Below are 115,343 nucleotides of genomic sequence, written 5' to 3' on the forward strand. Positions count from 1 at the left end.
TTGGAAGCTCCAGAGTTTTAATTGCAAACGGAATAAATGGACAATGTGCAAACCAAGCAATTTCTGTTGGAGTTGCCGGACAACGAATTTCAACGATTACAATTGTGTATTCAAATCAAGATATTCCAACACATTGTCCGCCACCCAGTGTATCGCCATATCGTTATGGGATATCACAATACCAATACATTTTTATTTCACCCATCACCGGAACAGCTGCACCAACAGCATCCATAGCAGCAGGAGCAATTCCTTGCGGATCAACTACCACAACATTAACAGCAACAACCTCTGCTGGTTCACCAACGTATTCGTGGGCAGGACCAGGTGGTTCAACAATTGTTTCACCCACTGCGGCAAGCACATCCGTTACCGGAGCTGGAACATATACAGTGACCATCAATCCTGGAAGTTGCAGCTCTACTGCCACATATACTGTTGCAGCAAGTGGAACGCCACCGAATGTTTCAGCAACCGCTGCACAAACCGTTACCTGTAGTTCACCTACTATCTCTGCATCTTCATCCAGTTCACCGGTCTCTTTCAGCTGGGCAGGAGCTGGAATTTCAGGTGGTGGAGGAACAGCAACACCAACTATTACAACATCGGGAACTTACACTGTTACCGTTACGAATACAAGTTCAGGATGTACCAGCACAGCAACTGTTGTTGCAACTATGAACACCACTCCACCAACAGTTAGCTCAGCAAGCAGTAACAATATCAATTGCACAACAACTACCGCAACATTAACAGGAACAAGTGCAGGAAGTACAATGGTGTGGAACGGAGGAACCTTGAGTAATGCAGCAAATCCAGCATCTGTAAGCGCTGCAGGAACATATACCGTTACTGCAACAAATCCTGCGAACGGATGTACTTCAACTTCTACTGTGACCATTACCGGAAACACCACTCCGCCAACTGTATCTTCATCCAGCTCTGGAAATTTAACATGTACAACACTGAGTTCAACATTAACAGGAACAGGGTCCGGAACAATGGTGTGGAATGGTGGTGCATTAAGCAATGCTGCTAATCCTGCCTCCGTAAGTGCTGCAGGAACGTATACCGTTACTTCTACAAATGCATCCAATGGATGTACTGCTACATCTACAGTAACAATTAATAGCAATACAACACCTCCAACAGTTTCTTCCGCTTCCTCCGGAAATTTAACATGTACTGCGTTAACAGCTACATTAACAGGAACCAGCTTAGGAAGCACGATGGTATGGAATGGTGGTTCTCTTGTGAATGCATCAAATCCTGCAACTGTGAGTGCAATCGGAACATATACTGTGACATCAACAAGTTTAGTAAACGGTTGCACGAATACATCAACAGTTACCATCACCTCTAATACAACTCCGCCAACAGTTAGTTCAGCAAGTAGCAACAATATTAATTGTACAACCACAACAGCAACATTAACCGGAACAAGTGCGGGAAGCACAATGGTTTGGAATGGTGGAGCATTAAGTAATGCTGCTAATCCTGCAACAGTGAGTGCTGCCGGAACATATACGGTTACGGCAACAAATCCTGCAAACGGATGTACAGCCACATCAACAGTAACCATTACATCGAGCGGTACTGTTCCAAATATTAGTATTGCATCCCCTTCACAACTAACTTGCACCACAACCAGCGTAACATTAACAGGAAGCTCAACAACTCCGGGTGCAACGTACCAATGGACAAGCGGTCCGGGTACTGCAACCTATCCGGTATCTTCTGGAGCAACGTATACATTAACCGTTACTGACCCGAGCAATGGTTGTACTTCAACGCAAACTGTTTCCGTTTCTAGCAATACAACTCCTCCAACAGTTTCATCTGCAACATCAGGAAATATTACCTGTACAGCATCAAGTGTTACATTAACAGGAACAAGTGCAGGAACAATGGTATGGAATGGCGGAGCGTTAAGTAATGCTTCAAATCCGGCAGCAGTAAGTACAGCAGGCACCTACACTGTAACTTCAACAGATGCAGCAAATGGCTGTACATCTACTTCAACAGTAACCGTATCTACCAATACCATTCCTCCAACCGTATCTGCAGCAAGCAGCAACAACATTGATTGTATCTCTGCAAGTGCAACACTTACCGGAACAAGTGCCGGCAGCACCATGGTGTGGAATGGCGGAAGTTTAATCAATGCTGCAAACCCCGCTACAGTTGGCGCGGCAGGCACATACACCGTAACAGCAACAAATACAACAAATGGTTGTACTGCAACTTCAACAGTAACCGTAACTGCTTCAGGTGCATTACCCAATATCAGCATTGCTAGTCCGAGCGACATTACGTGCACAACCTCTTCCGTTACTTTAACAGGAAGCTCAACAACTCCTGGTGTAAGTTATCAATGGACTGGTGGTCCGGCTACACCAACAAATACAGTTAGTACAGCAGGAACATATACGTTAACCATTACTGATTTAGGAACAGGATGTGCATCACAACAAACAGTTACAGTAACTAATAATACAACTCCACCAACAGCAACATCAGGAACACCATTAACATTGGGATGCACAACAACGAGTGGAACAATCAGCGCAAGTTCAACAACTGTTGGTGCAACCTATAGCTGGAGTGGAACAGGTATTACAGCCGGAGGTACCAGCTCCTCGCCAACTGTAAATGCTGCAGGAACATACACTGTAACGATTACTGACCCTGCAAACGGATGCACTGCTAGTACAACTGTAACCGTAACAAGTAACACTACCTCTCCAAATGTAACAGCGGGCAGCACATTAACATTGGATTGTATTACTACTTCAGGTTCAATCACAGCAAGTTCAACAACAAGTGGTGCAACATATAACTGGGCTGGAACAGGAATTACTTCAGGTGGAACAACTGCCTCGCCAACCGTAAATGCAGCAGGAACATATACCGTAACCATTACCGATCCTGCAAATGGTTGTACCACTACAACAACTGTAACTGTAACGAATACAAGTGTTCCACCAACTGTTACCGCAATTGCATCATCAACGATCAGTTGCACATCGGGAATAGCAAGTATAAATGCGAGTTCAACAACCAGTGGAGTAACTTTTAGTTGGTCTGGTCCTGGTATTGTCTCCGGAGGCACTACCACTACCCCAACAGTAAATTTACCTGGCACATATACTGTAACCGCAACAAATCCGGCAAACGGATGTACCGCCACTACAACTGTAGTTGTTACAAACAGTGTGGGCCCAATTGCAAGTGCAGGAACAGATATTACGATTAGTTCAGGAACATCAACCACTTTAACAGCGAGCGGTGGAGGAAGCTATGTTTGGTCAACAGGAGCTACCACAAATGCAATTGTTGTAACGCCAACAGCTACAACCGACTACTGTGTAACCGTAACAGATACCAACGGATGTGCAGATACAGCATGCGTGCGCATCACGATCGAAAGTCCTTGTCCGGGTGCAAACGATTTAAAAGTACCAAATGCATATTCACCAAATGGTGATGGGCACAATGATAAAATTTGTTTGCAAGGCTGGAATGATTGTGTAACGGATTTCACAATTTCTATCTATGATCGCTGGGGAGAAAAGGTATTTGAATCAGAAGATCCTGCATTTTGTTGGGATGGAATATTCAAAGGTAAAATGTTAGACCCTGCAGTATTTGTGTATTACATCACAGCCAAATTACCGAACGAAGAAAAAATTGCTAAAAAAGGAAACATCTCATTGATGCGTTAACAGATAAAATCGAATCATTGAAACTTGCCTTTGGTAAATACCAAATTCTAAAAAAAATTAGACATGAGTAAAAAAACTAAAAACAATATCTGCATTCTCATTTTTGGGATGAGCATGGTGTTCACATTCAAAATGTTTGGACAGGACATTCACTTTTCTCAATTTAACGAAACACCATCCTTGCTTAATCCTGCACTTACAGGGCAAACACATGTTATCAAAGCGTCTGCAATTTATCGTGATCAATGGAGAAGTGTTACCGTTCCATATAAAACATTTGGTGCATCCATCGAATTAAAATTAAAGGCAAGCAATTGGGAAAGCGTTGGAAATCATGCAACAAAAACCTATAAAAAATCTTTTAGCAGAAATGCCTTGGGACTTTCTTTTTTTAGTGATAAGGCCGGTGATGGAAATATGGCAACAACACAAGCCAACCTTTCTTACGCCACGTTTATTCCGGTAAGTAGTAAATCTTCTTTATCACTTGGTTTGCAAGCAAGTGTGGTTCAACGCAAAGTCGATTATAGCAAATTACTTTGGAACGACCAATATGGAGCGGGAGGGTACGACAATTCGTTAGACCATGGCGAAACATTTACCAGTGGAACATTTATCTATCCGGATTTTGCCGCAGGGATGCTTTATAGTTATGGATACAATGAAAAAGGCATTGGTGCGAATGACCAATTCAAAATGGATATTGGTGTTTCGATGTATCATTTGGCAACGCCCCAACAAAAATATTTATCAGAAACAAGCGAGCGTTTGTTGGCGAAATATATAGTTCATGGAAAATTTTTAATCGGAATACGCAATACAAAATTTTCATTTGCGCCAAGTTATTTTTATGCCTTGCAGGGTTCAACACAAGAATTTGTTGCTGGAAGTATGTTTCGATACAATTTCAAAGAAGATTCAAAGTATACGGGATATGTAAAAGGTTCTACGTTTTCATTGGGTGCATTTTACAGAAACAGAGATGCAATGATTGCAAAAGTAATGTTGGAATTCGGGCAATACGCAGTTGGATGCAGTTATGATATTAATACTTCCGGCTTAACAAAGGTAAGTACCTCCAGAGGTGGCTTCGAAGTGTTTTTACGATTTGTAACTCCGAGTCCATATTTGTATCAAAAACGCGACAAAGCAAAATTTAATTAGTTGATTCAGTATATCATTCGAGTGGACGATTTGTTGGGAATCCAAACTTGAATGCATATGTAAAAGAGAGCTTCGGCTCTCTTTTTTTCTGACCTATTGAAATAAAAAAAGCCCTGAGTAAAAAATTACTCAGGGCTTTCCATTTAGAATAAATGACATTATCCTGGTAAACGGGAAATATTTTTCTCCATCATGTTTAACTGCTTTACAATTTCATCAGCTTTAGGTTTACAAGCTTTTGCTTTTCTAAAATATTCTTTTCCTATTTTATTTTGCTTGCGTTGAATTTCAATAGAGCATAATTGTAAATATACAGCCGCCATACTGTCTTTATCCGGAATACCCGCTTTCACAGCATCCATTAATGATTGGCGTGCTTCTTTTGTTTTTCCTTGCTTTAATTGAATAAAACCCAACTGCATCAAATTTGTTCCGGTAACATCACCCACAATTTTTGATTTTGTTTGTAAACTTTTACGAATACTGCTTTCTGCAGATGTTAAATCATCCGTTGCAAGTGATAAGTTACTTTGCAACATGTAATATCCAGAGCGGATTGGTTTCAAAAGCAATCTCGGAAATTTAATCATCTTGATGTATTCCATCGCTTTGTCTACTTCACCATCTGAAACCGCTTCCTGCACCAAACGCATGGTTCCCATCATAAAGTAGAGTAATAATGAAATAAAAGCCAAGCTGTAACAAATCCATGCAGTAATCGGATCTTTATAATAATGAGAAACGCCACCCAAAACCGCCAATATTAAAATGATTGGCAAGCGGTAAATAATGTAAAAACGTAATACTTTCATAATTGATATTAAATTAAATCAGGGCACAAAAATAAGGGAAAATCCCGATTTTATGTCAATTTTAGAGCTCCAATTCCTTCATTGGCTCCCAATAGTGCTTATCGAAGTCTTTTATTTTGTCCTTTACCACTTTGATTCCTTCTTTTTCCAGCAATTCGGCCATCAAAAAAGGGGTCGCAAAATGATGTTTTCCGGTTAATTCTCCATTCCTGTTGACTACCCGATGTGCCGGAACCGACTTTTTCTGGCTATGAGCAGCATTCATTGCCCACCCAACCATCCGGGATGAACGGGCTGTACCCAAATATTTGGCAATGGCACCATAGCTGGTCACTCGACCTTTAGGGATAAGTCGAACCACCTGATAAACCATTTGAAAAAAATCTTCGTGTTTTTCTAAATTCATTTTACCTCTCCTCTTATCCTCTCCTTGAAAAAGGAGAGGACGATTTTAAACTCTAAATTTTAAGTAACAAATTTTAAATCCTTTATCAGAAAATAGTTTTTCGTAATAGGTCTTAATACTTGTCAATGCCTCGTCCCTTTCTTTTGTATCTCCATATAAATCATTCGTACTGTCTAATAATTCAAAATTATTTTCTGCCACAACTTCGCGGGTATAATCATAAAAGGGCTCATTATCTGTTTTCAGATTTATACTTCCCCCTTCTTTCAATATTCGCTGATAGCGTTCCACAAAAATCATATTTGTTAATCGATTTCGGGTCCTTGTTTTTTGTGGCTGTGGATCAGGAAACGTAATCCAGATTTCATCCACTTCACCTGCTGCAAAACAAGCATCAATAAAATCAATGCGTGTACGAATAAAAGCAACATTGTTCATTTTATTTTCAATGGCGGTTTTTGCTCCCGTCCAAATTCGATTTCCTTTTATATCGACACCAATAAAATTTTTATTAGGATAGCGCTTCGCTAAGCCAACTGTATATTCCCCTTTGCCACAGCCCAATTCCAAAACTATCGGATGATCGTTCTTAAAATAGTCTTTATGCCATTTTCCATTTAACGGCAACCCTTCTGCCCTTGCTTGCTCAAACGACAAGAAGAAACAATTATCAAAGGAAGATACTTCTGCAAATTTTTTTAATTTTCTTTTCGCCATAAATTCATAATACATCTTAACCTCAGAGCTCACAAAGAATACGCAGAGCCAGCAGAGAAAAATTAATTAACTTTAACCATATTTTACAAAAATAAGCATTAATGCAAAAGAACAAACGAATATTAATTTGCCCATTGGATTGGGGATTGGGACATGCGACCCGCTGCATCCCGATTATTCATTTGTTGCTTAAGAAGAATACCGAAGTAGTGATTGCTGCAGATGCGGGACCTCTTGCACTCTTAAAACAAGAATTTCCTCAATTAACTTTTGTTCAACTGAAAGGCTATAACATTCAATACCCAAAATCGGGTTCCATGAAACTGAAGATGTTGCTTTCTATTCCAAAAATTGTAAACGGAATAAAAGAAGAACATACTCAACTCGATAAAATAATTGATGAACATAAAATTGACATCGTTATTTCAGATAATAGATATGGTTGCTGGAGTAAAAAAGTAAAAAGCATTTTTATTACGCATCAACTCATGATAAAAGCTCCGATTGGAGAAAGCATTTTACATAAAAAAGTTTTAACGTACATAGCTAATTATGACGAGTGTTGGGTACCAGATACAGAAGGAGAAAATAATCTATCGGGAGATTTGGCGCATCACTACCCGCTTCCTAAAAACACTTATTTTGTTGGAGCGTTAAGTAGATTCGATTTCTCCGTTTCTCCCGAAAGCTATAGGGACGAAATGACAACTATTGTAGCAATCATTTCAGGACCAGAACCACAACGAAGTGTTTTTGAAAAATTGGTTATAGAACAATTACTACAAACGAATATAAAAGCGTTGGTTGTTTGCGGAAAAGCGTCAGAGCCAAAAACAGAAACTATTAAAAACATCAAAATTGTTTCGCATTTAAATTCGGATGAAATGCAAAACGCTATTCTGAATTCAGAAATTATTCTTTCTAGAAGCGGATACTCAACAATAATGGATTTAGCATATTTAGGTAAAAAAGCCATTTTTATTCCTACACCCGGACAAACAGAACAAGAATATTTAGCAGAACGGTTTCTGAAAAAAGGAATTGCTTTTTCACAAACTCAAGCATCTTTTGATTTGAAAATTGCTTTAGCAAAATCTAAAAATTATAAGGGGTTTGAAAAAATGAAGCTGAGTAATGAATTGGAAAAAAGAATTGACGTACTATTTTAAATCTCGCAAATAAAGAGCACATGTATCCTTAATCGATTGTTCCATGGAAATAAAGTTATAATCAGGAAAAGCCTTTAGAAATTTCTCATTTGAAAAACTGCTTTTTCGATTTGCAGAAATAGAAGTCTCTTTTGTTATCAAGGGTGGAGCACCTGTCAAGAATGAACGCAACGATTCGGCTCTCCATGCAAATCCGGTTAAAAACTTTCCAGCTTTGATACCTGATTTCGGTTTCCCAAATGCTTGGTGGATTAAATCGAAATAATGCCTAAAAGAAGCATTCTCACCATTCAATAAAAAACGCTGACCACTGATCTCGCTTTCCATAAGTTTAATCATAATCGCTGCGACATCCCTTACATCCACAAAACCATTGGTACCTTCCGAATAAAATTTAATTCCTTTATATCCTTTTGTAAACATATTGGAGCTGCTTTGAGTCCAATTTCCTCCGCCCATAATCAACGAAGGATTGACAATCACAACGTTTAATCCTTCCTCAGAAGCTCTCCACACTTCACGTTCAGCTGCATATTTACTTATCGAGTAATTTGAATTTTCGGGGGAAGATTTCCAAGGTGTCGTTTCTGAAGTCATACCTCCTTTTTCTGCTCTTCCTAATGAAGCAATGGAACTTACGTGACAGAATTTTTTAACACCTTTTTCGAGTGCAGCATTGACCATATTAGCTGTACCTTCCACATTGATTTTCATCATTTCATCCAAATGTTTCTTTTCAAAAGAAACCATTGCCGCACAATGATAAACCTGATCCACACCTTCCATAACATCCATTAACGAATACACATCGAGCAAATCGGCATCCACCCATTCAATCTTCTTTAATAAGCTTTCTGTATCGGCTGTATAATAGGAAAACACCTTCTTTACGTTCGAGACATTACTGTTCGAACGTTTGATAACACGCACTTTTTTTCCCGACTGTGTAAGGTCGTATAATAAGTGAGTGCCCACCAATCCGGTACCGCCTGTTACTAAAATCATGGAACAAATTTACTCATTTAATTGCACCGATTTATACTATATTTGTAGCTATAAAAGCATAAAAATGAAGACAAATTTTGTTGAAGAACTCAGATGGAGAGGAATGTTACAGGACATAATGCCTGGAACAGAAGATTTATTGAATAAAGAGATGGTGACTGGCTATATTGGCTTTGATCCGACTTCCGATTCTTTGGGAATTGGGAACATGGTTCAAATCATGACCCTTTTGCATTTCCAAAAAGCGGGTCATAAACCCATCGCTTTGGTGGGTGGAGCAACCGGAATGGTAGGCGATCCCTCCGGAAAATCAGCCGAACGTAATTTGTTGGATGAAACAACATTGAATCATAACATTGCTTGTCAGAAAAAACAATTAGAAAAATTTTTGGATTTTAATGCAGGAGCGAATTCCGCAGAAATAGTAAATAATTACGATTGGTTTAAAGGATTTAGCTTCTTAGAATTTATCAGAGATGTAGGGAAACACATTTCAGTAAATTATATGATGGCCAAAGATTCTGTAAAAAACAGATTGGAAAACGGAATGAGTTTTACGGAGTTCAGTTACCAATTGGTGCAAGGATATGATTTCTATTATTTGTGGAAAAACAAAGGAATCAAATTGCAAATGGGTGGTTCTGATCAATGGGGCAACATTGTTACAGGAACGGAATTGATCAGACGAAAAGCAAGCGGTGAAGCCTTTGCATTAACTACTCCGCTTATTAAAAAAGCAGACGGAACTAAATTCGGAAAAACCGAAGGTGGAAATGTTTGGTTGGACAGAGCAAAAACTTCTCCTTATAAATTTTACCAATTCTGGCTGAATGCAAGTGATGAGGATGTAAAAAACTACATTCGCATTTTCACCTTATTCACCAAAGAAGAAATTGAAAAATTGGAAGCAGAACATGCAACCGCACCACATTTAAGAACATTACAAAAAGCTTTAGCAAAAGACATTACGATTCGTGTTCATTCTGAAGATGATTACAATGCAGCAGTAGAAGCTTCCCAAATATTGTTCAGCGGAACATTGGAAGATTTAGCAAAACTATCAGAAGAATTATTTTTAGATATTTTTGATGGCGTTCCACAATTTGAAATTTCAAAAAAAGACATTGAAACCGGAGTTCCAATCATTGATTTGCTTGCGGAAAAAACACAAGTCTTCTCTTCCAAAGGAGAAGCAAGAAAAATGATTCAAGGCGGTGGTGTTTTAGTTAACAAAGCGAAAGTGGAAGATGTTGAATTAAAAGTATCTGCGTCACATCTCATCAACAATAAATACATTTTAGTTCAAAAAGGGAAGAAGAATTATTTTGTGATTAAGGCAGGGATTCGCAATCAAGGAGAAATCAGTAATATGATTAGCGCCTAATCAGCTACCAACAAATTACAGCCTCGAATGTCGCTATTATCAAAGCGACCCAACACTTCAAAGGAAAAATCAGGATGTAATTTTCCTAAATCTTGTGTTGCAATAAACGAGCAGGAATTAATATTTGCCAAATCAATGACATTGATTCCACCAGTTCTATTTGGAGGTAAAATTGCGAATGGATCATTGGTATCACGGATTAGAATTTTCATCCATGGCGGACAATTAAAAATCCCATCTCCTTTTGAATACGCTTGCGATAGCAACTCTGTCATGCCGTATTCACTGTGTATTTTCTCTACTCCAAAACCTTCACATAAAGTGGAATGCAATTCTTCTCTCACCATTTCTTTACGTTTACCTTTCATGCCACCGGTTTCCATGATAATGGTGTTTTTTAAATTCAGCTTTTGTTTCTCAACTAAATCTAATAATGCATACGTCACACCAATTAAAATCGTTTTTTGTCTACGCGCTTCTAACACGTTTATTTTCGTAATCAGCTCATCATAATTATTCAAATAAAAACCGCTATCCGATTCATTGGATTTTTTAATTAAATCTTCCACCATATAAATTAACGAAGACCCATCTCGTTCGAGGTAAGATGGTAACAATGCTAAAACACAATAATCTTGAATATTCCCATACGCCAATTCAAATCCTTTTAAATAACTTTTTTCATAGACAGAAACATCCGAAACAAAATGTTTGCTTTGGGCCATTCCTGTTGTTCCGCTACTCGTAAAAATGATTGATTTTTTGTCGGATTCTGAAGACTTTATCTCATGAGATTTAAAGAATTCTATCGGTAAAAAGGGGATTTCTTCAACTTTAGAGACGGATTCTGGAAAAACAGCTAATCCGGACAAATATTTCGCATAAACAGCACATTCCTTCGCTTGGTAGCGGAAAACAGACAAGGCCAGCTCTTCAAATTGAGTCGGGGCAGTGATATTAAAAATAGCGTCTATATCAGGTTTCAAGGCTAAAAGAGCAATAATATGGGGGTTAAATGCGTTAAAGTATTGCTTTGAGCAAAAATAATTATTAATTTTATGTATCTATTAAGAAATGAAGGATATTAAATACATAGTTGGTTTTGCGTTATTGGGGACATTCGGAATGTCTTCTTGTGTAAAGGAAAAAGAATTTCCGACCACACCTGTTATTGAATTTTTATATTATTCAGCCTACACACCCGATTCGGCAGATTGTGTTATCTCTTTCACCGATGGTGATGGTGATATTGGAATTTTAGATGGAGACGCCACATCTCCGAATGACTATCAATTAAAATATCTATATAAAGATACAACCGATGGCGTTTTTAAGCCATTTGATTCAAACCCTTCCACTCCTGCATTTGACACATTATTCTATTCGTATCGTGTTCCAAATCTAACTCCGGATGGGCAATACAAAGCATTGGATGGAGAAATCAGAGCAAAATTGAGAGCGGCTCCACTTTATTATCCGCTACATACCATTGTAAAATTTGAAATCACATTGAGAGACCGAGCAGGACATTTAAGTAATAGAGTTACTACAAGTGAAATAGAAGTGAATCCGTAAATCGGTTAAAGAAAATAAAAAAGGGATGATAAAATATATCATCCCTTTTTTTATTCTAAGAATATCTCCTATAAAAACAAGCTGAAGATCCAATAGAAAAACGCTCCCAAAATAGCGCTAATAGGAATCGTTAGAATCCATGCCCACAGCAAACTAATTGTAACGCCCCATTTCACTGCGCCTACACCTTTTGTAGCACCAACACCAATAATTGCACCAGTGATGGTATGCGTTGTCGAAACCGGAATTCCCATTTGTTCGGTAAGAAATAAGGTAGTTGCACCAGCTGTTTCAGCACAAACACCCTCCAACGGAGTTACCTTCGTAATTTTTGTTCCCATTGTTTTTACAATTTTCCATCCACCGCTTAATGTACCAATACCAATTGCCAAATAACAAGAGATAGGCACCCAATCCGGCATTGATTTAATATCTACAATAGATCCGTTTGCAACCAAGGCGGCAGCAATAATACCCATTACTTTTTGAGCATCATTTCCACCATGACCAACACTAAATGCAGCCGAAGAAAGCAACTGTGAACGTTTGAACATTGCTGATGTACGTTTTGCTGTTGGTTCTTTAATTTTTTCGTTATAGATAAACATCAACGCAAACAACATCAATGCACCTACTAATCCCCAACGCACAATTTTATTATCTGCCTTTTCTACTTCCTTTTTCAAGTCCGCTTTAATATCAATTTTCATGGCCTTTTTGAAAGCAGCAATTTTATCAGGAGCAATCGGATGCATTGCATTCATTTCTGCTACCATTCCTTCAGCACCCAATTCAAAATATTTTTTAGTAATTGGTTTTAAACTATCTACTATTTTTTGAGTGGCAACATATTCTGCTTTATGAGTCGTGTCTAGCTTGGCTTTATTTTTTACCTGATCAATTTTGAAATACAAGTTTAATTTATCGCCTAACTTACTAATGGTAATGTCTTTCAAGTCGACATTGCTTACAATATCTTCCACCACTCGATCTGAACCATGAAACTCATAATTGGTAAGATAGGGTGCACACGCTGCTGCCTTTTCTTTTGCTTTTTCAAGTTTATGGACTTGAGTGCTATCGTGTTTGATATCAATTGCATATTGGTATTTATCCACTTTAAAGAATTTACTCATGTTTTCGTTCAGTTTGTTTTCCTGAAAACCGATGAATAAAAACCACAACACAACAGCCGAAGCAGTAAGGATACCAACCTTAAGCCAAGTTTTATGCTGAATAAAAATGAGTGTAAAAAAGATGGAAATAATCATACCTATAATCGGAGCGAGTAGAATAAACAATAATGTTTTACCAATTTTATCACTATCGATAATTTCACTAATCGGCATCATTCCTTTGCTCAAAAAAGCATACGCAATCGCGGAACCTGCAAAACCACCAATAAGTGTGTGGGATGAAGAAGATGGAATACCATACCACCAGGTTAATAAATTCCAGATGATAGCAGCGATGAGTCCACTACAAATAACCGGCAAAGAAATAAAATCTGAGTACACTGTTTTTCCAATTGTATTGGCAACTGCATGATCTTTAAAAATTAAAAAAGCAACACAGTTAAAAAATGCAGCCCACAATACTGCTTGAAATGGGGTTAATACTTTTGTGGAAACTATTGTTGCTATTGAGTTTGCAGCATCGTGAAAACCATTGATAAAATCAAAAATCAATGCTAAAGCGATAACTATTACGAGTAAAGTCATTTGTATTGTGTATTAAGAATAAAAATTAAATTAAATCAACACTATGCATTTTTAATTAAAATAGCATTGATTACATCTGCAGCATCTTCACACTTATCTGTTGCTGTTTCGAGCATCGATAAAACATCTTTCATTTTAATTACTTCTACTGCATTTTTTTCTTCTTCAAATAATTTAGCAATCGCCATATCAAAAATATCATCCGCATGATTTTCGATACTGTTTATACGTACTGTTGCTTCTTTAATTTTGGTAATATTTTTCAAGTTTCTTAATTCCGCTACAGCTACTTCTAACTCTTCCGAACCTTTTAGAATGAGTTCTGCTAATTTTACAATAGCCGGAGTCATTTCTTCTACTTTGTAAAGTTCCATTCGTTTCGAAGCTCCGTGTATATAATCCACTACATCGTCAATTGCGGAAACCAAGTTGTGAATATCTTCACGATCAAACGGAGTAATAAAATTTAAACTCAATTGATTAAATGTTTCATGCGTGATTCCATCACCAACATGTTCCAATCGTTCAATTTCACGGAATAGTTCTTTTCTTCGCTCTAAAGAAGAAGTCGTAACTAACTCCACAAGCACTTTTGATGTTGCGGTTGCGTTTTGAGAAGCTTTTTGAAAAAGAAGAAAAAATATTTTATCCTTCGGCTGAAAAAATTGAAAAATGTTTAAGTTCATTGTATTAGAATTTTATGATTTTACTTTAAAAAATTTATGCTTTTACAAATGTATGTTTGTAACCGCTCCTATGTCATTATTACCAATTACTATTAGGTTATTTCAATGTTAAGCCAATGTTAAGAATGCAAGCAATGTATTGATTTTCAATAATTTAAAACTTAAATTGCAAACGCACTGTCATTACATTATCTGAAATATCTTTCACATAACCAGAAACCAATGTTGATTCATTTTGAACAACATCGTAGTAAGTCATTAGTTTTACATTCGCATTCATATGATAAGTTATTCCAAAACCATATGTATCAAACCGAATGTCACCGACTTTTGTATTTGTTCCAGTTTTCCCAATCTCTTTTCCAGAAATATTTACGTTAGGATCATACCAATCGTACTTAGCAACAATTTGAAATTTTGATTTACCTATATTTTGAATTAAATAAAAGTAAGCACCATCAAAATTCCTATGATAAATGGATGATGTAGGTAATGCCCCTGCACTTCTGCTTGACTTGTCGGTTCCAGGCTGCTCACCCATAATATATTCTGCTCGAATCGTAGTCATACCTGCTTTCCAATCAACCGAAAATTGTGCATCAGCACCCATATAAATTCTTTTTGCTACTCTATAATAATTTGCAGTGTCTTCGGCAAAATCAAATCCCGAATCCCCATTTGCCAATATTTGTGAATTGTAATCTTTCACACTTCCAATTGTATATCCGCCATAGTAATAAGATGCTCCAATTGCATATTCAATTTTCTTATTCTTTGTTGTTTTCTTATACTGCAAACGAGCAGTAAAATCTTTATGACTATCAAATTCCTGTGAAACACCTGCAGATCCATTCACCACCGCCAGATCTACTTTAACCCCATGCAGAGCTGATGTTTTTGGAAATTCCATTGTTCCGAAAATTCCTAAATCGCGTTCTGTCGGAAACAATGTCTGATTGTATCGAGCACGTTCCGGAGTTTCTCTCTCACTTGAAGATTGTGTTAATTCAAACCCAAATTGATCCTGTAAAAGTCCTGCAGAAAGACTGAACATTTTTAACCAAGTATCAGTCACTTTCACATAGGTTTCACGCATAAACAAACCTTTTTCTGTTATATCGGTATTAATCATTAAACGAACATTTTTATAATCGTATGTAAATTTAAAGCGACCTCTTCTCATCATTATACGGCTGTAGTATTTATTTCCTTTATCATTTACAAAGTCTCCTCCTGCAACAGATGGTGCACCAGCTGAATCGATGTATTGGTATTGCGGCTGGATATATCCGCTTATTTTCAGTCGTTTCAACTTCGTGAACTCATCAGACAACGCTTTTAAATTGCGAGTAAGAGTATCCAATTGGTTTCCTGTTGCTTCTTGACTACTCATTTTTGTATTGATAATCAACAAAACTGCCAGTGTTAAAATAACATTTCTTAAATTGTTCATGTTGGTTAATTAATGGTAAATTAAATTTTATCTGCGACAAATGTATAGTCGCTAAATTCCATTAATGTTATCCATATGTTAACTTTATGTAAATATTTTACAGGAGCAAATTCCAAAAGAAAAAACAAAAAAGCTTTAAATACAATGTATTCAGCCATGAAAATAAATGAACATCATTTACAACAACACTTTAGGAACCACGAAGTCCGAAAATTCAATATCAAGAAAGGATATAAAGAAATTATTACGTAAATGTTTATTTTTCTTTACGTAAATTAGGGTTAATTGTTAACCCTAATTGGAGGTACTGTTTGGATTTTGTTCCAACTGTTTGTAAAAGATAACCAAGTTGAATATTTGTAGATGAATTTACTTGATAACCCAATGCACCATATAATCGGTTTCGATCAAAAGGTGAATTAGCAAGATTGATGAAAACTTCATTATATAATCCGACAAACAAGGTTTTGGGTTTCACTTCTTTATTGTTAATAGGAATAGTTAGTCGCACCAAATAACGAAGTCTATTTTTATAATTTGTATTTGCAGAAGTTGAAATCCATCGTTGTTCAAAGCGATAACGATGTTCAAAATAAACTCTTCCTGTATTACTTTTTAAAATGATTTGTTCCCAAATTCTATTTTCATCAACTATTTGATCCTTAAAAACATTTTCATTGTTAACATAATTGGTAATCCAACCATAACCAGCAGTGAATATAATAGATGGATTATAATGAAAATTTAGTCCGCCACGAATAAGCAACTGTTCTGTATTTGGTAGAATTTCATAACTACGGAATTGCACTTCAGAGTGAATACTCCATTTGTTATGAATGCGAGTTTGATTAAACAACATTCCCCATGAACCAATATCAGTAGTATTTACTTGAGCAATAGCTTGTGAGCACACTACCATTAAAAAAAATATTGCGATTCTTACTTTCACAAATTCAAAAATTGCTTTTTATTATTATGACGATCTATAAGCAATTGGATGATACCCTTTTTTATGCGGCCCCAAGAACAAACGTGAATAAACTCGTAAAGCTGCAATTTCTATAAATAGAAAGCTGACGGAAGAAAATAGAATTAATAAATATTCATCTTTATGAATGTGACTAAACATTAAGTCGATTCCAATAAACGAAGGAGTAAAAGGTAAACCCACAAACCCTAAGCAGGATAGCAAAAACAAAAATCCTAACCCGGGATGCTCATAGATGTGACCATAGAAATCGTTTAAACTCAAATTCTTTTCTATGCGTTTCAATTTCAACAAACAAATAAATCCCACCACGGCAGAAATTAATAATCCACTGATATAAATGAGAATCTCCACATACTCATATTTATCATTGAGAAATGCAATGGAAAGAATCACATAAAACTGACTGGCAATAATTAACATCCAAGCAATAAGGGCACTTTTTCTTACTGCAAATGCTTTAATGACAAGAAGCATTCCAATAAATCCAAATAATAAATGCAAATTATTGTCTATGTTTTTAGGAATTTCATCTTCAAATGTAAAACAGAACAATCCACCCAAATAAATCACAGTCAAAAGAGCAAACATTACTTTTGTATTGATAAAACTAAGTTTACGTCCGAACCATTTGATTGGCATCCATAAAAAGCGAAATTGTACAACGTCCATATTCCATTCTTTGAGGCTCCACAAATAAAAGCTATTACTCACTTTTCGGATAAAAGAGTTGCCTGATCCAAACTGTTTCGGCATATAACTAAAAAACTGATCATGAATTAAGTATCCTAAAACCGATGGAGAAACCAACAACTGATAAGTCCTTAAAAAAGCATTCCCGGCAAAATGTACCAAAGCCAATACATGCCAACCCATCGCTACTTCAATAAACATAATTCCGATTTGAGCAATAGAACCATAAGCAATTTGAGTTTTCACAGAGGATTGGACACGTGCAATGAGCGATGCAGTAATCGCAGTAGCCAGCCCGATAATAATTACAAGCACCTTCATACTCACCATTGTATTCCAATAAGGATAGGTTCGCAATAATAAGAACACACCCAAGTGCACAGAAAGCGATCCATAAAAAATTGCACTCGAAGTAGTAGGTCCTTCCATTGCACGAGGCAACCAAGATGAGAAAGGGATTTGTGCAGATTTAATCGATGCAGCAATTACAAACATAACAATAATAAAGATTGCAAAATAGCTGTGCTCAGCGATATGCGATGTTACGAGTTGTGCATCATTCAATTTATAAAACGTAATGTTCTCATGCCATAAATGATGACTCATCCACAACGACAGAATCAAACAAATGTCGCCAACTCTATAAAGAGAAATTGTTTTCAATCCATTTTTAACAGGCAAATATCGATCTCGATAAAAAACAATCAATAAAAAGGAAGTAATGCCTAAAAATTCCCAACCAACAAACAGTGTTTCAAAGTTGCCTGAAAATATAACTACGGTATATGCAAAATAAAAGAGCAAAAGGGTATTAAAAAATCGCTTGAACCCGCTGTCGCGATGTAAATAAAAGCGACTAAAAACAGCGACTAAGAATGTAATACTTCCGCCTACCAGTGCAAAAACGGCCGTTAGTTTGTCAAAATATAAATTAATAAATATTTCAATATTGTCTTCTTTATAAAATGTAAGGTGCTTGATATTTAAAATCGGTGCATTCTGAAACATCCAATATCCAACAAAACCTATAAGTGCAATAAAATGAATTGCCATGGTTGTGATTGCAATTCCGGAAATAACTTTTTCCTGTTTTCCCTTTACAAACAAACTTGCAACAAACCCAACAAATGGTATTAAAATAAAGAATTGAAGTAACTGTTCCATTTATGAATTAGTTATAAAAATAAATTGGTAAATTTTCTTGTGTTGCATGTGCAATATGATTTGTTTCCATCTCTTTTGCTCCTTCTAACAAGGCATGGACATCTTTAAAGAAATGAATTTTATCAGCTAATGGTTGATAAGGAACGAATGTTCCTTTTGAAAAATAATACAACTCACTTGTTTCAGGATTAACTGCGGCCAAGTGCACCCATTCATTAATAAACCATTCATACATTTCAGGTGTCGATTGTATTGTTTTCAAAACAACATCCGGAAAATGTTCAACAATAATTAATAAACGAACGGGATCATGTACTTCTATCATTTGCCACGGCAAACCGGGGCGTAAATCTCCATCACTACTGTTTGCAACACCAAAAAGTCCCATTACATTGTGAGGAAGTTTTGTACCAGCTCCCAACTTATAATTATCTACTCTTGAAAAATAATACTCCAAATTAATGCCACCACAAACCGGACCGAGTGGTTTCATAATGCCTGTTAAAAATTTGCCTTCCGGATCTGTTTTATAATCGTAGGAATTCAAGAAAGCTCTTCTGTCTAAAAACAAACCTTTTGTTAAGTCACGTTTACCGACTATACAAAGCGTATTCGTTCCATGACCAAGTTCCGGGCGAGGCTCAAACAAAGAAACGGAACGCTCTTTAATAGCTTGTCTAACTTTTTTAAGGCTATTTTTTGTATTGATAGAAGCAAATCTTCTGGAACGTTCTTTTGCATTCAAATCCAACGCATGCTCAAAAGCGATTGCATGCTCTTTATGCTTTTTTGAATTCATTTCATTCAGAATATCCAAATCATAAAATTCAATTTCATCGGCAGCTGTATCATGCAAACCACCAATAAATTGTGTTTCAGTTGGAATATCAATTCCTTGTTGTTTCAAAACTGCTCTCACTTTTTCATTATTCGCCATTGTGGCAAATACGCGGGCGTTGACAGAGCCTGGACGACCGCTACAAGCACCGCAATCATGCGCTCCATGGTGCGGATTATTTGCACTGCTACTTCCATGAGCTACAACATAAACAATTGGTGCAAATTTTTTCGTTAAAGCAATGCCATTCAACAAACTGGCAACGCGGGTAGCCATTTCGTCAACAGTGAATCCAATTTGCAAATTGTTTTCTTGATTGGATAAGGCAGTATTTTCAACTGTTAATTTGCCTTTGGGATTCATGTGTGCAAAGGCATTTGAAATAGCCGGAGCCATCTTCGGTTTAAATAAATTTTGAACTAATCGAATCGCTGCCCAAAAGCCCAAAGTAAAAGCACTGATAAACCCGGTGAATGATTGATGTGTTTTATTGGTGTAAAAAAGATCATGTTTACGTTTATCAGAAACATCGTATTCCTTAATTAAATATTTTGGAGTAACGGGTGCCGGACAAAGTTTATCATAGAATTTAGCATTGTGCGCCTGAAAATAAAACTCCACACTAAAAAAACCGGGAGTACCAAATGTTTCACAAGAATTGTCTATGTGCTCAATATGTCTTCGTAAGCTACATTCTCTTTCATCGATACAAAACATCGCCTGGAATGTTTTCTGTCCGCTCGCTTTGACATCTACATTCTTTTGCTTTGATAAGCTCAATTGTTGAACACCGGCTAACACTTCATCATAATAGCTCCATTCAAATGCATCTTGCCAAATTTTGAATACTTCGTGCAATTCGGAGTTCTGAACATCTGCGAATAAATCCAACGGCTTATCTTCTATATTTTCACATAAAGGCTTCCATGTTTTACCTAAAACATAATCCAAATTATCAATTTCAAGAAGCAATTCGAAAATAATTAAATCCGTTAGTGAAATTTTCTTTGGACTTAAAAGTGTATCCGGCTTTTCTTCAACAGCTGCTACCATTCCACTCCAGCCACGATGGCTAAATTGCTGATCAAATAGATATTGTTCGAAATAAGCCTCATCACCAACTAACATTTTCAACAAGTGCTGCATTGACAACTCTTGCTGGAACAACAATTTTTTCGCCCTGGAAGTTTTGAATAAACTGGTAAAGCTATTTTTCTCCAATTCTTTAATCGATTCTAAAAAACTTTTCCCTCCTACAGGAAAATCCCAAATTGCAATTCCTTGATCCAAGTAGCTACATAATACTCGAAACAGAAGCGGTTGAACCATTGTATCCAGATCGATTTGATGGGTTGCTTTCCAATTTGCTCTTAATCGCCCAATTCGGGGGAGAATATTTTCATCATAACTTTTTGACAATGCATTCTCTTTCCAAGCAATCAATTGCTCTTTACCTTTTCTGCTGAGGATCACACGATCTAAAATTTCCGGTCTGATTCTACCCACATCATACAGCTTTCTAAAATCATTCAATTCCATTGTCGATTGAAAACCAAAAATCTTAGATGCTTTAAATATGGCATCATAAAACTTCATGTTTTGAAACGCATGCAAGGAGTTGTGATGAATAAAATCTTTCAATGGTGTTTGGGAAGGCAAATAATGCTTCAGCTCATGTAAAACATGCGCTTCATCAAACATCCCATCTAAATGATTTTTATTGGTCGTGCTATTCATTTAAAAACATATTGGACAAAAAACAACGTAAGAATTACTACTTCTTTTTATTAAAAATCGATTTTTAATAACTCATTTGTGCGCGCACATCTGACTTTCCGCTAATTAAGGTATCCTCAAAAAACTCAACAATACCAGACTCCAAATCGTGTTTAGCACCAATAATAGCAATTTCCCCTTTTTCAATCATCTGCTCCAGAATATAACTTCTATCAACAATTGTTTTTACCGAGCGTTTTACATTTAAGGTAGCAACGTTTTCAACAAACTCTTCATTGCTTGCATTTCTTTTAGTAGTATCCAGCGTAAGTTTTTCCTGATAAACTGCCGGTTGAATTTTCGACAACAACTCTGTAAGATTTCCCATTTCAACATGATTACAAGCTCCTTTCACTGCTCCACAGCTAGTATGACCCATCACTACAATCAATTTTGAACCGGCTACTTTACAGGCAAATTCAATACTGCCAATGATATCCGTATTCACCACATTACCGGCAATACGAATGGAGAAGACATCTCCTAAGCCTTGGTCAAAAATTAATTCTGCAGACGTACGGCTATCGATACAACTTAAAATAACAGCAAAAGGCCATTGCCCCTCACGTGTATCATTTGCTTGCTGAAGAAGATTTCTATTTGCCTGCAAATTTTTAACAAATCGCTGATTCCCTTCTTTTAAAATTTCCAATGCTTTCATTGGCGTAATAGACGCCTGCGTTTCTGCTGTATGTGCTTTCATAGTTTTATATTTTTTTAATGTCCGGAAACACCTTTAAATTCCGGAACGTTTTTAAATTCTAATTTTATATTTTTTAATTCTGCTGCACTTTTAAAATTGTGTAAAATTTCAAGCACATCAATATCAATTGTATGCGATTTACTTCCATCTATCAGTACGGCAGAGTCCTCTGGCAAATCATCCAATGTAAAAGCGATGCTCCCTTTATTGATAAAAGAAACATCCTCATCAAGTTGAATAACAATTTGCTCTCCCGGTTTGTATTCCTTCTTTTTGTAGTAATACTCTGCTTTGTAATTGTTTTTCATCAAACGGCTAAGTGCTGCCATCATACTTTCTGAGCCTTGCGATTTTTTAATTCGTTTATAAACATTCACAAGAATAAAAATGATAGCAATCACCATCCCGATTGCAATGCCTTTAAGCAAATCGGAAAATTGAATTGCAACAACTGTGATTACAAATGGTAAAAATTGTTCCCAACCCAATTTAAACATGGATCGAAACAAAGAGATTTTAGCGAGTTTATAACCCACTGTCAAAAGCAAAGCAGCTAAACAAGCTAATGGAATTTTGTTAAGAACTGTTGCCAAACCGATTACACTCAGCAAAAGAAGTAAACCATGAATGATTGCGGACAACTTTGTTTTTGCACCGGAATTTACATTTGCGGAGCTACGCACAATTACAGCGGTTAAGGGAAGTCCACCAATCATCCCTGAAACCAAATTTCCTAAGCCTTGTGCTTTTAGTTCCCGATTTGTGGGGGTATTGCGTTTATATGGATCCAATTTGTCTGCTGCTTCAACACTTAACAATGATTCTAAACTGGCAATAATAGCAATCGTTATTGCTACCACATATACGTGATAGTTTCCAAATGCACTAAAATTAGGTAACGTAAATTGACCAATAAATTCAGAGGCAGAATTGGCGACTGGCAGTTGTACTAGTTTTTCGCCTGATAAATACAAACTTGGATTGTTTGTTTTAAACCATTCATTTATTAAAATTCCAAGCACAACAACCAATAATGCACCGGGAACAATTTTAAAAAATGCATACTTTTTCAAAAATGGTCGTTCCCACATGATTAAAATAAAAAGCGAGATTGCTGCAATGATAACTGCACCAGGATGAATATAATTAAAGGCATAAAAAATTTCAGAAAATGTGTTATGACCATCCGTCTGAAAAAAATCAAAATCTCCTTCATTATCTATATCATATCCAACGGCATGCGGAATTTGTTTTAAGATCAAAATAATACCAATGGCTGCCAACATCCCCTTAATTACAGAGGAAGGAAAATAATATCCAATTACACCGGCTTTTAAAAAGCCCAATGCAATTTGAATCACACCCGCCATTACTACTGCGAGCATAAAAACATCGTAACTACCTAACTGCGTGATTGCATTTAAAACAATTACGGTTAATCCGGCAGCTGGACCACTAACACTTAAAGGAGAACCACTGGCAAAAGCCACAACTGTTCCACCCACAATTCCAGCAATAATTCCAGAAAACAAGGGAGCGCCCGAAGCCAATGCTATCCCTAAACATAGAGGAAGTGCAACTAAAAAAACAACCAATCCGGCCGGTAAATCATTTTTTACATACTTAAAAGTTAAGCCTTTCGTGTTGTGCATAGAAATAAATGTATTTAATGAATAAATATTAAAACAGAAACACCATAGAACACTTAAGTGGCCTAAAATGGTGTAACAAACAAAAATTGTAATCGAATTAAAATTTCACAGACGCGTGAAATCAGGAATTAAATAAAAAACACATCGGGAGGTGTGTAGATGGTTCCGCTAAAATTTGCTGAAATGAATTTTAATTTTGTTTCGTGAGCGAAATCGAAATCACCTAATACTACAAATGAACTTTCATTGTTAAAATGTAAATAATCCAAGTTTTTTTTCTCAAAATCAGTATCGGATGACTCTTCAGACTCATGTCGCTCTTCTTCACTAAGGAAATTGGGCGACAGAACAATGGTGTGTCCGGAAGCATACATTAAGAAGCAAACTGCCTGAAAATTCACAGTAATGAACATCAGTGCTACAAATGTATATGTAATTATTTTTTTCAAATTTTATCCGGTAAGGCGACAAATATGCGTAAAAAAAATGGTTTGCTACGATTCGTGCTGTTTATTTCCAGCGATTTTTAACAAAATTTTACAAATCAAATCTAAAAATGGGGTCTAAATCAGTTGTTTCATCCACCATGACATTTAAATCCTTAATCAAACCATCTTCAAATCCATAAACACATCCATGAACCTGTAACTCCCTTCTCTGCCAAGCTTGTTGAACAATTTTGGTCTTTCCCAAATTATGCACTTGCTCTATAACATTTAGCTCAACCAACCTATTTTCTCTCTCTTTAACATCTGAAATGGCATTTAGTTCAGTTTTATGCTTAGCATACACCTCTTTTATGTTTCTAAGCCAATTATTAACAAAGCCATTGTCATTGTTATTCATAGAAGCTATCACACCGCCACAGCCATAATGACCACATACAATAATATGCTTAACATGTAAAACCTCCACCGCATAATAAAGCACACTCAACAAATTCATATCGGTATGAACCACAACGTTGGCAATGTTCCGATGAACAAATATTTCACCCGATTTAGTACCGGTAATTTCATTAGCCGGCACACGACTATCAGAGCAACCTATCCATAAATATTCAGGCGTTTGCCCTAAGGAAAGACCTTTAAAATAATCAGGATTACTTTTTAATTTTTCTGCAGCCCAACTCCTATTTCCATGCAATAATCGTTCATAGCTTTTTGAAATCTCTAATTTTTCCATGTGTCGTTTTATATTAACACTCAGCACAATTTACAGCCAAGTTTTACAAATTTAACAAAATTATACGGTATGATTTCCTAAAGTAAACTTAATCTTAACTTAATGTAAAACAAGGACAAGCTGGGTACTTTAGCGCTATTATAAAATGATGAACAGAAATTTTAAAATATAGCTAATTGATGCGGATTCGGAGATCATTGCAACTGTCACTGCTGCTTTGCAATCGGAAGGGTTTACTGTCATCAGTTCAACAAATTCACGTGAAGCCATTCAATTAGCTGTTGATGAGTTGCCACAACTTGTATTAGTGGATGTGCTTATGCCCGAGTTAGATGGAATTTATATTTGCATCGAATTAAGAAATAAGCCCGAATTAGAAAACACCTTAATTGTTTTTCACACCGAACGCAACGAAGATTATTCACAAATAGCAGCATTTAATGCTGGGGCAGATGACTACATCATTAAACCTGTTAAACCTAGAGTTTTGGTTAGTCGATTGAAAGCTTTGTTAAAAAGACACTCGAGTCATCACACAGAAATTGATACAAGTAAACTTACCGGATTAACCATTGACCGTGAACGATATCTTATCTTTTTGGAAGGAGCAGAAATTATTTTACCAAGAAAAGAGTTTGAACTACTTTCGTTATTATCGACTTCACCTCGAAAAGTATTTACAAGAAAAGAGATCTCACAATTGATTTGGGGCTATGAGATTTATGCAAAAAATAGAACAATTGATGTACACATAAGAAAGTTGAGAGAAAAATTAGGAGATAAATACATCAAAACGATTAAAGGAATTGGCTATAGTCTAGAAATATAAAACAAAAAAGCCTCTGCAAATTGCAGAGGCTTTTTTCATTAAAACGATTCTTTATAATGCGCTGTATGTTTTTTCGTTTGATAAAGTTCCATTCTCATCCCACATCATCCACTTACCTGTTTTCTCTCCATTCGCATAATTCATCTCGTAGCGTTTTGTCCCTTTGGCATCCCACACCAACCACAATCCATCTTTTTTGCCATTTAAATAAAATGCTTGTGCAATTTTATTTCCCATTTCATCCCAACGTAACCACTCTCCATTTTTTTCATTACTCACAAATGCTCCTTTTTCCATCACATTTCCGTTCTCATAATAATAAGTAACAATTCCATTCGCTTTACCATTCGAAACATCAAATGAAGATTTTTTATTTCCGGATTCGAAATAGGCAGTATATGAACCCGAATACAAATCTCCTTTGCTCGTATAATAGATTCCATCTTTTAAAACAACCGTTTTAACCGATTCGCTATTAACAATACTTAAATCTTGAGCCGATACTCCACCTAATACACTGATAAGGATGATGAATAATGCGATTACTTTTTTCATAACGATAAATTTTAGTTGTTACTACTAATTTCTACGCAAAGTAAAGCAGAATAGTTTTAAGATTATGCTTACTATCCAATAAATATTTTTTAATGTTAAGTTAATGTAAACTTAACGTACGAGGTGGGTAAATTTTGGCATTTTTTGGAAACAAAAAAGCCCTGAAATCAACATTCAGGGCTTTTTATATAAGAAAATGAATTTTATTTTGATTCCAACTCCACAACAAGGGTATTATAAGAAAAAGGCTCAATGTTAAGTTTGGTGTCGTTATAAGAAACAAAAGAAACAACGACCTCTGTTTTAGCAACATTCATATTTACTGAAAAATTTCCATTCAAATCAGAATAAACAATGGTTCCGTCAATTTTAATTTCAGCTCCAGCAATCTCTTCTCCACTTATCTTATCAATTACCTTCCCTGAAACAAGCTTAGTGTTAGTTGCGTTTTTATTGTCGATGCCATTTCCGGCAACCACAAGATTTGTTATTAAACTAACTACCAATATTAAAATGCCTTTTTTCATTGCTTATTAATTACGGTACAAAAATACGCCAGAACTGTTGCATAAGCAGTGAAGGGAAATTTAAGATTGTATGAAGAATGTGTTATGAATGTAAACTTTAAGTTATGAAAAAAGCCGAGGTTCAACGCTCGGCTTTTTAAACAACGCAGATTCAACAACTCCTTAATTCTCAATAATCTTAATTACAGATAACTGATTATTGATTGCAATTCGAACAAAATATACTCCTGAGGTATAACCCAACGTTTTAGCACCAAAATTAAAGTTGTGACTTCCCGGAGTCAATTCATTATTTACAATTGTTTGTATTTTTTCTCCTAATACATTATATACTTCAGCTACTACATTTGAGTTTTCAACGATGTTGATTTGTATTGTAGTAAATTCAGAATAAGGATTTGGAAATACATTTACATCGTTTAAAATTTGTATTGATGCAATATCAGTTGTAGTAACAACCCAAGGAGCTGATGCTTCTTCACAACCTGCAGAATTTGTTGTAACAACTGTATATGTTCCATTAGCAGTTATGGTATATGTTTGTGACGTTGCTCCAACTATTGGAGTTCCGTTCAAATACCATTGATAGGTGGAAGCAAATGTAGATGTCAACACGGATCCACTTTGAGAAATCAATGGAACAGCTGGTAAAGAAAACAAAGTAATATATGTATTTGGAGAAGTTGCAGAACAATTTCCATCATTTACATTCACACTATAATTTCCTTGATTGCTTGCATAATACGCACCTGCAGTTGCTCCTAAAATTGGATTTCCATTATAGTACCACTGAAAAACTAAACCAGCACTTGCTGTTAATAACAATGAATCACCCGCACAAAAACTTATTGGACCCGCTGCAGAAATTGTAGCAACCGGTAAAGGATTAACCACTACGTTTGTTGAAGCAGAAACATTAGTACAACCATAAATGTCAGTAACAGTTACTGCGTAGCTACCAGATGCATTAACAGTAATTGAAGGAGTTGTTGCACCAGTCGACCATAAATAAGATGTTGCACCGGATGTAGCACTTAAACTAACAGTTCCACCAATACAAAATGTAGTAGCACCACCCGAAGTTACTGCAGCAATTGGTAAAATACAAACGCCTGTCCCTTGTAAAGCATAGTCATACAAATTTTCATCAAAATCATTACTTGCAATTCTGATGTTAGCAGAACGAAGACCTGCTGCCATTGGCGCAAACTGAACAGTGATTGTTTGCGATGCACTAGAAGCAATTGTCAATGGAAATGTTGGAGCACTTACTAAAGTAAACTCGCTAGCATTTACCCCTGAAAAACTAATTCCACTTAATGATAAACTACCTGGACCAGCATTTTGAATTACAAATGTTTTGGTTAGTGAACTTCCTGTGTTTACATTTCCAAAATCTGTATTATCCGCTAACAATGGTGAGGAATCACCATCTAAAATATTCACACTATTTCCTTGAACAAAAATTTCAGGATTAGATGTATATGTATCGGGGTTGTAAAATGCTAATAATTGTCCGCCTTCTACTACTTCACCAGAGATACTATAATGTGCTTGATCTGTAGCTAAAAACATCCCCGCACCCAATATTCCTTGAACATCAATGATACCGGAAGATTCCTCATCTTGTGTCAAGAAATTTGCACCACCGGTTAAAAATCTTGTTGCATCCTGACTTCCAATTTGGGTTAAAACATCTGTCGCAATAGTATATTGCCAAATTTTTGCAAAATGTGATTGATTTCCCGGATCTTCTTGCATCAAAACATGTCCAAAATTATCGATTGTAAGATTGTCTAACATTTTTTGTCCTTCTGTTCCATCTAGAACAGCTGTAATTGTTCCGCCTAATTCAGGGTTAGCAATATTTGTAAAATGCAGTTTCCATAAACGACTTGGATTTGTAAACGAGTTCGTTGTTACAAAATAAAAATCATTTGGATTCGATGGATCCCATGCAGCATCTTCCGGACGAAGAAAATTTGTGACACCTGCAGAATTACTTGCAGTATTAATAGCCGCACCAGTCATATTGTTTACAACCCCTAAATCAACCATTGTAAATGTTGTTCCTGAAGAAGGAACGCTTCCACTTACTTCTGCGGTCAATCCAGTTACTGCAACACCAAATAATTTTCCATTGGTCAATCCAGCTTTATCAATTTCAGTTCCTGTATTTGTTTTGGTTCCGATATAAAAATATACTTGACCTGGAGTTGTATCATCCGTTCCTGCAACAATTGTTTTGTTACTTTCAACTGGACAAGCTACTGCATTTTCAACACTATATTTTCCCAAATATGGCAACTCATAGGATGTTCCACCATTAGGACCAGTTACGATATGTCCAAACATTCTCCCCTCAGAACCGGCTTCTTCGCCATTCATAAAAATACGTTCTTGAGTTCCTAAGCCTGTTGCACTATTATAAAAAGCACTTGATAACGGTAAATCAGCGGAACATAAACGATTAAATGCAGCTAATGGTGAAGGATTACTAGAATTATACAAAGTATAACCAGATCCATTCCATAAATAAACGTTTTGAACTAAATCACTTCCACTAGCAACTGTTAAATCAGACTTATTAATAATCCATTTTGAAACAAAAGCACCAATTGAACCATGTGCACGAGTAGCACCAAGTGTGTTACCCATTTCATGATTCATTAAAACTGTAAATGTACCATTCCCATTATCGAAAGCGCCCAATCCATCCGGCAAACCACACATTTTATATCCACCTATAACATCTTTTGCTGATAGTATTGATGTGAATTTTGCTCCTACTACACTCGGAATTAAGTAAGGCGACTGAGAAGTACTTTGTGCCGTTTGACCTTGAATTAAAGTTGTTTCTACTGCTTGAAAACCTGAAATTTTATTGCTTCCTGATAAACCATATTTAATTAAATGGCCAACAGATGATGTTGGTAAAACAATTCCATCTGATAAAGGACATGTAGATGCAAAATCATTATCATTGCATATTGCTATTGTGCTATCATTTAATATAGCCAACCCTTCTGCTTTATCTAAAGCACTTGGCCAGCCGTTAGCAAGTAAATCCATAAAAAGTGTTTTTGTTGCAGGAACAATTCCATTCGCAGATAGTCCAGCTGCATTCACCAATGCTTCCAATGTTACTCCACCATATAATCCTGAAGTAACAGGAGTTGCACCACTTAAATTAATGCGGTATATTTTTTTAATATCTGTTGTTCCTCTTGCAGCAGCTTCTATTACTAAAAACTCAGAGTTGTTAATTGCGAACATATCACCAATTTTCCAATCTTTATAACGAATTTGATTAGGACCACTTGCACCAATAATTCCTTCATTTGTGTAAACAAACATTTGAGTAGAATTATCCACTGGGTTAATTTCTAGAATTCGATGAATTCTTGTTCCTTCTCCTATGGATGTATTTGGGTACAAAGCAGGACTTTGAAGAATTGCATAAATTTTTCCGTTAGGGGTAATTGCTATTCCTTCAAAACCGCGATTATTTTTACGATACTTAAAAACAGAATCGATAATAATATCCTCTGGTTGCGCTCCAGGCAAACTTGCATAGGGAGTTAATCGATTAACAACAATTCCATTTGCATTTAATTTCCAAATCGTTGGACCACCTTCCTCACAAATCCAAAAATTTCCACTTTGGTCAACAACAATTCCCTCTGAGTCAATTCCCCAAACATCTTTTGCAGCTGTTTTCAAATTAAAATCTGCGCAATTTGAAACGGTATCTGTAGAACAAACTTCTGCAGCTGTACTACCAAATCCAGAAGGGTTTAAGAGCCCAGTTGCTCCTGTTCCAGCAGGGCGCTTCATTGTTATTGACTGCAAAATTTGCAACGAATCTCCATTGATTCTTATTCTATGAATTTTGGGTGCATAATTAGCAAATGCATACATCTTATCATAAGTAGGATGACAACCTGTCGGATTTGCATTTGCGCAATCAACATTTACACCTCTATCAGAAACTGTCCAAAATTCTTTTCCATTTGTATTGGCTATTGGAAACAATCCAGAAAAACCACTTTCACGAAAGTTAACGTTTTGAAATGTTCCAATTGCTGCAGAATTAAAATTTGTATAATCCTGTTGCAAAACTATTTGCGCTTTACTTTCAAACTGCGAAAATAGCAGCAAAGTAAGGCCTGTGAGTGCAATTTTAAATTCTTTTTTCATTTTTGTTTTGATATTTATCAGTTAGATTTTCTGATGCAAAAATGAAATACCTATTTTAAGTGAATAAGAGGAGAATATTATTGTATACTTATAAATAAGACTCACTATGTAAAATCTAAGTAAAAAAGAAGCATTAAAAATGTTTCCGATGTTAAAACAATCATTCAACATCATTACCATTACTAGAAATTATATTACAATTATATTCCCGCTAAGTAAATAAAAACTTTTCCGAATATCATTAAATATAAATTAAACGACCATTATGTTTATTTCTATTATCTCAAAAGGATATTAAAAAGCAATACTGGTCGATAATTTATACCGGTTAATAATTGAAATGATATAACTACTCTATATTAACAATTTATTGATATCCAAAAAAGCTTTTATATAAAGGAGTTCCCTAACATTGTCGCCTAACAAGCAAGACTATGGCGGAAGTAACATTATCGAAAAATAATTTTCAGAAATACAACGATTTCTGGAAAACAATTACAAACAAACTATTTCAAACAGATTCCATAAAAGCAGCGTATGAAAATGAAACCAAAATTGCGCTGAAGGAAAAAACGAAAATTATAAAAAATGAAGAATTAAACAACAGTATTATTTATGCAAAAAGGATTCAAGAAGGAATGATGTTGAAGGAAAAACACTTATTCCGATTATTTCCAGAATCTTTCATATTATTCAAACCCAAAGACATTGTTAGTGGTGATTTTTATTGGTTTACTAAAATTGAAAATAAAACCATCTTAGCAGTTGCAGACTGCACAGGACATGGAATACCCGGTGCTTTCATGTCAGTATTGGGCATCAGTCTATTGAATCAAATTGTTATTGAAGAAAAAAACACAGATGTTTCCCATATTCTTCAAAGATTAGATCATAAATTAAAAAAGGCATTTGACTATTCCAATGATTTTATTGATGAAGATAAACGACCATTTGATGGCATGGACATATCACTTTGCAGCATCGATTACGAAACAAATTTCTTAACCTATTCTGGTGCATTACGACCACTGTATCATGTTTCACAAAACGACTTTACAAGTATTGATGGCTCTCACTATCCAATTGGTGGAATGAACTTAGAGTCAATTAGAAGATATGAAAGCCAAAGTATTAATTTCCAAAAAGGGGATCGCTTGTATTTGTGCAGCGATGGATATGCAGATCAATTCGGTGGGCCAAACGATAAAAAGTTCATGACTAAAAAATTTAAGTCCACCTTACATAAAACGTCAAAACTATCCATGCAAACACAACAATTGGAACTTGAGCGCTTGTTTCATGAATGGAAAAACAATACAGAACAGACAGATGATGTTTTAGTGGTTGGAGTTGAGCTGTAAATTAATCAAATTGCAAAAATTGCTTATACCAATTACCGGATTGCTTTACTATACGCTCTTGTGTTCTAAAATTGGTATGCACTAAACCGAAACGAGGATAAAACCCCTCTGCCCATTCAAAATTATCTAAAAAAGTCCAAACAAAATAACCACCCACTTTTACTCCATCATTTTTTGCGCGAAGTACTTCATGAATGTGACTTTTTAAATAATTTGTCCTCAATTCATCATTTATCTTTCCATCAAATACCACATCATTAAATGCTGATCCATTTTCAGTAATAATGATTTTCTTAATTTGCGGATATGCATCATATTTTTTAAAACTTGATACATTGCATCCGGATAAACCTCCCAATTCATGAGTGTAATTGGAACCTTTCGTTTTTCCGCTTTCACAAGCTTAGCATTTAGAAGTGGAACAAAATAAGAATGAGAAACAATTTCGCGGGTATAATTTTGAATTCCAATAAAATCAAAATCAAATTTTAAAAGTAGCTCGTCATTGGGTAAATAATATTTGTAAATTCTATCTAACAATTTTAAATCATTAATTGGATAACCTAACCCTAATGAAGGTTCAATGAACAAGCGATTAAGTAAAGCATCTACTTTCTTTGTTGCCAATTTATCTTTTTCAGAGTTTGTATTGGGTTCTAAATGCGAACATGAAAATGTTGTCCCAATCTGTGCTGTCGGCAAAGCACTTTTAATGACTCTTCCACCAACAGACTGGCATAATGAAGCATGGTGGACAGCAGGTATAAAATTTCTCAACCCTTTTCTTCCCGGTGCATGCACTCCTAAGAAATAACCAGCACCAGTGAATACCATGGGTTCATTCAGAATCATCCAATTATTAACCCGATCACCAAATTTTTTAGCACACAATTCAGCATAATCAGAAAACCAACCAACAATATCTCGGTTTACCCAACCACCTTTATTCTCTAGAGCTTGGGGCAAATCCCAATGATACAAAGTAACCCAAGGTTCGATGCCCAATTCAAGTGAATAATCTATTAATCGATCATAAAAATCTACCCCCTTATTATTTGCTGTACCGAAACCAGAAGGAAGAATACGAGACCAAGAAAATGAAAAACGAAAATTTGGAATATTTAAATAACTCATTAATTGCAAATCATCTTTATAGCGATTATAAAAATCGCAAGCATGATTTCCATTATGATTATTCAATATTCGTTTCTTTTGATTTGAAAAAGTGTCCCAGATAGAATCACCTTTTCCATCTTTATCATGCGCTCCTTCGATTTGGTATGCAGCAGTAGAAACACCCCACTTAAAATCACTTCCAAATTGCTTTTTATCTAACATATAATTACAAAAAATTATACCCGAGCAAATTGAGCAATATTATTCCATTTAAAATCTCGAATAATATTCTTTTTATGGTAGTGATTGGCAATCAGTGTATTTATAATCTGTTCTGTAATATCTGGATAATCAACACTTATAACTTTACCATATTCCAACCAATCTTTAATTACCGAATGATGTTTTTTCTTTAAACTTTTTATTACCGGAACACCCATTACTTTTAAAGCGGCTGCGTTACATTGCTGTTCATACTGCGTTTTCATTGGAATTACCAATAACTTCTTTTTTAAAAACAATGCTTCAGCAGGTGTTTCGAAACCAGCCCCACACAGAACACCCTTACTGGTCGCTAAACTTTTTACAAATGCTTCGTTATTGATTGGCTGTATTGTTATATTTCCTTCTTTAATCACTTTCTTATTGTGTTTACTAAACACATCCCATTGAATAGTTTTAAACTTTCGCAAGTTTTTAAGCAATCGCTCATCGTCATATGCAGGTAAATAAACAGTATAATGACGATTATTAACAGGCTTTAAATCTCTTATCTCTTTCCGTATTACAGGTGTAAAAACATTTTTATCAAATTTTGAAAAATGGAATCCATATTGCGATGTTGTAGGCGCATAATATTTAAGGACCATCCGTCCAAGTGGATCTTTCTTTTTAGGTTTTGGGGCATTTGCCGACAATACAGCACATTGATGGCTCAAGGAAACGCATTGCAACCCTTTTTGTTTGCATGCCCATGCTGTTATCGGCTCGAAATCATTAATAATTAAGTCGTATTCCTCAATAGGTACTTTTTCAATGTCTTTTAATAATTCGCGCGTATCCATTTTTAAGTAAGTACTTACAATATCTACCCCTCCATTTTTTCCAAATACAAAGCTTAATCCCTTTAATCGAAATTTAATTGGAAAAGGTAAACTTACATCCGCTTGAATTCCACTCACTAGGATGTCTACCTCTCCTTTTTTCTGAAGTATTGGTATAATGTCTCGTGCGCGACTTAAATGTCCGTTTCCAGTGCCTTGAATAGCGTATAATATTTTCATATATAATTTTTTTAAGCACGTTTCATTAAATTAAACTCTTCTACCAAATTTTCAAACAATTGAACCTTATTCAGATTAACATAATTTTTATCTGAAAGGTCAATCGACTGTGCCACTAAATCCTCCTGGTATTTATAAATACTCCACTGACCATCGTTATACTCTAAAGAGGTTAAATTTTCTATCCAATCTCCTGAATTCAGATAGGTTATTGAGCCCATATCATTTTTAATCTCTCTGATTTCAGGTTGATGAATATGTCCACATATGACAAAATCATATTCATTTGAAATACCAATATCTGCAGCCGTCTGTTCAAATGCATTTATAAACTTAACTGCACCTTTAACACTATTCTTGATTTTTTTTGAAAGAGAAATCTTCCCCTTTCCCATTTTTTGCGAAATAAAATTTACAGCTCTATTAATTACAATTAATGTATCATACCCAACAGCTCCCAACCTTGCCAACCATTTTGCATGCTTCATTGTTACATCAAATACATCTCCGTGAAAAATCCAAGCTTTTTTACCATCAATATTTAAAATCACCTTGTTAACAATTTTCAAAGATCCCATTTTGAAGCCAACAAATTTTCGAAGCATCTCATCATGATTTCCTGTCACGTAATACACTTTCACATCTTTTGCAATTAATCCGGTAATATGCTTGATTACCTGCATATGACTGGAAGGCCAATAACGTTTGTTGAATTGCCAAATATCTATAATATCACCATTCAATATTATTTTCTTTGGTTTGATACTTTTTAAATACTGTAGCAATTCCTTAGCATGGCAACCATAGGTTCCCAAATGAATGTCAGAAATAACAACTACATCAACCTCTCGCTTTTTAACTTTCATACCACTGTCATTTAATAATCAGTTACATTCTTAAGCTGGTTTGACTTAAAAGGTGAATACAATGCAGAAAGTTGTTTCATTAGAACTCGAATAACAAGCGCCTGAAACCAAAATAAAATTGTTTTCATTTTAGAATATATTTAATTAATAACTGGAAGAAAAATAAAGGGGGTAGAATGCTGACAAAGCGATTGGCTTCGGTTAAAGGATGAATTATGTTTTTCACATAACTCATTGACATCTAATAGATATTAACTTTATCACATCACAAAAATAGGAATGTGATATCACCAAGGTATTACGGAATAATTAAGGAATATTTAAAAATCAATGAAAAGAAGGAAGCCAATTAATTTTTTCGCGATTCATCATGCTTCTAATTAAACTTAGTAATAGTTTTGGGCGAACCGGCTTTACAACAAAATGTTCTTTGGAGGAAACCTTCAAAAAATCTTCCAACTCAATTAAACTTAACAATATTGAATCTTTCAGTCGATCTGTTTTTACTTTACCAATAAACGATTGTATATTGATTTCAGAATCGTTTGTGTTTATAACAATTAAATTAGGAATCTTTCTTTCTGCCAATACCAATGCATCATTTAAAGTATTGCATTTATAAACCTGGAAATCATTTTCAACAAGTTGTTCTTCAATAAACTCAAGTTCTTTCGAATCATCAAATACTAACAAAACACTCTTCAAACTTTCCATGCTTTTCAATTTATTGTTTGTGCTACAAAAATATGTTTCTGATGAAAAAATAAGGTTAATCAAATCTTATGAAATGGTAAAAAACGCAATTTTAAGCGGCTTTCTCCTCCATTAACTGATTAACTAAGGTATGCAGGTATTCAAATCGGATTGGTTTTGAAGCAAACTGGTCTGCTCCGGAAGACATTGCGTACATTACTTTATAATCATCAGAAACAGCCGTTAAAAAAATAAATGGGATTCGGTAAAACTGTTCGATTTTTCTAATGGCTTTGCACATTTCTATCCCATCTAATTTGGGCATTAAAATATCAGAAATGATTAGATGAGGGCATTCTGCAATTGCCAGATCCAAGCCTTCTATACCGTCATTTGCAACAATTACCTCAAACCCCTTCCTACGGAAATTATAAGACAAGAATTCAAGAATATCCGGTTCGTCATCGACTATTAATATTTTCAATGGTGTATTCATTTTTTCTTTTTTATCAAAAATACGATGGTGTCAAATCTTAAATATGTTTTTACTATTAAGTAATTATTAATAACAAAAAAAACACCCTCACAATTTTGTGAGGGTGTTTGATAAAAGCACTAATCAAATTAATTATTTAACAACAACCATTTTTAAAGTCTTTTTAGCATTATTTGATACAATTGTTGTAAAATAGATACCTGCTTCTAAATTAGACGCATCAACTTTTAAAGTAGTCATACCAGCGTCCATTTGTCCGTCAAATACATTTGCAACAACTTTTCCAGTGATGTCATAAACAAATACAGAAACATTTGTTGCTTCATTCAAGTTCACATCAATTGTTGCTTCTTGACGAACTGGATTTGGATACAAATTCACACCTGCGATTGTTTGAATTTCTTCAACACCAACAGATAATGTTGTATTAAAAGTAATTGTATCAGAACATGCGCCATTGGAAGCAATCAATGTAACTGTATAGGTTCCGTTAGATGCATACGCATGAACAGGAGCGGTAGCAGATGAACTTGACAAGTCACCAAAATCCCATGAATAAGAAGTTGCACCTGAAGATGTGTTCGAGAATGTAACGTTAAATCCAGTTGTAGATGCGACAGCACCTGCAGCAGTTGGAACAGGGTTAACAGTAACAACTGTATTAGATGAAGTACCAACACCATCACAAGCATCTGCATTAGTTGTTGTTACATTGTAAGTACCAGCAGCAGTAACAACAATTGTTTGTGTTGTTTGTCCACCAGGGCTCCATAAATAGGTATCAGCAGTTGAAGCAGACAATGTAACGGATTCACCAGCACAAAGCGCTGTTGACCCAGCAACACTTACTGTTGGAAGTGGTGCACTACTTACATTCACATTTGTTGCAACAGATGTAGAAGAACAACCATTTACATCAGTTTGTGTTACAGAATAACTTCCAGTACTATTAACAGTAATTGCATCTGTTGTAGCTGAAGTTGACCATGTGTTTCCACCAGTATAGCTTGATGTTAAAACAACTGATCCACCTGTACAGAAAGAAGTTGGGCCACCTGCAGAAATAGTTGGAACACTTGGTAATGGATTAACTGTAATCGCTGTAATTGGCGAAGTTCCAACACAACCATTCGCATCAGTAACGGTTACTGTTTGATTTCCACCTGTAGAAATTACAGCTGAAGAAGTTGTTGCTCCACTTGACCAAGAATAGGTAGGGAATGTTCCCGTAGATAAAGTAACTGAACCACCAGCACAAAAAGTTGTAGGTCCACCTGCAGTAACAGTTGGAGTTGGTAAAGCATTCACAGTAACAACAATTGGTGAAGTTGTAACAACACAACCAGCTGCGTTCGAAACAGTAACAGAATAACTTCCTGAAGCTGTAACGTTAATAGAAGATGTAGTTGCTGAAGTGCTCCAAACGTTTCCTGAAGTTGCATCAGAAGTTAATGTAACAGAACCGCCAGCACAAAAAGTTGTTGAACCACTTGTTGTAACATTTACAGCTAAATAATTAATTCCAGCTGTAGTATAAGGAGTATTTTGCGGGTCAAAATTTGTCCAGCATTTAGTCCAATCATTCACACCATCAAATGCACCACGGTAAGTTGTTGGTGTAAAGAATGGATCCGATAAATTCGGGCTAGAAAAACTAGCACCTGTTAAAGCAGGAGAACCAGCCATCAATAAGAAATTTGGATTCGTATAGCTATATGGATTTGTAGCCATAATATCTAAACTATTCGGCAAAGTTGAATTTCCGTTTGCAGGGAAATTGAACCATCCTAAAACTGAATTGTATGGTGCACCCCATGTAATTGTTAAACCTGCTGAATCGATTACTTGCGGACAACCTGCAATGATATTGTTTTTATATTGTAATGAATTAAATTTTGCATTATTTGCAGAGTTATCAGATTCTAATTTTAATCCTGTAGGAAAACCTGCAAAGAATGAATTGTAAACACATAAAGCAGTACTTCTTCTTAAATGAGCACCACGTTTATGGTTACCATTAATAGTTGTAGTTGCAGTTTTTTTAGGTCCGAAAAAAGAAACATTTGTGAAAATCGGATGTGTTAATGGAGCATTTGTACTTCCACCAGCATCATTATCTGACTCAAAACCATTTGATCCAGAGATATCTGCAACAGCAGAATCAGCTAATGCAACTGCGAATTGAATTTTTCCGCTAAATCCGTAATCTGTATCAAAATGATCATCAACGCCTCTTGATGAAACCAAATGTTTACAGTTTACAGTTCCACCAAACCATTCAAAAGCATCATCACCACCATGAATTACTTGAACGTAATCAATTGTAGTTCCCATACCAACTCCACCCATGGTTAAACCATTTGTTTCGTTATTTGGTAAATAGGCTATACCCGCATACTCAATGCGAACATAATTAAGAATACCTGAATTGTCGTTCGGGTCTGTTCCACCATACAATCCTTTTACAGGATCAATTCCACCTTCTGCAAGGCGAGAACCTGCCGGATCGTTGATTGGTGCTTTACCACAAAGAATAATTCCACCCCAATCACCTGGAGCTCTTGATCCTGCTGGTTGATAAGATGTAAAAACAATTGGTTCTGTTTGAGTTCCATTAGTCATAATTTTTGCACCACGAGTGATAATCAACGTAGATGCATTTCCTTTAATTAATGTTCCTGCTTCAATTGTTAATGTTGCATTACTTGTAACATAAACAAATCCACCCGTCAACATATAAATGTTGTTTTTTGTCCAAGTGGTATTTGTGGTAATATCACCTGAAACTGTAATTTGAGCATTTGCACTGAATATTCCACCCAGCAACATGGCGCTCATTAGTAAAATTTTTTTCATTTTATAATATTTTTATTTTGTTACCGTGTTTGAGGGAAGCGGCATTACCCGTTTTAATAACAATAAGAGTAGTACTAAAACGATGTAAAAGTAGATGCGCTATCTTGCGTGATTGTTATCTCCGCTTTATGAATAAGTCAACCTTATTTTAACACAAGGTTACGAGGGGGTGAAATTTACATTGCCAAAAAAAGTCATCTCTTTGAACGGAGATGACTTTTTAAAGAAATTAAATTTAGAATTTGTAGGAAATGGATAAAGAATAATTTGCACCGTATCTTATACCGGTAATTTTCGTGTCTTTATCTTCTTCATATTTTTTAGATTCATTCTGATCTTGATAAAAAACTGATTCCTGGTTAAAAATATCATTGATGTTAAATTTCACTTCACCATTTTTTAAGAACCTTTTTGTAATTTGAATATCAAATAAATCTCTTGGTGTTTCATAAATATTTCTATACCCGTTTGAACCGACTAAAAAGATTCTTCTTCCTATCTTATTATACAACAAACTTACGCCTAAACCGATATCGTTATTTAAATATTGTATTCCAGCATTGATAATATAAGGCGACTGCCCTTGCATTGGTCTGTGCTTTTCTTCTTCGGTAACAGCAGTTGCAACATTTGACAAATCTACTTCTGATTTAATAAATGTATAATTGGTAAACAATGTAAAATGATCGAACTGTTTTGTATGAAACAATGTATCCAATAAGTTTAATTTAAATCGAACTTCCGCTTCAAAACCATAATTTGTTGCTCCAATTACATTTTGATAGGTGTAAATTCGACTACCTGCTCCTGCAGATAAATCAATAATTTGTTCAATTGGATTTTGAAATTGCTTATAGAATCCAGTTGCTGAAAACAGTTGGCCTGAACCTGGATACCATTCAAATCGAACATCGGCATTGGTAATATTTGTTCTTACCAATGCAGGATTTCCAACAACAGCAGCGGAGGTATTAAAATCGTAAAATGTAAACGGAGCCAACTCTCTAAATTCAGGGCGAGCAACGGTACGAGATCCTGCTGCACGGATATTAATTTTTTCAGTTAACGCATAGGTAAAATTAAAGGATGGTAATACATCAAAATAGGCTGTATCTATAACAATCGGAGAACCTCCATAAGACATTGAATTAAGAACCTGACGATAATTTTCTACTCTCGCTCCCCAAACCAATCTGATTTTTTTTCCAAAATTATCATCCAACAAAATATAACCTGAAGTTAAATTGGAACTTGCCGAATAAGAATTTGAAGGATTTTTCAACTCACCCACTTTAAACCCATTCGGGCCAATATTTGCTTCAGCAAAAATAGAATCTTGTGGCAACGTTAATAAATTCCAATCAAAAGTAGATACATTATTCACTGCATAACCAAATACCCGTGCGTCAAATGAACGATTTTTATATTGTGCTGTTCCACCAATTTTTAATGTTTGTTTTTGCTTAAACAATTCGAAAGGAATAGCTAAATCTAAATAAGCTGCTCTCAGATTTTCATCTAATTTCGAATAGAATTTTCCTGCATAACTATTTGAAACAACACCAAAAGGCACATAAGCAGTGAAAACGCTATCGGATTCTGAACCAGCAGGAGTTAAATTTTTATAATAGAACATTCGTCTCAAATCAGGAACGATACGCTTTGTATTATTGTATGCAACACCCCATTTTAATTTCAGTTTCATTTTCGATATTAAATGATCACCGCACAATTGATTTGATAACAATGTATTACTTGTATACTGCATCAAAGTAGCATAATTCAATTAATCATTTTCATAATTCACTCCTATACAATCAATCACAGCATCTTCGGAATTGGTGCTATACATGTTCTTAAAAGCGATTTTATGATTATTCCCAATCTTATAAGCAAAATTCAACATTGCACCCCATAAAATATTCTCCTTGTATACACTATCATCATATTTAAACAATTGTGATAAATCCGGATTAAAATCTTGACGATGGATGGTTTGGAGCTTTCTGCTATTGTTGTAAGTAATCGCACCTACAACACCAAAATCATTTTTAAAAAGTGAATCATTATAACCAAACGCCAATTGGTAGCTTTGTGCAAGTGGTGATGAGTTTTTTGTTTTAATAGCCCAATCATTTTCAAACATTTTGCTCGCCTCGAAACGTGTACTTATTGTAGACAATTGAAGAATGTATTCATCCGTAGATGGTAAGCCTTCTGGCATCGCTCGTTTGCCATCATCCATGCCCAACCAATCTCTTTTTCCACCATCATACGTTTTATATTCTTTAAAAGTAGACTGTGTATTGTATCCTGCACCAGCAGAGATACTGATAAAATTATCTTCCGGAATATCTTTTGTATTAATCTGAATAACACCACCTGCAAAATCTCCTGGTAAATCAGGACTTGCCGTTTTATAGATAATCATATTATCCAACATATTGGAAGGAAAGATGTCAAATGAGAAAGCTTTTCTGTCTGGCTCAGTTGAAGGCAAAGGCAATCCATTTACCATTGCTGTGTTATATCGATCACTTAAACCACGAATAATTACAAACTTATTATCCTGAATACTTGCACCACTGACACGTTTAATAACATCACTCGTACTTTTGTCCGGTGAGCGTTTTATACTTTCTGATGAAATACCATCGGATAAACTCGCATTGTTTTTTTGAAGATTTAATAAATTGGTATTTGTTTCCTTACTAACAGTTGCAGTAACTTCTATCACGCCCAAATCTGTAGATGCCGATCCCATAGAAATAGAAATAATTGTTGGCTCACCGGCTTTTACTTGAATATCGGTTAATATCTTGGTATTATAGGAAATCAATTTACATTCAATGGAATAACTGCCCGGTGCAAGGTTATTGATGCTAAAAGCACCATCTAAATCGGTATTCCCACCTGTTGTTGTCCCTTTTAAAACAACAACTGCTCCTGGTAAGGTTTCTCCTGTCTTTTCATCAATTACCTTCCCTTTTATGCTGGAGTTTTGAGAAAACGTTACCTTTGTAATAACAAGGATAACAAGCGTAATAAAAAATTTCAATTTCATTTTAAATTCATTTAATTCGCCTACAAAGTAACCGAGTGAAAGTCAAGATAGGGTTAATCAAAAATTAAACTAGTGTTAAGTAAAATAAGTAGATACACGCGTTTGTTAATATTATATTAATCTTGATTTAACACTGCTATTACAACGAAACAAGAACTTTACACTGAATTTAAAAACAAGTACTATGAATAATAACGAATACAAAATACTGTTGGTAGACGATGAACCGGATATTTTGGAATTCTTAAGCTACAATCTTAAGAAAGAGGGATACAACGTATTTACAGCCAACAATGGTAAAGAAGCCGTAGCTGTTGCAAAAAAAGAAAATCCTCATTTAATTATATTGGATGTGATGATGCCTGACATGGATGGCATTGAAACGTGTCGTGAAATCCGCGAAATTCCGGGATTGAAAGATGTAATGATTGCTTTTTTAACGGCCAGAAGCGAAGATTATTCGCAAATTGCCGGATTTGACGTAGGCGCTGATGACTACATCAACAAGCCGATCAAGCCAAGAGTATTGATTAGCAGAATAAAAGCTTTGCTAAGAAGAGGAGCAAGTTCTGACAGCAGTAAATCCACTGACAAAGTGGATATGGGAGGAATTAAAATTGACAGAGAACGTTATTTAATTATCCAAGACGGCAAAGAAATTAACCTTCCTAAAAAAGAATTTGAATTATTAGCGTTACTCGCATCTAAACCAGGAAAAGTATTTACAAGAGATGTTATTTTAGACAAAGTTTGGGGCGGAGATGTAGTGGTTGGCGACCGAACAATTGATGTTCACATCCGTAAATTACGCGAAAAACTAGGCGAAGATTTCATTAAGACTGTAAAAGGAATTGGTTACAAGTTTGAATTTTAGATTGAACACAGCTGACAAAGATTAAACTGATTTACGAGGATTATAAAAATTTCATGTGTTTAATTCATTAAATTTGTTTTAGATTCAATACTTTTAAATGAAATCAATTTCACCCAAAATTGCACTACTAATTGCGGCCATTCTTATATCTGGGCTAATTTATTTCCTAATGTATATCTGTCTTCCCAGTGATTACGGCATAAAAGAAATTGGTGCGATAGGTGGTTTAATTGGAGCCCTTTCTTCTACGTTCTTGTTCCTTTTATTTGCAAATGCATTTATCTTAAAGAAAATCAACCGCTTATTAAATACAGTAAAAAACTATCGAGCGAATAGTGATAACCCGTCACCGAATCCTAACTACACCAACAACGAAATTCACAATCTGGATTTGGAAATAAAAGCGTGGGCGGACGATCGAAAAGATGAGATTGAGCGACTGAAAAAACTAGAGGTTTATAGAAAGGAATTTTTGGGCAATGTTTCACACGAACTTAAAACACCCATTTTCAATATTCAGGGATATGTACTCACCTTATTGGATGGCGGCTTGGAAGACCCCTCCATCAACAGAAACTACCTGGAACGAGCTGAAAAAAGCATCGACCGAATGATTACTATTGTAGATGACTTAGAAGCCATTTCACAACTTGAAACAGGAGAATTACAGATTGAGCCGGAACGTTTTGACATCCTTGCGCTTGCAAAAGATGTTGCAGAAGCACAAGAAATGAAAGCCACTGCGAAAGGAATTATCCTTACACTTCCGGAAGACTCTAAATCCATATTTGTTTATGCCGACCGATTCAGAATTCGTCAAGTACTGGTGAATTTAATTGTGAACTCCGTTAAATATGGCAAAGAATACGGTGAAACAAAAATTCGTTTCTATGATACCGGAGACAATGTGATGGTGGAAATAGCCGACAATGGAATCGGAATTGAAAAAGAACATTTGCCTCGCCTATTTGAGCGTTTTTATAGAGTTGATAAAAGTCGCTCCCGCGACCAAGGTGGCACCGGATTAGGATTGGCCATCGTTAAACACATCATCGAAGCCCACAACCAAACCATTAATGTAATGAGTACTGAAGGGGCTGGCACTGTTTTTTCATTTACTTTAAAAAAAGCATAATATTTTTCGTACTTTTATGATTAGATAACTACTCTAATCATTATTACGAATGGATGCTTTATTTATTGAGAAAACCAAGGAAACTCCTGAGATTGATTTCAATGCTTCTACCGGTGTTTTAAAAATTTCCGGAAGAGCTTACTCAAACGATATTTATCAGCTATTTAAACCTTTAAATGCCTGGTTGGACAAATACCTTGCTCGACCAAAAGACATCACCACTATTGAACTCAAAATAGAATATTGCAATTCTATCTTCAATAAATTACTCATTATCTTTTTTGAAAATTGTAAATCAGTAATTGAAAAAGAAAAAAAATTACACATTATCTGGTATTACGAAAAAGGAGATCGCGAGAGTGTAGATGAAGCAAATCACATAGCACGATTAATTGGCTTACCGATTGAGAAAATTGAATTTTAAAGCGACCTTATTATTTTCCGGTCATTACTTCTGCTTGCATTTTACTCAAATTATTCAACACCAATTGATAGACTTCTGCAAGTAATATCGGGTTTTGAGCATAGAAATTAAAACTACTATCGTATTGCTCCTTCGTTATTGCATTCTTTTTTAAAATATCCGAATCCGGTTGAATATTATTCATAATAACTTGCCCCTTGCTATAAGCATTCACATTGAGTGACGCTTCCAACAAATGAACATCCACAAGTACTTCTGACATTTTTTGCTGCGAAAGCACGGTATCCGGAATATCAACTCTGTCTTCAATGGAAGTACATGCCGATAAAAACACAATACAAAACAGCGTGATGATTTTTTTCATTTACCTTTTTAAATAAGACGATTTAGCAGATTTCGTGCCGTATCCGTCTCCTCGATTATTGTTTAAATTTACGCAAAATTAATACAAAAATTAAGCTATTTTTGTAAAGAATGAGTGCTACCAAAAATAAGGTCGTTTGGATAACAGGAGCCTCCTCCGGCATTGGAGAAGCGCTGGCCAAAGCATTTGCTGCTGAAGGCGCAAAAATCATCCTTTCTGCCCGAAGAACCGAAGAATTAGAACGCGTAAAACGCTCTTTGAATCTTCCTGAATCGGATGTGCTTATCCTGCCATTGGATTTATCCAACACCTCAAAAACAAATGAACTCACACAAACGGTCATCAATAAATTCGGCCGCATTGATATTCTTATCAATAACGGTGGAATAAGTCAGCGTTCACTTACTTTAGAAACGCCAATGGAAATCGATCGAAAAATTATGGAAATCAATTTTTTCGGAACTATTGCTCTCACAAAGAGTGTATTACCGTTTATGATTAAACAGCAAAGCGGTCACATCGTTGTCATGAGCAGCATTGCAGGCAAATTCGGGTTCTTTTTCCGTTCAGCCTACTCCGCTTCCAAACATGCATTACATGGATTTTTTGAAGCCTTGCGCATGGAAATATTTAACGACCATGTGAATGTTTTACTTGTTTGTCCCGGCAAAATAAAAACCGACATATCAGTAAATGCCATCACCGGCAATGGTGGAAAACATAATAAAATGGATCCGAGTCAAGCGCAGGGATTAAGTGCTGAAGCTTGCGCGGAACAAGTACTTAGAGGAATTAAAAATAATTCAACAGAAATTTTTATCGGAGGGAAAGAACTCAGAGCAATCTGGGTAAAACGCTTTTTTCCGAATTTATTTACCAAACTCATTAGAAAACAGAAACCCGAATAATACCTCACCCCTTAATCCCCTCTCCCAAAGGAGAGGGGACAGGACAAAAAAAATAGTATGACAAAAAGTAATAACGCCTCCCCTGTGGGGAGGTCGGGAGGGGTCCCAACGATAGCAGGAATTCAACAAGTAGGTGTTGGAATTCCAAATGTACACGAAGCATTTAATTGGTATGCCAAACATTTCGGAATGGACATACCTATTTTTGAAGAAGCTGCCGAAGCGAACTTAATGCTTCCTTATACAGGTGGCAAACCGCATATGCGCCACGCCATATTGGCAATCAACCTAAAGGGTGGTGGGGGATTTGAAATCTGGCAATATACCAGTCGCAAACCAGAACCTTGCTCCTTCGAATTGCAACTTGGCGATTTAGGCTTTTATTGTGCACGCATGAAAACCAGCGATGTTAAAGGCTCATACGAATTCTTAAAATCTAAAAATGTAAACCTTGTATCCGATGTTGTAAAAGATCCTATTGGAAATGATACGTTTTATTTACGCGATCCATGGAACAACCTTTTTCAAGTTGTAAAAAGTGATTCATGGTTTGGGAAAGGCTTACAACTCACCGGTGGTCCATCCGGAATGATGGTAGGTGTAAGTGACATTGAAAAATCTAAAAAATTTTATGCGGATATCCTAGGTTATGATACAGTCGTGTACGACAAGCAAGGAAATTTTGATGATTTAAAAAACCTACCAAGCGGAACACATAAAGTTCACCGTGTATTATTGAAGCATAGCAAACCCCGCTCTGGAGCTTTTTCAAAATTATTAGGCGCCAGCGAAATTGAATTGATAAAAACCTTGGAGCGCACACCGAAAAAAATATTCGAAAATCGTTTCTGGGGAGATCAAGGCTTTATTCATTTATGCTTTGATATCGGAAACCAAAAAGCGATGAAAGAATTGTGCGCAACAAAAGGACATCCTTACACGATTGATAGTGGAGAAAAATTTGATATGGGGGAAGCCGCAGGTCACTTCAGTTATATCGAAGATCCGGACGGAGCTTTGATTGAATTTGTAGAAACGAAAAAAATCCCAATCATGAAAAAATTAGGATGGTACCTCGATTTGCGTAAACGGGATGCTTCAAAACCACTTCCTGATTGGATGCTGAAGGCGCTAAAATTTAATAGAGTAAAAGATTAAATTAAAAAAGAGTGTTGAGGAAAAATTCCTCAACACTCTTTTCATTTATTTTTTTATAAAACGTTTTGTTCCCGCGATTTTACCATCGGAAACTTTAAGCAAATATATCCCTGAGGGTAATTGCCCTATATTGATTTTATTCCATGCGGAAGAAGGAGATTCATTTGTGTTTTTTAATTCACGTCCCATTAAATCGAAAATAGAGATGTTTAGATTATTGCCATTAACTTCATTTGACCAAGATATTATCAATTCATCTTCTGCTGGATTAGGAAAAACATCAAAACTCAATTTTGCTTGACCATCATCAATTCCAGCAATAACCTGCATCGTTCTAATACTCAAAACACCACTTCCTGGTTGATTAATGTCCAGAAATGCAGAGTCACAATACGTATCTGTGCACGTCCCATCAGAGATAGTAAGACAAATCATATAATTCCCAAGCGCACTATAAGTATGTGTGGGGCTTGCAAGTGTAGAAGTAGTTCCATCACCAAAATCCCACAAGTAGGTCAACGCTCCTGAGCTCGTAGAAAAATCATACAAAATCCAATCATTTACATTTCCCGTATCGGGTGCAATGAAAAAAGAAGCATGACAATCCGATGGAGTCAAAGGAATACTATCAGAATCTATAGTATAAGTACTACCATATAGACCACCAATTATCCCTTCAGTATTGATGTGTTGCGTTAAAGTATAATCACCTAAAGCCGGCAAAGTAAGAATAAAATAAAAATCGTTGTTTGTATAAACTCCTGTGGCGGGACCTGCAGTGCTTATGGTAATACTATATAGTCCTGTATCTAAAACCATCTCATACAGAGCGATAGAATCTGCGCCATAAGCATAGCCTGAAACGCCATAAGTTAATCCAGATAACCATTTTACTTTCATCCCATGAGTTAGTGAAACTTGTGAAAAACCAGTTGAAACGAATAGTGTAAAAACAATTGCAATAGCTAAACTTTTTTTCATAATACAAGATTTAAATACCATTTTATAATAACTTAGATCAAAACTAATCCATTTACTAATAGAAATAAACTCCAATTATTTGAATACTTTATACCTCCTAAAGGCAGAATAAAGCCACAAACAACTAATAATCAATAACATAGGATACCATTTTTATACATATCCAATGCATATCTTAAATCTTCAAACGGTTGATTTATTTATTAAACGGCTAATCGTCAAAAGCGATTAATAAACTAAATTTGTCCAAATTGAATTTATATTGAGAAGTAAACACCCATTATAAATGGGTTATAAATTAATCATATGTTTTTAAAGCCTTGCTTTCTTTACTTTGTAACATTCGTCTTTCTTACTGCCTGCTCAAACGAATTTGATGGGAAGGATGGTATTAAAACCGTCTATTTTCCAAATTCAAAAATTGTGAAACAAGTTGTTGAATACAAAGACGGAAAACGAATTGGAGAACTAAAGGAATACTTCAGAAACGGAACACTCAGCATCAAACAACGTTATAAAAATGATACGCTGACGGATACTTCTTTTTTTTATCATGAGAATGGAAATCTGAAATACATCCAAATTCTAAAAGATTTCAAAAAAGAAGGTACCTGGAAAAAATTTAATGAACAAGGCAAAGTATATGAAGAAATCAATTTCAAAGATGACGAATTAGATGGTCCATCCATTACTTATACGTATCGAACAGGCCGAGTATTAAAAAAATTGAATTATAAAGAGGGAGAGATGGAAGGAAAACAAGAATATTTTTATAACAATGGGAAGCCAAAAATGACAACCGTTTATCACAACGGAACTCAAACAATAGGAACGGAAGAGTGGACAGAAAGCGGAGAAAAATTAAATACTGATTTTAAAATCAATGTCATTGAACGCAACCGTTTACTCTTAGAAAACAAGCTGCAATACTACATCTCTCTTGAAAATCCTCAGCCGGATGATGAAGTATATGTGATGGCGGATAAAGATTCCGACAACTACCCTGTTCGTGTCTATCCACTTGACAGAACAAAAAATGATTTTATTCTGGAATATAAAGTCAACTTAGGAGGATTTGTTCTGGAAAACATAAAAATAGGAGCGTATCGAAAAACTTCTATGGGAAACACCCTCCTCAAAACAAAAACCATTACAGTAGCCGCGAATAATTATTAATCGAACTGCTTTAAACGTTGTTGTAGACCAAAACTATTGGGAGCATAAATTAATCCTGATTTTAACAATTGCTTCGACTTACCATAATTCCCTCGCTTGTAGTATTCTGTTGCACCCTGAGAATAAGCTTTTTCAACAAAATTGGCAGTAGCCGTAACGCCTTCCTTCTTTTTAATTAACGTTTCAAATTCCTTGATATAAGCATCACCTTTCACCATATCACTATAATAATAACTGCGATATGCCAAATCAAGGATGCAATTTAGTTTTACGGATATATAAAATTCATTTTCTTCAAAGAAGTCAAATGTTTTGACATAAATTTCAGATCCATCCATAATACTTTTAGAATCATTAAAATTTTGAACTGCGCGTTCGTACGCACCGATGATAAGCGCTCTCAAGTTTGCATTTAATGGATTATATGCATATGCTGCAGACAAATGCTTAAGAAGATATTCTTGATTTTTAGAACTTAAATACCCTAACCGCGCTAACTCATAATGATAACCATAAGTAATATCCCCTTTTAATGAAGAATCTTGTATTTCTGAACTGATTTTCTCATACGACTTATCAAATAGATCATAATCAGAATTCTTTATCAATTGTGTATTCAACAATTCTTCAAATTGATAACCAATCACATCATTACTCAACTCTTTATCTTTTAAATTGTTAAAACGGCACAACATTGCCAGATTTAAAACATTGTCAAATTTTTCGTACCCATTCTTGTCTATTAAAGCCAATAATGTTGCTTTTAAAAGATAACGATGTCGATCACTTCTAAATAGAAAGTAGGCTTTTTTAATATGCTCCTTTGCTTTTTGAAGATCATTGTCGTCCATAAAATAAATTGCAAAGTTACTATACTGCAAACCTGCCAAATCATGTATCGAAATATTATCAGAAGTAAAATAATATTTGTTAAATAAATCATTGACAGAAACTGTTTCAAACTCTTCCTTGGTGATGATTTTTGAATTATAAAGATTGGTTACATATTTAGTAATAAAACTATTGCTAAACTGATAATAGCCCTTTGCAGGAGAGGTGGTTTCAATCAAAACTTTGCTGGAATTCGGATACGCGATTAAGTAAACATGTGTGGGTGTTTCCTTTATCTGATAAGGAATATCCAACTTTGAAAAAACAATAGCATACAAGGCAGAAGCAGAAACACAGTTATACTCTCCGGTTTCGAATATATCTATAAAACTATTTTTTAATTTATAAACCTTGAGAAATTCTTTGTGCACATATTCATAAATAATCTTCACTTTTTTTGCCTCCGACTTATCTGATATAATTTTTTTAAGACTTGCAACACAAGCTTCAACCTTATTTAAAGCTGCTACTTTATCTCCATTTTGTAAATCATCATACGAAGCAAACAATAGGTCAAAAGAGGCTGCTTTGTCCCCGGAATTATCAAATTGAGTAAAAGCATTTTTTTCAGAATCGTTCTTAAAAACCAAATCATTAAAATGAACAAGAGGCCGTTCTGTTTGAGAAAAAACAGAGAAGGAAGACACAATAAGAAGGAAGATAAAAGATATTTTCAATTGTCTTTTCATATAAATATTAAAGATGTTAAATTACTCATAAAATATTAATCCAGAAAAGAATACCTTACATTTGTAGATAGAATGGAAGTACTACTCACAACACTCAACGCAAAATACATCCACATGAACCTGGCAATTCGTTTGTTATACGAATTGAATAAGGAGAACAAGGGATTAGACTGGAAAGAGTTTACCATTAAAGAAGACAAAGACGAAATTGCAACATATTGTAGCAAATATGATGTTGTTGCATTCAGTTGCTACATCTGGAACATCACTCCAACACTTGATGTTGCAAAAAAAATTAAACAACTTCACCCAAACTGCAAAATACTCTTGGGCGGCCCAGAAGTTAGCTACGAGTATGAAAACATCATTTCACTTCCTGAAATTGACTATATCATTGTAGGAGAAGGAGAAATCCCTTTCACAGAATTCCTTTCTCACTTTCCTGCTATCGAAACGGTTCCGGGATTGGTATGGAAAAAAGAAGGAAAAGCAACAGAAAATCCTGCTCCTCCGATGTTTGACCTTAAACATTTTGCTACTATCAATCCCTATATTAACGACAATCCGGAAGAATTATATAACAAAGTTTGTTATATCGAAACATCGCGAGGCTGCCCGTATAAATGTGAATTTTGTTTAGCCAGTTTGGATAATAAAGTACGTTATCTGCCTAATGATAACATCAAATCTAACTTATTGTATTTAATGCAACATGGCAGAACGATTAAATTTTTAGATCGTACGTTCAATATCAAAAAAGATTTTACAATTGATATTTTCAAATTTATTTTGGAACATCACCAACCAGGCAATGTTTTCCAATTTGAGATTACTGCCGACATTGTGCATCCTGAAATTATTAAATTCATTGATGAACATGTTCCAAAAGGTCTCTTCCGTTTCGAAATTGGGATACAAACAGTTAATCAAAAAGCGAATCTGGAAGTAAGCAGAAAACAAAATTTTGAAAAAACGAAAAGTATCATCCAACAATTAGATCATAAAATCGAGATGCATCTTGATTTAATTGTTGGCTTAGCGTTGGATTATTGGGAAGACATTAAATACAGTTTTGAGGAAGTATTTAAATTATATGCCCCCGAATTGCAATTAGGATTCCTAAAGTTTTTAAAAGGAACGCCTCTCCGAAATAAATACGAACAACATGGTTTTCAATTCGACCCGAATCCACCTTATCAAATCATTGAGAGCAATTATCTCAGTAAGGAACAACTGCATAAAATAACAGTAGTAGAGCATGCTTTAGAAGTGTATTGGAATAAAAAAAGAGCCCCGAATACATTAAAGTACATAACCGAAAAGTCCTCAATTTTTGACTTTTTATTAGGTTTGGGACTGCATTTTGAAACAAAAAGAGATTTTCACAAGTTCTCTTTAAATGACATTTATGATATCCTTCATGAATTCGTTGCTATTGCTCATCCTGATGATCTAATCTTAAAAGAGTTAATCACGATTGATTACTACTTGCACCACAAGGTAAAACCACAGACTCTTTATATCGATGAAATAGAAAGGAGTGAAAAAAGTAAACTCATTTCAGATAACAACTTAAATCATCACAAATACAGATATATTATTCTTCCAGTACATTTTGATTATCGAAAGTTTATCGACACAAATACCATTGAAAAAAGGAATACAAACATCATCATTCAATACGATGGCGTAAATAAATCGGAAGTGATTTATGAGATGATGGAGCTTAAAAAATAAAAACATGAAAATTCAGCATCCTGAACTGATTGATTTATTGAAAAAAGCATACTCAGCTGAAAAAGCTGCAGCTTTCGCCTATCAAGGCCATGCTGGTGCAGTAAAAAATGCAGAAGAGAAAAAAGCAATCCGTCAGATTGAACTGGATGAATGGAATCACCGAGAAGAAGTTCTGAAAATTATGGAACAGTATGCAATCCCTGTTTCAAGATTTTACGAATTCCGATTTCATGTTATCGGGAAAATTATCTCTGGAAGCTGTTATGTAATTGGCTGGTTTATGCCCTTTTATTTTGCGGGTCGACTGGAAAGCGGTAATGTTTGCGAGTATTTCAGAATGATGCATATGTTTCATTCCATCGGAATTAAAGAACATGATCAAGTGCTTTACGAAATGGGAATAAAAGAAAAAGAACATGAAGTTTATTTTCTTGAGCAAATTAAAACAAACAAAATGCTTCCCTTTTTTGAATGGCTATTCTCCTGGGGAAATAAAAAAGGGATGAATGATGTAGATTTGGAAAAGAAATATTCGATTGAAGAATCAAAAAAATATTGTAAAAAATAAATTATGAAACTAGAATTCCTTGATGAAGTTAATGAGTATGGAGATCAAGTGATTCGCCTCTTTCATTTCGACAAATCCGAAGCAATCCAATTCAGAGATGCCGTTCAAAACAACCTTGTGAATCAAAATAAGTCCTTAGACTTATTGACACTTGACTTTATTGAACACATGAATTGCAAATTAGTATTGCACCTTTCCGAAACGGATGAAGGAATTATAACGATGGATAATCAAACCTTCTTTTGTGATTTAACAGTAGAAGGGTACAAAAATATTATTCGTTTGATTGAACCATTTTGTATAAAGGAAAGCAAAAGCTTTGTTATGCTTTACGATATTGACACTCAAATCGATTTTCTGTTCTCCCCTTATGGCAGTTAGAACAAGCTGCTTTGATTCTTATCCGATTTTTTAATTGCAACAGGCTTTTCAGGAATATGTAATTTTAGTCCTAATTTCTTATTCAATTTTTCGATAAAGTAGGCAGATAAAAGCGGGGATTCTAATTCATGGTTTTGGTGTAGAAAAAAATACAATTCCTTTAAACCTTCTTTTTTCCATTTTGCTATTCGCTCCACCCAAGGATCTAAACGCGAGTAATCACAACCATGATTATCACCAACATATCTAATAAATGCAACAGGTGTAGTTAGTCGCATGTGAATAATATCTCTTCTTCCGGCTGTATCAACAATTACATTGGTTACCTGATACTTTTTAAATAATTCTGACACCTTCTCAAAATCCGATTTTACATTAAACCATTCTGCATTTCTTAATTCAACAGCCAATGGAGTGTTTTTTTGGAAACTCCTTTACAAATTTCTCCAAACGATCGAAATCCTTTGGTTTAAAATTATCATGCATTTGTAAAAAAATCATTCCTAACTTTTCTTCCAACCCAGTAACGGACAAACAAAACTCATCCGTCAAATTTTTCATTTCATTTAATCGTTTCAGGTGGCTGACAGTTTGAGGAATTTTAGGAAAAAACTTGAATCCTTTAGGTGTTTTTTCTTTCCACTTTACAAACTGTTCTTTGCCATAAGCTTGATAAAATGTAGCATTCAACTCAATACTATTAAACTGTGTTGAATAATAGGCCAACTCGTCTTTCGTTCCTTTCGGATAAAAATTCTTTAAGTCCGTTTTATTCCATTTCGCACAACCGACAGCTATTTCAAATTTCTTAAATTCCTTACCACCCAAAACCTGCTTGGTATCTGCGTGGTCTTTCGGTAAAGTAAAATCTATTCCAATGATCGACTCAACACTTCCAAATTTCATGAAACGCTATTTAGTTGTTAAAGAAAGATACAATTGTTTCGCATCGGCCAATGCCTTCATCACATCCGCACGCATATTCACCATTGATTCTACTGTTTTTTTATCCTTACGCACCATGCGCAACAGTCGCCAACGCCCGAATATTTTTTTCATTACCGGATAAAATTTGATTGTAAAAATTCCGCTCAAAATTACGGTTGAAGCAAAAAGACCCAGAAGCAACCAATCTCTATAAACAAGCGCAACAATCAACAATTGAATGATAAAATAAATCGTCCAAAAAATCAGAGAAAGATTGGCTCTGAACGAAGCATAAAATTCATTTTTCTTAACTTTACTATCGGCTAATTTTTTCGCCAAATAATAGGGCGGATAATTCAATAACAAACCAATAAAATAAAAAGGCATTCCAAGATAAATGATAAAATACTCCAATAGAAATGTTCCGAAATTCATTTTATTGATACTCTCCTCTCTTAGCAAATGATCACGAAGATTGTTTGCCTTCAACAATCTGGTGTACGAGTGCAACAATCCCTTCAAATGCACCAGCACTTCCGGTTTCTTTACATCCAACACATTTACCATATCAATAATTTCACTGCTTGCAATCGGGTGGTTCTCCAACTTTGAAGAGTCGAGTTTTTTGTCTTTCAGCAATTGATGCGTATACACTTCCTCCATTTCGGCAACCAATCCATCATTTTCAATTGCATTGATGTGATGGGCATTTTCCTTCATCTTTTCTTCCAGCAACTTTGTAAACTCATTAATTGCTCGAACTTTATCTACTTTATATTTTTCCTCGAATGATTTAATTGAAATCGGTTTCCCTACATCAACAAAAACTTTACTTCTAAAACGAGGTGCTTCCTGGAAATTAAGTCCAACCGGAATAACCAGAATATCTTTGGAATAGTCGATGGATTCTAATGTTTGAAAAACAATGCGCGACAATCCTTTTTTTAAAGGTTGAACTCTGCGCTGTTGAACACATAACCCTTCAGGAAAAATCAACAATGGTTTATTTGAGGTAAGCAATCTTCGACATTCTTCAAATGATTTGTCATTCTTTTTAATTTCGGCATACCCTTCTTGCATGCGGTACATCGGACTTGCATTCATTTGATTCAAAACCCATTTCGCAACTTTGCCTTTAAAAACATCTCCTCTTGCAAAAAAACGAACTTTCGGACGCAAGTACACTGGCAACAATACCGGATCAACAAAACCATTTGAATGATTCGGAGCAAGAACAAAAGGTTCATTCAGGGGAATGTTTTGTAAGCCTTTAATATCTATCCGATAATAAACATTCAAACTAACATATACAAAAGGGCGAAGGAAGGTATAGAGTATTGCCATACAACGATGTTATCTTGTGAATGTTAAACGCTCACCTTTTGTTTCTTCATTAAAATATCCATTTTCATAAACCAAGTGGCCGCTGACAAATGTGTATTTAACTTTTGAGTGAAAAGTAACCCCTTCAAAAGGCGACCAACCGCACTTGTAAAGAATATTCGACTTGTCAACTGTTTCACTACCATTTAAATCTACCAAAACTAAGTCAGCAAAATAACCTTCACGAATATATCCACGCTTCTCAATTTGAAAACAATCTGCTACAGCATGTGCCATTTTCTCCGCAATACGTTCCAATGTTATTTTTCCTTGTTTGTGCATTTCAATCATTGCAACCAAAGCGTGCTGAACAAGCGGACCACCTGATGGTGCTTTAAAATATTTTTGTTCCTTCTCTTCAATTGTATGAGGAGCATGGTCAGTTGCAATCACATCAATTTTATTCTCTAATACTGCTCTTAGGATTGCATCTCTGTCGCTTGCTTTTTTCACAGCCGGATTCCACTTGATATAATTTCCTTTTGTTTTATAATCTTCATCCGAAAACCAAAGGTGATGAATGCAGGCCTCTGCTGTAATTCTTTTTTGTTTTAGTGATGTTTTATTTTCAAACAATTCCAATTCCTTTGCTGTGGAAATGTGCAAAATATGCAATCTTGAATTGTACTTCTTTGCTAACTCAACTGCCAAAGAAGACGATTTGTAGCAGGCCTCCTCACTTCGAATGACCGGATGTGCCTCCACAGGAACATCTTCTCCATATTTATCTTTGTATACCTGCATATTATGTCTGATTGTTGCCTCATCTTCACAATGCGTTGCAATCAACATCTTGCATTTGGAAAATAAACCTTCCAATGTTTCACGTTTATCTACCAACATATTTCCAGTAGAAGAGCCCATGAACACTTTAATACCACAAACATTTTCTGGATTTGTTTTTAGCACTTCTTCTAAGTTATCGTTAGAAGCGCCCATAAAAAAGGAGTAGTTCGCCAACGAAACCTCTGATGCACGTTTGTATTTATCTTCAAGTAACTCCTGCGTGAATACGTTCGGAACCGTGTTTGGCATTTCCATATAAGAGGTTACACCACCTGCAACAGCTGCTTTTGCCTCTGTATAAATTTCACCTTTATGTGTTAAACCCGGCTCACGAAAATGAACCTGATCATCTATACATCCCGGAAACAAATACTGATCAGTACCATCTATTAGTACATCTGCAGGATCATTTATTTCCGACTCCGAAATTTTTTTAATGTACTTTCCTTCAATCAATACATCGCCCTTAAAGACTTTCCCTTCATTAACGATGTTGACATTTTTTATTATTGTTCTTTTCATCTTTCTGATTAATAAAAAAGCTCCTTAAAAAGAGCTCTATTTTATTTTTTTAAATCGCATTTGCAAAACACCCCAAAATGCTTCTTTGAAAATCCCTTTACTCATTTTAGAAGCTCCTTCTACTCTATCTGTAAAAGTAATCGGCACTTCCACAATTTTAAATCCTAATTTATAGGCAGTATATTTCATTTCTATTTGAAAGGCATAACCTACAAATTTAATATCGTCAAAATTAATACGCTCCAACACTTTTCTTCTGTAACATTTGAATCCTGCTGTAGTATCGCGAATTGAAACAAACAACACCATGCGAACGTAAACCGAAGCATAGTAAGACATCAACACTCGACCTTTGGGCCAATTTTCAATTTTTCCACCCTCAATGTATCTGGAACCGATTGCCACATCCGCCCCATTAACAGCGGCCTCACGCAAGCGGATTAAATCATCGGGATTGTGAGAAAAATCGCAATCCATTTCAAATATATATTCGTATTTTCTTTGCAATGCCCACTTAAATCCATGAATATAAGCTGTTCCTAACCCTAATTTGCCTTTCCGTTCTTCAATAAATAAACGACCAGAAAACTCTTCCATCAATCGCTTAACAATATCTGCTGTTCCATCCGGGGAACCATCATCCACAATTAATAAATGAAACGGAACAGACAAGGAAAATACTTTGCGAATCATTCGCTCAACATTTTCCTTTTCGTTGTAGGTTGGTATGATAACTAGACTATCTGACACGGCTGTAATTAAGAAACGAAGATAACGCACTATTCAATAATAACCAAAGTTTTAAGATATTTTGGCGTTTTTTTTGAAATATCATGCCATTCGAACTCAAAACCCAACTTTCGTGGACTTTATTCATCTAATTTAAAGCATCCCATTAACTATAAATTATACTTTTCCCAACTGATTTTAATCCTTAAGTTTGTAGTATCTAGATGCTATTCCATGAAAAAACTACTACTTTCTCTTTTGTCCGTTTCATCTATCTTAAATCTTTTTTCACAAGAACCGTTAAAATATTGTGGGGCAGATGAACTGCGAATTTCTACACTTCAGAAAAACCCTAAAATCGCGGAAGCTGTTATTAAACGTGATATTGAACTAGAGGCATTTACCCAAAAGTTTGTGAACGACTTCTATGCAAATAGAACAAGTTCCGCTACTTATATTATCCCCGTTGTATTCCATGTAATACATAACTACGGAGCAGAAAATATCAGCGATGCACAAATAAAAGACGGGCTGGATGTTTTAAATAAAACATTCAGAAAACAATTGGCTGATACCGGCTCCATCGTTGCTGCCTTTAAACCACTTCATGCCGATTGCGACATTGAATTTCGCTTGGCACAACTTGACCCCAGCGGAAACTGCACCAGTGGAATCAATCGAATTGCTTCCTCACTCACAACCGTTGGCGACCACTCCGTTAAATCATTAATCCAATGGCCAACGAATAAATATCTGAACGTTTATATTGTACAAAATGCGGCAGGTTTAGCGGGACACTGTGTATGGCCTGCTGATGCGGATTCGATACCGGCTTGGGATGGAATCGTTATTGCACACGACTACGTGGGAACCATCGGAACATCCAATTATACACGTTCGGTTGCATTTGCCCATGAATGCGGACACTATTTGAATCTACAGCACATCTGGGGAGGAAACAATGTCCCGGGCTTTTATTATTATCCCTGCGCAGATCCTTTTAAAGATTGCAGCATTGACGATTTAGTAGCAGACACACCACCAACAATCGGCTGGACGAGCTGTAATTTATCTGGTGCATCGTGCTTAAATCCTGTTGATAATGTTCAAAACACAATGGACTATTCTTATTGTAACCGCATGTTTACGTTCGGACAAAAAGCCCGTATGCAAGCCTGTCTCAACTCTCCCATTGCCGGAAGAGATAATTTATGGCAAACTGCCAACTTAATTGCAACCGGTGTTGATACACTCCCTGGACCTTTATGCAAAGCTGAATTTACAAGTAACAAAAGAGTAGTTTGTTCGGGTGCAGGCGATGTTATATCCTTCACCAACACTTCTTACAATGGTTCGTTTACAACTATCTTTTGGACATTCCCCGGAGGAACTCCTTCTTCATCGACACTCGCAAGCCCTTTAGTATATTACACCTCACCAGGAAAATACAATGTCACATTAAAAGTAGTGAATGGAAGTGATACAGCAGAAATTTCAAAATCGAATTTTATTTCTGTTTTGCCAACTACCGGTACTGTTTATCCTTTTTCGGAAAGCTTTGAAGCGACTCCTTCGTTAGATGGATTGGAATGGTTTTCAAGTAGCTTTGACACCATCAATGCTTGGCAACTGACAAACACAGCAGCTGTTACTGGATCAACATCGGTAATGCTTAACAACTTTAACAACACCATGAATACCAAAGATGAGTTGTTTAGCAATATTATTAACCTCACCGGAGCAACTTCACTGAACATCAGCTTTAAATATGCCTATGCTAAAAAAGATTCCAGTAGCAATGATCGACTGCAAGTGTATGTTACCAGCAATTGCAACACCACTTGGATTCAACGATTAAATTTAGTTGGAACAGCATTAGAAACAGCTTCAATAACAAGTTCTCCATTTACTCCTTCTTCATCTAGTGAATGGAAACAGGGTGTAGCGAACATCCCCGGATCTTATATGACATCTAACTTCCGTTTCAAATTTGTGTATACTTCCAGTGGTGGAAACAATGTTTATATCGATGATATAAATTTAGATGTGAATTCAGGAGTAGAAGATTTACATTCCATTGAAAATATGTTTCATCTGTTTCCAAATCCGGCTAATGAGCATGTAAACGTTTCGTTTTCATTAACACATTCGAAGAATCTAAGGCTTTCAATCATGAATGTATTCGGACAAACAATTTTAGAAAAAGGGAAAGAAAATTATTCAATGGGCGAACACATTGTTTCTATCGATACAAAAAACATTGCTCCTGGAATGTATTTCTTAAAAGTTGCAGATGACGAAACAAATTTTCTGAAACCGCTGATTATTCTTGCACAATAAACTTACTTTATTGCACCCGCTTTTATCTCTTCAACTACTGAAGGATCAAGCAACGTAGACGTATCTCCTAAATTCGATACATCTCCTTCTGCAACCTTGCGTAATATCCTTCGCATAATTTTGCCACTACGTGTTTTGGGCAAACCACTTACTACTTGTATTTTGTCAGGTTTTGCAATCGGACCAATAACCTTGGTGACTTCAGCTAAAATTTCTTTTCGCAATGCATCTATATCTTTATTCTTATTTGTACAAATCACATATGCATAAATCCCTTGTCCTTTGATATCGTGAGGGTAACCAACCACGGCACTCTCCACAATATCTGCATGCATATTAATTGCACTCTCCACTTCTGCCGTTCCTATGCGATGCCCACTCACATTCATTACATCATCCACCCGTCCGGTAATCCGGTAATATCCATCTTCATCGCGTTTGCAACCATCTCCTGTGAAATATAAACCAGGATAAGTTGCAAAATAATTTGTACGGCAACGTTCATGATCACCATATGTTGTTCTGATAATCGAAGGCCAAGGAAATTTAATACATAAATTCCCTTCTACACCGTTTCCAATAATTTCATTTCCTTTATCGTCAACTAAAATTGGTTGCACCCCAGGCAAAGGCAAAGTTGCAAAACCAGGTTTTGTTTTTGTGATTCCTGCAATTGGAGAAATCAACATTCCACCCGTTTCTGTTTGCCACCATGTATCCACAATTGGGCAATTCCCTTTCCCAATATTTTCGTTGTACCAATTCCAAGCTTCTTCGTTGATGGGTTCACCAACACTTCCCAATACTCTAAGAGAATTTAATTGATACGGTTTTACAAAATCCAAACCTGCTGCTTCCAAAGCTCTGATTGCAGTTGGAGCAGTATAAAAAATATTCACCTTGTATTTATCAATCACATTCCAAAAACGTCCTGCATCCGGATACGTTGGAACACCTTCAAACATAACGGATGTTGCACCTGCTAACAAGGGAGCATACACAATATAAGAATGCCCCGTAATCCAGCCAATATCTGCTGTACACCAATACACTTCTTTATCTTTGTATTGAAACACATTTTCAAACGTATACTGTGTGTATACCATATAACCACCACACGTATGGACAACGCCCTTTGGTTTACCGGTGGAACCGGAGGTATACAAAACAAACAACATATCTTCCGCATCCATGGGTTCAGCCGGACAATCACCATTCACCTTTTCCATTTCTTGTTTCCAAAAAACATCACGTTCAGGATTTACACGGATGTTCGAATGAGTATGTTCCAATACAATGACTTTATTCACAGAAGGACAAATTTCCAGTGCTTCATCCACAGTATCTTTCATCGGAATATCTTTTGCTCCTCGATAGGCTCCATCAGTTGTAACAACAATTTTACAATCACTATCTTGAATCCTTCCTGAAAGTGCAGCTGCGGAAAAGCCACCAAATACAACGGAATGTACTGCACCTATTCGTGCACAAGCTAAAAGTGCGATGGCCAGTTCAGGAACCATTGGCATGTAAATACAAATTTTATCACCTTTTTGAGCTCCATTACTTTTCAATACATTTGCAAATTTACACACTTGCTCATGCAGCTGTTTGTAGGTGAATGATACAGCGTTTCCATTTATGTCATTTGGTTCCCAATAATAAGCCACCTGATCTCCGCGTGTTGCCAAATGTCTGTCTAAACAATTCTCAGTGATATTTAATTTACCACCCACAAACCATTCAATTTTCGGATCTTTAAAATTCCAATCCAAAACTTTATCCCATTTCTTCTTCCAAAAAAATGTTTCTGCTTGCTCTGCCCAAAAAGTTTCAGGTGTTTCTACACTTCGTTTATATTCTTGATGATAGTTTTCGATGGAACTGATTCTTGTCATACGAGTATTTTTTGTAATCATTCAAATTTACGGGATTTTTTTGCTATTTTTAAGTATCAAATTGTAAACATGAAAACAACTGTCAACATAGTACTTGGATTATCTTTGGTCCTCTCCCTTTTTTCTACATCTTGTAAAGACAAAAAAGACACAGAAGAAACACCGCCACCAGTGAGTGGTTCGGGAGGTATAGATGCAAGCACAACCGTTACCGGCTACAATATCCTTTCTCGGCTACCGGGTATTTGGAACGGACCTGTAACATCCACCACTGCATTGGGAAGCTATCCTGAATGGATTGTAGATTTCAGACCCGTTTCAGCGGCACAAGTTTCAGCAAAAAATGAATTGGATTCTGTCAATAATATTCTAATGGGTTTCTTTATTGTAAAACATGACGGAGCCTATAAAATGGCCTTTCGTAACGGAGGAGGATTTGCCGGATCTCAGCGTATTGCATACGCTGTAATTGATAGCGTTTCAGAAACAACAAATAACTATTTCTACCGGTTTTCTGATTTTAAAGCCGGGCAAAATCGTGTGTATACAAACGTACTATTTAAAGACGACAGTCTGATTGTTCATGTGTATACAAACGTTTACAACACACTTTCCTCGCCACAAACGCACATGCTTTGGAGAGCACAATTAAAAGATAACACATCCGCACAACCGGCAATAACTGCATTTAGTTTTCCACAAAAGCAAATGGTAAAAGATTTTTCCAACACCTTTGATGCTGTAAGTGAAGCTATTTACTACAATTCGAGTACAGACCCTTACGATGAAGCTTCACAACCCTATTTAGGAAAAACAAATGTAAATGTCAGTTTTGATGGCACACACGTTCCCGATCCTGTCAAAAAAGTTTTTCTTATGATTACAACGCAGCCATTGTTTTCAGGATTCACATATCTCCCAGCACAATTAAAATACCGCTCGCGTTATGTTTTTCTAGCATCAACCGACAATGCATTTACATTTAACTACATGCATCCAGGAAGTTATTATTTATATTCCCTTTACGATGCTAATGGAGATGGAACATTCTCTTCAGGCGACTGGATGAGTAGTAATCTAACGAATACATTTACACTCGGAGCATTAGGAACACAAAATGTAAATACACTGATTGATTTTACAATACCATAAGCTGAATACCATTCTTGAGTGGAAGCGGTTGGTATCGAACCAACATCAAAGAATTTTCAGTCCTCTGCATAGACCATCTTTGCTACACTTCCTACATTTATAAATTGACATTATCGAGATAATTCACTTGCCCTTTCTTTAGCTTTAATAATCCCTTTTTGCAAATTTTCACCCACTTGATTTTCAGTAAAAAAAGACAATGCCGCTTCTGTTGTTCCACCTTTTGAGGCAACGGCCTTAATCAGCTCATCCAATGATTTATCAGCCGTATTCAACAAATGAAACGAACCCAACATGGTTTGCTTGACCAACATTTCGGACGTATGTTGATCAAACCCCATTGCTTTACCAGCCTCAACCATTTGTTTAACAACATAAAAGAAGTAAGCAGGACCACTTCCGCTTAATGCTGTAACAGCATCCAACAAATTTTCATTTTCAAAAAAAACGGTTCTTCCAGTGGTGGATAACAAATTTTCAGCCTTGCGTATTTGCTCTATCGACAAGGATTTGCTACTTGTAAAAGCAGTCATTCCCATTCCTAATTCAGCAGGAGAATTGGGCATCGCCCTAACAATAAATTTTTGACTGAGTGTTTTTTCAATTCGCTCCAACTTCATTCCAGCCATAATCGATATAAGAATGTTGTTTTTGAGCACTTGTTTTAACTCTTTACCTAGCTCATCAAAATCCTGTGGTTTTACAGCCAAGATAATAATATCACTTTCCGAAATACGTGAATCATTTACCACACAAACTTGTCCAATGTTGAGATTCGCCAATTCTTTTTCCTGGCCTCATTTTTTTCAGCGAGCAACAAGTTTTCCTTTGAAACGATGTTATACTTTAAAAAAGCTCGAGCATAGATCAAGCCCATATTTCCACAGCCTACAATTGTAATTTTCATAATTAAATTTTTAGTTCATAATTTCAGTTTGTTTTCGGATTGATTCTTCATGAATCAAAATGTATAATGCCTTAACAAATTCTTCGCTCAACCCCATCATCGTTGCATTACTCAACCGTTCGTTTAATAAACTTTCCCAACGATTGGCTTGTAATATGGTTACATCATTTTCTTTTTTATACATTCCAATTCTTTCAGCGACCTGCATCCTGTTCATTAAAATCTGCAATAATTCATCATCTGATTTATTAATCGATTCACGAAGTTCTTCCAATTTATTTTTGAACTCAACATTTTCAGATTTTGATTTTCGCACAACCAATTTACTTAACAAACCTGCTAATTGGTTAGGATTCAGTTGCTGCTTTGCATCGCTCAATGCCAATTGTGGCATGCAATGCGTTTCAATCATCAACCCATGCATATCCATATCCAAAGCTTTTTGAGAAACATATGGGATTAAATCAATATTTCCGCAAATATGACTGGGGTCACAAATAATAGGCAAATCCGGGCAAATCGTTCGCAACGCTATAGCCATTTCCCATCTCGGGTCATTTCGAAATGCAGCGTTCGAATATGAATATACACCTCGGTGAATCGCTGCGATTTTAGTAATGCCGGCATTGTTTATTCGCTCCAATGCACCTAACCACAATTGCAAGTCAGGAGTCATCGGATTCTTTACAAAAACAGGAATATCAACACCTTTTAATGCATCAGCAATTTCCTGAACAGAAAACGGATTAACTGTGGTTCTTGCCCCAATCCAAAGAATATCCACTCCGGCTTTCAAACATGCCTCCACATGCACGGCATTTGCAACTTCGGTTGACGTTAGCAAACCGGTTTCTTGTTTCACAGCTTGCATCCATTCCAAACCAATACCTCCAACACCTTCGAAGGAATTCGGACGTGTACGTGGTTTCCAGATACCTGCCCTGAAAATTATTTTTTTATTAATCTCAGCAATCCCTTTTGCTGTCGTTATCATTTGAATTTCCGACTCTGCACTACATGGTCCGGCAATAATAAGAGGACGTTTCGCTCCTTCAAGCCAATCACAGACAGGTGTGATATTTAAGGTTGTTTTCATTAGAAAAATTATTAATTAACAATGTTAGCTTTGATATACTCACCTAAAACGGATAGAGAGCGAGTTGATCCTTTTATCTTTTTTAATGCCTTTTGAAAATCGGTACGATGTACCCATTCCAAATCGGCATGAAATGAATATTCCAGAGGCTCTCCCGCAACAGGAACACTTTGAATTTTAGATAAACTCACGCCATTGCGTTTCAAAACATTCAACACATCTGACAATGATCCAACTTCATGTTTTAATCGAAAGCAAACCGATGCCTTATTCGGATGTTCCGGTTTCGAGTCTCCTTTGGATAAAATGATAAAACGAGTAAAATTTTGTTTGTTATTCTCAACATTTGAAAACAACACAGGAACGCCATAAACAAGTGACGACAATTCATTTGCAATCGCTGCTGTATTCTTCAAATTCAATTCTTTTATCTTTTTCACACAAGAGGCCGTATCTCCTTCTTCCACAATCGTAACATGGGAATGTTTCTGCAAAAATTCAGAACATTGTGCCAATGCCATTGGATGTGAATGAATGTACTTTATATCAGTCATGCTTACACCCTCCAATGCCAATAAATTCAATTCTATCTTCAAATATTGCTCTCCGATAATTCGAAGTTGATATTCGTCTATTAAATTATAATTTGACAAAATGCTACCAGCAATTGAATTTTCTATGGCCATGACAGCATAATCTGCATGATTGTTTTTTACCAATTCACAACATTGACGGAATGTAAAACATTCGATTGCTTCTACTTCTTGACCATAAAATTTTTGCGCTGCCAAATCATGATAGGAAGCTGCAGTACCGAAAATTGCTACTTTGAAATTACGCATGTTGTTATTGTTTAATTTATTATTGAATAAAAAAAGGCGAGTCCCGATGTTATCGGGACTCGCCTTTGAGTAATTACTATGTTTATTAAAATTTACATACTACTTCCCAAGCGGTGTCCCGTATAAGAACCCGGATAAAATGGAAAGAAGAAATATAAATTATGTAGTGTCATTTTGTTTTTAATCTGCGACAAAGATAATGGAGAAAATAAATACTATCCAAATTTATTTATAAAATAAATTAACTTCTCACTATTTTAGATATCTTCAGAGCCATTTCCATTCTTATTTTATCATTGCATAAATTTCCAATGCTACCTGCATGAGTATGATTTAATTCAAAGTCCGAATCAAAATCATTCTTTTCAATTGCATTTCCTATATTTCTATAGGCATCTCTGAATGGAATTCCATTTAAGACTTGTTCATTCACAGCTTCAACACTATACAAAAAATTGTACTTATCATCTTTCAGAATACCTTCTCTAATTTGAATCTGCCCCATCATGAATTCAGTCATTTCCAAACAGCTCTTCAGCTCACTTATAGCCGGAAATAAGCTTTCCTTTGTCAATTGCATATCACGGTGATAGCCAGACGGCAAATTAGTTGACAACATCGTTAATTCATTCGGCAAAGCTTGAATTTTATTGCATTTACCTCGAATCAGTTCAAACACATCGGGATTTTTTTTATGTGGCATAATACTACTCCCCGTTGTCAATTCATCCGGAAAAGAAATAAAGGCAAAATTTTGATTCATATACAAACAAACATCATACGCCAATTTAGAAAGTGTTGCAGCAATAGATGACATTGCCATCGCAACAATCTTTTCCGTTTTCCCTCTTGTCATCTGCGCATACACCACATTATAATTCATCGTTTCAAAGGAAAGTAATTTCGTAGTCATTTCTCTATCCAAAGGAAATGAGGATCCATATCCTGCTCCAGAACCTAATGGATTTTTATTTGTCACATTGTAAGCCGCAAGAACCAACTCCATGTCATCTACCAAACTTTCGGCATAAGCACCAAACCACAATCCGAATGAGGAAGGCATAGCAATTTGAAGATGTGTATAACCCGGAAGCAATGTATTTTTATGCGCATCACTCAAGTCTATTAATAAATTAAATAATTTTAAAACAGAAGAACTGATCTCCTTCAGTTCGTAACGCAAATACAATTTAATATCGGTTAATACCTGATCATTCCGTGAACGGCCACTATGAATTTTCTTGCCGGTTTCTCCTAGCTTCATCGTCAACAACAATTCAATCTGAGAGTGAATATCCTCCACCCCATCTTGAATTCTAAAATTTCCTTTCCATATTTTGTCTAAAATGACAGCCAATTCTTTATGAATCGCATCCTTTTCATCTTTGCTAAGCAGGCCAATCGATTCAAGCATTTGCGCATGAGCAATGGAAGCTTTCACATCGAATTCAGCCATTACTAAATCTAATTGATTATCATTTCCAACAGTAAATTTTTCAATCAACTCAGAAGTTGATTTGTTTTCTTTTTGCCACAATTTCATATTATTTCAACTAGCATTTTAATATACAATTCTATTCCAGCTTCAATTTCATTCAAATAAATGAATTCATCTGCGGTATGCGAACGAGCAGAATCTCCCGGACCTACTTTCAAACTTGGGAAATTCATCACTTCCTGATCTGAACTTGTAGGTGATCCATACGTTTTTCTACCAAGACTAATTCCTGCTTTCACTATGGGATGATTCTTATCGATAAAAGAAGAGTTCAAACGCAATGAACGAGGCTTGACTTCACAATCTACATGTTGCTGAATAATCGCTAAAACATCTTTGTTTGAATACACATCCGTTGTACGGATATCCACCGTAAACTCACAACAATCCGGAACCACATTATGCTGTGTTCCTGAACGTATCATTGTTACCGACATTTTAACGGGCCCTAGTGTTTCTGAAACAACCGGAAATTGAAATGTACGAAACCAATTCATTATGTTTATTGCGTTGTAAATGGCATTTTCACCTTCTTCCCGAGCAGCATGACCGGATTTTCCTTTTACCAAACAATCAATTACCAACAATCCTTTTTCAGCAATTGCCAACTGCATTTGTGTTGGTTCTCCGACAATTGCAAAATCAATTTTTCCAAGTTTCGGCAAAATAAGTTCCACACCATTCTTCCCCGAAATCTCTTCTTCACCTGTTGCAGCATATAGTAAATTATAGTTTAAATGCTCATAATCTTTGAAATACAAGAAAGTTGCAAGTAAACTTACCAAAGCACCACCGGCATCATTACTTCCTAAACCAAACAATTTATCATCACGAATTGTCGAATTAAACGGATCAATAGAATAACCAGCATTCGGTAGTACCGTATCGTGGTGTGAGTTCAACAGAATCGTAGGTTTTGTTTTATCAAAATATGAATTGTAACACCAGACATTATTCTGCTTTCTGAATGCTTGAATTCCCTTCGCCTGCATCCATTGCTCAATAAGGTCAGCCGTTCGATTTTCCTCCTTGCTAAACGATGGAATTACAATCAATTGTTTTAACAATTCGATTGCTTCAACTTTAAGTGCTGCAACTTTAACTCTATCAAGCTGTGAGTGTTGTTCCAATGTATTCATTCGTAGTACAATTTTTAAGTTCATCTGAATGTGCGATCACAACCGACCTCACACCTTTTTGTATTGCATCAAAAGCATTATCCATCTTAGGAATCATCCCTTTTGAAATAGTGCCATCCAATACCAGTTGTTTATATTTGGTTTTAGTAATTAGCTTCATAACAGAATCTTCATCAGCAACATTTTCCAAAACACCTTTCTTTTCGAAAAAATAATTTAATTGAACTTCATAGGTCCCTGACAAAGCAATTGCCAAAGCAGATGCAATCGTATCTGCATTTGTATTCAGTAATTGTCCATTTCCATCGTGACAAATTGCAGAGAAAACAGGAACAATGCGATTATCCAAAAACTGACTCAATGCCTTTGAATTTACACCAGCCGTAAAAACATCTCCAACAAAGCCATAATCGATATCCAACACTTCCCGTTTCTTTGCGGAAATTAAATTTAAATCAGCGCCAGATAAGCCGATGGCATTACATTGCTTTGACTGAAGTAACGCGACAATCTGCTTATTAATCAATCCGGCATAAACCATGGTCGTAATCTTTAATGTCTCCGAATCTGTTATTCGTCTACCATTCACCATTGCCTGCGAAACGCCCAAACGTTTCGCCAATTCAGTTGCCAATTTTCCTCCTCCATGCACTAATATCTTTAACGCATCTATTTTAGCTAATTCCATTAAAAATTGCTCTAAGGCAATCGGATTATCAATTACGTTTCCTCCGATTTTAATAATGTATAATTTTTTCATTTTCTAACAATTCATCTATTACAGTAAAATTATCGTCTAATAGTTTTTTTAACACAGCTTGTGCAGCATACACGCGGTTGCTCGCCTGTTCTAATACCAACGAATTTCTCCCATCCAATACTTCATCACTTAACTCCACATTTCTTCTTACCGGCAAACAGTGCATCACTTTGGCCATGTTTGTGGATTTAAGTTTTTCATTTGTAAGCATCCAATCGGAATTGGTAGATACTACTTTTCCATAATCCGAATAGCTCGACCAGTTTTTCACATATACAAAGTCGGCATCTCTTAAAGCCTCCTGCTGATTATAGTGGACAGTCGCACCTTTAGTAAACTCTTCACACAAGTCATAACCTTCAGGATGTGTAATCACAAATTCTACATCCGCTTCACACATCCATTCACTAAAAGAATTCGCAACAGCTTGAGGCAAGGCTTTGATATGTGGAGCCCATGAAAGCACAACTTTCGGTTTTCGACTTTTATTCCAGTTCTCAGTAATCGTTATTAAATCGGATAGGCTTTGAAGTGGATGAAGTGTTGCACTTTCTAAACTAACTATTGGAACGTGGCAATGTTTCATGAATTTCAACAACACTTTCTCACCATAATCCTCCTGCTTGTTAATCAAAGATGGGAAACAGCGAATCCCAATTATATCACAATATTGACCTAATACTGCTGCTGCATCCTTCACATGCTCAACACCTTGCCCGTTCATTATAGCTCCATCTTCCATCTCCAACGCCCAACCTTCTTTATCAATGTTCATGACTATCACATTCATTCCTAAATTCATTGCTGCCTTTTGTGTACTCAAACGTGTACGCAAACTGGGATTCATAAAAATTAATCCTATTGTTTTATTTTTCCCTAATTGAGAAAAAGCATAGGGATTCTTTTTAATAATTAAAGCTTCATGCACCAAGTCATTTACATTTTTGACATCATGCACTGTTGTAAAGTATTTCATGTGTTTTAATTTTTTAAGTACATGGCTATTTCATTTCACAAATTGTTTAGATAAAACTATTTTAAATGCATTTAAAAATTGATCCAAATCTTCTTTCTTGATTGCCAGTGATGGAAGAATTCTCAAGGTGTTTTTATCAGAAGATGAGCCGGTAAATATGTGATGTTTCAACAACAATTCATTTCTAATATCTGAACAAGGGAATTCCAATTCGATACCAATCATTAATCCCCAACCACGTACTTCCTTAATGCCTTCTAAAGATTTCAACTCATTGCTCAAATAGAAACCCATTTCAAGCACATTATCCAACAAATTTTCCTCTTTTATAACATCCAAAACAGCTATAGCAGCTGCACAAGCCAAATAATTTCCACCAAAAGTTGTTCCAAGCATTCCTAATTTCGGTTGTATATTTGGATGGATTAATACTCCTGCAACCGGAAAACCATTACCCATACCCTTTGCCACAGTTATTAAATCGGGCTGTATTTCTGCATATTGATGCGCAAAGAATTTTCCTGAACGACCATAACCGGATTGAATTTCGTCTACAATGAGCAATGCTCCGAATTTCTCGCATTCTGTTTTCAATTTTTTCAAGAACGAAACAGTCGGGATATTCACTCCACCAACCCCTTGAATTCCTTCAACAATAACGGCACATACATCTTCATTCATCGCTTGTTCAAAAGCATTTTCATTGTTTAATGGAAGAAAAAGAATATTTTCTGTTTCATTTACCGGTGCACTAATTTTAGCATCGTCTGTAGATGCAACCGCCAAAGAAGTTCTTCCATGAAAACTTTTTCCAAAGGCAATTATCTTCTTCCTTCCGTTATGAAAAGAAGCCAATTTCAGAGCGTTTTCATTTGCTTCAGCACCACTATTGCACAAAAACAATTGGTAGTTCAAGTAACCTGATATGGCTCCCAATTTTTCTGCAAGCTCCTCCTGCATTGTAATTTTAACAGAATTCGAATAAAAACCAATTGCATTCAACTGTTCTGTCAACTTTTTAACATAGTATGGATGAGTATGACCGATGGAAATAACAGCATGACCACCATACAAATCCAAATACTTTACACCTTTACTATTCCAGACAAATGAACCTTCCGCTTTTATCGGTTCAATATCAAACAATGGATACACGTCAAATAATTTCATTTTATAGATATTTAAAAATAGTTTGCCTTCAATTTTAATCCTGTAGTCTCTTCCAACCCAAACATCAGATTCATATTCTGAATTGCTTGTCCGGATGCCCCTTTCAATAAATTATCAATACATGCAGTTATCAAAACTTTATCATTGTGTTTTTCAAAATGCAACAAACATTTATTTGTGTTCACTACTTGCTTTAAATCAATCGCTTCATTCCAGATATGGACAAATGGATGTGTTTTGTAAAATTCAATAAACATTTTTTTTATTTCTTCTAAACTCAATACATTAGAAGTATAGATGCTTGCAAATATTCCACGCGTGAAACTACCTCTCTGAGGAATAAAATGAAGATCCTTTTTATAATCAGGTTGCAGCTGTTGAATACTTTGTCCGATCTCAGCTAAATGTTGATGTTCAAAAGCTTTATAAACACTTAAATTGTTTTGCCTCCAACTAAAATGAGAGGTATGTCCAAACGCCTGTCCTGCTCCCGTTGAACCAGTAGTCGCTGAAATATGAATATCTTCTTTCAGTAAACCCTCATTTGCTAAAGGCAAGAGTGCTAATTGAATGCAAGTGGCAAAACAACCCGGATTAGCAATTCGTTTTGCTGATTGAATCGTTATTTTATTCAGTTCTGGCAAACCATATACAAAGTTTGACATTGCTAAACGATGATCTTGACTCAAATCAATGATTTTAGTTTCTGCATTAAGTGTATTCTCACTTAACCATACCTTTGCTTCACCATGTCCGAGACATAAAAACAAAACATCAATTAAACCGGTGATCCTTTCTGTAAAAACAAGATCTGTATCTCCCACTAAATCCGTATGCACCATTGCTACTGCTTTCCCTGAATTACTTTTACTATTCACAAAAACAATCTCTGCATTGGGATGATTCAACAAAACCCTTAACAATTCACCGCCAGTATATCCTGCACCACCAATTATTCCAATTTTTATCTTTTTCATTCTACTTTATTTACTTGATGGTAAATACTCATTTGATTACTCATAATCTTTGTAAAGCCCTTTACATCTTCACCCGTCCAAGTTGAATTCATTTCGCCATAACTTCCAAACTTAGTTGACATCAAATCATGTTTTGACTCAATTCCGATAATCGAAAACAAATACGGGCTTAATTTCACAAACACTTTTCCGGACACATTTTTTTGAGTTGATTCAAAATAACTTTCCAAATCGCGCATCACAGGATCCAAAAACAAACCTTCATGCAGCCAGTTCCCATACCACATTGCTTGTTGATCTTTGATAATTAATTGCAATTTTGTTAACGTATGTTTTTCTAATGCATGATGCGCTTTAATCGTAATCAAAGCTGCTGGCGCCTCAAAGCCAACTCTCCCTTTTATCCCGATAATGGTATCGCCCACATGAATATCTCTTCCTATTCCATAAGGAGAAGCCAACACTTCTAATGCCTTAATTGCCTCAGTGGGATGTTGATAGACCACCCCATCAACTGACTTCAATTCTCCTTTCTCAAAAAGCAATTCCACATCTTTCACTGTTCGTTTGGTTGCAGGACTAGGAAAGGCATCATCCGGAAGAGTAAGGTGCGAAGTCAATGTTTCCTTTCCTCCCACAGAAGTCCCCCAAATTCCTTTATTGATACTATACTTTGCTTTTTCAGCATTGATGTAAACTCCATTGGCTTTCAAAAAGGAAATCTCTTCCTCACGTGAAAGTTTATTATCGCGAATAGGAGTAATTACTTTTATTTCAGGAATCAAAATGTTAAAAATTGCATCAAATCTCACTTGATCGTTTCCTGCGCCTGTACTGCCGTGTGCAACAAAATTCGCTTGAATAGCTTTTGCATAATTTGCAATTGCGGTTGCTTGCGAAATACGTTCAGCACTTACGGAAAGCGGGTAAGTATTATTCTTTAACACATTCCCAAAAACCAAATATTTAATCACTTTTTCGTAATAATTTTTTGTTTCATCAATCGCCAAAAAAGAGGAAACGCCTAATCCAAGTGCCTTTCTTTCTATTTCCAACAATTCATCTTTGCTAAATCCACCTGTGTTTACAAGCACAGCATGAACTTCAAGATCCAACTCTTTTGATAAATAAATGGCGCAATAAGAGGTATCCAATCCACCACTAAATGCTAATACAACTTTCTTTTTCATATTTCTAAAATGTTAATACCGATTTGACAATTTGTTTCATGGATTGTTTTTTAAAAAACTTAAACAGCTTCTGTTGTTTGAGTCGCATGAAACGTTCATACAATTTTGAATTTTTTGTAAAATCCCACTTACTTTTACTTTCCATAGGATTATACAGCATAGCCGTACACATGCAATTTTTACGTTCCTTACTTTTCAAAATTTCAAAATTTACACAACTCTGACAGCCTTTCCAAAATGCATCATCTTGTGTTAACTCTGAATAGGTTACTGGTTCATAGCCCAACTCTGAATTAATTTTCATTACCGCCAATCCTGTTGTCAATCCAAATATTTTTGCATTGGGGTATTTTTTTCGAGACAATTCAAAAATTTTCTTTTTGATTTCACGCGCCAAGCCACTTTTCCGAAACTCGGGTGCAACAATTAATCCTGAGTTGGCAACATAATTTCCATGGCTCCAGGTTTCGATGTAGCAGAATCCTGCCCACATTCCTGAATTGGAAAAAGCAATCACAGCCTTCCCTTCTAACATTTTTTGAGTGATATAATCTGGAGTACGTTTTGCAATGCCTGTTCCACGGGCTTTTGCAGACGCTTCCATTTCATCACAAATAATTTGAGCATACGATGTATGTTGCGCATTGGCAACAAGCACCTGTGCTACTGATTTTTCCATCAGTAAAAAATTAAGAATGAAACATAGAGCAAATCGCTACATAGTAAAACGAAGCGCTCGAAATTTTAAATAAAGTTTTTGAAAAATGACCTCTACGTAAGAGGTCGAGATAGATTGTACGACTTAGCGTCTCGGGAAATAAGATACTCGGATCGAAACAGGAGAAGCAACGATTTTGGAAGTAAACAAAACAGCAAGTACACTGAACATCTTGTCAGCTGCTGAAAGGAAGTCGAAAGACAACTTTGCTTTTTTCATTTCTTTTAAGTGTAAAAAGATTAAAACGTATTCGATTAATTATTTTATTGCGATGCAAATGTGATACATTTTTTTTATTATTTCCAAATAAATTTTTAATTAATTTACTTTTTACAGCAAAATCAACACTTACAAGGCAAAAAAAATCCTCCTCAAAAACTGAGGAGGATTAAACATTTATATAACGTTCACTTACAATCCTAACACCACTTCATTAGGATCTTTTCCTCCAAACAACATCTTGGTTGGATTCTCTAACATTTCTTTTACTTTCACTAAAAATCCAACCGATTCACGACCATCAATAATGCGATGATCATAAGAGAGTGCCACATACATCATCGGACGAATCACGACTTGTCCGTTTACTGCAACCGGTCGTTCTACCACATTGTGCATTCCCAAAATTGCACTTTGCGGAGGATTGATAATCGGGGTACTCATCATCGAACCAAACACGCCACCATTTGTAATGGTAAATGTTCCTCCGGTCATATCTTCTAAAGTAATTTTATTGTCTCTTGCTTTTAATGCCAAATTCTTAATTTCCGTTTCGATACCTGCCAAACTTAATTGTTCTGCATTTCTCAAAACCGGCACCACCAAACCTTTGGGTGCACTTACTGCAATTCCAATGTCAGCATATTTATGATACACAATTTCTTCACCGTCAATCATTGCATTTACAGCTGGATACAAGTTCAATGCTTCCGTAACGGCTTTTGTGAAGAAGCTCATGAAACCTAAATTTGTTCCGTGTACTTCTTTGAATTTATCTTTATACTTTGCACGCATTGCATAAATGGCACTCATGTCTACTTCATTGAAAGTAGTCAGCATAGCCGTTTCATTTTTAACAGCAACTAAACGTTGTGCTAATTTCTTACGCAATGGTGTCATCTTTGTTCTGTCAGTATCTCTACTTCCACCCCAACCTGAAGTTGTTGAACTATCGAATCCATTTGCCAAAGCATGTAAAACATCTCCTTTGGTAATACGACCATCCTTACCTGAACCATTCAATTTAGAGGCCGCTACTTTATTTTCATCCATCAACTTTTTAGCAGCCGGAGATGGAGTGCCATTTGCATAGGATTCAGATTTCACTGTTTCTTTCACAACTTCCTTCTTCGCTTCCACTTTCACTTCCGCTTTCGGTTTGCTTTCGCCTTTTACACTGGTGTCAATTAAAAAAACAACTTGACCAACTTTAACCGTGTCGCCTTCAGCAGCTAAAATTTTAACCGCTCCGGATTCCTCGGCATTGATTGTTAATGTTGCTTTATCCGAATCCACTTCTGCTACTTCTTCATCTTTCTCAACATAATCACCATCCTTTTTTAGCCAACGAGCAATTACCACTTCTGTAATGGATTCACCCGGACTCGGTACTTTCATTTCTACGATTGCCATAATTTTATTCTTTAATAATTTGTTTTTAGACACATTCCATTTAGTCCAATACCTATTTCGTTACCAATTGTCTTGAAACGATTGCATCAATAATTCGTTGTTGTTGTTCTCCATGAGATTTAGAGAAACCTGTTGCAGGACTTGAACTTTCAGCTCTTCCAACATATTTTAAAGTCACACCTTTTGTCTCTGGATATTTTAAGAAGAAACGCATCATGTGTGCCCATGCGCCCATATTTTCAGGCTCTTCTTGCGCCCAAACAAAATCTGTTGCTGTTTTATATCTTTCAAGAATTGCTCCGATTTGTTTTGCAGGGAATGGATACAATTGCTCCACACGAACAATTGCAACATCATCTGCTCCGGCTTTTTCTTTCCCTTCAATCAAATCATAATAAATTTTTCCGGTACAAAAAACAACTTTGGTGATTGCTTTTACATTCGCTGTTGCATCGTCAATTACTTCTTGGAAACCACCGGTAGTGAAATCTTTTAGTGAAGAGACACAGCTTGGGTAACGCAACAATTTCTTAGGCGTAAAACATACCAAAGGTTTTCTGAAATCACGTTTTATTTGTCTGCGCAACACATGAAATTGATTTGCAGGAGTTGTACAGTTTACCATCTGCATATTATTTCCGGCACATTGCTGCAGGAAACGCTCCATACGTGCACTGGAATGCTCTGGCCCCATTCCTTCATATCCATGAGGCAACAACATCACCAATCCATTCATTCTTCTCCATTTTGCTTCAGCAGAAGTAATAAATTGATCGATTACTATTTGAGCACCGTTAAAGAAATCACCAAACTGCGCTTCCCAAATGGTTAATGTATTTGGAACGGTAGATGCATAACCAAATTCAAAACCGAGCACACCATACTCTGATAGCAATGAATTATAAATGGCTAATTTTCCTTTCGCACCAAAATTATTTAAAGGTGTATATTCTTCTTCTGAGTCTTCAAATTTTACAACAGCATGACGATGTGAAAATGTTCCACGTTCAACATCTTGACCGCTGAATCTCACGCCATGTCCTTCATTCATCAATGTTGCGTAGGCCATCAATTCACCCATTGCCCAATCGTACGCATCATTAGTGATCATTGCTGCACGATCATCGAACAACTTCTGAATCTTATTAAAGAATTTTTTGTCTTTTGGCAACTCCACTGTTTTTTTAGCAATCTCCAAAAACACTTTTTTATCAACAGATGTATCCGGTGATTTATCAAAAGCATTGGCATCAGCCATCTTTAATCCACTCCATTGACTTTTTAAAAAAGAAGTCACTTTTGTTTTACCAGATTTTTTTGCTTTATCTAATTCTTCTTGCAAAAGTTCTTTAAAGTTCTTTTCCGATTCCTTCGCAAATTCTAAATCAATATCTCCTCTTGAAACTAACTGCTGTACATAGATTTCACGTGGATTCGGATGGGCTGCAATCGCTTTGTATAATAATGGTTGTGTGAAACGAGGTTCATCACCTTCGTTGTGACCATATTTACGATAACACAATACATCAATAAATACATCGCGATGAAATTTCTGACGAAACTCCATTGCCAATTTCACAGTAAACACTAATGCTTCAACATCATCTCCATTTACATGGAATACCGGTGAAAGCACAGTTTTTGCAACATCGGTACAATAAGTACTTGAACGAGCGTCCAAATAGTTGGTTGTAAATCCTACCTGATTGTTAATTACCAAATGAACGGTTCCTCCTGTTTTGTAACCATCCAGCTGACTCATTTGTAATACCTCGTAGACAATACCTTGACCGGCAATTGCGGCATCACCATGAATTAAAATCGGGCAAACTTTTTTAATATCTCCATCATGGAAGTTATCAATCTTTGCACGAGCAATACCTTCTACTACCGGATTCACCGCTTCTAAGTGAGAAGGGTTGGGCGTTAAACTGATGTGGAACGCATTTCCATTATCACTGATACGATCACTGGAATAACCTTGGTGATACTTAACATCGCCATCAAAATCGGCTTCTTCTGAAAGGAAACCTTCAAACTCCGAAAAGATATCTTCGTATTTTTTATTTAAAATATTGGTGAGGATATTCAAACGGCCACGGTGTGCCATTCCAATAATAAAATCCTTAATCCCCATATCGGCACCTAACTCACAAACCGCATCCAATGCAGGGATTGTTGATTCAGCACCTTCTAACGAAAATCGTTTTTGGCCAACAAATTTTGTATGTAAAAAATTCTCGAACAATACTGCTTGATTCAGCTTATGCAAAATCATGAGTTTATCATGCGGCAAAAAATTCGGAGTATTTTTAGTGGTTTCCATTTTTTCCTGCAACCATTGAATGATTTCAGGAGTACGGATATACATGTATTCTGCACCAATCGACAAACAATAGGTTTGGTGCATGTGCGCTATAATATCTTTCAATTTGGCTGGTCCGATGCCAATTTGTGTTCCGGCATGAAATACCGTTTCCAAATCAGTTGCAGCTAAACCAAAATTTTCAATATCTAAATTCGGTTGATATTGTCTTCGTTCACGAACGGGGTTGGTTTGTGTGAACAAGTGACCGCGAGTACGATAAGCATTAATCAAACTAATTACATCAAATTCCTTTTTTACATTCAAAGGAATTTCACCACTGTCCTCATAATTTTTTCTGGCAAATTCAAATCCGGCAAAAAATTGTGCCCAACCTGCTTCTACCGAAGTATTATCTTTTAAATACTGTTGAAACAATTCTTCAATTGCTCCAACATCTCCATTACCTAAATATGAAAATTTATCCATTATGCGTCCATTCTGTTATTACGGGCGCAAATTTAAGCATTTTAGTGGAAAGATGGAAGTAATTTCAGAAGGCAAAATTTACGTCAAACTACTGAATAACAATACTTTAAATCAAAAAACAGGCTTAACGCAGGCTTGCATTAATATCTAAAAGTGCTTCCGAACCAGGACAAAGCTCTTCCTTTGTAAGTGTATTTAGAGGTTTATCAGCTGTTTGAATCATGTGGTGCAAATCATGTGCATCTGGATTTACATACAACAATCCGGTTAAAATTTCATTCTTTGCTTTTGCGTTTAACACCGCATTCATAGCTGACTGACGATTTAACGGATCCCACTCTTCGGCCAATTTATGCAATTGAATGACCGAACCATCATGCATGGTTACATTTTTATGTGTTCCTTTTCCATACTCTACACTAATCTCTTGCATTTCAGGAACAAAATCGATAGTAGCAGTTGCTTCCACATACTCGCGAACATAATCATATGATTTTGTTGAACCCAAGTTATTGTTGAATGTCACACACGGAGAAATTACATTAATAAATGCAAAACCTGGATGTTTCATTGCAGATTTAATCAACGGAACCAATTGCGATTTATCTCCAGAAAAACTTTGCGCCACAAAAGATGCGCCCAACTCAATCGCTAAACTTGCCAAATCAATGGATTCGAACAAATTCACATTTCCACTTTTATTTTTCGAACCTTGATCTGCAGTTGCGGAATCTTGCCCTTTTGTTAATCCATAACAACCATTGTTCATCACAATATATGTCATGTTTAACCCTCTTCGGATGGCATGAACAAATTGCCCCATACCAATACTTGCGGTGTCGCCATCACCGGAAACACCAAAATAAATCAAGTCTTTGTTCGCCAAATTTGCTCCAGTTGCAACCGATGGCATTCTACCATGAACAGAGTTAAACCCGTGTGAGTTACTTAAAAAATAGGCAGGTGTTTTGGATGAACAACCAATTCCTGAAAGTTTTGCCAACTTGTGTGGCTCAATATTCATTTCGTAAGCTGCTTGAATAATTCCTGCAGAAATTGAATCGTGACCGCAACCCGCACAAAGCGTAGAAAGCGCACCTTCATAATAATCAACAGAATATCCTAACTTATTTTTTGGTAATTCAGGATGACGGAATTTTGGACGAATATATGTCATAGTAATCTATACTTTAGATGCAATAATTAATATCAAATTTTATTTTCTCTTTTTGATTATTTTTTTAGCGCTGCTCTTTTTCTTAGCAGCAACCTTTTTAACAACCTTTTTTGGAATTACTTTTTTGGCAACTTTCTTAGCTACTTTTTTAATTGTTTTTTTAGCTACCGTTTTCTTCGTAACTTTTTTAACAACCTTTTTAGGAGTTGCTTTTTTTGCTGCCTTCTTTGCAGCTTTCTTCGCAACCTTTTTAGCTTTAGCTTTCTTAACTGTTTTCTTTGCTGTTTTCTTAACAACTTTCTTTGGGGCAGCTTTTGTTGCAACAGCCTTTTTAACCGGAGCTTGTTTTGCAGTTCCTTTAGACGATAAATTTGCTTTGATTTGATTCAAGATATTATCTGCTGTAATCGGCATACCATCATAGTTCAATACAGAAACCAATTTATCCGGAGAAGCGTTCATCTCAATCATCATCAAACTGCGCATTTGTGCATCACGATTTTGTTCTATGACAAATACTTTGTCGTGTGATTTCACAAATTCTTCTATTTCTTTTGTAAACGGAAATGATTTTACACGAATAGCATCGACCACAATTTTCTCTGACTTCAAAATATCCATTGCTTCTTCTGCAGCATATTGAGATGTTCCAAAAAACAAAATTCCATTTTTCGACTCATTCTTTTTCTGATATACTTGCGCTGCAGGAACCATTGTTTTAGCTGTATTCCACTTGCGTGTCAAACGATCCATGTTGCGCTGATATGCGGCACTATCTTCGGTATAAGTCGCATATTCGTCACGTGAAGTTCCTCTAGTAAAAAACGAACCTTTTGATGGATGAGTTCCTGGCAAAGTCCGATATGTAATACCATCTTTATCCACATCCAAATACCTTCCGAATTTTTCAATTTTCTCCAACGCTGCTGCATCCAATACTTTTCCACGTTTGTACTCACGTTTATCATCAAATGTTAAAGGCGGAGAAACGTGGTCGTTCATTCCCAAATCCAAATCCGTCATCACAATTACCGGTGTTTGCAATCCTTCGGCTAAATCAAAAGCATCCAGCATACAATCAAAACACTCTTTTGGAGTTGAAGGAAATAACAATACATGTTTTGTATCACCATGCGATGCGTACGCAGCTTCCATGATATCGGATTGCTGTGTACGTGTTGGCATACCCGTTGATGGACCTGTACGTTGAACATCTACCAATACTGTAGGGATTTCAGCAAAATAAGCCAATCCTAAAAATTCATTCATCAAAGAAACCCCCGGTCCACTCGTTGCAGTAAATGAACGTGCTCCATTCCAATTAGCACCAATCACCATTCCGATTGCAGCCAATTCATCTTCTGCTTGCACAATGGCCACATTTCTTTTTCCGGTTATTTTATCGGTACGAAATTCATCGGCATAATCCATGAATGCTTCAACAACAGAAGTCGATGGAGTAATCGGATACCAAGCAGCAACTGTTGCTCCTGCATATACGGCACCTAATCCGCAAGCTGCATTTCCTTCCATCATAATTTTATCCTTCACCAAATTTCTTCGTTGTACTCTAAATTCTAACGGATATTTAAAATTGGCCTGAACATAATCTACTCCCAATTTCAATGCTTTCACATTTGCGGGAATCAATTTTTCTTTTCCTTTAAATTGCTCTGCCAATAATTCTTCTAAAACTGAAAATTCTATTTCGAACAAGGCAGCAAGTGCTCCTACATAAATAATATTTTTAAAAAGTTGTCGCTGACGCGCATCCGTATACGCTTCATTACACATCTGCATCAATGGAATACCTAAATAGGTAATGTCTTCACGAATGTATTCTTTGTGTAAAGGTTTTGAGCTATCATACATAAAATATCCACCTGTACGAACATCTTTTACATCTTTCAACATACTTTGTGGATTTACTGCCACCATCATATCAATTCCTTCTCTGCGTCCTAAATATCCTTTTTCACTCACACGCACTTCGTACCATGTCGGCAATCCTTGAATGTTTGATGGAAATATATTTTTAGGAGTTACCGGAATTCCCATTCTGAAAATCGCTTTTGTAAAAAGAAAGTTCGCACTTGCAGAACCCGTTCCATTCACATTTGCAAACCGAATTACAAAATCATTTATTTTATCTTTCTTAGTTGACATATCTTCTGTCTTTAAATTGCCGACCGCTTGTGTCGCTTTATTTTATTTAATACCTATTTATGTGATGCGCAACCTGAATGCGCCTTCGTTACATTATAGAAAAATTTCTGCATATCCCAAGCAGATGTTGGACAACGTTCTGCACATAAGCCGCAATGCAAACAAACGTTTTCATCTTTTACCATTACTCGTTTTGTTTTCAATTCAGAAGATACGTACAAATCTTGTGTTGCATTCGTTGCTGGCACTTTTAACATTGTACGCAAATCTGTTTCATCCGCATTTTCAGTAAATGTGATGCAGGCAGTCGGACAAATATCCATACATGCATCGCACTCAATACATTTATCGGTTGTAAAAACAGTTTGGATATCACAATTCAAACAACGTTCTGCTTCTTTAAATCCGGTTAATCCGTCAAAGCCCAATTCCACTTCTTTCTTACGATCAGAAAGCGTTACCTTCTTCTCAGCTTGGGGAACAACATAACGCTTGTCGGTTACAACAGCACTATCGTATGCCCATTCGTGGATTCCCATTTTTTGAGAAACTAAATTCACATAGGGTGAAGGACGAACCGTTAATTTTTCGCCACGGCAAAACAAATCAATAGAAATTGCAGCTTGATGTCCGTGCGCTACTGCTGTGATTACATTTTTTGGTCCCCAAGCTGCATCGCCACCAAAAAATACTTTTGGATTTGTAGAACAGAAGGTCACTTCATCTACTTTCGGCATGTTCCATTGATCAAACTCAATTCCTAAATCGCGTTCAATCCATGGGAAACTATTTTCTTGTCCAACAGCAATCAATACATCATCTGCTTCAATAAAAACATCTTCACCACCTACTGGAACCAATTTACGTTTTCCATTTTCATACACAGCTTCCACTTTTTCAAACGTCATTCCTTTCAATACTCCATTCTCCACCACAAATGTTTTTGGAACATGATTATCGATGATTGGAATATCTTCGTGCATTGCATCTTCTTTCTCCCATGGTGATGCTTTCATTTCTGCAAACGGACTACGCACCACAACTTTTACTTGTTCGCCACCCAACCTGCGAGATGTTCTACAACAATCCATTGCTGTATTTCCACCACCCAAAACAATTACTTTTTTACCAATTTTTTTAGTGTGCTCAAAAGCTACATTCGCCAACCAGTTAATACCAATGTGAATGTTGGCAGCACCTTCTTGTCTACCGGGAATATTTAAATCTCTTCCCTTCGGAGCACCTGAACCAACAAATACAGCATCATAACCAGCGTTCAAAGTCTCTTTTAAACTCTTTACATATTGATTAAAATGTGTATGAATACCTAAATCTAAAATATAATTTACTTCTTCATTTAAAACCGATTCCGGCAAACGGAAAGAAGGAATTTGGCTACGCATAAAGCCACCACCTAATTTTTGTTCATCGTACAAATGAATCTCATATCCCAATGGAGCTAAGTCGCGAGCAACAGTAAGCGAAGCCGGACCGGCACCTACCAGTGCAATTTTTTTACCATTTGATTTAAACGGACCTTGTGGCATGTGTTTTTTTACATCGCCTTTGTTATCAGCTGCAACGCGTTTTAATCGGCAAATCGCAACTGGTTCATCTTCTACACGACCTCTTCTGCAAGCAGGTTCACATGGTCGATCACAGGTACGCCCCAATACACCGGGAAACACATTCGAATCCCAATTAATCATATACGCTTCTGTATATTTTTCTTCTGCAATTAAACGAATATACTCCGGAACAGGAGTATGAGCCGGACAAGCATGTTGACAGTCGACCACCTTGTGGAAGTACTCCGGATTGTTAATGTCTGTAGGTTTCAATAGAGTATCTGTTAAAGATTATAACGCGTAAAAAATTACTAATTGTTACTTAATTAGCCATATGATAACGCTAAAGTGTAAAAAATTGGTTAGAATTCCAAATAATCTTTCGAACAGGGAAAAGGCCTTTATCAGCGGGACTTATAATGATTGCGAATGACCACTTTTTGGAGTTCCCGCTTGATAATCAAATCGGTAACAATCACCGAAAAAGGTTCCGTAGAATTAGAATTAACAGCCATTTTGATTTGTTCATCGCTGAGGTCGATGCGGTATAAAATACCTAGAAATTTCTGGCGGTTGGTATCCACCATTTTTTTTATGTGCGGCTCTACCTGATCAAATAATTCTTCATAGGCATTATAAGCATTTCCTGAAAACTTCACTTCCATTCCAAACATCTCAAAATCTTTGATGATTTGAGCTGCGGTATCTTTAATGATATCGAGTTTGTTGAAATAGGGAGTCAGGTCCTGAAAATTCATTGGCATTTTAACCGCAGAGAACGCAAAGAAGGCGCAGAGGTCGCGGAGTTTTATTTTTTTTCTCGTACATTTTCTAGTTTCAATCGCTCTACTACTCGATTGTTAATAATGTGTTCATTAATAATTTCATCCACATCACTCACTTCCACTCCAACATAAAAAACACCTTCGGGATAAATCACAATTGTTTGTCCGAAATCACAAATATCCAAACAACCTGCTTTTTGCGCACGCAGTTTTATTGGAAGATTTAATTCTTTTAATTTTTTCTTGAATGCATCTACAATCTCCAATCCATGAGCTTCTCCGCAACTCTTTCTTGGAGCTTCGGGAGCACGTTGGTTGACGCAAATGAATATATGTTTGTTGTACACCATCGAATTACTAATTTTTACGAAATATACGAATTACTAATTTGAGCGCCCTGTTTCAAATGAAATTCAAAAAGCAATTCATATTCTTTACCCGACAATTTTTCCTCATACTTTTTTATTACTCCTCCAAAATTATCTAGAACTCTAATTCTATAAATCTTGTATTCAACAGTTTGAGAAGGAATAAAGAAAAAAATAAAATCTAGCCATTCTGGATCATGCTCAAAATTATCATAATCCACTTCTCCTTCAAATAAAAACAGTTTTATGTCAAACCTATCGGCTATAGAAAGCTTTCTTTTTACAGGAACAATTCCTGAACAATAATACTTTGTAATCTCAACACTATTGGCATGCACTACTATTCCTGTTATTGAAAAAAAAGAAAAAATTACGAGAACCATAATTGTCAATACAGCATAATCAGAATATGAAGTATAAAACAAATAAATAGTGAATAAAAGAAGAGTAATGTAGCTTATTCGAAACAAAAACAATTTCAAAAATATATTACGTCTATACAATTCCATCTCACATCTTACGATTCGTAATTTCGTCTTATTCGTTATCCGTATTACATTTCGCGCACCATCAAACTTTCAGCAAAAGCAATCAAACTTTGTTTTTTAGATTCAGAAACAGGAATATCCTTTAAGAAGGTCAATGCCAATTCATAATGCTTTTGCATTTCTGTTCTAGCCAGCTCTTTTACATTTAAAAAGTTATAGATATTGATGACTGCTTCTACTTTTTCTTTCGCATCAAATTGCGGAGCGGCAATCCATTGATGCAACTCTTCTTTCATATAACGATTACTCTCAGCCATTTCGATGGCTTTTAGCAGCAAGTATGTTTTTTTGTTTGCAATGATATCTCCACCTTTTTGTTTTCCAAATTTTGAAGCATCGGCATACACATCTAAAATATCATCTTGCAGTTGAAATGCAATTCCGATGTGCTTTCCAAAATCGTACAAACGTTGTGCATCTTCTTCTCTTGCTCCACCAATCACTGCACCAATTTTTAATGCCCCACCCAACAAAACAGCGGTTTTCAATTCAATCATTTTGATGTATTGCTGAATCGAAACTTTTGTCATCGATTCATAATTCATATCGTATTGCTGTCCTTCACAGACTTTCACTGCTGTATCACTAAAAATTTCGAGTAACTGTGGAAGCATTGATGGGTCAGCCAAACAAAGTTCTTGATACGCTCTCACCATCATGGCATCACCACTTAAAATGGCAATGTTATTATTCCATTTTTCGTGAACAGTTGGTTGATTTCTTCTCAAAGGCGCTTTGTCCATTAGGTCGTCATGCACCAATGTAAAATTATGAAACAACTCAATGGCTAATGCCGGATGAAGTGCTTTGGCAGCATCGCCATCAAACATGTCGGTAGCAATAAATACTAAAACCGGGCGTAATCTTTTTCCACCCAACGACATAATGTAGGCAATGGGTTCATACAATTCTTTCGGATTAGAACCGTATTTTTTATCCTTTAGGGCAGCTTCAATTTGCTGCTGATAGGTGGCAATTGTTGTCAACTCTAAAAATCTAAATTATTGTTCAATTAACTTCATTAAATATTTTCCATAACCGCTTTTCAATAACGGTTCAGCAATTTTCTTCAGTTGTTCTTTATCGATGTATCCCATTCGATAAGCAACTTCTTCAATACATCCAATACTTAACCCTTGTCGTTCTTCAATCACTTGTACAAACTGACCTGCTTGTGTTAAGGATGCAAATGTGCCTGTATCCAACCAAGCTGTTCCTCTATCTAAAATACCCACTTTTAATTTTCCTGTTTGTAAATAATATTTATTTACATCGGTAATTTCATACTCACCGCGTGCACTTGGTTTTAATGTTTTTGCAACTTCCACCACACTGTTATCATAAAAATACAATCCCGGAACAGCATAATTTGATTTCGGCTTTGTTGGTTTTTCTTCGATAGACATTGCATTTCCTTGTGCATCAAATTCCACCACACCATAACGTTCCGGATCAGAAACATGGTAAGCAAATACTACTCCGCCTTCCGGATCTTGATGCTGTTGCAGCAGTCTTCCCAATCCCGCTCCGTAAAAAATATTATCACCCAATACCAACGCCACTTTATCCTTTCCGATAAATTTCTCTCCAATTACAAATGCTTGTGCAAGCCCGTTTGGAATTTCCTGAACAGCATACGAAAATTTACAACCCAAACTTTTTCCATCACCCAACAATCGTTCAAATTGAGGAAGATCATGTGGTGTAGAAATAATCAATACCTCAGAAATACCTGCCATCATCAAAACAGATAACGGATAATAAATCATAGGTTTATCATACACCGGCATCAATTGTTTACTAACAGCAAGTGTTAAAGGATGTAGTCGAGTGCCGGATCCACCGGCTAAAATAATTCCCTTCATTTTAGATAGTTGTTAAATAGTTATTCCTTAATAGTTTTATTCAAATAGTAGTACAAGTATACTATTTTCAATCTTTCTTTTTCTCTTTTCCACCAATCTCCAATTCATTCAAGTTGATATCCTCTTCCTCATCGTATACTTCAATTAATGGATCTTGTAAAAATACTTTATTTGTCAATCGTTTTTCCAACGAAAGCAAAAAGCAAGGCAACAAAATTAAGTTTGAGCAATAGGCAATTAATAAGGTTACTGAAATTAAAATTCCCAATGCAGCCGTTCCGCCAAAGCTGGATGCTGCAAAAATCCCAAAACCGCAAAATAAAATTATCGCTGTATAGATCATGCTCACACCTGTTTCTTTAATAGTGAGGGAAACTCCTTTTGAAATGCTGGTGTGTTGATTCTTCATCTCCTGACGATACTTTGTAAGGAAATAAAGTGTTCCATCCGAAGCAATTCCAAACGCAATGCTATATACCAAAATGGTGCTTGGTTTAATGTAGATATGAAAATAACCCATGATGCCGGCAGTAATTAACAATGGAATTAAACTTGGCACTACTGAAATAAAAATCATGCGTGGCGACATAAACAAGGTGTACAATACAATCGCGATTAACAATACCGCCAGTAATACACTTTCCAATAAATTTTTCACCAGAAATTTATTCCCGTGTAAAAAAATCATACTGTTTCCGGTAATCGATATTTTATAATTTTTGTATGCAGGCAACCATTCTTCTTTTTCGTAATCGTAATTAAATACACTATCGATGCGAGGTTGTAAACGTTTTAACACTTTCAACAATTCAATAGATCCAACATCTTTCATCTGAACACTCACACGTGTAAATTGACGCGTACTATCAATAAATGAAGCAAACTGCCCCGACTTATCATCAGCATCCGACTTTGCAAAATCGGCCAGTTTTTGTAAATCCATTGCTCCTGGTAAACGGTATTCTTTTTTAGCCCCATCATTATACGCCTGATTAAAAAACTTAATCCCTTCTACAACTGAAACGGCTTTTGAAAAAATGGAATCTTGCAAAAACAATTTTTGAAGTTTGTTGATTTTATACAATGTTCTGCCACCATCCGCAAAAACGCCATTCGGCTTTTTGGTATCAATTGAAATTTCAAAAGGAAGGACTCCATTGTAATTTTTTTCGAAATAACGCATATCCACCAAAATAGGATCATTCTTAGGCAAATCGTCTACAATATATCCCAATGGCAAAATTTTTGTTATTCCATAAATCGCAACAATCACTATCACGATTACAATTGCATAAATTCTTGGTCGATAATGGTGTACCCAATAATCAATTTTTTGCAATACAACGGTAAGCACTTTGTTTTGCAAATGTTTGATGTGTTTCACCGAAGGAGATGGTAAATAACTAAACACAATCGGAACCAACATCAACGAGATGATGTAGGTAATCATTACGCTGAGTGACGAAATCAATCCAAATTCAAAAAGTGGTTTACTATCGGTTGAACAAAATACTGCAAATCCAATAGCAGTTGTCACATTCGCCATAAAAAGAGAAATCCCAACTTTCTCAATTGCAGTAGAAAGTGCCTGCTTTTTATTTCCATGCAGTTTAAATTCTGTATGGTATTTGTTCAGCAATAAAATGCAATTCGGAACACCAATCACAATCAGCAGCGGAGGAATTAACCCAGTAAGAACGGAAACTTGATATCCAAACAAGACCAATAGTCCTACAGACCAAACCACACCAATAAAAACAACTACGAGGGAAAATACAACCGGCAATACTGATCGAAAAAACAACATCAAAATGATTGCAGTCACAATTAATGCGAGCAATGTAAATAATTTCGTTTCACCTTGAATCATTCTCGCTACAGCCGTTCGGATATAAGGCATGCCAGAATAACTGACTTTGATATTTGTTGCACCAATAAATTTTTCAACTTGAGCAACAATCGAATCCACTATCACCAAACGATTTTTAGTATTCAACAATTTATTGTCGAAGGTGATTGCCATTAACGTGGAATGTGCGGTATCGTTATAAATAATTCCCTTATAAAAAGGCAAATCATACACCATCTGTTTGATGCTGTCCACTTCTGCTTGCGATTGTGGTTTTCGCGAAAGGATAGGGAAATTTTCAAATTTCTGCAGACTGTCATTCCGGTGTAACACCTGTAAACGAGCAACTGACAATACTGCTTTCACGCCCCAGGCGGCCTTTATTCGATTGCCTAAGTCGTACCATTCATTGAAATTTTTAACATTGTACAACGCACTATCAGAAATCCCCAGAACCATTACCGCTCCATCCTGACCAAATCGTTTTTTAAACTTTTTATACTCGAGGGAAGTGGTATCGTGAGCTGGTAGAAGATTAGGCGCCTCATACGAAAGCTCTGCTTTCATGGCATAAAATCCAAAAAAGGCTGTCATCCCCAATAAAATGATGATAATGGGTAATCTACTTTTTAAGATAAAGCGACCTAGGAAATTCCACATAATTTTTAAATAAGCTGAAAAGTTGTTTTCTCCCCGAAATTAATCATAATTAACGTACGAAAACAAGAGAAATGAAGAGAATTAGGCGTGACAGTATTTCGTTTTTTCGAAATAAATGTTAGAATGTAAGCACAAGCGAGAGCTTATAGGCCATATTTTTCTCCACTTGAACATCGGCATATGGACCATACCGCATGAATGCACCGCCCCCCAAACCCAGATAGACGATGTTGTAATAGTTCACACGAAGGAGATTATTGATTAGCAAACCACTTTCATAAAAACCTTTCTCCATGGTTTTAAATCCTAAATGTGAGTGTTGCTCACGGTGCTGCAAGCTTCCAATACCTGCATTGGTAAATATCACTAGTTGAGGTTGAAATTTCGGGCGTTTAAATAACAATGACCCGAAATTGTGTGAGAAAAATAAATTCACATATTTATCTGAAACAAATTCATATAAACCCATTGTTTGAAATGTATTTTCTACATACAAATAACTTCCTTTCGAATTACTGCCATTCCCATTAAATAAATAGGAATATGGCACATTGCCTTCCATCCAACCGCCTTCCAATAAAAATTTGCTACGACCTAAATTTTTAATTAAAAATGTTTTCTCAATTCCCAACGAAACTTTATTATAATCGTATTTAGCAGTGGGCACATCCAATTTTAATCCGCGGGTATATGCAAAATAAATCACAGGATAATCTGTTCCATCGGATAATAATTGTCCGAACGACTGTACAAATTTTTCTTTGTATGCATACCTTCCTTTCACTCTTATTTCGGTTGATTTAAAATCGATAGAAGTTTCAGTAGAATCTACACGATTGGGTAAAAACATATAATTGTATTTCGGTACACGAAAACTTTCGTTGTAAGCAACATTTGTTGTTAAATACTTAAACACTCTAAAATTAACCGATACTTCTTTTTGCTCCAAATAATCCATGCGAGCGGTCATTTGCATGCGATTAAAATTGTAACGCGTATAAAAATATTGTGTGCGACCTGGCTCTGCAATATCTCGCGAGTACAAGGCTTTGATAAAATAATCCTTACTGTTTTTTTTCAGAAATAGTTTTGCATCAAAACCAAATTTGGTAATTGAATCTTTATATCCGTAAGCTATATATCCACCTACATTCCCCCAACGTGCCAACCGATCGTTGGTATGCAAACCAACACCTCCACGAATAATCTCATATTCATTAAAACCGATGATGCGGTTCAAATCAATACTAATCGGTCCGATAGGAATTTGCAAAGTGGTTAAGCCTTCAAACACTTTTAATACTCGGTCGAAATGCTGCTTTTTACCTAAACTATCAATTACTTTGTACGTTTTTTGTTCTTTAGTATCAAGGGTATCAATGCGATGTTTTTCCCAGTAAACGTTATCCTTCCGTGTGGCATCCGGTTCGATGGTCAGCGTTTCAAAATCGAAATCTTTTTTCTTTAAGTCCGCATCTAATTTCACATCTGTGATATAACTTTTGCCAATCAATTTCATCCCGATGTATTTGGTGGGATACTTTTTATAATGTAATTCATAATTCAACTGTTCGGGAAACCATTGACGATTGTCTATTAATTTATATTGTTGTTGAATTTTAATATCCACTAAACTTTTTTCGAACGGAGCAGCAATCACATTTTGAATGGCATATCCATTTGTATGAATATACAAAACACCTTCTAGCGCTTCGAAGTTTTTTCCTTTTAACGGACGATACGAAATAATATACACTGAATCATTTCCCTGAAACAAAGTGTCTTCAATCGTAAAAAAATATTTGTTGGTGCTTCCTGCTGCAATCGGGTTCAGATAGTCTTTTCCGAGAATTTGAAAATAATCCTCATAAAAACTAAAAGGTTGTAAATCGGTTGAAGAAACGGTAAAAGAGGGATCTTTAAAACCTGAAACTTTATTTGCGACTACTTTTTCGTTTAAATTTCCGGGATATAAATATTTTCGCTCTTTCACATCCTCCATCATCAACAGGTGGGAATTTTCAGAATAAACTCTCAACCTCGATTTTAAAGAATCCGTTGCGACTGAATCTTTTTTGTCCACCACCTCATCCTTGTTATAAACCAAATCCCAATAGGTTTTACTATAGGTGTTACAAGTATAACTTTGAATCTTATCCGGATTGTTTTTATCACGATTTTTAGTCGCCAGTTTAATAATGCGGTGCGCAGGATTTTCACCCGGGCGAATCACAACCGTATTTAAATCAAAGGTTTTTTTCTTTAGCCGAACCGTAATTTCTTTTCATCACCTACGGTATATTTATACGACTCATAACCCACATAGGTAAACACAATTCCAAGAATGGGTTCTGTTGAAGTAAGTTTGAATTTACCATCAATATCAGATATTGTTGTGTTTTCTGTACCAACAACACCAATATTTACAAAGGCAAGCGCTTGTTTTCCGGATGCATCAAGCACTTTCCCTTCTACTGAATATTGTGCAGAAAGGGGAAGAAAAATGGTGACTAGGAAAATGGTTAATTGTAAACGAAGCACTGGAATTTGTTTTGTGCTAAGGTAGGGGTTTTAGAGGAAATTAAAACCAACGAAACTTTTCTTGTCCCATTAAAAATTCATGATTCCAAATTTCAAAATCTACATATTCATTTTCAGGCAATATTAAAGGACGATTATCCTTATATTTATATGTAGTTGTACTAACATGCTTGCGATTACCACTTGTTGAATAATGGTCTACACATTTTATTATTCGACCTAAAGAATCGTATTCATACAAGCAAATATTTTCTTGAAAATCCTTTGATGATATACTAAGCGTATCAGTTGGAATAAACTTTCCATCGATATATTTATTTTCTATCGCCATAGCAGAGCATATTGTTTTTATTATTTGTCCCTTTTTATTTCTGTAGCAAATAAATTTGAATATTCTATAAGTGGAAGCAGCCGTTTCTGTAACCACATTATCAGCACCATACTCAAAATAAGTAGTGTAATGATTTTGAATCCATTTGTCTATTGAATCCTCTTTAGGATCTAGCTTATGTAAACGCCCTTCTTGATTATAATTAAAAAGCTCCTCTGAAATGCGATTTTTTTTATCATAGATAAAAACAGATGAACCAGAAAATTCATTCTCGATTAATTTAGGCAATTCTTCCTTTATTAATTTATTTTTGGAATTATACGAATATTTGAATAAAGCAGCAGTATAAACAGCCCAGCCTTGAAGAACAACTTCTTTTTTAACTTTAGCATACCCCGTAACTGACTTTATTTCACCATCTGCCTCAACCATTCCCAATTGTTGTGATGTATCAGAACTATCCCAAGGAACTAGAATGGGCTCATCAAACTCTTTTAAATTTTCAACAATTGACTTTTCAGTAACAGGTAAGTAGTTTAAGTATGGGTAGGAAATTATATTAACCAAACTGTCAGGATGCTTCTTACCATTATAATAATATCTTGAATCAAATGATCTAAATGCATTTTTTAAGTAGGTAGTATCATAAGTAATTTTTTGAATCAAAGCATTCTTCTCACCATATGAATAAACCGTTAATTTTTGAGACTCTCCTCCATAAAATGGAAACCCTTTATATTTTCTAGCTAAATTCCCTTCCTTGTCAAACTGATATGATATATCAACAAATGATGTATCTCCGGTTCCAAATTTACTTTTACGATGTATGATTTTTTGGCAATCTGAGAAATGATGAAAATCTGATATGTCGATTTTGTTCTCAGAAACTTGAGAGGAAATACTAAACGGAATAATTATAAATAAACTTAAGGTAAAAAATCTTTTTCCCATTTGAGGTTTTACTATGTATAAACTAAAAACGCGAAAAAGATACAACTTATTCTATCTTCAAATCCCTCTTCTCCAAAACCTCTTTCAAATTCGGACGCAATCTACTTTTATATACAGACAGACAATCTTCTTTCTTTCTTCCTTTGCGTAATGCTCTTTGTTCTTCTACAGGAAGTGAAGCAATATGAACACATTCAGGTGTGCAGCAGCCTTTCATTTTTTCGGCACATTCATCACATTGGATAAATAATAAATGACAATCATCGTTGGCGCAGTTCACATGTGTATCGCAAGGTTTTCCGCATTGGTGACATTCGGCAATTACATCTTCAGTAATGCGTTCACCCACGCGTTCATCAAATACAAAATTCTTTCCAATAAATTTCGATTCCAATCCTTCTGCTTTTATTTGACGCACGTAATCAATCACACCACCATGCAATTGGTTTACATCTGTAAATCCATGGTGCTTTAAATACGCACTTGCTTTTTCGCAACGCACACCACCGGTGCAATACATCAATATTTTTTTGTCTTTTTTATCTTTCAGCTCTTCAATCACCATTGGTAATTCTTCGCGAAAGGTATCCGCATCGGGAGTAATGGCTCCTAAAAATTTTCCAACTTCACTTTCGTAATGGTTACGCATATCCACAATAATGGTATCCGGATTTTCCATGGCAGCATTAAACTCCTTTGCTGTTAAATGATTTCCAACATTGGTTACATCAAAGGCATTGTCGTCCAATCCATCCGCAACAATTTTCGGTCGCACTTTAATGGTGAGTTTATAAAATGATTTCCCATCGTCTTCAACGGCAATCTTAAAAGGGATTCCGGCAAACAAGGAATTTTTATGAAGGTTGTATTTAAATATTTCCCAATTTTCTTCGGGCACACTCATTTGTGCATTAATCCCTTCCTTGGCAACATAAATGCGTCCGAGAATTTTCAGATTATTCCATTGCTCAAACAGAGCATCACGAAGTTCTTGTGGGTTGTCGATAATTACGTAGCGGTAAAACGAAACAGTTATCCGTTTAATGGTTTCTTCCTGAATTCGTTTTTTAAGCTCCTTTTTGTTAACTCTGTTTTGCAGTAACATAGTGTCGAGGGTTTAAAATCATGACAAAGGTAAAGTTTTTCGCTGAATTGAAACATGACCTTTGTCACTCTAGTATTTGGAGTGTTTTTTTGGAGGAGCAATTACTTTTACCTCCGAAGCCTTGATCCACCCGCCATTCACTGCAAGTCCTCCTTCGTGCGGGCTTTTCGTTACTGTCGGGGCTATTAATTGAACTTGTCGCTATTAAACAACTCTTACTAACTTTATTAGCCCCGATTGAAGAGGAAATCCTTTCCTGCTAATTTAGCAGGAAAGATTGAAACGAAAAGCGGGACAAATGACTATTGCACATATAAAACAATATGCTCCTAAATTGGATAAGCATCTAAAATCGATATTCTTTATAGATATGCATATTTCCGTGATAAATTTATTTTGATTTTAAAATATAATAGTGATATTTAGCCTTTCAATTCTTTAATGCATATGGCCACGAGTGATAAAATATTGGTAATTGGTTCATCCGGACAAATAGGTACGGAGCTGGTTCAAAATCTAAGAGATATTTATGGTATTGACAATGTGGTGGCTTCGGATGTGAAGGTGACCGAGCAAGCCAAAGAAGGACCATTTGAGGTGATAGACGTGATGAATGCCCAAGGATTATTGGAAATTGTAAAGCGTCACAAAATTAATCAGGTATATTTATTAGCTGCTCTTTTATCGGCTACTGCCGAAAAAATGCCAAAATTTGGTTGGGACTTAAACATGCAAGGATTATTTAACGTGCTTGACCTGGCGAAAGAAAAGATTATTGAAAAAGTATACTGGCCGAGCTCCATTGCTGTTTTTGGTCCGAATACCCCCAGCATTAATACCCCACAATTTACAATTATGGAACCTAGCACTGTTTACGGTATAAGTAAACAAGCAGGAGAACGCTGGTGCGAATACTACTTTAACAAATATGGGGTGGATGTTAGAAGTTTACGCTATCCGGGCTTAATTGGATGGAAATCGGCACCGGGTGGTGGCACAACTGATTATGCCGTTCACATTTTTCATGAAGCCTTAAAATCAGGCAGTTACGAATGTTTTTTATCCGAAAACACCACACTTCCAATGATGTATATGCCGGATGCAATTAAAGCTACGATTGGTATCATGCAAGCTGATTCTCAGAAAGTTAAAATACGTTCAAGTTATAACTTATCGGGGTTCAGTTTTTCCCCTAAAGAAATCGCCTTGGAAATCAAAAAACACCTTCCGAATTTCAGCATTTCTTATAAGCCAGATTCACGTCAGCAAATTGCCGACAGTTGGCCCAAAAGTATTGATTCCAGTGAGGCAAACAAGGATTGGGGATGGAAGCCGGAATACGATTTGGCAAGCATGACTGCCGATATGATAAAAAATTTAAAAAAATAATTAAAAAACTGTAACTTTCCGTTATTGTTGACGTAAAAACATATAGGCTACTGGATTTAGCGAATTGAAATCGGTCGAAGGAAATTTTTAGTTGGTCTAAATTGTGTAGTGGCTTAAAATAATTGTTATAATTTTATCTTAGAATCTAAAAAGATACTCCAAATAAAATGAAAAAGGCTTTCCTAATATTATTTTTTGTTGCTTGTAATATTGCTATTGCTCAGTCATCTGTTGGAAAAGACACAACCAACTTTACCGACATTAACGGCAAAAAGCAGGGCAAATGGATTATTTACAACAAGGACTTGCACAGAGAGTGTTTCAAGGACGACCAAAAGGTTGAAGAAGGAAAATACTTGGATAGCAAAAAGACCGGACCTTGGAAAGAGTACTATTGTAACAACAATGTAAAAAGTGTAATTACCTACGAAAACAATCGCCCAAGCGGATACGCTAAAATGTATCACGAAAATGGTAAGATTAAAGAAGAAGGTCTTTGGAAAAACAACCGTTGGGTTGGCGATTACAAACTATATTACGATAACGGACAAGTTCAACAAGCATTTAAATTTAATGCTACCGGAAAACGCGAAGGAAAACAAGAATACTACTACGAGAACGGTCAAATTATGATCGAAGGAAATTGGGCAGAAGGAAAAGAAGCTGGTGTTTTGAAAGAATACTACGAAAACGGGGATGTAAAATCTGAGAAAAACTTTAATGGCGGAACATTGGATGTTGCTTCTGTTAAAACCTACAACCCAAAGAAACCTATCCCGAAAGCTTCTCCGGATGTAAAAGTGGAAGCACCTCCAGTTGTTGCTCAAAAGAATGAAAAAGACAACTTGGGTAAAGTGTTTAACGGTGAAGGATACTGGAAACTTTACAACCAAAACAAACAAGTTTCTAAAGACGGAATTTTTAGCAAAAATCGTTTAATGGATGGTAAAGTTTACTCATACGATAGCGATGGAATCTTAACCAGAATTGCAGTATACAAAGGCGGAAAATACGTTGGAGATGCTGTAATGGAAGAATAATTCAGACACAGTTCGTAAAACCTACGAAAACTTAATATCTTTGGACTTATGAAAATTTCATAAGTCCTTTTTATTTTCAGGCAAGTCCTGTTTTTATTTTAATGGACCAACAAGTTTTAAGTAATAACGTATGCAAAACAATTTATTCATTTACAATACACTTTCTCGTACAAAGGAAAAATTCACACCCATCACTCCAGGAAGAGTTGGATTATATGTTTGCGGTCCTACCGTATACAGTGACGTCCATTTAGGAAATTGCCGCACGTTTATTTCGTTTGATTTGATCTATCGTTACTTATTACACCTTGGATTTAAAGTTCGCTACGTGCGTAATATTACGGATGCAGGCCATTTGGAAGGCGACAGAGATGAAGGTGATGATAAGTTTGCTAAAAAAGCAAAACTAGAGCAGCTCGAACCGATGGAAATCGTTCAAAAATATACGCTTGGTTTTCACGATGTAATGCGAGAGGTCAATGCGCTACCTCCCAGCATTGAACCAACGGCAACCGGACATATTTGCGAGCAAATAGAAATGATTAAAACCATCATTGAGAAAGGATATGCCTATGTTAAAAATGGCACCGTTTACTTTGATGTAGAAAAATACAATACCGAATTTTCATACGGACAATTGACGAATCGTAAATTGGAAGAATTGCTGGAAGGCACCAGAGAGCTGAGCGGACAGGATGAAAAAAAGGGCCGATTGGATTTCGCTTTGTGGATTGTTGCCAAACCGGAAACATTAATGAAATGGCCTTCCCCTTGGGGATGGGGATTCCCGGGCTGGCATATTGAATGCTCTGCTATGAGCAGTAAGTATTTAGGTGATACATTTGATATTCATGGTGGAGGAATGGATTTACAAGCCACACACCATACCAACGAAATTGCTCAATCACAAGCTTGCAATCACAAAGCTCCTGTAAACTATTGGATGCATACCAACATGCTTACCGTAAACGGAGTGCGCATGTCAAAAACGGCCGGCAACGGATTTTTACCAGGAGAATTATTTACCGGTGATCATCCACTTCTGGAAAAAGGATACAGCCCCATGGCCGTTCGCTTTTTTATGATGCAAACCCATTACAGAAGCACACTCGATTTTTCAAATGAAGCATTGCAAGCCTCCGAAAAAGGATATGCACGCTTAATGGCATCCATCAAAACATTGGCAAATTTAAAAACTGCAGCCTCCTCTACTTCGAATATCAAAGAGTTAGAACAAAAATGTTACGAAGCAATGAATGATGATTTTAATTCGCCCATCTTAATTGCTAATTTATTCGAAGGAGCACGCATCATCAACTCGGTGAACGATGGAAAAGAAACCATTACTGCAGATGATTTAGCCTTATTAAAAAACATCATGCAGCATTTTACATTTGATGTGATGGGATTAAAATCCGAAACATCCAATTCGGCATCCGACAAAGCCTTACAAGGTGTGATGGAAGTGATTCTCGATATTCGTAAAGAGATAAAAGCAAAAAAAGATTTTGCGGCTTCCGACAAATTACGTGATGATTTAAATAAAGTCAACATCACCATCAAGGATACAAAAGAAGGTGCTACCTGGTCGATTCAAGAATAAAGTTGAAAAAAATACTCATCATACGTTTCAGTTCTATTGGCGATATAGTTTTAACAACGCCTGTAATACGCTGTATCAAAGAGCAGAAACCGGAGTATGAAATTCATTACCTTACAAAAACTGCGTTCAAAAGCATTTTAGAAAATAATCCCCACATCTCAAAAGTGCATGCGATTGATAAAGATGTAAAGGAAGTAACTGGTGCATTACAACAAGAAAAATTTGATTTTGTTGTTGATCTGCACAACAACATCCGGTCGTTGCAAACGAAAAAGGCATTAGGTAAACCTTCCGCTTCATTCAAAAAATTAAATTTTAAAAAGTGGCTGTTGGTGAATTTCAAAATCAACAAAATGCCGACAGCACATGTGGTAGACCGCTACATGGATACCGTTGCATCCCTTGGAATTGCAAACGATAACAAAGGACTAGATTATTTCATTCCAACAAAAGATGAGGTAAACCCAAATCAACTTCCTCCATCACATCAAAACGGATATATTGGTTTTGTAATTGGCGCCAAACATTTTACCAAACAGCTTCCCATCGAAAAAATAATTTCTATCTGTAAAAAAGTTGAATCAACCCATTGTTTTATTGGGTGGCAAAGAAGATGCAACAAGAGCGGAAGCCATAGAGAAAGCAGTAGGAAACAACATTTACAATGCTTGTGGCAAATACAACTTAAATCAATCTGCATCCATTATCAAGCAAGCCAATAAAATCATTACGCACGATACCGGATTGATGCACATAGCTGCTGCTTTCAAAAAAGAAATTATTTCTGTTTGGGGAAATACAGTTCCGGCATTTGGCTTTACTCCTTACCTCCCCGACCCAAAATCAAAAATGGTGGAGGTGAAAAATCTATCTTGCCGACCTTGCTCTAAAATAGGGTATGATAAATGTCCGAAAGGGCATTTTAAATGTATGATGGAGATTGATGAAAATTCGTTTAATTAAGCAAACAACGCTTTCAACTCCGTAGCATCACTCGGCTTCATTTTTCCTGCTAATATCAAGCTTAATTGTCTTCTTCGCAATGCTCCTTCATAACGAGCTTTCTCTTCGTCTGTTTCAGGAGTAACAGCAGGAACAGGCAATGGTGAACCATTTTGATCAACGGCAACAAATGTATAAATGGCTTCGTTGGCTTTCACCTTTTCGCCAGTAACAGGATCTTCTACCCAAACATCAATAAATATTTCCATGGAAGAAGTGAATGCACGCGAAACTTTCGCTTCCAACGTTACCAAACTCGCATGGTTTATAGGCATATTAAACGATACATTATTCACAGAAGCGGTTACCACAACACGCTTACAATGACGGTGCGCTGCAATAGAAGCCACAATATCCATCCATTGCAACAACTGCCCACCAAACAAATTTCCTAAGGTATTGGTATCGTTGGGTAATACAATTTGAGTTTGTATCGTAAGTGATTCTTTGGGCGTTTTTGATTTCATGTGTAATAATTTCTACAAAGATATGAGTATCTTTACCTTAAATTTCAAAGAATGGATAATTTATTTAAATACGCATTGGCCTTGCACATCATCTTCATTGTAACGTGGTTTGCCGGCTTGTTTTACATCGTTCGCTTATTCATTTATCATACAGAAGCAGAGCAAAAAGCAGAACCCGAAAGATCCATTTTACAAACCCAATACAAAATCATGGAAAAACGATTATGGTATGGCATCACTTGGCCATCCATGATTATTACCTTACTGCTCGGACCATGGGTGATGAGTTATAATTTCATGTATTACATCACCTCTGCATATTTCATTTTAAAATTATGTTTTGTTGCTGCCTTGGTTTTGTATCATATTCAATGTCATGCAATGTTCAAACAATTGCAAAATGATGTCGTAAAACACTCGTCCTTTAAATTACGTTTATGGAACGAAGTTGCAACGGTACTTCTATTTGCTATTGTATTCTTAATTGTATTAAAAAGCAATACCGGCTTGGTTTGGGGGATGTTGGGTTTGATTATCTTTTCAGGAACCTTGATTTTAGCAATTCGAATTTATAAGAAAAGTAGAGAGAAGAATACTGAGCAGTCGTGAGTCGGGAGTTCGGAGAAAGAAGAGAATCTGTAGACCGTTTTCAGCAGACAAATGACAAACAAGACAAGATTCGTTCTTATCGTATTGACACTTTCCTTATATATTTTATGGATATCCGGATGCTGGAAAATGGTGAATGGGTTTGCAGGAAGTTATCCATATGCGGAATCTTGGGAGATACAGGCAACGGAATCTAGTGTGATTGAAATTATTACTCAAATAAAACAAGAACATCCCGAGTTGATTCCCCCAGGCGAAATGTCATCTTCAATAGACAGAGACAACTGGTGTTTTATTAACTTCTACTATCCAGATACAAAAGAAATTGCCCACACCATATTGTCAGAAACATATGCCGACATTACAACAATTTCATTCACCAACCTTTCGAATTATGAAAAGGAACACCCGCAAATATTTGATTCCTTAAGTATAAAACTAGAAATCGACACAACCAAGGTTCGGGAAAGAACAACTAGTAATTCCAGAACCATAAACAAGGATTATGGTTATTTTGCAAATAAAAGGGAACTGTTAAAATTTGAGGAATTGATTTTAGAGAAGATCAAAGAAAAACTGAAGTAAAATCAGAAGAAATTGGAATAGTGTTATACCTGCGCACAGATTCGTAATTTCGTTTTATTCGTCCCGATAGCTATCGGGATCCGTACTAGTTTCTGTATAACCAACTATTTGGTAATACTTTTCGAAGGGAACTCAATTCGTTCAACGCATCCTTGCGAGTAAGGAAGTCGCCACAAGACACTACATACAATCCTTTATTGTTTTGACCAATAATCGCAGCATTTAAATTTTGTGCCTGCAACGATTGAACATATTTCACTGCATTTTCTTCAATTTGAAAACAACCTGCTACTAAATGAAATTTATAATTCAAATTGATTTCATTTTTTACAACTGCAGTTGTATCTGCAGCAACCATAGTAGTTACAGCAGGCACTTGAATGGTATCGTAAATAATTATTTTCGTAGTTGTGGTATCTTTATTTGCCAACGGAACAACATTCGTAGTTGTATTTGCTTCCGGCAACTTCACTTCATTTTTAGCAAACGGATTTAAATTCGAATAATTTACGTTCTTTAAAAGATCCGTTTTTAAAGGAATCCAAACCATTGCAAACAATAGTGGAAGTGCAACTGCTATGGCAACATAGCGCTTGACATTGCTTTTCTTTTTCTCTGCAGGAATCGGACCTCTGTCTTTAAATTCTTTTTCAATAATCCGTTTTGCAATTGCATCCCGCTTGATGGCAGGCGAATGGAAAGAAGATAAACCAAATGCATCCAATAAAAAGTTGGTTGGTGCCGGTTCAAATTGAATATTTTTTTCTACATCTAAATACAAAGTCCCAACCTCATCAATCTTTACTTTCGCACCTTTTTTCAATTGAATATTTACTTCTTTCACGAAATAATCAATGTATTTTAAGGCTTCGGAATAGGATTTTTTTTCAAAAGTAGCAATTTGATTGGCCAACAAGCCATCGTTGGTTTTCAAATTGATATTAAAAACGATGCTTTTTGATGGAGGGGTGAATGTATGTTGAGTCGGATGAATTTTTGCTGGCGCATAATTGGCCACAAACCCACCTAAATCGGGAACGATTACACAATTGTGGTCGTACAATAATTCACCAATATGTTTTTCTACATTCATACTTTTAATTGTCATTTCGAGCTGTCACCCTGAGCGGAGTCGAAGGGCAAGAAATCTGACTAGGGGGTAAATTTACAAAAATTTAGTGAGTTTTTTAAGGTCATCTGGGGTATCCACTGCAACGCTCTCAAAATCAGTTACCTCAACATTTATTTTATACCCATTCTCAAGCCAGCGGAGCTGTTCAAGCGATTCAGCCAGCTCCAAATCAGACGGTTTTAAGGCTGTAATTTCTTTCAAAATCTGAGTTTGGTAAGCGTATATTCCAATGTGTTTGTAAAATGCGTAACTCTTCAGCCAGTCCTTCATTTCTTTTCCTCGGATATGTGGGATGGTTTGACGGCTAAATAAAACGGCTTCTTTGTTCTTATTCAAAACTACTTTCGGGATATTCACATTAAACAGCTCTTCATCGGTAGTAATCTTCTTCACTAAGGTTGCAATCTGCACCTTGGGAGAGGAAAAGCAAGAAGCCACTAAATCGATCTGTTCGGGACGAATAAAAGGTTCATCGCCTTGAATATTCACCACCACATCTGCGTCTTTCGAAAACTGCTGAATGGCCTCATAACAGCGATCAGTACCACTTTGATGGTTTTCGCTGGTCATCACCACATTTCCTCCGAATTTCTTCACATGCGAAGCGATGCGTTCGTCATCCGTTGCAACAACCACATCAGCGAGGAATTTCGACTTTTTTGCTTGCACATATACGCGCTGAATCATGGATTTTCCGCCAATGTCAATTAACGGTTTGGCCGGGAAACGGGTTGACGCATAACGCGCAGGTATAATTCCGATGATTTTCATTCTAAAATTATTGAATCGTGGATGCCGCAACATTCGCTGAGGCGCTACGAATTTACTGAATTAATAAGAAATTCAAGGCCATTTTTTTAGTAAATTCGCTACGTGAAAATTGCAAGAACCATACTCATTGTATTAATTGCCGCACTATTTGTTGGCAGCGCTACTCAAAAGAGTACTCCGTCTTGCCGCGAGATTGTGGAGCACATGCTTGACAGCATTAAAAACATTCGGACGCAATCCTGCAGCGTAAAAGCGACTGAGCGCATTGGGAAACGCTTTCTGATTGCTCAATCCTACATAAAAATCAATGTAAGTCCGCGTAAAATCTATTTCCACAGTCCGGAAAAAGGCGCTGAATTACTTTGGGTAGAAGGCAGCAACAAAGGCAATGCAATTGTTCACACGAAATCCATCCCTTTAATGAGTTTTGACTTGGATCCTTACGGCAGTATCATTCGTAAAGATCAGCACCATACCATCTTTGAGTTGGGAACCTATTATATCGGCACAACAATTGCAAATACCATCCTGAAAGCACCGAAAGATTTTGATAAACATTTTACGTATGCAGGCACACTTACCTGGAACAATAAAGAATGTTATCAGATCATCATTAGTTATCCGGATTATAAATACATTGATTACGTGGTTCAAAAAGGCGAAACCGTTACCAGCATTGCACACAAGCTGAATACCAGCGATTATAAGATTCGTTATAAAAACGACCTGTCCAGCTATTTTGGAGCCATCAAAACAGGTAAAAAACTGACCATACCTGTTCCCTATTCTAATAAAGCAATCATGTACGTGGATAAAAAAACGTATATCCCGATAAGCGTTACTGTATATGATGAAGAAGGCTTATATGAAGCATATGAATTTACCCACATGAGGATTAATCAAACCTTTAAATCCGATGAGTTTTTAAAGAGTTTTAAGGGCTATGGGTTCTAATAACAACGTGAATCTTAAATTAATTGAACGTTAAATTAAAAATGAGATTATCTTTGCAAACTATTTTATTAAAGCATGTTATTTAAACCGCGACATATTTTCTTTTTTATTCTGACGAGCACCTGCATTTTGTTTGTGTCGTTTGGTTTTAAAAAAACAGATAACGTATCCAACAATCGTGAGTTGATTGATAATATTTTTGAAGCGGTTGATAATATTAAAACCATGCGCTTTAACCTTCAATGCAACGAACGCATCAAAGGTAGAATGACCCACTATGAGTCAAAAGTAAAATTACAAATCTCTCCACGTAAAGTTTATTTATCCTTAAAAGGTCCGGAAGTATTATGGGTACAAGGACAAAATGGTGGCGATGCATTGGTAAATCCTGGAGCATTTCCATACATGAATTTGAATTTAGATCCTTACGGTTCAATTATGCGCAAAGACCAACATCATACAATTCATGAAATGGGCTTTCAGTACCTGGCAGATATTTTAAAAGACGGAATGAAACGTGCGGGTGATAAGCTGGATAAATACTTTGTTGTGGTAGGTGAAGAAAAATTAAACGGCAGAAATTGTTATAAACTGGCCATCTCTTTCCCTGATTTTGCTTGGGGAACATACACCGTAAAAAAAGGTGAGAACTTAACAACCATTGCTCGCAAATTAAGAATTAGTGAATATATGGTGTTGATGAACAATCCAAAAATAAGCTGGTACAACGATGTAAAAGAAGGACAAATTATTCAAGTACCGAATGCGTATGGTAAGCTAACGATTTTGTTGATTGACAAAGAGCTATTACTTCCTGTAAGCAATAAAGTATTTGACGATCGTGGTTTATTTGAAACTTACGAATACCATGATTTAGAAATTAATACCACCATCCAACCGGAAGAGTTTACAAAAGACTATAAGGATTATAATTTTTAAGGCGCCTTTTGTTATCGACTCCCCTCGAAGCGACAGGGTATCATGTCAGTTCGAGCAGAGTCGAGAACTTTATAACTGAAAGACTAATGTGCCTCCAACCAATTTTTGCCAACACCCATTCCTACTTCCATCGGAACTGTTAACGAAGGAATTGCATTTTTCATTCTATTTTCGATGATTGGCTTTACAATTTCCAACTCTTCCTTCAACACATCAAACACCAATTCATCATGCACTTGCAAAAGCATTTTTGATTTTATTCCTTTATCAATAAAATCTTTGTGAATGTTGATCATTGCAATTTTCAACATATCTGCAGCACTTCCTTGAATTGGAGAGTTGATCGCATTTCGTTCTGCATAACCTCTTACGGTATGGTTACTTGAATTGATATCGCGGAGATATCTTCTTCTTCCCATGATGGTTTCTACATATCCTTTTTCGCGTGCTTGTTCAATACTTTCATCCATATAGGCTTTGATGCGCGGATATTTTTCAAAGTAATTTTCAATAATCGCTGCGGCTTCTTTTCTTGGGATATTTAATCGTTCGGATAATCCGAAAGCAGAAATGCCATAAATAATTCCGAAGTTCACCATCTTCGCATTTCTACGCATATCAGATGTTACTTCTTCCAACGAAACGTTGTATACTTTTGCAGCTGTAGCTTTGTGAATATCTTGTCCGGATTGAAATGCATCAATCATCCCTTGATCTCTGCTCAACTCAGCAATTACACGTAATTCAATTTGCGAATAATCGGCTGATAATAATACGTGCTGCTCATCACGAGCAACAAATGCTTTTCTAATTTCACGTCCACGCTCGGTACGAATCGGAATGTTTTGAAGATTCGGATTATCGGAGCTCAAACGACCTGTTACGGCTACCACTTGATTATAGGAAGTGTGAATGCGATGTGTATTCGGATTAACTAATTCGGGTAAGGTGTCTACATAGGTGTTTTTTAATTTTACCAATTCACGGTAATCCAATATCTTCCCTACAATTTCATGTTTCCCTACTAACTTCGCCAAAACATCTTCACCGGTAGCATACTGTCCCGTTTTTGTTTTCTTAGGCTTTTCAGTAATCTGCAAAACATCAAACAATACTTCACCAACTTGTTTCGGAGACGAAACATTAAATGCAGATCCACCCAAGTGTTGAATTTCTTTTTCAACTTTCAAAATATCTTTTTCGAGCTCTCCGGAAATTTCTTTCAAGGTATTTTTATCCAATGCAATTCCTTCCGACTCCATTGCAGCTAAAACGGGGATGAGAGGAATTTCAATTTCTTCAAATAATTTTTTAGTGGCAGGAGTATTCATCATGTCCTCAAACTTCGTTTTCAATTGAAGTGTGATATCCGCATCTTCTGCAGCATATTCTTTGATTTCCTCCATCCCTACTTCCCGCATGCTGATTTGTCCTTTCCCTTTTTTACCAATAAAAGTTTCAATAGAAACAGGAGAATAATTCAAATACGTTTCAGCAAGCACATTCATGTTGTGTCGCATTTCTGGCTGAATCAAGAAAGTGTGCAACCATCGTATCAAACAATTTCCCTTTCAAATCAATGTTGTATTTTTTCAACACCAATAAATCGTATTTAATATTTTGTCCGATTAACGTTATTTTTTCATTTTCAAAAACCGACTTAAACTCATTTACAATTTCTTGTGTTTCGGTTTGATTTTCCGGAACAGGAATATAATAGGCTTCTGAGGCTTTGAATGCGAAAGACATCCCAACCAATTCAGCTGTATGCGCATCCAATCCGGTTGTTTCCGTATCAAAACAAATTTCAGATTGTTGGTTCAACTCAGCAATCAATTGTGCACGTTTCTCTTTTGTATCAACAAGGTGATATGTATGTTGAACGGTTTGAATGGTAGAATAATTTTTAGGAACATCTTCTTCATCGGCAACTTCAGCATACACTTGCTCATTTGTTGTTTCACCTGCTTCTGATGCTGCACCAAACATATCCATTTGATCCGGATTTGTTTTTTTTACTTTCGGAGCAGGAGTTTTGATTGTTTCGGTGGGTGCTGAAAGCGATTCGCCTAATATTTGTTCAGCCAATCTTCTGAACTCCAGTTCTAAAAACAATTCCTTTAGCGCCTCTTTGTTCGGCTCTTCGATTTCAAGTGCTTTTTCATCCAATTCCACTGGCACATCACAAATGATGGTTGCTAACCATTTTGATTGAATCGCTTTTTCTTTATTAAGTTCTACCTTTTCCTTCAGTTTTCCCTTCAGCTTGTCTGTATTTTGAATAAGATTTTCGATCGTCCCAAAATCTTTCACCAGTTGAATAGCCGTCTTCTCTCCTACTCCAGGGATTCCCGGAATATTATCCACTTTATCCCCCATTAATCCTAATATGTCTATCAGTTGATCAACATTGAGAATGTCCCATTTTTTACAAACCTCTGCAACACCCATTATTTCTGCGCCATTTCCTAATCGTGCAGGTTTATAAATAAAAATATTCTCTGATACCAATTGACCATAATCTTTGTCGGGCGTCATCATGTAGGTTGTGAATCCTTTTTTCTCTGCCATCTTCGCCAATGTTCCAATCACATCATCCGCTTCATAGCCGGGCATACCAATTACAGGAATATTAAACCCTTCAATTACTTTAATAATATACGGTATAGCTAAGCGCAAGTCATCCGGCATTTCTTCACGGTTGGCTTTGTATTCTGTAAACTCAATGTGACGTACTGTTGGTTCGGGAGTATCAAAAACAACGGCAATATGGCTTGGTTTCTCTTTTTTTAAAACCTCCAGCAATGTATTCGTAAATCCTAAAACAGCAGAGGTATTTAAACCTTTTGAATTGATTCGATGATTGTTTGCAAAAGCGAAATAAGCACGGTAAATCAATGCAAAGGCATCCAGCAAAAAGAGTTTTTTATTGTTATCAGACATGTCAATTATAAAATTAGATTGGAGTATAAAAATAGGTCAAATTGCTCAGTTATTACTGAGTGTTTATAAGTATTTCGGAATAAAAAAACCCGGAGGTTTGCTCCGGGTTTATACTATTATAAGGATAGAATCTGTTTAGTTAGACGATTTATTGTAAGCATTAAATAGCTCTACAATGTTATCGTATTCATATTTTTTCTCGGCTAATGCTTTCACGATTTCTTCGTTATCCGACATTACTTCTTCAACTTGTTTTTTGAATTTACCCGATTTGATTTTCACAAATTCACCTGATTGTTTTTCCATATAATAATCAGATTTTACTTTGATATCATTCATTTGCAAAACTTCAATCTGAGATTCATACAAATTCACAGAACCTTTTGACAAACGTTTTACAAACACTTGTTCACCATCCACATTGCGGGAAACAAACACAACACCATCCACGCAATACTCCTTAATTTTGGTTGGGTTAAAGGTTTTGATTTCGCCACCTTCTTTTTTGCGGTAAGCAGCTTTTGCAAAATTATCGAAATCCCGTTTCGGATTCTTTTTAATTTCCCCTTTTAAGGTGTCGCCATTCAGCATGATTACATAGCCCGGAAAATATTTTGCCTGAGCGGATGCGCTTTTGTTAAAAGCTACAACTATAGCCACCACAACTATAGAGATAGAGAAAATGTTTTTAATTTTCATAGTTTAGATTAGAATAAATACCTGTTTTAGCAGCCACAAAATAAGAAGAAATCTCCTACAACAATACCTCAAGTTAAAAACTTTGAACAATTGTTAACAACTTATTTCATCCAGAGATGAGCCATAGGCAACGTTATTTTGCAAAAACGCTCTGTAATATTAATAAAATAAGCTGTTTTGATTGATGTAACAGCAATTTTGTAAATTTGACAAAAATTCAACCTTGAATTCCTACAAACTCTTATTCTTACTTCTTTTCACTTCCATCATTGTTGCTTGCAACAAATGTTCGGAAGAACAGCCCAAAGAAATTGTACTCGTTGAAAAGCCAGAAATGGTGAATGAAGAAGTACAAAAATTAATTTCTAAAAAATTAGTCGATGTCGATACTTCAACCATTTTGATTGTTGAAAAGGACAGTTTATTCGCTATACAGTTTGTTTCTGATTTTTACAAAAAAAGAAAATTTGAAGTCGCTTTTACAAACAAAGGCATTCTCACCAATCAAGGCGACACACTCTTGGATGTGATTAAAAATGCTGAAGTATACGGACTCATTCCGGATGATTACCATTATTCTAAAATAGCCTCACTTTTAGAATCGGCACAAGACAGTGCAACAAAAAAATTTGATGCTGTAAAAATTTCTGATGCCGACCTACTCTTAACGGATGCCTTTTTCACTATGGCCGTGCACATCAACAAAGGCAGATTAAATGCTGATAGTTTAACCATAGAATGGAAAGGCAAACAAGTCGACACCAACTTGGTGGAAATATTAAATTCCGTGTTGAAATCAAATTCCATACGCGCTGCTATCGATTCACTCGAACCGAAAAACAGCTATTATCAAGGGCTCAAACTCGCATTAAAAAACTTTCAATATGAATTTAAAGATGTGGATTGGGATAGCATTGCGGATCGAAATTCTGATTCCACAACCTTTATGGCTAGACTAAAAGATCGGCTAATTCAAAGTCATGATTATATCGATGATTTTACGAACTCCGATTCCATCAAATTATACAGAGCTGCTAAAAACAAGCAGAGTTTTGTGCTCACAGAAACGCTAAAAGATTCTATGAAAATAGTTAAATCAATTAAGGAGTTTCAATGCAAAAATAATCTAACAGAGGATGGAAAAATAGGCAAGCTCACATTCAAAGCCTTGCAACGCACCAAACAAGACTACATCAATCAAATCGCCTTAAACATGGAACGTTGGCGCTGGTCGAGAGTACCCGCTGAAAAACAATACGTATGGGTGAACCTTCCAAAGTATGAAATGATCGTAATCGAAGACGACACCTTGGTGATGAAATCAAGAGTGATTGTTGGTGCCCCCGACCACCAAACACCCTTATTAAAAAGCACGATTCGCTATTTCTTAATTTATCCGTATTGGACGGTTCCTTTTAGCATCGCAACCAAAGAAATTTTACCCATTCTAAAACGTGACACTTCCTACTTAAGAAGAAAAAATTTCCAAGTATTGGATGGCAACAATCAAGTAGTAGATGCATCCAAAATAAAATGGAAAAAATATACGAAGACGTATTTCCCTTGGCGATTGCGACAAAATATCGGAGAAGACAATTCGTTAGGGATTTTAAAATTTAATTTTGAAAACAAATATGGTGTATACATGCACGATACAGATAGTAGAAGATTGTTCAACCGTGAAATGCGAGCGATGAGTCATGGCTGCTGCAGGCTCGAAAAATTTATGGATTTTGCAACTTTCCTAATTCGTGACGACAGTTTAAAATATCCGGTAGATTCCTTGCTGGCAGATACGGCAAGACCCATTCAAAAATATGTATACATCAAAAAACCGATTGCATTGTACTTCGCTTATTTCACAGCTGAAACTGATGCTTATTGCGAATTGAAATTTTTTATTGACATGTATAAAAGAGATGAAAAGATGATGCGTGCTTTGAGAAGAGGGAGAAAGGGAATGCTAATTGAAAACAAAAAATCCAATCCTGAAGGAGTTAAATCTCAATAAAAATAGCATTCCTCAATTAATACAAAAACTTATTGTAAGGATATCTCTTCTGATGTAAGTCTTTTACTTTATCGTAAAGTACTTTTTTGAATTCATCAATGTTTTCTTTCTTAGCAGCGGAAATAAACAAACATTCGGTGTGTAATTTATTCATCCATGTTTTTTTAAGGTCGTCCAGACTCAAATTCTTCTTCGTGCTTTCCGTCAAATCATCCTCATCTTTTTGTTCAAACACAAACGCATCTATTTTATTGAACACGAGTAAAACCGGTTTATCACCAGCTCCAATATCTGCCAGAGTTTGATTCACGACATTCAATTGATCTTCAAAACCGGGATGGGAAATATCAACAACATGAACTAAAATATCTGCTTCACGCACTTCATCCAATGTTGACTTAAATGACTCCACCAAGGTAGTTGGTAATTTTCGAATAAATCCTACGGTATCAGAAAGTAAAAAAGGTAAATTTTCAATCACCACTTTTCGAACGGTTGTATCCAACGTGGCGAATAATTTATTTTCAGCGAACACTTCACTTTTGCTGAGCATGTTCATGATGGTGGATTTACCAACGTTGGTATACCCTACCAATGCCACACGAATCATGTCACCACGATTTTTTCGCTGCGTTTCCATTTGACGATCTATTACCTTCAAACGTTCTTTCAAGAAAGAAATTCGATCGCGCACAATTCGTCTATCCGTTTCAATTTCTGTTTCTCCGGCACCTTTCATACCAATACCACCTTTAATACGATCCAAGTGATCCCACATTTTGGTTAGTCGCGGTAATAAATAAATAGATTGTGCTAATTCAACTTGTGTTTTCGCATGTGCTGTGCGTGCTCGAGCAGCAAAAATATCAAGGATTAATCGGGTACGATCAACCACTTTAACTTTGATTTCCTTTTCTACATTGATTTCTTTCTCCAGATTGCGCTGTTGTGCAGGAGAAAGTTCATCGTCAAAAATAACAATGTCAACATTGTTTTCAGCAACAAAGGTTTTTACATCATTTAACTTGCCGGCACCAATAAATGTTCTGGAATCAGGATGTTCCAAACGTTGTGTGTATCGCTTCAAAACTTTTGCTCCGGCAGTATCTGCCAAAAACTCAAGTTCATCTAAATATTCTTTCGCAGTAGTTTCATCCTGCGTTCGATTAATCAAACCTACTAAAATGGCTGTTTCCTGCTTCTTCCCTGTATCGTACATCCTTTATAAATTTCGAAACCCTCAGAAATTATTTCTTAAGTGTCTCCGTATATTCAGCAACTGCTTTAATTTGTCCTGGAGTCAACATTGTTCCAAACGGACTCATTGCATTTTTACCATTTGTAATGATTTCAATACGTGCATTCAAATCCATTGCAGAAACAGATAAATCTTTTGCACCCATCAAATTCAACTTTCCATCCGCACCGTGACAAGACACACAACTTGCATTATAAAGTTCTTGTCCGTTTAATGTTGTTTCAGAAACATTTTCCATACTTTTTGATTTTTGCTTTTTGCTCATCTCTGCTAATCCATAAGCTGTAATGATTAATAACAATGAAGCAACCGCCAAAATTTTATTTTGCTTTTTAAATCCGATAACTGCCAAAGGGATTGAAATCAATACCGCAGCAATTTTAATAATCATCAACGATTTAATTTCAGGAACCTGTGTCAGCATATAGATTCCGGTTACCAAAAACAATGTGCTGATAATCATTTCAGGCACCTTAACCGTTTTTGTAAATTTTGCTAATCCATCTTGTTTGTTTAGCAACAACAAGACAGTTTTTATTAAGTAAATCGTTAAAAATAAAATAACGGTTAATAAATGGGTGTGACGAATTCCTGTTTCCATAGTGATTACATTTTTATAAGCTCAAAAGTACTAAAAATCCATGGAATTTACCGCTCATACATTTTTAAAGAAAAATCAGTATAAAATGCTATTTTTGTTTAGAACAATCATTGATATGAAAAAAATTATCTTATCCCTTTTTGCAATTTCCATTTCTATTATTGCAAATGCTCAAGAAACGTTTCCTGTAAATGGAACTTCCAACAATAACCACACAACCTATGCATTTACAAATGCTAAAATTTATGTGGATGCGGATGAAATCATCGAAAACGGAACGCTTATCGTAAAGGACGGACTGATTAGTCTGGTTGGTACAAAAATAAATATACCACAAGGTGCTGTTATTTATGATTTAAAGGGAAAATCGATTTACCCCGGACTAATTGATGCCTATTCCAATTACGGAATGCCGGAACCCAAAAGAATATCCGGTGGCGGTTATCCTCAAACCGAAAACGCCAACAAAGGTGCTTATGGATGGAACCAAGCAGTTAAATCAGATGTAGATGCGCTGAAAATTTTTGTAAAAGACAGTAAAGCGGCAGAAGAATTCAGACGATTGGGATTCGGTACCGTGCTGACATTTCAAAAAGATGGTATCGTGAGAGGAAGCGCTATCGCAGTTACGCTTGGCGAAGGTCGTGAAAATGAATTAATCGTAAATGAGAAAGCCGCTGCCATGTATTCCTTTAGCAAAGGAACCTCTTCACAAGATTATCCTTCCTCTTTAATGGGAAGTATTTCTTTATTACGTCAAACCTATGTAGATGCCAGTTGGTATAAATCAGATAAAACAAAAAAAGAAACCAACATTTCATTGGATGCCTTTAATAATTTACAAACGCTTCCTCAAATATTTGAAACAAACGACAAACTAAATGCATTACGTGCTGACAAAATTGGCGATGAGTTTAAAATAAAATACATTATCAAAGGCAGTGGAAATGAATACCAACGTTTGGACGACATGAAGGCGACCAATTGTAAATTTATTCTCCCTGTTAATTTCCCAATGGCTTACGATGTGGAAGATGCCTACGATGCAAATTATGTTTCTTTAACTGATTTGAAACATTGGGAAATGGCTCCAGCAAACCCATTGGCGTTTGAAAAATATTTTATCCCGTTTGCAATCACTACTTCTGATTTAAAAGACAAAAAAGATTTCTGGAAAAATGTGCGTAAAGCGATTGCTTATGGTTTATCCGAAAAACAAGCGTTAAAATCGCTTACCACCATCCCTGCGGAAATGCTTAACCTGAGTGATAAATTAGGAAAACTAAAAAGCGGGATGATTGCAAATTTTATTATTACTTCCGGTAACTTATTTGATGAAAAAACAATTCTTTACGAAAATTGGATCCAAGGAAATGCCTATAAAATAAACGACTACAACACCGTTGATGTTAGAGGAAATTATGATTTCACCTATGGTGCTGACCGTGTATTACACCAATTAAAAATTGAAGGCGACTTAGATAAATTAAAAGCCACCATGTTAACCGATACCTCTAAAACACCTGTAAGTGTTTCTGTGTCGGGTTATTCAATTACTTTGAGTTTCAATTCAAAAGATCCTAACGGAACAATTCGTTTAAGCGGTAACATTTCAACCAATCCTTTAAAACTAAATGGCACCGGCCAAATTGCTGATGGAAGCTGGATAAATTGGAATGCTAATTTTGCAAATGAATTAGCTGCTTCTACTAAAAAAGACACAGCGAAAAAGGAAACCATCACCTTCGGGCAAATTTATTATCCGTTTTGTGCATACGGAAAACCTAATGATGAACGAGATGGTTTTGACAAATACCTCAACGATTTCAAAACACGTTACGATGCTGTATTAATTAAAAATGCAACGGTATGGACAAATGAAGCAGAAGGTGTTTTAAAAAATCAAGATGTATATATTACAGAAGGTCGCATTGTTCGTATTGCAGATGAGATACAAGCAACCAAACTTGCATTCGCAAAAGTAATTGACGGCACCGGAAAACATTTAACCGCAGGAATTATTGATGAACATTCGCATATTG

88 protein-coding genes, 1 tRNA gene and 8 pseudogenes (2 of these 97 cut by a window edge) are annotated in these 115,343 nt (G+C 36.0%); 29 read left to right on the forward strand and 68 right to left on the reverse strand.

The genetic code is table 11. The features are described from left to right. Together IPP64_14990 and IPP64_14995 are read left to right on the forward strand one after the other, a co-directional pair. A protein-coding gene (locus IPP64_14990; protein ID MBL0330674.1) for a gliding motility-associated C-terminal domain-containing protein crosses the window boundary here: on the forward strand, positions 1–3,725 show its 3' portion. The gene continues 514 nt to the left of window position 1, outside the view; the window shows 3,725 of its 4,239 coding nt (coding positions 515–4,239); its start codon lies beyond the left edge, outside the window; it ends in the stop codon at positions 3,723–3,725. A 63-nt stretch (positions 3,726–3,788) separates the two neighbouring features. Then, entirely contained in the window at positions 3,789–4,889 is a 1,101-nt protein-coding gene (locus tag IPP64_14995) for a PorP/SprF family type IX secretion system membrane protein (protein ID MBL0330675.1), read from the forward strand. A 158-nt stretch (positions 4,890–5,047) separates the two neighbouring features. Here IPP64_14995 and IPP64_15000 read toward each other — a convergent pair whose 3' ends face one another. From IPP64_15000 to trmB, 3 genes are all read right to left on the reverse strand, one after another. Then, the gene (locus tag IPP64_15000; GenBank protein MBL0330676.1) at positions 5,048–5,701 is read right to left on the reverse strand and encodes a hypothetical protein; all 654 of its coding nucleotides are present in this window, start codon (positions 5,699–5,701) and stop codon (positions 5,048–5,050) included. 61 nt (positions 5,702–5,762) lie between these two features. Next, the gene (locus IPP64_15005) at positions 5,763–6,107 is read right to left on the reverse strand and encodes an MGMT family protein (GenBank protein ID MBL0330677.1); all 345 of its coding nucleotides are present in this window, start codon (positions 6,105–6,107) and stop codon (positions 5,763–5,765) included. A gap of 45 nt (positions 6,108–6,152) precedes the next feature. Beyond that, positions 6,153–6,824, reverse strand: a complete 672-nt coding sequence (trmB, locus tag IPP64_15010) for a tRNA (guanosine(46)-N7)-methyltransferase TrmB (protein MBL0330678.1) — start codon at positions 6,822–6,824, stop codon at positions 6,153–6,155. A 101-nt stretch (positions 6,825–6,925) separates the two neighbouring features. On the opposite strand from trmB, the gene IPP64_15015 reads away from it, so the two are divergent. After that, a complete protein-coding gene (locus IPP64_15015) occupies positions 6,926–7,993 on the forward strand; it encodes a glycosyltransferase (protein MBL0330679.1) in 1,068 nt (355 codons plus the stop codon). Here IPP64_15015 and IPP64_15020 read toward each other — a convergent pair. Continuing rightward, the gene (locus IPP64_15020; GenBank protein ID MBL0330680.1) at positions 7,985–8,998 is read right to left on the reverse strand and encodes an NAD-dependent epimerase/dehydratase family protein; all 1,014 of its coding nucleotides are present in this window, start codon (positions 8,996–8,998) and stop codon (positions 7,985–7,987) included. The genes IPP64_15015 and IPP64_15020 overlap by 9 nt on opposite strands. A 64-nt stretch (positions 8,999–9,062) precedes the next feature. On the opposite strand from IPP64_15020, the gene IPP64_15025 reads away from it, so the two are divergent. Then, on the forward strand, positions 9,063–10,382 hold the full coding sequence (locus IPP64_15025) for a tyrosine--tRNA ligase (protein MBL0330681.1): 1,320 nt from the start codon (positions 9,063–9,065) through the stop codon (positions 10,380–10,382). On the opposite strand, the gene IPP64_15030 is transcribed toward IPP64_15025, so the two are convergent. After that, positions 10,379–11,368 (reverse strand): acyl transferase, encoded by a 990-nt coding sequence (locus tag IPP64_15030; protein ID MBL0330682.1) that lies wholly within the window; start codon positions 11,366–11,368, stop codon positions 10,379–10,381. The genes IPP64_15025 and IPP64_15030 overlap by 4 nt on opposite strands. 88 nt (positions 11,369–11,456) lie before the next feature. Here IPP64_15030 and IPP64_15035 point away from each other — a divergent pair, with 88 nt between their 5' ends. Beyond that, complete coding sequence (locus IPP64_15035; GenBank protein MBL0330683.1) at positions 11,457–11,957, forward strand: hypothetical protein; 501 nt, start codon at positions 11,457–11,459, stop codon at positions 11,955–11,957. A 68-nt stretch (positions 11,958–12,025) separates the two neighbouring features. Here the strand turns inward: IPP64_15035 and IPP64_15040 are convergent, their stop codons facing one another. The 10 genes from IPP64_15040 to IPP64_15085 form a co-directional block, all read right to left on the reverse strand. Next, positions 12,026–13,678: an inorganic phosphate transporter gene (locus tag IPP64_15040; GenBank protein MBL0330684.1), complete on the reverse strand. Its 1,653-nt coding sequence runs from the start codon at positions 13,676–13,678 to the stop codon at positions 12,026–12,028. 41 nt (positions 13,679–13,719) lie between these two features. Continuing rightward, positions 13,720–14,364 carry a DUF47 domain-containing protein gene (locus IPP64_15045; protein MBL0330685.1) on the reverse strand — a complete coding sequence of 215 codons (645 nt, stop codon included), beginning with the start codon at positions 14,362–14,364 and terminating at the stop codon, positions 13,720–13,722. Between the two features lie 154 nt (positions 14,365–14,518). Further along, the gene (locus IPP64_15050; protein ID MBL0330686.1) at positions 14,519–15,817 is read right to left on the reverse strand and encodes a hypothetical protein; all 1,299 of its coding nucleotides are present in this window, start codon (positions 15,815–15,817) and stop codon (positions 14,519–14,521) included. A gap of 256 nt (positions 15,818–16,073) precedes the next feature. Beyond that, positions 16,074–16,766: a DUF2490 domain-containing protein gene (locus IPP64_15055; GenBank protein MBL0330687.1), complete on the reverse strand. Its 693-nt coding sequence runs from the start codon at positions 16,764–16,766 to the stop codon at positions 16,074–16,076. Between the two features lie 24 nt (positions 16,767–16,790). Further along, entirely contained in the window at positions 16,791–18,662 is a 1,872-nt protein-coding gene (locus tag IPP64_15060) for a hypothetical protein (GenBank protein ID MBL0330688.1), read from the reverse strand. A gap of 7 nt (positions 18,663–18,669) precedes the next feature. Next, a complete protein-coding gene (locus IPP64_15065) occupies positions 18,670–21,237 on the reverse strand; it encodes a DUF2309 domain-containing protein (GenBank protein ID MBL0330689.1) in 2,568 nt (855 codons plus the stop codon). Between the two features lie 64 nt (positions 21,238–21,301). Further along, a complete protein-coding gene (locus IPP64_15070; protein ID MBL0330690.1) occupies positions 21,302–21,979 on the reverse strand; it encodes a carbonic anhydrase in 678 nt (225 codons plus the stop codon). A 14-nt stretch (positions 21,980–21,993) separates the two neighbouring features. Then, the gene (locus IPP64_15075) at positions 21,994–23,631 is read right to left on the reverse strand and encodes a SulP family inorganic anion transporter (GenBank protein MBL0330691.1); all 1,638 of its coding nucleotides are present in this window, start codon (positions 23,629–23,631) and stop codon (positions 21,994–21,996) included. A gap of 128 nt (positions 23,632–23,759) precedes the next feature. Then, positions 23,760–24,080 (reverse strand): hypothetical protein, encoded by a 321-nt coding sequence (locus tag IPP64_15080; protein ID MBL0330692.1) that lies wholly within the window; start codon positions 24,078–24,080, stop codon positions 23,760–23,762. A gap of 88 nt (positions 24,081–24,168) precedes the next feature. After that, positions 24,169–24,801, reverse strand: coding sequence for a carbonic anhydrase (locus IPP64_15085; protein MBL0330693.1), 633 nt, complete (start codon positions 24,799–24,801; stop codon positions 24,169–24,171). Between the two features lie 160 nt (positions 24,802–24,961). Here IPP64_15085 and IPP64_15090 point away from each other — a divergent pair. Next, positions 24,962–25,645, forward strand: a pseudogene (locus tag IPP64_15090) (response regulator transcription factor). Between the two features lie 51 nt (positions 25,646–25,696). Here the strand turns inward: IPP64_15090 and IPP64_15095 are convergent. The 3 genes from IPP64_15095 to IPP64_15105 form a co-directional block, all read right to left on the reverse strand. Further along, positions 25,697–26,200, reverse strand: coding sequence for a toxin-antitoxin system YwqK family antitoxin (locus IPP64_15095; GenBank protein MBL0330694.1), 504 nt, complete (start codon positions 26,198–26,200; stop codon positions 25,697–25,699). 203 nt (positions 26,201–26,403) lie between these two features. After that, positions 26,404–26,727 carry a carboxypeptidase-like regulatory domain-containing protein gene (locus IPP64_15100; GenBank protein MBL0330695.1) on the reverse strand — a complete coding sequence of 108 codons (324 nt, stop codon included), beginning with the start codon at positions 26,725–26,727 and terminating at the stop codon, positions 26,404–26,406. 162 nt (positions 26,728–26,889) lie between these two features. After that, positions 26,890–30,927 (reverse strand): esterase-like activity of phytase family protein, encoded by a 4,038-nt coding sequence (locus IPP64_15105; protein ID MBL0330696.1) that lies wholly within the window; start codon positions 30,925–30,927, stop codon positions 26,890–26,892. A 434-nt stretch (positions 30,928–31,361) separates the two neighbouring features. Between IPP64_15105 and IPP64_15110 the strand changes: the two genes are divergently transcribed. Beyond that, positions 31,362–32,288, forward strand: coding sequence for a serine/threonine-protein phosphatase (locus tag IPP64_15110; GenBank protein ID MBL0330697.1), 927 nt, complete (start codon positions 31,362–31,364; stop codon positions 32,286–32,288). A 1-nt stretch (position 32,289) separates the two neighbouring features. Here IPP64_15110 and IPP64_15115 read toward each other — a convergent pair. The 8 genes and pseudogenes from IPP64_15115 to IPP64_15150 all read right to left on the reverse strand — a co-directional run bounded on the left by IPP64_15115 (position 32,290) and on the right by IPP64_15150 (position 42,662). Beyond that, positions 32,290–33,626, reverse strand: a pseudogene (locus IPP64_15115) (beta-glucosidase). 14 nt (positions 33,627–33,640) lie between these two features. Continuing rightward, positions 33,641–34,687, reverse strand: coding sequence for a glycosyl transferase (locus IPP64_15120; protein ID MBL0330698.1), 1,047 nt, complete (start codon positions 34,685–34,687; stop codon positions 33,641–33,643). Between the two features lie 11 nt (positions 34,688–34,698). Then, positions 34,699–35,553 carry a UDP-2,3-diacylglucosamine diphosphatase gene (locus IPP64_15125; protein MBL0330699.1) on the reverse strand — a complete coding sequence of 285 codons (855 nt, stop codon included), beginning with the start codon at positions 35,551–35,553 and terminating at the stop codon, positions 34,699–34,701. A 327-nt stretch (positions 35,554–35,880) separates the two neighbouring features. Continuing rightward, positions 35,881–36,267, reverse strand: coding sequence for a response regulator transcription factor (locus IPP64_15130; protein MBL0330700.1), 387 nt, complete (start codon positions 36,265–36,267; stop codon positions 35,881–35,883). Between the two features lie 91 nt (positions 36,268–36,358). Beyond that, positions 36,359–36,742, reverse strand: coding sequence for a response regulator (locus IPP64_15135; protein MBL0330701.1), 384 nt, complete (start codon positions 36,740–36,742; stop codon positions 36,359–36,361). Positions 36,743–36,874: 132 nt separating this feature from the next. Beyond that, positions 36,875–39,598, reverse strand: coding sequence for a T9SS type A sorting domain-containing protein (locus tag IPP64_15140; protein MBL0330702.1), 2,724 nt, complete (start codon positions 39,596–39,598; stop codon positions 36,875–36,877). A gap of 235 nt (positions 39,599–39,833) precedes the next feature. Beyond that, on the reverse strand, positions 39,834–41,303 hold the full coding sequence (locus tag IPP64_15145) for a TonB-dependent receptor (protein MBL0330703.1): 1,470 nt from the start codon (positions 41,301–41,303) through the stop codon (positions 39,834–39,836). Between the two features lie 81 nt (positions 41,304–41,384). Then, entirely contained in the window at positions 41,385–42,662 is a 1,278-nt protein-coding gene (locus IPP64_15150; protein ID MBL0330704.1) for a carboxypeptidase-like regulatory domain-containing protein, read from the reverse strand. 184 nt (positions 42,663–42,846) lie between these two features. Here IPP64_15150 and IPP64_15155 point away from each other — a divergent pair, with 184 nt between their 5' ends. The 3 genes from IPP64_15155 to IPP64_15165 all read left to right on the forward strand — a co-directional run bounded on the left by IPP64_15155 (position 42,847) and on the right by IPP64_15165 (position 45,095). Beyond that, entirely contained in the window at positions 42,847–43,536 is a 690-nt protein-coding gene (locus tag IPP64_15155) for a response regulator transcription factor (GenBank protein MBL0330705.1), read from the forward strand. Positions 43,537–43,633: 97 nt separating this feature from the next. Beyond that, complete coding sequence (locus IPP64_15160) at positions 43,634–44,671, forward strand: sensor histidine kinase (GenBank protein ID MBL0330706.1); 1,038 nt, start codon at positions 43,634–43,636, stop codon at positions 44,669–44,671. Between the two features lie 49 nt (positions 44,672–44,720). Further along, positions 44,721–45,095 carry a DUF1987 domain-containing protein gene (locus tag IPP64_15165; GenBank protein ID MBL0330707.1) on the forward strand — a complete coding sequence of 125 codons (375 nt, stop codon included), beginning with the start codon at positions 44,721–44,723 and terminating at the stop codon, positions 45,093–45,095. 10 nt (positions 45,096–45,105) lie between these two features. Here IPP64_15165 and IPP64_15170 read toward each other — a convergent pair whose 3' ends face one another. Beyond that, the gene (locus IPP64_15170; GenBank protein MBL0330708.1) at positions 45,106–45,459 is read right to left on the reverse strand and encodes a DUF4296 domain-containing protein; all 354 of its coding nucleotides are present in this window, start codon (positions 45,457–45,459) and stop codon (positions 45,106–45,108) included. 110 nt (positions 45,460–45,569) lie between these two features. Here IPP64_15170 and IPP64_15175 point away from each other — a divergent pair, with 110 nt between their 5' ends. Both IPP64_15175 and IPP64_15180 read left to right on the forward strand, forming a co-directional pair. Beyond that, complete coding sequence (locus IPP64_15175; protein MBL0330709.1) at positions 45,570–46,367, forward strand: SDR family oxidoreductase; 798 nt, start codon at positions 45,570–45,572, stop codon at positions 46,365–46,367. Positions 46,368–46,424: 57 nt separating this feature from the next. Next, a complete protein-coding gene (locus IPP64_15180) occupies positions 46,425–47,525 on the forward strand; it encodes a VOC family protein (GenBank protein MBL0330710.1) in 1,101 nt (366 codons plus the stop codon). A 45-nt stretch (positions 47,526–47,570) separates the two neighbouring features. Here the strand turns inward: IPP64_15180 and IPP64_15185 are convergent, their stop codons facing one another. Continuing rightward, entirely contained in the window at positions 47,571–48,506 is a 936-nt protein-coding gene (locus IPP64_15185; protein ID MBL0330711.1) for a T9SS type A sorting domain-containing protein, read from the reverse strand. Positions 48,507–48,929: 423 nt separating this feature from the next. On the opposite strand from IPP64_15185, the gene IPP64_15190 reads away from it, so the two are divergent. Continuing rightward, complete coding sequence (locus tag IPP64_15190) at positions 48,930–49,682, forward strand: toxin-antitoxin system YwqK family antitoxin (GenBank protein ID MBL0330712.1); 753 nt, start codon at positions 48,930–48,932, stop codon at positions 49,680–49,682. Here IPP64_15190 and IPP64_15195 read toward each other — a convergent pair. After that, positions 49,679–51,262 (reverse strand): hypothetical protein, encoded by a 1,584-nt coding sequence (locus IPP64_15195; protein ID MBL0330713.1) that lies wholly within the window; start codon positions 51,260–51,262, stop codon positions 49,679–49,681. The genes IPP64_15190 and IPP64_15195 overlap by 4 nt on opposite strands. A gap of 72 nt (positions 51,263–51,334) precedes the next feature. Between IPP64_15195 and IPP64_15200 the strand changes: the two genes are divergently transcribed. Genes IPP64_15200 through IPP64_15210 form a run of 3 tightly spaced genes read left to right on the forward strand, consistent with a single transcriptional unit; the run spans position 51,335 to position 53,948 of the window. Then, positions 51,335–52,999 carry a DUF4080 domain-containing protein gene (locus IPP64_15200; protein MBL0330714.1) on the forward strand — a complete coding sequence of 555 codons (1,665 nt, stop codon included), beginning with the start codon at positions 51,335–51,337 and terminating at the stop codon, positions 52,997–52,999. A gap of 4 nt (positions 53,000–53,003) precedes the next feature. Further along, positions 53,004–53,567 (forward strand): ferritin-like domain-containing protein, encoded by a 564-nt coding sequence (locus IPP64_15205; protein MBL0330715.1) that lies wholly within the window; start codon positions 53,004–53,006, stop codon positions 53,565–53,567. Between the two features lie 3 nt (positions 53,568–53,570). After that, positions 53,571–53,948, forward strand: coding sequence for a hypothetical protein (locus tag IPP64_15210; protein MBL0330716.1), 378 nt, complete (start codon positions 53,571–53,573; stop codon positions 53,946–53,948). On the opposite strand, the pseudogene IPP64_15215 reads toward IPP64_15210, so the two are convergent. From IPP64_15215 to IPP64_15230, 4 genes and pseudogenes are all read right to left on the reverse strand, one after another. Further along, positions 53,945–54,854: pseudogene (locus IPP64_15215) on the reverse strand (DUF72 domain-containing protein). The gene IPP64_15210 and the pseudogene IPP64_15215 overlap by 4 nt on opposite strands. A gap of 6 nt (positions 54,855–54,860) precedes the next feature. Continuing rightward, positions 54,861–56,219: a 1-acyl-sn-glycerol-3-phosphate acyltransferase gene (locus tag IPP64_15220; protein ID MBL0330717.1), complete on the reverse strand. Its 1,359-nt coding sequence runs from the start codon at positions 56,217–56,219 to the stop codon at positions 54,861–54,863. Between the two features lie 9 nt (positions 56,220–56,228). Beyond that, entirely contained in the window at positions 56,229–57,566 is a 1,338-nt protein-coding gene (locus IPP64_15225; protein ID MBL0330718.1) for a dihydroorotase, read from the reverse strand. 36 nt (positions 57,567–57,602) lie between these two features. Next, a complete protein-coding gene (locus IPP64_15230; protein MBL0330719.1) occupies positions 57,603–58,316 on the reverse strand; it encodes a polyprenol monophosphomannose synthase in 714 nt (237 codons plus the stop codon). A gap of 213 nt (positions 58,317–58,529) precedes the next feature. Here IPP64_15230 and IPP64_15235 point away from each other — a divergent pair, with 213 nt between their 5' ends. Further along, the gene (locus IPP64_15235; protein ID MBL0330720.1) at positions 58,530–60,635 is read left to right on the forward strand and encodes a T9SS type A sorting domain-containing protein; all 2,106 of its coding nucleotides are present in this window, start codon (positions 58,530–58,532) and stop codon (positions 60,633–60,635) included. A 2-nt stretch (positions 60,636–60,637) separates the two neighbouring features. On the opposite strand, the gene acs is transcribed toward IPP64_15235, so the two are convergent. Continuing rightward, the gene (acs, locus tag IPP64_15240; GenBank protein MBL0330721.1) at positions 60,638–62,533 is read right to left on the reverse strand and encodes an acetate--CoA ligase; all 1,896 of its coding nucleotides are present in this window, start codon (positions 62,531–62,533) and stop codon (positions 60,638–60,640) included. 69 nt (positions 62,534–62,602) lie between these two features. Here acs and IPP64_15245 point away from each other — a divergent pair, with 69 nt between their 5' ends. Beyond that, positions 62,603–63,685, forward strand: a complete 1,083-nt coding sequence (locus IPP64_15245; protein ID MBL0330722.1) for a hypothetical protein — start codon at positions 62,603–62,605, stop codon at positions 63,683–63,685. 19 nt (positions 63,686–63,704) lie between these two features. On the opposite strand, the gene IPP64_15250 is transcribed toward IPP64_15245, so the two are convergent. The 18 genes and pseudogenes from IPP64_15250 to IPP64_15335 all read right to left on the reverse strand — a co-directional run bounded on the left by IPP64_15250 (position 63,705) and on the right by IPP64_15335 (position 85,053). Further along, positions 63,705–63,777 (reverse strand) — tRNA-Phe (locus IPP64_15250). 18 nt (positions 63,778–63,795) lie between these two features. Next, positions 63,796–64,592: pseudogene (locus IPP64_15255) on the reverse strand (pyrroline-5-carboxylate reductase). Positions 64,593–64,602: 10 nt separating this feature from the next. Further along, on the reverse strand, positions 64,603–65,688 hold the full coding sequence (locus IPP64_15260; GenBank protein ID MBL0330723.1) for a bifunctional 3-deoxy-7-phosphoheptulonate synthase/chorismate mutase type II: 1,086 nt from the start codon (positions 65,686–65,688) through the stop codon (positions 64,603–64,605). An 11-nt stretch (positions 65,689–65,699) separates the two neighbouring features. Further along, on the reverse strand, positions 65,700–66,530 hold the full coding sequence (locus IPP64_15265; protein ID MBL0330724.1) for a prephenate dehydratase: 831 nt from the start codon (positions 66,528–66,530) through the stop codon (positions 65,700–65,702). A 241-nt stretch (positions 66,531–66,771) separates the two neighbouring features. Beyond that, a complete protein-coding gene (argH, locus tag IPP64_15270) occupies positions 66,772–68,073 on the reverse strand; it encodes an argininosuccinate lyase (GenBank protein MBL0330725.1) in 1,302 nt (433 codons plus the stop codon). After that, complete coding sequence (locus IPP64_15275) at positions 68,070–69,167, reverse strand: M20 family metallo-hydrolase (GenBank protein MBL0330726.1); 1,098 nt, start codon at positions 69,165–69,167, stop codon at positions 68,070–68,072. The genes argH and IPP64_15275 overlap by 4 nt, the downstream gene beginning before the upstream one ends. After that, positions 69,136–69,927, reverse strand: coding sequence for an acetylglutamate kinase (gene argB / locus IPP64_15280; protein MBL0330727.1), 792 nt, complete (start codon positions 69,925–69,927; stop codon positions 69,136–69,138). Before argB ends, IPP64_15275 begins: the two co-directional genes overlap by 32 nt. Beyond that, positions 69,905–70,903 (reverse strand): acetylornithine carbamoyltransferase, encoded by a 999-nt coding sequence (locus tag IPP64_15285; GenBank protein ID MBL0330728.1) that lies wholly within the window; start codon positions 70,901–70,903, stop codon positions 69,905–69,907. Before IPP64_15285 ends, argB begins: the two co-directional genes overlap by 23 nt. A gap of 30 nt (positions 70,904–70,933) precedes the next feature. Beyond that, positions 70,934–72,073, reverse strand: a complete 1,140-nt coding sequence (locus IPP64_15290) for an aspartate aminotransferase family protein (protein ID MBL0330729.1) — start codon at positions 72,071–72,073, stop codon at positions 70,934–70,936. 11 nt (positions 72,074–72,084) lie between these two features. After that, positions 72,085–73,050, reverse strand: a complete 966-nt coding sequence (locus IPP64_15295; protein MBL0330730.1) for an N-acetyl-gamma-glutamyl-phosphate reductase — start codon at positions 73,048–73,050, stop codon at positions 72,085–72,087. Next, positions 73,047–74,240, reverse strand: a complete 1,194-nt coding sequence (locus tag IPP64_15300) for an argininosuccinate synthase (protein MBL0330731.1) — start codon at positions 74,238–74,240, stop codon at positions 73,047–73,049. The genes IPP64_15295 and IPP64_15300 overlap by 4 nt, the downstream gene beginning before the upstream one ends. A 4-nt stretch (positions 74,241–74,244) precedes the next feature. Further along, positions 74,245–74,919, reverse strand: a complete 675-nt coding sequence (locus IPP64_15305; protein MBL0330732.1) for a GNAT family N-acetyltransferase — start codon at positions 74,917–74,919, stop codon at positions 74,245–74,247. A 450-nt stretch (positions 74,920–75,369) separates the two neighbouring features. Beyond that, positions 75,370–76,590 (reverse strand): 2-oxoglutarate dehydrogenase complex dihydrolipoyllysine-residue succinyltransferase, encoded by a 1,221-nt coding sequence (odhB, locus tag IPP64_15310; GenBank protein ID MBL0330733.1) that lies wholly within the window; start codon positions 76,588–76,590, stop codon positions 75,370–75,372. A 52-nt stretch (positions 76,591–76,642) separates the two neighbouring features. Further along, the gene (locus IPP64_15315) at positions 76,643–79,384 is read right to left on the reverse strand and encodes a 2-oxoglutarate dehydrogenase E1 component (GenBank protein MBL0330734.1); all 2,742 of its coding nucleotides are present in this window, start codon (positions 79,382–79,384) and stop codon (positions 76,643–76,645) included. Positions 79,385–79,508: 124 nt separating this feature from the next. Further along, entirely contained in the window at positions 79,509–80,561 is a 1,053-nt protein-coding gene (locus IPP64_15320) for a 2-oxoacid:ferredoxin oxidoreductase subunit beta (GenBank protein ID MBL0330735.1), read from the reverse strand. Positions 80,562–80,927: 366 nt separating this feature from the next. Further along, positions 80,928–82,727 (reverse strand): annotated as a pseudogene (locus tag IPP64_15325) (2-oxoacid:acceptor oxidoreductase subunit alpha). A gap of 53 nt (positions 82,728–82,780) precedes the next feature. Beyond that, complete coding sequence (locus tag IPP64_15330; protein ID MBL0330736.1) at positions 82,781–84,568, reverse strand: FAD-dependent oxidoreductase; 1,788 nt, start codon at positions 84,566–84,568, stop codon at positions 82,781–82,783. Between the two features lie 131 nt (positions 84,569–84,699). After that, positions 84,700–85,053 (reverse strand): hypothetical protein, encoded by a 354-nt coding sequence (locus tag IPP64_15335; protein MBL0330737.1) that lies wholly within the window; start codon positions 85,051–85,053, stop codon positions 84,700–84,702. Between IPP64_15335 and IPP64_15340 the strand changes: the two genes are divergently transcribed. Next, positions 84,988–85,212: a hypothetical protein gene (locus tag IPP64_15340; protein ID MBL0330738.1), complete on the forward strand. Its 225-nt coding sequence runs from the start codon at positions 84,988–84,990 to the stop codon at positions 85,210–85,212. The genes IPP64_15335 and IPP64_15340 overlap by 66 nt on opposite strands. Here the strand turns inward: IPP64_15340 and IPP64_15345 are convergent. From IPP64_15345 to IPP64_15385, 9 genes are all read right to left on the reverse strand, one after another. Further along, positions 85,104–85,430: a (2Fe-2S) ferredoxin domain-containing protein gene (locus IPP64_15345; GenBank protein ID MBL0330739.1), complete on the reverse strand. Its 327-nt coding sequence runs from the start codon at positions 85,428–85,430 to the stop codon at positions 85,104–85,106. The two genes, IPP64_15340 and IPP64_15345, sit on opposite strands and share 109 nt — an antisense overlap. A gap of 14 nt (positions 85,431–85,444) precedes the next feature. After that, positions 85,445–85,831, reverse strand: coding sequence for a hypothetical protein (locus tag IPP64_15350; protein MBL0330740.1), 387 nt, complete (start codon positions 85,829–85,831; stop codon positions 85,445–85,447). 170 nt (positions 85,832–86,001) lie between these two features. Continuing rightward, entirely contained in the window at positions 86,002–86,880 is an 879-nt protein-coding gene (locus IPP64_15355; protein MBL0330741.1) for a polyprenyl synthetase family protein, read from the reverse strand. Between the two features lie 117 nt (positions 86,881–86,997). Next, positions 86,998–87,861, reverse strand: coding sequence for a glucose-1-phosphate thymidylyltransferase RfbA (gene rfbA / locus IPP64_15360; protein MBL0330742.1), 864 nt, complete (start codon positions 87,859–87,861; stop codon positions 86,998–87,000). A gap of 67 nt (positions 87,862–87,928) precedes the next feature. Then, positions 87,929–90,370 carry an MMPL family transporter gene (locus tag IPP64_15365; GenBank protein ID MBL0330743.1) on the reverse strand — a complete coding sequence of 814 codons (2,442 nt, stop codon included), beginning with the start codon at positions 90,368–90,370 and terminating at the stop codon, positions 87,929–87,931. Between the two features lie 118 nt (positions 90,371–90,488). Next, positions 90,489–92,603: a hypothetical protein gene (locus IPP64_15370; GenBank protein MBL0330744.1), complete on the reverse strand. Its 2,115-nt coding sequence runs from the start codon at positions 92,601–92,603 to the stop codon at positions 90,489–90,491. A gap of 29 nt (positions 92,604–92,632) precedes the next feature. Continuing rightward, on the reverse strand, positions 92,633–92,911 hold the full coding sequence (locus tag IPP64_15375) for a carboxypeptidase-like regulatory domain-containing protein (protein MBL0330745.1): 279 nt from the start codon (positions 92,909–92,911) through the stop codon (positions 92,633–92,635). 40 nt (positions 92,912–92,951) lie between these two features. Next, the gene (locus IPP64_15380) at positions 92,952–94,193 is read right to left on the reverse strand and encodes a hypothetical protein (GenBank protein MBL0330746.1); all 1,242 of its coding nucleotides are present in this window, start codon (positions 94,191–94,193) and stop codon (positions 92,952–92,954) included. A 46-nt stretch (positions 94,194–94,239) separates the two neighbouring features. Further along, the gene (locus IPP64_15385) at positions 94,240–95,298 is read right to left on the reverse strand and encodes a rhodanese-related sulfurtransferase (protein ID MBL0330747.1); all 1,059 of its coding nucleotides are present in this window, start codon (positions 95,296–95,298) and stop codon (positions 94,240–94,242) included. Between the two features lie 447 nt (positions 95,299–95,745). Here IPP64_15385 and IPP64_15390 point away from each other — a divergent pair, with 447 nt between their 5' ends. The 4 genes and pseudogenes from IPP64_15390 to IPP64_15405 all read left to right on the forward strand — a co-directional run bounded on the left by IPP64_15390 (position 95,746) and on the right by IPP64_15405 (position 100,293). Continuing rightward, the gene (locus tag IPP64_15390) at positions 95,746–96,687 is read left to right on the forward strand and encodes an NAD-dependent epimerase/dehydratase family protein (protein MBL0330748.1); all 942 of its coding nucleotides are present in this window, start codon (positions 95,746–95,748) and stop codon (positions 96,685–96,687) included. A gap of 167 nt (positions 96,688–96,854) precedes the next feature. Beyond that, a complete protein-coding gene (locus tag IPP64_15395) occupies positions 96,855–97,727 on the forward strand; it encodes a toxin-antitoxin system YwqK family antitoxin (protein MBL0330749.1) in 873 nt (290 codons plus the stop codon). Positions 97,728–97,857: 130 nt separating this feature from the next. Further along, positions 97,858–99,330: a cysteine--tRNA ligase gene (locus IPP64_15400; protein ID MBL0330750.1), complete on the forward strand. Its 1,473-nt coding sequence runs from the start codon at positions 97,858–97,860 to the stop codon at positions 99,328–99,330. Between the two features lie 2 nt (positions 99,331–99,332). Continuing rightward, a pseudogene (locus tag IPP64_15405) lies at positions 99,333–100,293 on the forward strand (glycosyltransferase family 9 protein). Here the strand turns inward: IPP64_15405 and IPP64_15410 are convergent. Continuing rightward, positions 100,290–100,799, reverse strand: a complete 510-nt coding sequence (locus IPP64_15410; protein ID MBL0330751.1) for an acyl-CoA thioesterase — start codon at positions 100,797–100,799, stop codon at positions 100,290–100,292. The pseudogene IPP64_15405 and the gene IPP64_15410 overlap by 4 nt on opposite strands. A 51-nt stretch (positions 100,800–100,850) precedes the next feature. On the opposite strand from IPP64_15410, the gene IPP64_15415 reads away from it, so the two are divergent. Next, on the forward strand, positions 100,851–101,408 hold the full coding sequence (locus IPP64_15415) for a CopD family protein (GenBank protein MBL0330752.1): 558 nt from the start codon (positions 100,851–100,853) through the stop codon (positions 101,406–101,408). 51 nt (positions 101,409–101,459) lie between these two features. Further along, complete coding sequence (locus tag IPP64_15420) at positions 101,460–101,993, forward strand: hypothetical protein (GenBank protein ID MBL0330753.1); 534 nt, start codon at positions 101,460–101,462, stop codon at positions 101,991–101,993. An 85-nt stretch (positions 101,994–102,078) separates the two neighbouring features. On the opposite strand, the gene IPP64_15425 is transcribed toward IPP64_15420, so the two are convergent. Together IPP64_15425 and kdsB are read right to left on the reverse strand one after the other, a co-directional pair. Beyond that, positions 102,079–103,086 (reverse strand): SPOR domain-containing protein, encoded by a 1,008-nt coding sequence (locus IPP64_15425; GenBank protein ID MBL0330754.1) that lies wholly within the window; start codon positions 103,084–103,086, stop codon positions 102,079–102,081. Between the two features lie 72 nt (positions 103,087–103,158). After that, positions 103,159–103,896, reverse strand: a complete 738-nt coding sequence (gene kdsB / locus IPP64_15430) for a 3-deoxy-manno-octulosonate cytidylyltransferase (protein ID MBL0330755.1) — start codon at positions 103,894–103,896, stop codon at positions 103,159–103,161. Positions 103,897–103,998: 102 nt separating this feature from the next. On the opposite strand from kdsB, the gene IPP64_15435 reads away from it, so the two are divergent. Continuing rightward, entirely contained in the window at positions 103,999–104,850 is an 852-nt protein-coding gene (locus IPP64_15435) for a DUF1571 domain-containing protein (protein ID MBL0330756.1), read from the forward strand. A 75-nt stretch (positions 104,851–104,925) separates the two neighbouring features. After that, complete coding sequence (locus tag IPP64_15440) at positions 104,926–105,789, forward strand: DUF1571 domain-containing protein (GenBank protein ID MBL0330757.1); 864 nt, start codon at positions 104,926–104,928, stop codon at positions 105,787–105,789. 83 nt (positions 105,790–105,872) lie between these two features. On the opposite strand, the pseudogene polA reads toward IPP64_15440, so the two are convergent. Together polA and IPP64_15450 are read right to left on the reverse strand one after the other, a co-directional pair. After that, positions 105,873–108,732, reverse strand: a pseudogene (gene polA / locus IPP64_15445) (DNA polymerase I). 135 nt (positions 108,733–108,867) lie between these two features. Further along, positions 108,868–109,431, reverse strand: coding sequence for a hypothetical protein (locus tag IPP64_15450; GenBank protein ID MBL0330758.1), 564 nt, complete (start codon positions 109,429–109,431; stop codon positions 108,868–108,870). Between the two features lie 223 nt (positions 109,432–109,654). Here IPP64_15450 and IPP64_15455 point away from each other — a divergent pair, with 223 nt between their 5' ends. Continuing rightward, positions 109,655–111,442: a L,D-transpeptidase family protein gene (locus tag IPP64_15455; GenBank protein ID MBL0330759.1), complete on the forward strand. Its 1,788-nt coding sequence runs from the start codon at positions 109,655–109,657 to the stop codon at positions 111,440–111,442. A gap of 16 nt (positions 111,443–111,458) precedes the next feature. Here the strand turns inward: IPP64_15455 and hflX are convergent, their stop codons facing one another. Together hflX and IPP64_15465 are read right to left on the reverse strand one after the other, a co-directional pair. Beyond that, a complete protein-coding gene (gene hflX, locus IPP64_15460) occupies positions 111,459–112,661 on the reverse strand; it encodes a GTPase HflX (GenBank protein ID MBL0330760.1) in 1,203 nt (400 codons plus the stop codon). A 28-nt stretch (positions 112,662–112,689) separates the two neighbouring features. After that, on the reverse strand, positions 112,690–113,301 hold the full coding sequence (locus IPP64_15465; GenBank protein ID MBL0330761.1) for a SirB2 family protein: 612 nt from the start codon (positions 113,299–113,301) through the stop codon (positions 112,690–112,692). Between the two features lie 115 nt (positions 113,302–113,416). On the opposite strand from IPP64_15465, the pseudogene IPP64_15470 reads away from it, so the two are divergent. Beyond that, positions 113,417–115,343 (forward strand): annotated as a pseudogene (locus IPP64_15470) (amidohydrolase family protein); it runs 1,141 nt beyond the window's last position.

The organism is Bacteroidota bacterium, assembly GCA_016722565.1.
Lineage (GTDB): Bacteria > Bacteroidota > Bacteroidia > 2-12-FULL-35-15 > 2-12-FULL-35-15 > 2-12-FULL-35-15.

What these genes read in the sequence shown, in the direction of transcription:
- IPP64_14995 (MBL0330675.1), top strand. Translation starts at nt 3,789, where the DNA reads ATGAGTAAAAAAACTAAAAACAATATCTGCATTCTCATTTTTGGGATG.
- IPP64_15000 (MBL0330676.1), bottom strand. Translation starts at nt 5,701, where the DNA reads ATGAAAGTATTACGTTTTTACATTATTTACCGCTTGCCAATCATTTTA.
- IPP64_15005 (MBL0330677.1), bottom strand. Translation starts at nt 6,107, where the DNA reads ATGAATTTAGAAAAACACGAAGATTTTTTTCAAATGGTTTATCAGGTG.
- trmB (MBL0330678.1), bottom strand. Translation starts at nt 6,824, where the DNA reads ATGGCGAAAAGAAAATTAAAAAAATTTGCAGAAGTATCTTCCTTTGAT.
- IPP64_15015 (MBL0330679.1), top strand. Translation starts at nt 6,926, where the DNA reads ATGCAAAAGAACAAACGAATATTAATTTGCCCATTGGATTGGGGATTG.
- IPP64_15020 (MBL0330680.1), bottom strand. Translation starts at nt 8,998, where the DNA reads ATGATTTTAGTAACAGGCGGTACCGGATTGGTGGGCACTCACTTATTA.
- IPP64_15025 (MBL0330681.1), top strand. Translation starts at nt 9,063, where the DNA reads ATGAAGACAAATTTTGTTGAAGAACTCAGATGGAGAGGAATGTTACAG.
- IPP64_15035 (MBL0330683.1), top strand. Translation starts at nt 11,457, where the DNA reads ATGAAGGATATTAAATACATAGTTGGTTTTGCGTTATTGGGGACATTC.
- IPP64_15040 (MBL0330684.1), bottom strand. Translation starts at nt 13,678, where the DNA reads ATGACTTTACTCGTAATAGTTATCGCTTTAGCATTGATTTTTGATTTT.
- IPP64_15045 (MBL0330685.1), bottom strand. Translation starts at nt 14,364, where the DNA reads ATGAACTTAAACATTTTTCAATTTTTTCAGCCGAAGGATAAAATATTT.
- IPP64_15050 (MBL0330686.1), bottom strand. Translation starts at nt 15,817, where the DNA reads ATGAACAATTTAAGAAATGTTATTTTAACACTGGCAGTTTTGTTGATT.
- IPP64_15060 (MBL0330688.1), bottom strand. Translation starts at nt 18,662, where the DNA reads ATGGAACAGTTACTTCAATTCTTTATTTTAATACCATTTGTTGGGTTT.
- IPP64_15065 (MBL0330689.1), bottom strand. Translation starts at nt 21,237, where the DNA reads ATGAATAGCACGACCAATAAAAATCATTTAGATGGGATGTTTGATGAA.
- IPP64_15070 (MBL0330690.1), bottom strand. Translation starts at nt 21,979, where the DNA reads ATGAAAGCACATACAGCAGAAACGCAGGCGTCTATTACGCCAATGAAA.
- IPP64_15075 (MBL0330691.1), bottom strand. Translation starts at nt 23,631, where the DNA reads ATGCACAACACGAAAGGCTTAACTTTTAAGTATGTAAAAAATGATTTA.
- IPP64_15095 (MBL0330694.1), bottom strand. Translation starts at nt 26,200, where the DNA reads ATGAAAAAAGTAATCGCATTATTCATCATCCTTATCAGTGTATTAGGT.
- IPP64_15100 (MBL0330695.1), bottom strand. Translation starts at nt 26,727, where the DNA reads ATGAAAAAAGGCATTTTAATATTGGTAGTTAGTTTAATAACAAATCTT.
- IPP64_15105 (MBL0330696.1), bottom strand. Translation starts at nt 30,927, where the DNA reads ATGAAAAAAGAATTTAAAATTGCACTCACAGGCCTTACTTTGCTGCTA.
- IPP64_15110 (MBL0330697.1), top strand. Translation starts at nt 31,362, where the DNA reads ATGGCGGAAGTAACATTATCGAAAAATAATTTTCAGAAATACAACGAT.
- IPP64_15120 (MBL0330698.1), bottom strand. Translation starts at nt 34,687, where the DNA reads ATGAAAATATTATACGCTATTCAAGGCACTGGAAACGGACATTTAAGT.
- IPP64_15125 (MBL0330699.1), bottom strand. Translation starts at nt 35,553, where the DNA reads ATGAAAGTTAAAAAGCGAGAGGTTGATGTAGTTGTTATTTCTGACATT.
- IPP64_15130 (MBL0330700.1), bottom strand. Translation starts at nt 36,267, where the DNA reads ATGGAAAGTTTGAAGAGTGTTTTGTTAGTATTTGATGATTCGAAAGAA.
- IPP64_15135 (MBL0330701.1), bottom strand. Translation starts at nt 36,742, where the DNA reads ATGAATACACCATTGAAAATATTAATAGTCGATGACGAACCGGATATT.
- IPP64_15140 (MBL0330702.1), bottom strand. Translation starts at nt 39,598, where the DNA reads ATGAAAAAAATTTTACTAATGAGCGCCATGTTGCTGGGTGGAATATTC.
- IPP64_15145 (MBL0330703.1), bottom strand. Translation starts at nt 41,303, where the DNA reads ATGAAACTGAAATTAAAATGGGGTGTTGCATACAATAATACAAAGCGT.
- IPP64_15150 (MBL0330704.1), bottom strand. Translation starts at nt 42,662, where the DNA reads ATGAAATTGAAATTTTTTATTACGCTTGTTATCCTTGTTATTACAAAG.
- IPP64_15155 (MBL0330705.1), top strand. Translation starts at nt 42,847, where the DNA reads ATGAATAATAACGAATACAAAATACTGTTGGTAGACGATGAACCGGAT.
- IPP64_15160 (MBL0330706.1), top strand. Translation starts at nt 43,634, where the DNA reads ATGAAATCAATTTCACCCAAAATTGCACTACTAATTGCGGCCATTCTT.
- IPP64_15165 (MBL0330707.1), top strand. Translation starts at nt 44,721, where the DNA reads ATGGATGCTTTATTTATTGAGAAAACCAAGGAAACTCCTGAGATTGAT.
- IPP64_15170 (MBL0330708.1), bottom strand. Translation starts at nt 45,459, where the DNA reads ATGAAAAAAATCATCACGCTGTTTTGTATTGTGTTTTTATCGGCATGT.
- IPP64_15175 (MBL0330709.1), top strand. Translation starts at nt 45,570, where the DNA reads ATGAGTGCTACCAAAAATAAGGTCGTTTGGATAACAGGAGCCTCCTCC.
- IPP64_15180 (MBL0330710.1), top strand. Translation starts at nt 46,425, where the DNA reads ATGACAAAAAGTAATAACGCCTCCCCTGTGGGGAGGTCGGGAGGGGTC.
- IPP64_15185 (MBL0330711.1), bottom strand. Translation starts at nt 48,506, where the DNA reads ATGAAAAAAAGTTTAGCTATTGCAATTGTTTTTACACTATTCGTTTCA.
- IPP64_15195 (MBL0330713.1), bottom strand. Translation starts at nt 51,262, where the DNA reads ATGAAAAGACAATTGAAAATATCTTTTATCTTCCTTCTTATTGTGTCT.
- IPP64_15200 (MBL0330714.1), top strand. Translation starts at nt 51,335, where the DNA reads ATGGAAGTACTACTCACAACACTCAACGCAAAATACATCCACATGAAC.
- IPP64_15205 (MBL0330715.1), top strand. Translation starts at nt 53,004, where the DNA reads ATGAAAATTCAGCATCCTGAACTGATTGATTTATTGAAAAAAGCATAC.
- IPP64_15210 (MBL0330716.1), top strand. Translation starts at nt 53,571, where the DNA reads ATGAAACTAGAATTCCTTGATGAAGTTAATGAGTATGGAGATCAAGTG.
- IPP64_15220 (MBL0330717.1), bottom strand. Translation starts at nt 56,219, where the DNA reads ATGGCAATACTCTATACCTTCCTTCGCCCTTTTGTATATGTTAGTTTG.
- IPP64_15225 (MBL0330718.1), bottom strand. Translation starts at nt 57,566, where the DNA reads ATGAAAAGAACAATAATAAAAAATGTCAACATCGTTAATGAAGGGAAA.
- IPP64_15235 (MBL0330720.1), top strand. Translation starts at nt 58,530, where the DNA reads ATGAAAAAACTACTACTTTCTCTTTTGTCCGTTTCATCTATCTTAAAT.
- acs (MBL0330721.1), bottom strand. Translation starts at nt 62,533, where the DNA reads ATGACAAGAATCAGTTCCATCGAAAACTATCATCAAGAATATAAACGA.
- IPP64_15245 (MBL0330722.1), top strand. Translation starts at nt 62,603, where the DNA reads ATGAAAACAACTGTCAACATAGTACTTGGATTATCTTTGGTCCTCTCC.
- IPP64_15260 (MBL0330723.1), bottom strand. Translation starts at nt 65,688, where the DNA reads ATGAAAACAACCTTAAATATCACACCTGTCTGTGATTGGCTTGAAGGA.
- IPP64_15265 (MBL0330724.1), bottom strand. Translation starts at nt 66,530, where the DNA reads ATGCGTAATTTCAAAGTAGCAATTTTCGGTACTGCAGCTTCCTATCAT.
- argH (MBL0330725.1), bottom strand. Translation starts at nt 68,073, where the DNA reads ATGAAATTGTGGCAAAAAGAAAACAAATCAACTTCTGAGTTGATTGAA.
- IPP64_15275 (MBL0330726.1), bottom strand. Translation starts at nt 69,167, where the DNA reads ATGAATACATTGGAACAACACTCACAGCTTGATAGAGTTAAAGTTGCA.
- argB (MBL0330727.1), bottom strand. Translation starts at nt 69,927, where the DNA reads ATGAAAAAATTATACATTATTAAAATCGGAGGAAACGTAATTGATAAT.
- IPP64_15285 (MBL0330728.1), bottom strand. Translation starts at nt 70,903, where the DNA reads ATGAAATACTTTACAACAGTGCATGATGTCAAAAATGTAAATGACTTG.
- IPP64_15290 (MBL0330729.1), bottom strand. Translation starts at nt 72,073, where the DNA reads ATGAAATTATTTGACGTGTATCCATTGTTTGATATTGAACCGATAAAA.
- IPP64_15295 (MBL0330730.1), bottom strand. Translation starts at nt 73,050, where the DNA reads ATGAAAAAGATAAAAATTGGAATAATTGGTGGTGCAGGATATACTGGC.
- IPP64_15300 (MBL0330731.1), bottom strand. Translation starts at nt 74,240, where the DNA reads ATGAAAAAGAAAGTTGTATTAGCATTTAGTGGTGGATTGGATACCTCT.
- IPP64_15305 (MBL0330732.1), bottom strand. Translation starts at nt 74,919, where the DNA reads ATGGAAAAATCAGTAGCACAGGTGCTTGTTGCCAATGCGCAACATACA.
- odhB (MBL0330733.1), bottom strand. Translation starts at nt 76,590, where the DNA reads ATGGCAATCGTAGAAATGAAAGTACCGAGTCCGGGTGAATCCATTACA.
- IPP64_15315 (MBL0330734.1), bottom strand. Translation starts at nt 79,384, where the DNA reads ATGGATAAATTTTCATATTTAGGTAATGGAGATGTTGGAGCAATTGAA.
- IPP64_15320 (MBL0330735.1), bottom strand. Translation starts at nt 80,561, where the DNA reads ATGACATATATTCGTCCAAAATTCCGTCATCCTGAATTACCAAAAAAT.
- IPP64_15335 (MBL0330737.1), bottom strand. Translation starts at nt 85,053, where the DNA reads ATGAATTTTCAGGACCTGACTCCCTATTTCAACAAACTCGATATCATT.
- IPP64_15345 (MBL0330739.1), bottom strand. Translation starts at nt 85,430, where the DNA reads ATGGTGTACAACAAACATATATTCATTTGCGTCAACCAACGTGCTCCC.
- IPP64_15350 (MBL0330740.1), bottom strand. Translation starts at nt 85,831, where the DNA reads ATGGTTCTCGTAATTTTTTCTTTTTTTTCAATAACAGGAATAGTAGTG.
- IPP64_15355 (MBL0330741.1), bottom strand. Translation starts at nt 86,880, where the DNA reads ATGTCGTTGGGTGGAAAAAGATTACGCCCGGTTTTAGTATTTATTGCT.
- rfbA (MBL0330742.1), bottom strand. Translation starts at nt 87,861, where the DNA reads ATGAAGGGAATTATTTTAGCCGGTGGATCCGGCACTCGACTACATCCT.
- IPP64_15365 (MBL0330743.1), bottom strand. Translation starts at nt 90,370, where the DNA reads ATGTGGAATTTCCTAGGTCGCTTTATCTTAAAAAGTAGATTACCCATT.
- IPP64_15380 (MBL0330746.1), bottom strand. Translation starts at nt 94,193, where the DNA reads ATGGGAAAAAGATTTTTTACCTTAAGTTTATTTATAATTATTCCGTTT.
- IPP64_15385 (MBL0330747.1), bottom strand. Translation starts at nt 95,298, where the DNA reads ATGTTACTGCAAAACAGAGTTAACAAAAAGGAGCTTAAAAAACGAATT.
- IPP64_15390 (MBL0330748.1), top strand. Translation starts at nt 95,746, where the DNA reads ATGGCCACGAGTGATAAAATATTGGTAATTGGTTCATCCGGACAAATA.
- IPP64_15395 (MBL0330749.1), top strand. Translation starts at nt 96,855, where the DNA reads ATGAAAAAGGCTTTCCTAATATTATTTTTTGTTGCTTGTAATATTGCT.
- IPP64_15400 (MBL0330750.1), top strand. Translation starts at nt 97,858, where the DNA reads ATGCAAAACAATTTATTCATTTACAATACACTTTCTCGTACAAAGGAA.
- IPP64_15410 (MBL0330751.1), bottom strand. Translation starts at nt 100,799, where the DNA reads ATGAAATCAAAAACGCCCAAAGAATCACTTACGATACAAACTCAAATT.
- IPP64_15415 (MBL0330752.1), top strand. Translation starts at nt 100,851, where the DNA reads ATGGATAATTTATTTAAATACGCATTGGCCTTGCACATCATCTTCATT.
- IPP64_15420 (MBL0330753.1), top strand. Translation starts at nt 101,460, where the DNA reads ATGACAAACAAGACAAGATTCGTTCTTATCGTATTGACACTTTCCTTA.
- IPP64_15425 (MBL0330754.1), bottom strand. Translation starts at nt 103,086, where the DNA reads ATGAATGTAGAAAAACATATTGGTGAATTATTGTACGACCACAATTGT.
- kdsB (MBL0330755.1), bottom strand. Translation starts at nt 103,896, where the DNA reads ATGAAAATCATCGGAATTATACCTGCGCGTTATGCGTCAACCCGTTTC.
- IPP64_15440 (MBL0330757.1), top strand. Translation starts at nt 104,926, where the DNA reads ATGTTATTTAAACCGCGACATATTTTCTTTTTTATTCTGACGAGCACC.
- IPP64_15450 (MBL0330758.1), bottom strand. Translation starts at nt 109,431, where the DNA reads ATGAAAATTAAAAACATTTTCTCTATCTCTATAGTTGTGGTGGCTATA.
- hflX (MBL0330760.1), bottom strand. Translation starts at nt 112,661, where the DNA reads ATGTACGATACAGGGAAGAAGCAGGAAACAGCCATTTTAGTAGGTTTG.
- IPP64_15465 (MBL0330761.1), bottom strand. Translation starts at nt 113,301, where the DNA reads ATGGAAACAGGAATTCGTCACACCCATTTATTAACCGTTATTTTATTT.